The following is a 115,343-nucleotide window of genomic DNA, read 5'->3' as shown; positions in this document are numbered from 1 at the left end:
GCAGGAAATGTCTGAAGGTAATTGGGAAAAAGCTGGTGCAATCATGTCGCAGATCGAAGAACGGTTGAGTGAAAGGGAAGACGAACAAGCAGAGACAGAAGGAACAGAACAGACGGAGGATCAATCGGAACAAACTGGAGATGAGGACCAGCAAGAATGATGGAAAGGAGCTTCCTTAGGGAGGCTCCTTTCTTGTAGCTGTTGTGAGTCCTGCAATATGGTGCACGGATAGTCGGGTATCGGTTTTCTTTTCCTGCTATTCTTTAGGAGAAAGGAGGGGCATCCTTTGGATTCATTAAAACAAATGAATGTGGCAATGAGGTATATTGAAGATCATTTGACAGAGGAAGTGGTTATGGAGGAAGTGGCAAGGCAGGCATTATGTTCGGAATATCATTTCAAGCGGATGTTTTCTTTTTTGGCGGGAATTTCCCTCTCTGAATATATTCGCCGGAGACGTCTGTCTCTTGCTGCGTTCGACCTGCAATACGGTCAGGAAAGAATTATCGATATTGCTTTGAAATATGGATACCAGTCGCCGGATGCATTTACAAGAGCTTTTCAACATTTGCATGGTATCACCCCTTCAGCTGCCAGAAAAATTGGCCATTCCTTAAAAGCTTATCCACCGATGTCCTTCCAGCTTACCATTAAAGGAGGAAGCGAAATGGACTACAGGATTGAAGAAAAACCGGCATTTCGTATTGTCGGGATTACCAGGAGAGTCCCTATTGTTTTTCAAGGAGTAAATCCGGATATCGCTGCAATGTGGAAGTCGTTGAATCAGGAACTGATCGATCAAATCAAGGATTTATCCAATGTGGAACCGTACGGACTTATTCAAGCGTCGACCAACTTCTCGGATCGGCGCATGGAAGAAAAAGGGGAACTCGATCACTATATTGGTGCTGCGACTACCAACGCTTGTCCTGGTAACCTGGCAAAGCTTGAAGTGGCTGCGGGCATGTGGGCAGTATTCAGAGCGGTCGGTCCGTTCCCGGAAACATTGCAGAACATATGGGGACGGGTCTATGCGGAATGGTTTCCGTCTTCTGGTTATCAGCAAAGACAAGGGCCGGAAATTTTGTGGAATGAGAATATGGATACCGATGCACCGACATTTACCAGTGAAATATGGATACCGGTGGAAAGAAAAAGGTGACACATCAAAGAGGGCTGTTTTATCAGCTCTCTTTTAAATTTTATATGGTAAACTAGACAAAAATATGGCTGGAGAAGGAGTGTGAAATAAAGATGAAATCTGGTTGGGAGCGGTCGACCCCGCTATTAGTGCCAAGTCTTGAAACCATCCGGAAGTTGCCGATTCCCATTTTCAATGGCAGGGAATTGACCAGCATGACGCTCTTAAATGGGGGATTGAGCAATACGAATTTAAAAATCACCACCAATACGGAGGAAAGATTTGTACTTCGTATCTACAGTAAGCAAAATACTTCTATTGAAATGGAAAGAAATATTTTGAAGATGCTGGAGGAACGGATTCAAGTACCCCAAGTCCTCTATAGTGATTCCTCATGCGCGGGACTGCAGCATCCCTTTATAATCTTAAGCTGGATGGAAGGTGTACAGCTTTCTGAGTATATGCAAAACGGGAAAAATCAGGATATTGCATCTTTGGCAGCTGAAGTTGGAGGAACACTGGCAAAAATTCATCACATCCATTTTCCGGATGGAGGCTTTTTTGATGACAGCTTGAACATTGAGGAAACAGTCAAATTGGACAAGAACAGTTTTATGGAATTTATAGAAGGAAGTCTTGTAACGGGATATGGATGTAAACATCTTGGCAAAGATACTTGCGAGGAAATACTCACCTTTGCCCGGGAACATGCCAGTTTACTTGATTGTCTCAGGGAACAGGACTGTCTCGTTCACGGTGACTTCAATCCGTTAAACATACTGGTGGATACTCAAAAACACGGTTGTACGATTAGTGCCGTTCTTGATTGGGAGTACGCTTTTAGTGGGTCTCCGTTATTCGATATCGGAAATTTCCTCCGCTATGAAAGAATAGAAGATTCTAATTCCATTCTACCTTTCATTACCGCGTATCAGAAAAACGGAGGGAACTTGCCCGAAAAATGGTTGCAGCAGGCAAAACTATTAGATTTAATCGCGTTAAGCGAATTGGTAAACAAAGAAGTATGCGGGACGGCAAAATCGAAAGATATCAAACGGCTCATGCTGAAGATGATGACAGAGTGGGAAAAATATGATGCAGTACAATCAAGTTACGTGTGACTGCAAGAAACATTTTCTGTATATCATTATCTTGCGCTTCCATTCGGATGTCGTTTCAATCCTGTTATTTTTCGTTATAATGAATCAAGAGGTGATGAAATGGCCAGCCGAAATTCAACTTTCATTCCTGAAGCATGGTGGAAGGCGATTATAACGAATAATGCCAGCTATGATGGTGTGTTTTATTATGGGGTACAAACTACCGGGATTTTTTGTCGCCCTTCCTGTAAATCCCGAGTACCCCTGCCGGGAAATGTCCGGATTTTTTCATCTGCCAAGGATGCATCGGCAAAACAATATCGGCCTTGTAAAAGATGCAGACCAGATCAGCCTTTGTTGCCGGAAGAAAAATGGATAGAGGAAGTAGTCAATTGGATCGACTGTCATCTCCATCGAAAAATAACGTTGCGCGATTTGGCAGAAGCTGTCCATGTCAGTCCTTATCACCTACAGCGAACCTTCAAACGAAGAAAAGGGAAAAGTCCTCAAGCATATATCCGGGACGCCAGGATGGATAAGGCGAAGGAATATTTGGCAACGACAGAAAAATCGGTCGATACCATCGGAACGGAAATAGGACTGAAAAACACTGCTTACTTCATCAAGAAGTTTAAAGAGGTCGCCGATTTAACACCCGCAGCTTATCGGATTAAATATAAGAGGGAGGGGGCTCTATCTTGAAAACCGGACAGCCACAGACAGTCTCTTATTCTTTATTTGAGGATGGCAAGTGGAGATTGTATCTCGGCGCAACCGAAAGGGGTATATGCTATGTCGGTTCGCCCGATGCATCATTAAACGAGCTGAAAGAATGGACGGATAAACGATTGCCTCAAGCGATCATGGAAGAAAACAACCAGTTGCTTGGGCCGTACAAGCAGGAACTAAGCGATTACTTCCGTGGGAGGCGAAAAAGTTTCACATTTCCGGTCGATTTGCATGGCACCGCTTTTCAAAAGGCAGTTTGGGAGGTGTTGGGTCGAATCCCTTATGGCGAAACATACACGTATGGGCAGGTAGCAGAATTGATCAGGCGTCCGAAAGCGGTACGGGCCGTCGCTGCAGCCATAGGCGCCAATCCAGTTATGATCCCTATTCCTTGTCACCGGGTCATTGGAAAGAATGGCAAGCTGACTGGTTTTCGAGGAGGACTGGATATGAAACAAGCTTTGCTGCGATTGGAACAGTCGTCGCTTTCCTGTGAAACCATAACTTAACTTTATGAGAGAAGAAAGATAATTCCCATAGACAATAGTGGTTCAGAAATAGAGGAGTGTAGGCTAAATAACAATTTAAACAGAACGAAACTGGGACCAAAGCATCGTGACTAAAATAAAAGTTAACCGTTCTACCCTTCTCTTATGAATCGTGCAACGTTCCACTCCGGCAAGGCACTTCGCTTTCCGCGGGCACGGCTTCAGCTAACTTGGCAAAGAATCCCGCTTTGCCAAATGGATCTTCAGCTCGCGCTCATCCCGCTGGAGTCTACGTACCTTGCCTCCGTTGAATGTTTTTCTTCTGACGTGATTTCCGTGTTGCCGATTGCCGTTATAGGGAGAAAGCTAAGTCGCATGGTAACCGGGAGTGCTTCTTTATTCTTTTTATCTGTTGGTTTGCACCTTCCAACTTCTGAAGAATAAAAGAATCCCCTATTTTTTCGTCTTCGTCACTGTTAGATATCTATAAGCCAATAGAAGAATACGGTTCTATTCATTTTGTCTTTAGCATGTGGAAATCAGACCGCGAAAACGTAGCGAAGGCACGATACGGAGACACCAATGGGAACAGCACGAGCTGAAAATCCCGCAAGAAAGCGGTCGGTTTTTACTTGGTAGCCATGCTTTTATCCCGGCCTCGTTCTGTATTGTAAAAAGAAACTGAATGTGTCTTTCTACAGTTCAAACCCTCAACGATCCACGAAATCCTCTCGCACCATAGTAGGATTCTGCTCCATTGTGATACACGAAGACATGGCCGTAACGCCGATCGCAAAAAAGGGCACCGCCTCGTGCTCGTATATCCTTCGGTGTTTGGACCCAGCTGGATGTTTTCAAATCGAATTCGCCAAGTTTCTGCAACGCTCGATATTCCTCTTCGGTCAACAATTCTACACCCATAGAGACAGCCATATCGATGGCGGTATTTTCAGGTTTGTGTTTTTTCCTGGATTCCAGTGCTTCACGATCGTAACAGACACTCCTGCGTCCTTTAGGGCTTTCCTTGGAACAATCATAAAAAAGGTATTCGTCCTTCTCCAAATCATACCCCACAACATCCGGTTCGCCGCCAGTACTTTCCATTTCATGCAATGACCACATTTTCTCCGTATCGGCTTCGAGCTTTGATTGGACGGTGGCCCATTCCATATCTTCATGCCGGTTCAAGTTATTCTCAAAACGTGCTTTCAATACGCTGAGCAATTCTTCCTGTTGTTCGCGGGATAACGTTTTATTTTTTCCTGGCAAATTCGTTTCCTCCTTCTTGCTTTTATGTAAAGACTAAACACTTTGAATACGACTTCATTTGTAATTCGATAAAAAATGAATATAATCCTTTTTTGTTTAAACAAATAATCCGAGTGAAGGTTATTTTGTGTTCTTGGCTGTGTGGAAATGCGATTTTGATCTTTCAGTAAGGCGCTGGTTGATAAAAGTAATTGGGAGTCTTCACTTCATCGTTGTATTTATTGTGAAAGACATGCGTCGATGCAGGTGAAACGGGAGGAATCAGCCAGGACCAACGCCCGGTGACATCCCTTCCATTTGCCGCTTCTTTTTGTTCAAATGCGTGGAATTGCTGGGCGGCGGTATGGTGATCGACGATGTTGACGCCAGCACGCTTGAAAGAATCGAGAACAGCTACATTCAATTCAACGAGTGCTTTGTCCTTCCAGAGAGAAGCGTTGGAGCTCGTATCCAGTCCGATCGCTTTGGCGATTTTGGGTAAACAATTGTAACGATGGACATCCGCCAAGTTGCGTGCCCCGATTTCAGTACCCATATACCAGCCGTTGAACGGTGCGGCTTCATAGTTTATACCGCCTATTTCCAGCCGCATGTCCGAAATAATAGGGACAGCATACCACGTGATTCCTAGCTCGTTTACTTCCGGGTAGTCCGGATGGTTGATGGACACTTCCTTTACCAAATCAGTGGGTAAGTCGGTCCAGTATGGCTCTTGGCTGCCGACCTGGACGACCAATGGCAGCAAATCGAATTCTGTCCCTTTTCCTGTCCAGCCCAATTTCTGACAGGCTTTGGTGAAAGCGATCGAAGATGAATCACCGATGATTCCTTCTTCCGTTTGATAACCAGCATAACGGATCAGCTGATGATTCCAGATCCGGACATTTCTTCCGTCGATGGTTTCCTGTTTGAAGATGGTAATGGTAGGTCGTATCTTTCCCTGATTGGTGGCGAACTGAATATGTTCGAACAGTGCTTCCATAATCGTCTCTTCCTTCTCTAGATCACGAGCATCGATGACATGGAGTCTGTCCCAGAACAATCTGCCGATACAACGGTTGGAGTTCCTCCAGGCCATCTTCGCCCCATGGACTAATTCTTCTTCCGTATGCTTGTAGGTTCCTGTTTGGGCAATCTCCTGTTCGACTGATTGAAGTCGTCGTTCCGTTTCTATTTTTGTTTTCCCCAGCTTCTGATGACAATCAGAAATAAACTGTGCGGCTTCTGTATATATATTCTCTCTCACTCTGACGCCTCCAGACGTATGAACTAGCAGTCTTCCTTTATTTTAAGTGACTGCCTGCTGCAAGGCAACGACTTCACGAAACCGTCATAATTGCGGGGACAAAGGATTAGGAGGATAATGGGAACAAAATGATGTAATAGGAAGGAGACAATCGAGAGCATGGGATTATCCATGAAAAAATCATTATATAAAAAGCTATTGGAAAACTTATCGACAGATCCATTCACCGTTACATTTTGGGATGGCACCGTCAAACAATACAATCAAGGAGTTCCTGTTTTCCATATTGCCTTTCATCGCCCGCTCAGCACCAAACAGCTTACAGAGAATCCGATGCTGGCGTTTGCGGAAGGGTATATGGATAAAAGCATCGAGGTGGACGGGGACTTAGAGTACATCATCGAAAGCATCTTCAACCAGCAGGGAAGTATTCTCGATCAGCCCCTCGCATTGAGGGCGTTAAATAAATTTAAATCGACCGGCAGAAAACAGTCGAAAGACAATGTAGCCCACCATTATGATTTGGGCAATGATTTTTACAAGCTATGGCTCGATGAAACAATGAATTATTCCTGTGCTTATTTTGAATCGCCGGATGACAGTTTGTATCAGGCGCAGAAAAATAAAACACACCACATTCTGAAAAAACTGAACCTGCAACCAGGACAAAAGCTGCTGGATATCGGGAGCGGCTGGGGCTATTTACTGATAGAAGCGGCTAAAGAATATGGTGTAGAGGCGCTTGGCGTCACGCTGAGCGAGGAACAATACAAACAAACGAAGCGCCGCATTGAAACAGAGGGCTTACAGGGACAGGTAGAAGTCAAAGTGATGGACTACCGGGAATTAATCCATGAAGGGACAACGTTCGACCGGATTGTCAGTGTCGGCATGCTGGAACACGTCGGCCATGCCAACATTCCGACATTCATGGAACATACCAATCGGCTGTTGAAAGACAAAGGCGTAGCTCTCTTGCATTGTATTACCGGCTTGGTCGAAGTGGAAGGAAATGCATTCTTGAACAAATATATCTTTCCGGGCGGACAAATTCCCTCGGTCCGTGAACTGGTCGACGAGATGAGCCAGAATGACCTGCGAATCATCGACATGGAAAGCCTGCGTCTGCATTACACGATTACGCTCAGACATTGGAAACGCAATTTTGAAGAAAACCTGGAAACGATCAGCCAGCAGTTCGACGAACGGTTCATCCGTATGTGGCGGCTTTATTTGAATGCTTGTGCGGCCAATTTCACCTGCGGGATTTCGGACCTTCATCAATTTTTGGTGACCAAGGGTCCGAATAATGAACTGCCGATGACAAGGGAGTATTTATATGAGTAAGGATAAATCTGCGGATATCCGTTGCTTTCTTTATGGCGACACAACTTTTCTGCTAAAAGTGTCCGCAAAGTATTGGAATCTGGGAAAAATGGAGTAAAATGAAAACATATAACTAGAGAAACGGAGCGATACCAGTGTGATTTCCTGTGGATGATCAAGAGACAAAATCGAATAGACAGGAGGAAGCATTGGCATGGTGGAGCATGTTTATTTTGCGCCGGAAATTACTTTCAGGGAAATAGCCGATAAGGTGTATGCAAGGCACCGGAAGCTTATTCGAGAGCAACTCCCACAGGCTGACATTCACTATATCGGGAGTACAGCTGTGAGAGATTCTCTTACCAAAGGGGATGTCGATTTGCAGGTGCGCGTCGACCAGCAAGACTTTCCCGAAGCGAAAAAAGCCTTGCAAGGTATGTACGACGTTAATAAGGGAAGCTTCCGAACTTTTTTCTTTTGCGGATTTGAAGGGGAGGATGTGTTGCCGGTTGGCGTGCAGCTGACTGTCATAGAATCCGAAGCTGATCATTTTTGGAAAACGACGGGCTTCTTTCAAGCTCATCCGTCCTATAACGAAGCATATGATCAATTGAAGAAACAATTCGACGGTAAAGAGATGGAACATTACCGCAATGCAAAAGCGGAATTTTTAACCGATATTTTGGCCAGCGATGCTTACCAAAACTATTTAAAGAAGTAGCAACTTACACCAGGACGGCAGTCAGCAAACGATTGCCGTCTTATTTTATGGAGGGAGGAGCGGGACATGAATACTTCCACAAATGACCGAATGTTTTTAACCATGGCATGGGAAGAAGCAAAATTGGCTTTGGAAGAGAATACATATCCGGTGGGGGCCGTTATCGTAGATGAACAGAACAAGGTGATTGCCAAGGGAAGAAACCGTGTCCATACAGATAAAGATGCGACAGCCCACGCGGAAATCGACGCCATCCGAAATGCCGGGCAGGCAATATTGGATGCTAAAGTAAGCGGGAGGGCATTGACCATCTACAGTTCGCTGGAGCCTTGCCCGATGAGTACCGGGGCGATTTTGTTTTCGCATATCAGGAGGGCGGTCTGGCTGAAAAATGATGAGGATGGATTTGGCGGTTACCGGAAAATAAAGGAGACAATGGTTTTCAATCGCCGTTTTTCCAGCGTGAAAATGGAGGCGGAGCCCTTCGACGATTTAAAGCATCAGCAGGAAACGCTAATGGACAAATGGGCGGACAATCCGCATCGTGTTATCAATTTGCGAAAAGCTTGAGGGAAGAAGAGCTATTGCGAGAAAGGGGAAAGCTGGATGGATTACCAGGTGCGGTTTCTTTTGAAGTCCGATCTACTGAATTGCTCTGAAATGTACACAGATGTATTCAACCGTCCCCCATGGAACGACGGTTGGGAACAGGAAAAGGCGCAGGAACGGCTGACCGATATTTTTTATCAACCGAAGTTTATCGGATTAGGTGCTTTTACAGAAGCCGGCGTGTTGGTCGGCTTTTTGCTGGGCTATTCGGAGAAATGGGTGAAAGCAAACCATTTTTATCTGAATGAGATGTGCATCAAATCAGCCTATCAAGGACGGGGGATTGGTTCCAGCTTAATAGAAGCACTGGAGAGCCATTGTACCGATAACGACATCGATAGCATTTATCTGCTTACTTCCAGGGAAGGACTTGCGGAAACTTTCTATAAGAAAAATGGCTTTGAGAATAAAGCGGGTATGGTGATGATGGCCAAGCGTTTAACGGATTAAACAAGGAAGAAGAAAACGGAAAAAGATATAGGCACCGCCACACGTCTATATCTTTTCCCTTTTCTAATAATAGGGATAGTAAGGAAAAGACGGATAGTATCCTTGTTGGCCATATGCGATATTCGGCTGGGTACTTTGCTGGCAATCTTTGTATGGTCCGATGTAAGTGGACGGATGGATAGGGGCGATCGTTTTCTCCCATTGGCGCTGGTCCAGGCAATACGTGTGGGCCATGACATTGGCTGGGGTGAACTTCAGTAAGTCAGAACCAAGAATCACTTCAGGTGTCGGAGGCGGCAAAACAACGATTGCAAATGAACTGGCGTGTCAATTGTCAGCAGCAAGCATTTTGCATTTCGATGAATATGCCTTCGAGGGACCTGAAAACCTTGCAAAGTGGGCAAAGGAAGGAGCAGATTACAATGCTTGGAATCTTGCGCCGTTGCTTGAAGAAGTCCTGCTTTTGAAAGAAAAATATGATCACATCCTTCTGGATTATCCTTTTGCCTATCAAAATGACCGGATGAAGGATGTTATTGATGTCGCCGTCTATATCGATACTCCCTTGGATATCGCTTTAGTGCGCCGAATGTTAAGAGATTATCAAGAAGGATCCGCTACGGAAATAAAAAAAGACTTGTCACATTATGCAACTTACGGAAGAGAGGCATATTTGGCAATGGAACACAAGATCAAGCCAAGCTCTGACATCGTGATCGATGGAACCCTTTCGAAAGAACAAATCACGCAATACATCATAGAGGAAATAGAAAAGTTCAAATGGTAATTGAAATGAATGTTGCTGTTAGAAATTTTCCATAAAACTTCATGCTAACACCAATTTTTTCTAGTAATATAGCATTATAGTTGTCATCATTTAGCAGCAATTAGCGAAAGAGAGGGAGTTACAGTTGCCCACCTACCATAAACTAGTCCGGGATTATATACCACAAATCATCGAACAAAACGGAAAAAACTGTTCAACAAGCATCCTGTCTGATCAGGAATACATAGCGGCCTTGAAACAAAAAGTGAGCGAAGAAGCGGAAGAATTGGTCACTGCTGAAACGAAGCAGGCCATCATCGAGGAGGCTGCGGATATACTGGAACTGTTGCACGCGATAGCGGAAGTGAACGGGACTTCCATAACAGAAATAGAAAAAGAAAGGAAGAAGAAAAAGGCGGAGCGTGGCGGGTTTAAGGAGCGGGTGTTCCTTTTAGAGGTGGATGATTGAAAAGGAAAATAATGTAGCTGAACTTAAAACAGCAAAGAAGAAAAACAGTGAGGAGAAAAGACTAAGAAAGGCCTTCTTGAGGTGAAGGTTTTGAAAAAGTAAACACTCCGAACCTGCCGAAACTTTGAGAGGCCCGAAAAATTCGGAATGTTTACTTCAAAGGTAAGTACTGCACGAGAAATATAACGAATTGAATAGGCTTCCCTACTGACTGCTCTTTTGATCAAAAAATGGTAGGGACCATTCCTCCATCCATGCGGATTGGGGAGGCTCTAAAAGCCGAAGCATAGGGGCTGCATAGGAATGCAGCTAGTTTTCCTATTTCAATCGGTCTGATAAATCGCTGTATTTCGGAATGGGGCAAATTATTGATCATGAATTGTTTTTCTTTTTCTGAGAAGGTTATGTTTTCATCTATGTACATACCCTCTATTATATTCTGTACATTTTCAGAAAGCGTTGGTCCAGGTAAAATCGTATTGACGGTAACTTCTGTTCCTTTTGTAAGGATAGACAAGCTTTTTGCCAATGATAGCAACATTGACTTTGTCATACTATACTGAGGCATTTGTCCAGAGGGCATTACTGCCTCTTCACTTGCAATAAAGATGATGCGACCATCATTATTGTCCAGCATTTTTGGCAGGTAATGGTTACATAATCCATTTGCGGCCAATACGTTAGTTTCAAAGTACTTTTGCCATATTTCATCCGTAACATCCTCGTATTGCATGATTTCGTAAATTCCCATATTGTTAACCAGAATGTCTATATGGGGGAACCTTTTAAATAATTCCTCTCTTTGTTGAACATCCACAATATCGGCCGCAGCATTTTGAGGTGAGGTCAGCGGGGATTCTGATTTGATTTCCTGGATAGTCCGTTCTACCTCCTCATAATTACGTCCATTTATGAGAACATTGACGCCCTCTTTAGCCAATTCTTTTGCTATTGCTTTACCTATGCCTTTTGTTGAGCCTGTTACTAAAGCGGTTTTATGTAATAATTCCAAGATACACGTCTCCTTTAAGTTAGTTATCAATGTAGTTCGTTTATAAGTGCATGTTCAGCACGCCAATTTAAAGGGGTCTCACCTTCCCAGCTGCGGAAGGCTCGATAAAACGAGCTCTGATCTTTATATCCAACAAGAAATGCCACTTCTTTAATGTCTAAAGCGGGATTAGCCAAATACTGCCTTGCTTGTTCTTGACGAGCTTCCTTTAGCAGTTCCTTAAAGCTGGTGTTTTCTTCGGTAAGCCGGCGCTGTAAGGTACGTTCGCTCATTCGCAGCTCACTTGCTATATCATGTATGTCGAGTCGCTTTCCGGTTAAATTGCGTTTCACAATCCACTTAACTATCTCCGTTGTAGAGTGACTATGTCGCTGCTCTTCCAATGTTTTCTCCAACACTGGTGTTAAGATCCCTAGTAATTCAGAGTTGTAGGAAGTAAAAGGGCGATTGAGGTCACTTCTTTCCAATGTTAGCCTATTACGTTCTGCTCCAATGTGGATAGGGCAGCCAAAGTATTCTTCAAGCGCCTGTACTTGATTAAATGACTGTGTAAATTCTACTGATTTCGCTTTAATAGAATAGCCGGTGCCTCGTCGTCCTAGTTCCAGCAAAAAAGCAAGCGTAGTTCCAACAAGCAGGGGTGGGACGGCTTGTTCAGTATCAAAGAATTCCAGTTCTATTGCACAATTCGTGCCTTCTTCTCTCATACGCAATTTTTCAGGAGGACACATTTCTTTATAGCGAGCCATTCTTTCAAGGGCGTCTCGATAATTACGGGCATGGTAAGCTACCAGTACAGGTGGGGGATACTGCGTTGTTTCAAAAACTGTCGGAAGTTGCAGCATTCCATCTTCCATGCCACCGATGATATCGGAATACGCTTGCCATAATGCATAATATTGTTCAACGGTGACAACTGGTTCAGTGATTACAGTAAGCTGCATTTTTGCTTTCTGAACCAAATCATGAGTATTAATTCCAAGTTTTTTTAGCCCGGTCCATAGTCCATCGGGTATTCTAACACGAGTATTTCCAGTCATTTCTAATACACCTCTCTATCTATCAGCACATCCAACTAGCTCTGTTAACGGGATAGTTATTTCATTTTACTTTATATACTGTTTTTCTGTAATTAGCAGGGGGCGACAATCCATTTGCCAAAGACGCCATAAACAGAAATTCTATTGTAATTATAACAACTTTAATTGTAGGACCTTATGATCCGCTTAAAGCCACTTTATCTAAAAAGAACCGGGAAGGTTTAGAGAATATAAAATCATATTAGTTGAGAAAGAGGTTAAGGATGGTTTTAAAGTAAATAGCGGAATGAGAATCCATCTAATCGAATAGACTCTGATTAACACTCCTCAAAAGTATGTCGACCTTTGCCAAGGTCCGATTGAAGTAGAAAGGCTTGCTTGGAAAAGGCAGTGTTTTTACCATTTCATTCCCGTTGTGTTGATGAGAGAGAAACTTATGAAGCCGTTTAGACATATTGTCTAAACGGCATTTTTATGCTTTAGTATGAAATGAAAGTTACGAACTACTATAAAGGAATGATGAAATGAAAAAGATGATTCTTTACCTCTTGGCAGCAGCAGCCATTTTACTTGTTTATGCTTTTAATCCAAAAGATTCAACACAGGATAAGGCTGTATACGTTGCGACAAATGGGAATGATCAAAACGATGGGACTGCATCAAAACCATTTCGCACACTAAAGAAAGCTGCTTCAGAAGCAAGAGGGGGGACGACTGTCTACATAAAAGAAGGCACCTATAATGAAAGGCTGATTGTTAGGTATAGTGGAACAAAACGAAAACCAATCGTGTTTAAAGCTTACAATCAAGGCAAGGTTGTTCTTACTGGTGAAGACGTAAAGAATGTAGAGGAGGATACGTCCCTTGTTAACATAGACAATAAAAATTACATCACGATTAGTGGACTCATTATTCAAGATTTAACTACTAAGCTAACGAATGGAACTGTAATTGGGATGTATGTAACAGGCTCAAGCAGCCATATTACGCTAGAAAATAATGTTGTACGAAAAATAGAAACGCACGCAGAAGATGGGAATGCCCATGGGATTGCTATATACGGAACTGGCCCGATGAAAGATATTCATATTATAAATAATACAATAGAGGATTTAAAACTCGGGTGGAGTGAATCACTTGTTCTTAACGGGAATATCGATGGTTTTAATGTTGAAAATAACGTAGTTCGCAGAAATGATAATATCGGGATCGATTTAATTGGTCATGAAGGTATATCAAATGATCCAAAAGCCGACTATGTTCGGAATGGTATCGTTAAAAATAATGAAGTGTATGAAATATCCTCGTACGGTAATCCAGCATATGGAGAAGAATATAGTGCCGGTGGAATTTACGTCGATGGCGGGAAAAGGATAACGATCAATAAGAATACTATTTATAATTGTGATATCGGAATTGAGGCAACCTCTGAGCATGCAAAACAGAATGCTGATAAGATTCAAATAAGCGACAACATTGTGTATAACAACCACTATGCAGGAATATCGATTGGTGGATATGATGAAAATCGGGGAGGAACGATAAACTCTTCCATTACAAAAAACATCATCTATCGCAATGATACGAAAGGGCTAGCAGGAGGGCAGCTGCTATTACAGCATGATATAAAAAACAATGTGATAGAAAGGAATATCCTAACCGCTGGGTCATCTCGCATTTTTATTGCAAACTACTTTACAACGAATCATGGAAATGTTCTAAGAAGAAATGTCTTTCATAAGGAAAAGGGAAAAACAGGTCTTTGGGTATGGAAGGAGGAAGAATTTACTTCTTTTCATGATTTCAAACTCAATTCAACTAGTGATTCACAATCAAGTTACTTGGATCCAATGTTTGAAAATGAAACCAACTATGATTTCAGATTGAAAAAGGAATCGCCTGCAAAAAATATTATAGAATGAATAAATTCAATCCTGATGATGGTGTAAACATCGGGATTTTTTTATTCATAGAATATGGGGTCACAAAATTATTTGTCATAGAAAGCACGACAGAGTTTGGTCTCATTATCGTTGAATCAATATTTAAGTATATTATGATAAGAGATTAATGTGCACTAACGAAATCATTTATTACAACCATCAGTAAACACTACCTTATGTGGAGGATTTTCTTTCAACTATCCCTGAAAAGTTTCTTCTGTAGCAGAACAACATAAACCCATGCAGGATGACAAGTAAAATAGCTAAAAGGAGTAAAGAATGATCGAGGAATATATGAAGTAAGAGAATGTTGGCGATAATTGGTGCCAATATCGCAAGGGCTAGTGGAACAAACCGATTAATCAATAATAATAAACCACAAATAATTTCTAATGATTTTTCAAAGATAAGCAGATGTTGAAACTCAAACAACACCATTGCCTCAGGACTGGTTGCAATAAATGGTTCTAAATTGAAAAATACAAAATAACCATTTATTCCTGCCGTTAGGAATATGAGACCTAAAGAAAACCTGGAGAAAACAAGAAAGTAATTGGTCATTTAACACACCTTCTTACATTTTTATATTTATAAGGATTATAACATTAAGAACGGGGAGTAGATGGAATTGTGGTTGCACACTTTTATGTAACAAAGCATTTATCTTGTTCTTCAAAATCATATGCCATGTCAATCCGTAAGTATTCCAGATATTTCGTCACTAAAACAAAGGGAGATGAACTTTTGACTACGCCTTTTTTTGGTTAATCATGACTAGCTGATAAAATGTTTGATTTAAGAATCGGTTTATAATTTAAATGATTTTGCCGATTCGTTAAATATCATCCGTTCCAAAATCCATGCATATGATTTTCGCATCATTGGAGAAAGATATAGGATGGAAGTAAGACAAAACCAATCGAGGAGATATCATGACACATAACAACATGGGATGGAACTTTGACAACAGCTATGCACGTTTGCCGGAACGTTTTTTTGAAAGTGCGGAGCCGACGCAGGTGTCCTCCCCCAAAAAAGTTCTATTCAATAAGCAACTGGCAGAGGATTTAGGGTTGGACATAGACGAACTGCAAACGGAAAAGGGTACTGCGGTTTTTGCCGGGAACACACTTCCGAAAGGAGCACAGCCGATTGCACAGGCCTATGCAGGTCATCAGTTTGGAAATTTCACCATGCTTGGTGATGGACGGGCGGTCATGCTCGGTGAGCAAATCAAGCAAGACGGGGCAAGGAAGGATATCCAACTCAAGGGATCTGGGCGTACACCTTTTTCCCGTGGTGGTGACGGTCGTGCCACGCTTGGCCCGATGCTGCGCGAGTACATCATAAGCGAAGCGATGCATGCTCTTGGAATACCGACCAATCGCAGTCTGGCGGTAGTGACCACCGGAGAATCTGTGATGCGTGAAATAGAGCTTCCTGGCGCTGTTCTTACCCGAGTGGCAGACAGTCATCTGCGGATTGGCACGTTTGAATATGCGGCCCGCTGGGGGACTGAAAAGGAGCTCCGCGAATTGGCGGATTATGCGATCAACCGGCATTATCCGGATATCGAAGACAATCCAGACCAGTACCTGACCTTTTTCCGGGAAGTAGTCAAGCGGCAGGCGGAATTGATCGCCGACTGGCAGCTTGTCGGCTTTATCCATGGTGTGATGAATACCGATAACATGACGATCAGCGGTCAAACGATTGATTATGGTCCGTGTGCGTTTATGGATAAGTATGATCCGGCTACTGTGTTTAGTTCGATTGATGTGCAAGGACGGTATGCATATCAAAACCAGCCCGGAATCGGCCAATGGAACCTGGCTCGCTTCGCCGAGACTCTGTTACCGCTGCTTCATGAAAAGCAAGAGCACGCGATCAATCAGGCGAAAGAGATTCTTGGTGAATACAAGGATTTCTATGATGATCACTGGATTGCGGGAATGAGGAAAAAGCTAGGGCTTCTCGACAAGGAGGAGCACGATGAAGTGTTGATCCAAGACTTGCTCGATATCATGGAGGACACTGATGCCGACTTTACCAATACCTTCCGCGCTTTGACGTTAGACATACCGGAGAAGACATCAATGCATGGTACGGAAGCATTTACGGACTGGTTCCAAAGCTGGCAGGAAAGGCTGTCCAGGCAGGAAAAATCAAAAGATGAAGTTCATCAATTGATGAAGCGGTCAAATCCCAATGTGATTCCCCGCAACCATCTTGTCGAGGAAGCATTGGAAGCTGCAGTTCAAAAAGGAGATTTTACCTTGACAGAGCGGCTTATTGAAGTGCTTTCCTCGCCGTATGCTTATACCGACAAACAGGAGCCTTATACTGAATTACCAGAACCATCCGACCGTCCATTTCAGACTTATTGTGGAACGTGAGGTTATATAAGTAGTCCCCTGTATCGAAGGGGGACTACACCTTGCCCGACCACCTGTGAGATGCCTGACAACAAGCAACCAGTTGGAAGGTATGGGGGTAAATTATAGCACCAAGCTGGAGACAACTTTAGCTATGTTGCCGGGCTCTCATTTTTGATTCAGTATAACCATTCACACCAACTGGTGGCGGACTAATTTTCATTGTGTTTTACTACAGAATCCAACGCTTTTTTCAATTCTTCCGGTTTTTGAGTACCAATTATCACTGTGTTATCTTTCAACTTTAAAACAATCCCTTTATTTCCACTCATATTATAAGCTGTTTCACCCCTTGTATTAATGCGGATTCCCCAACCTCCAAATTTTTTTAGTGAGTTGTAAGTAATCCTTTCATAGTCGTGTAGATCTCTGAAAAGGTATTTCTTGTATTGAAACTGAAACGGGAAAAAACGAACGTAAATTCCATCTTTACGAACTTCTATTATAAGCTTTAGTAATCCAAACAACACTGGAATAGTAACACCAAATATCAACCAAAATACAACAGTTATCACATCCGGTGCAGGGTTATTACCTATAGGAGAACCAAAAATAATTTGTTGAATGAACCAATACCACATGAAAGCAACAATCAGTAAAATCAATCCCCATAACCAAATTTGGCGTGGTCGCTGGACTTCTCGATACTCCATTTTATTATTCTCTGTCATAAAGCTACTCCTTTTTATTTACTATATGTTTCTATTAAAGCACATATCAGGAGACGTTGCCGATGTGAATGTCGTTTCTTATTCAACTGACAGGCAGGTTAACCTTTGTGTTCAATAAATGGACTAGTTTGTTGAAAGGATAAATTCTGTTTTTTAGCGAATAGAATAACAAACAAACGTATCAAGAATACAGATATGGAAAAATAACAGAAACAAGGGGGTAGGAATATGCGAATAAGTAGAATAGATCATGTAGGTGTAATCGTAAACGATCTTTCTGCTGCTAAAGAATTTTTTCTCGATTTTGGCCTGGAAATGCTTGGAGAAGGAGAAGTGGAAGGTGAGTGGGTCGAGCGAATAATTGGACTTAATGGCGTCAGAGAGACGGTTGTTATGTTAGGGATGCCGGATGGACAGGCAACTTTGGAGCTGGTCAAATTCCATACACCGGAAGATGAAAAAGGTATGCAGCAATCTTTTGCAAATACTTTGGGTATCCGGCATATTGCTTTTGCTGTAGAAGATATTGAAGGCGTGGTGGCTAAATTGAAAAAGAAAGGCACGGAACTTTTTGGTGAGATACAAAATTACGAAGACACTTATAAGTTATGCTACATTCGTGGGCCTGAGGGGATTATTTTAGAATTGGCGGAGAAAATCAGGTAATTAAAAAGGGTATAAAGCAATGCTGTTTGATTTAGAAGATGGGATAAGCAGTAGATAAAATGTGTTTGATCGTTGGCTTCAGACCTATTGTGATACTTGATTTTTTTGTGCTTAATTTCAAACACCCGTATCTTTACGACTCCGCTTTTCGTTTATAATAAGTGAAAGACTAAATTCAAGGAGTGATTGGCAATGCGGCCGCTTGTTAACCAAACTCCAGCCGAAACGAAGGAAACCTTCACAAATGCTATCGAAGCCTATGTGCCCCAATTGAAGAGCTATTGTATTTCCCTGACCAATTCGAAGTGGGACGGTGAAGACCTTATGCAGGAAACGCTGGCAAAAGCCTATCAAAGTCATAGGAAAGAAACGAGACCAATCAGCAAAGCATACTTGTATCGAATCGCTTCCAACACGTGGATTGACCAATACCGCAAGCGAAAGCCGGATGAAGACTACAACAGGGAGCTATCGATTCTGCCGGCGGAAAATGCTGCGAATTCCGACTTCGTTCTGGAAGCAATTGAAACGGCGTTGCGTCAGTTATCCCCCAAACAGCGGGTGTCCCTCCTATTGACAGAAGGGTTTGGCTATACAGCCTTGGAAGCAGCCGAACTGATCGGAACCAGCGAGGGAGCAATCAAAGCAGCGCTGCATCGGGGCAGAGCAAATTTGAAACGGCGAAGAAATTGGCAAGAGAGTGACTCGGATGAAGAAACCGTAGCAGAATATATAACAGCCATTCATCATGCGAATCCGCAAAAAGTCATCGAGCTTTTTAAAAAGGAAACACAGGAACCAACGATGGCTTTGCGTTTTTCCGGTTCGCGAGCTGCTTCTTTTTCCGTCGTTCCGATTTCAACGGGAAATACTGTCTATGTAATTGTTACGCTGTCTTTGCCAGATGGAGAGATGCTGGCTGTTCCGTTTTATCGAAAAGAGTGGCGGTCTCTATTGGCCTTGATAGCAGGGGAGGTTTCCTTCGCGGCATAACGAAAGGAGTTATGTGAAATGTCCAATGTCATACCTTATGTGGTGGAACAGACAAATCGCGGAGAACGATCCTATGATATTTACTCACGGTTGTTAAAAGATCGCATCATCTTTCTCGGTTCAGAAGTGACAGATGAGACAGCGAACAGTGTAGTGGCCCAGTTACTGTTTCTTGCTGCGGAGGATCAGGAGAAAGATATATCGTTATACATCAACAGTCCTGGCGGCTCGATTACAGCAGGTTTTGCAATTTATGACACGATGCAATTTATCAAGCCGGATATTCAGACAATCTGCACCGGGTTGGCCGCATCGTTTGGTGCAATGCTTTTAGTTGCAGGAACGAAAGGGAAGAGGATGGCCTTGCCAAACAGTGAAGTGCTGATCCATCAGCCGCTGGGTGGCGCTAAAGGTCAGGCAAGCGATCTGGAAATCAGCGCACGCCGGATTTTGCAAATGCGGCAACGTATTAACAACATTATTTCCGAGAGAACCGGACAGCCAATCGAAAAAATCGAAAAAGACTCTGACCGTGACTATTTCATGACCGCCGAAGAAGCGAAAGAATACGGGATGATTGATCACGTCATTCATTTCAAGGATGCACTGTAAAATCGGGAAATGCCGATCCAATTACTGGGTCGGCCATTTTTCTCTTTATTGATGCTAAACGTCCTAACATATGAAAAGCCCATGATTACTAAAATAGTTATTAGGAGGTTGGGTTTTTATGGTAAAATCAATTGTTAAGGGTATAAAAAATGTATTTTTTCACATTTGAAAACAATCTGTACAGTAACTTGTTTATATTTATTTACAATAACCCTTTCGGAATTAATGAAGGATAAGAGAGAAAGAAATTCACCTTATTTTTGATTTTAGATTCTCTTCTTTCCAAACTTTCTTATGAACTTACATTGTCAATAAAATGTAAGGTTTTTGCTCTTTTGCTAAATGTCAGCACTGCAGAGTAAGAAATGAGGAGATTAGTATTAAAAAACTAATTGCACGTCTAACAATCATGTTGCTTTTATTAAGTGCTTGTTCGAAGAGTGAACAAGTTATTGAAATAAAAGATAAAGGTATATCAAGTTCACTATTTATTCAAAACGTGGAAGATAATTCATCCTCTGAAGAAATGACCAAGATGGTAAATGACAAACAAAAAATTGAAGATGTTCTGACTATGGTAGATGGGCTTAAAGCCAAAACGACATCTTCAGAAGAAATGATGGATAAGATGAAGTCAACGAACACTTATATGTTTGCTTTTTCTAAGGGCGAGGGATTAAAAAGGGGTAGAGCAGCACCTTATGCTTTTTACGCCTTAGAAAATGGGACCTTTATATTTCCTTACAATGATTTTAACTCTAAACAAAAACCTCTTATTACAATAGAAAAACATGAAGGGCTATTGGATGAAATGAAAAAACTGTTAGGAATTGAATTTTAGATAAAACATACAATACACCGTCGACTAAAAAAGAAATAACTCTGTAGATGGGCCCCATTCCATTTATCGATATGTTATGCAAAAAAAAACGCCGCAACCATCCTCATAGGTGATATAGTATTAACAAAGTTATTTTTTGGAGGATTCGATGTACCGTTATTCATTTTGGCTTTGGTTTTTAATAGTGGCGGGGTTATGGGGTGTTGCTCTGTTGCAACCGCAGGGAGTAGTCGGGATTTCTCCCGCCCGATGGATTGGCAGTGCTTTGTTTTTTGCTTTGTATTTTTTGCTTCCGCTCTTCCGCATGCGGGAAACAGTGCAGGCGATACTATTAAGCAGCTCCGGTCTAGTCACCATGGCTGTGTTCTGGCCGTTACATACAGATACGCCTAATTATTTCAGCTTGTTGTTGTTTGCTTACTTGGCAGGAGAGGCTGCATATCGTCTATCTGGCCGTCATGCGCTTATTTCCGGGGCGGTAATAGGAATTTGTGTCGTTCTCCCAATAGTTGAAGAAAACGGGGAATATTTTTCCTTTTCTTTTTTGTTCTTTTATTTGGGTATGCTCGGCTTGGCACTCTCCATCTTTCATCGTACCCATCAGGAAGCAGAGGAAGTTAGAGCGCGGTACGACGCCTTGCTCCATGAATACCGCGGCTTGAAGCGGAAAGCCGTTTCGGATGAAAAGCTGGCCAGGCAACAGGAACGAACGCTAATCGGCCGGGAAATTCACGACAGTGTCGGCCATAAGCTAACCAACTTATTGATGCAGCTGGAAGTGGCACGGATGGAAGCGGATGAAACCGAAAAAGAACGAATCGGTCTGTTAAAAGGATTGGCCCAGGACAGTCTGGAAGAAACCCGCCGGGCGGTCAAAGCATGGAACGAGGAAGAGGTTGGCGGTATTCCGGCAATGATTCGTCTGATACGCAAGCTGGAGGCAGAAAGCTATATCCGTATACAGTTTTCCGTCAAAAACCGTGCTTTTTCAGCACGGTTGGCGCCTGAACAAGCTGCAGCAGTATATCGGGCTGTGCAGGAATCATTGACCAATGTGATGCGCCACGGGCCGAAAAGAGAAGCTTCCATCCTATTTGAATCAGCAGGTGAACGCATCTTCCGGTTTGAAGTCACCAATCCGATTCCGTCTGGTTATCGGTTTGAAGAGGGGTATGGATTGACCGCCATGAAAGAACGCGTCCATCAGGCTGGTGGAAGTTTGGAAATCGTGGCATATAACCGCTTATTCATTGTGCGGGGGGCGTTTCCGCTGCAAAAAAAGGAGGGTGTCGCAAGTGGTTCGGATTCTATTGGCTGAGGATCAGTCGCTGGTCGCTCAGGGGCTTAAAATGATGATGGAAACAGAGGAGACCCTGCAGGTGACCGGGGAAGCGAAGAACGGAAAGGAAGCGATCGCCCTTTGTGAAAAACAGCGATTCGATTTGGCAGTCCTGGATATCCGTATGCCCGAAATGGACGGACTCGAAGCGGCCAAGGAAATCCGCAGCCGCTGGCCAAATATGAAGATTTTGATCCTGACCACGTTTAACGATGACGAGTATGCCTTGCAGGCACTGCGTTTAGGAGCTCATGGCTACATGCTCAAGGATGCGGATGCCGAAACGCTGATCCACTCGGTGAAAAGTTGTCTTGCCGGCGGTTTGCAGCTACAGGGCGAAGTAGCGGCCAAAGTGATGCCGCGCCTTCTGTTTGCGAATAATAAAGAGGTGCAAAGAGAACATCATTTAACACCCAGGGAACTGGACATTTTAAAACAAATCGGTGAAGGGAAAAGCAACAAAGAAATTGCAGCAGAATTGGCTTTATCGGTGGGAACGGTAAAAAACCACACCTCCCAGCTGTTGGATAAACTCGGGCTACGGGATAGGACACAGCTGGCTATTTACGCAATACGGAATGATTTGGTATAAAAATGTGACGCAGGTCATGGTTTGTCATTTAGATTAGTGACGGAAGACAGTATGCACGCTGTCTTCTTTTTTTTATACTTTAAAAGACATAAACCAAATCTGGTGGAAAATGGTGTTGAAGGGGGAAAGCGCTGTGCTGGAAACAACGAATTTGAAAAAAGCATTTAAAAAGAATGTAGCGGTATCCGACGTGAATTTATATTTAGATAAAGGGGAATCCGTCGGCTTGCTTGGACCGAATGGGGCTGGCAAATCGACGGCGATATCGATGATTTCATCGCTCGTTAAACCGAGCGCAGGAGATGTGACATGGCATGGGAAGAGCGTGGTCAAAGATCCGAATGTCATCCGCATGCACTTGGGAGTCGTGCCGCAGGATATCGCGCTATATAAAGAATTAACGGCTGTGGAAAATCTGCGGTTTTTCGGAAGGATTTACGGGTTGAGAGGCAAGGGACTGGAATCGCGAATGGCAAATGTATTGGAAATCGTCGGTCTGACCGAGCGCAAGAATGAACTGGTCAAACATTATTCCGGCGGGATGCAAAGACGGGTGAATATCGCGGTTGCCCTCCTTCATGAACCGGAGATCATCATCATGGATGAACCGACGGTTGGAATCGATCCGCAGTCACGCAATTACATTCTGGAAATGGTTCAAAAGCTCAACGAGGAGCAGGGAATGACTGTGTTGTACACAAGTCATTATATGGAAGAGGTCGAAAGGCTTTGCGATCGGATTTACATCATGGACCACGGCAAGGTGATCGCCTCTGGAACCAAACAGGAACTCACCGGCATTTTGTCCAGCGAAGAAACGATATGGTTGGAGCTCGATCGATCGTATCCCGGTCTGGTAGCTGAGTTGAACGACATGGAGGAAATACTCCGGGTCATCGAGACAGACAAAGGCATCAAGCTGATCACGCCGAAAAACAGCAGGCTGCTCGGGAGTATTTTTCAGGCTGCGGAACGGCAGCAGGCGCAAATCATCAGTTTGAATGTTCAAGTTCCGACACTTGAGGATGTATTCTTGCATCTAACCGGGCGCAAGTTGAGAGATTAGGGGGAGTATGGATGCTGACATTTTTAAAAAAGGACGTAGTCGTACTGCTTCGGGATCGAACGGAGCTGCTGGTGTTGCTTTTAATGCCGATTATTTTGACGGTGATTTTGGGATTTGCTTTGAACGGAATGTTTGCCGGTGGCTTTACTTCTTTCGATATGAAGGTCGCGGTGGTAGACCAAAATGATCGATCGGCAGGAATGGAACAATTCACGGAAGAAGTCAGCCAGCTTTCCATGCCTGATGCTGGTAAAAATCAACTCATGAAAGCTGCGGAATCTGCAGATCCTTCCGCCATGTTGACGAACCTGCTGGAAGACGAGGAACTCGGTCAGGTAATGGAAGTGGAAAAAATGAACGAAACCAAAGCGGAGCAAGCTCTAGGTGAGGGGGAAGTCACCGCCCTGCTGAAGATACCGGAGGATTTCACCTATCTATCGCTGAAAAGCATGCTGTTGGAGCAGGGGAAGGGTGCGGACCTTGAAGTGGTGGAAGGAAAGGATTCCGCTCTGATGGCAGGGATTTTTCATGACACGATTGATCGTTTCGTCCATACATTCAATTTTGAAACCGCCGTTGCCAAAGCTGCTGACGGGAAAGAAATGCCCGGTCCGGCGTCTGGTGGAACGGGGGAAGGTTTGGGAGGAACGATTACGGTGACAGAGCAGGAGCCGATCACCTCGATAGAATATTACTCGATAGGAATGGCTGTCATGTTTGCTATGTATGTTGCTTCCACGATTGCCTCCAAAGCTTATGTGGAAAATTATCAAAACGTCTTTGCCAGGATTCTTTTGTCTGGAAAACATCCACTCCTTTATTTATCCGGGAAGGCGATTTCCACATCCGTCTTAGTGTTTATGCAGCTTGTTCTGTTGTTTAGCATGGGAAGGTTTGTGCTTCATGCTTTTGCCGATAATTCCTGGCGGTTTTGGCTCGGTATGCTGGTGATCAGTGCTGTGTTTTCTTTATGTATCGGAGCATTGGGGGCTTTGTTGACGGCCATTACGGTGAAAGCGGAAAGCAATGTTGTTCCGGGAATTTTTTCTGGCGGTATTGTTTCTGTATTGGCCATGCTTGGAGGAAGCTTTTTTCCTGTCTCGGGCATGCCGGAATTGTTTACAAATCTCGGAAATTGGACACCGAATGGAATCATGTTGAATACAACATTACAGTGGGCACAAGGTCTTGGCCCATCGTTTATCACTCCCTTGATTGTACGGTTGCTGCTCTTGACCGTGTTGCTTATCGGACTCAGTCTGCTTATTTTTTCGAAAAGGAGGGCGGCCTGATATGAAATCTATTTTTCTTTTACAGCTGCAGCGACTGCGCCGTGAACCGATGCTGCTGCTTTCCATGACAGGAATGACCTTTCTCTTTGTGTTTTTTCTTGGAGGCTTCGGAGCCTCCGATCAAGTGGAAGTCCCGGTCTATTTCGACCAGTCGATGAATGGAAAGGAACAGGATATCCTGCTGGAAAGACTCAATCAATCGGAAAGCTATAGGTTTACAGAGACGGACCAGAAAACAGCAGAAAAACAGGTGGCATTAGGCGATATTCCTTTCGCGATGAAGGCCATGCCTGATGACTACCGGATGCTGATTGCTGCAGATGATCCGAACCAGGTGCTTGTCGATCAGTATGTCAAACAGGTCTATGCCGAAGAATTGCGTCTGCAGGAGGCAGAAAGCGCCACAGGGGAAACGGATTTGCGCAACGAGGTGGAAGCAGCCTTGAAGGAAGCGCCGATTGGATTGACCACATCGACAGCTGAAGGGGAGTCGACCTCTGGAGAATATTCCCAACGCAATCATTTCTTATTTGGCATGACGCTGTTCTTTTCGATTTACACCATCATTTTCAGTTTGAGTAAAGTGGCCGAGGAGAAACGGACCGGTACCTGGAACCGGGTGATTTTGTCGCCTGTTCGCAAGTTTCACTTGTACATCGGTCATTTAGCTTATTCATTTATGATTGGCTTTTTGCAAATCGTGATCATCTTTTCCATCTTCCGTTATGGTTTTGATTATTATATAGGTGGAAATATCGGCCTGATGCTATTGACTGTAGCCTGTTACACATTTGCAGTGGTGGCATTGGGGATGCTGTTGTTAGGATTGGTGAATAATCTCGAGCAGCTTAACGCCATTGTACCGATTGTCACGGTTAGTATGGCCATGATCGGCGGCGCCTATTGGCCGATCGAAGCGGTCAGCAATAGTATCCTGCTCGCAATGTCGAAGATTGTTCCGGTGACATACGGCATGGAGGCATTAAAAGGTTTGGCGTTGGATCAGTCGTTGTCTGCTTTGGCTCAGCCGTTGGCGATTTTGATCGTAATCGGGGTTTTTTGTATGGGTATCGGAATAAACTTGATGGAACGTAGAGCGTGAGAATCACCTTTCATACGAGAGGGCAGTCCAGTAGACAGGATTGCCTTCTTTGTTATGATAAGAGGGAAAGCGTTCCACCTTCTCTTTTGCTGGGTACATGGCATAGGTGGAAGGTGTAAGGAGAATATCATACAAAGAAAAGAACAAGGAGGCATTTTGATGAGCAAAGTAGAAGAAATCAGGAATAGCTGGTACAGTCACCGGCAAGTATTGCAGGAATTATTGGAAAAAATCGATGATAAGCATGTTGATTTCAAGCCTTGGGACGGGGCGTTTACTTTAGGTGGACTTGCTGTTCATTTGGCGACTTCCATGGAGATGTTCACCAAATCCACCAAAGAAGGTGTGTTCACTTTTCCAGATAGCAAGCCGGAATTCGAGACATTGCAGGACGTCCGGAATATAGTGGATAACTATACGCAAACTACGTTAAAGCTTTTTGAATCGATTTCGGATCACCATTTGGATAAGCGGTTAGAGATGAACGGGTTTGATGCACCTGCGGCTGTTTGGCTGGGCAATGCGAGAGACCATGAAATTCACCATAAAGGACAGCTTTTTACTTACGCGCGAATGGCAGGAGTGGAAGAAGTTCCGTTTTTTATGAAACAACCGACCAAAGGTTGAATATAGAATGGGTTGTGTTCAACAGTGCAACTCTCCACTCCGGCAAAGGAAATTCGTTTTCTACGGGCACGCAACCCCTTACTGTTACCCATGGAAAGTGAACAGAAACAGATAGGAACCTCGCCTCAAATAAAAGAATCATAGGAACCAGAGCAAAAACTGAGCGAATTCGATTAGAACTCGTTCGGTTTTCGCTTTTGTTGCCTTCTTTGTCCAGGTTCTCTATAAGGATGGGGGTACGTGATACCGGAAAGTCCTTAGGGCTTGTTTTCCAATGATAAGATGCAAGAGGACTCTAGTCATCCATTTCTTTCATTTCTTTGCGTAATTTTTTTATCTCTTCTGTTTGTTCCAAGATATTGTTATTTACTTTTCTTAAAGCGTCATAGACAGCAAAAATGCCTGCGAATACTAGGAATCCGAATAGGATATTCAAGTTATAATCCCCCTTGATCATTTCATCATACTGATACTGATTTTAACATTCGTTTCTCTCTAACAGGAAAAAAATGAACCATTTATGCTGGCAAAGCAACGGAAATTGCTTTAAGTGAGAAACAAGGTAATCGAAGAGGACTATTTGCAACACCAGATACCACAGTTTGCTGCATGCTCAGATACCTAACCGTGATAACCGAATGATATACCGTATAAGAAAAATTTGATGAAAATACGTACATTAAACGCTAAATAGTATAATTTGTTCGTTTTTTTAAAGGAGAATGGTTGTTTATAAAAGGCGTAAAAGGTATGATGTTCGTAAATGATGCAAGGGGGGATTCCATGTTTGGAGTGACGGGTCAAGAAAAGGCCATAAAAATGGTGTTGCTAGGTTCTGGGGAACTAGGCAAAGAAGTGATTATCGAAGCACAGCGTCTGGGAGTGGAAACCATTGCTATAGACCGATACCCAGCGGCGCCTGCCATGCAGGTCGCCCATCGCCATTATATCATGGATATGCTCGATGGGATTCATCTAAGGGAAGTGATTGAAACCGAGAAACCGGATTTGATCGTCCCGGAAATTGAAGCGATTGCTACAGAAACACTGGTCGAACTGGAACAGGAAGGATATCGTATAGCTCAGACGGCTTATGCAACACAGCTGACAATGGACAGGGAAGGGATTCGTCGCTTAGCAAGTGAACAGCTAAAGCTCCCAACAGCAGGTTATGCATTTGCCGAATCATTGGATGAATTGAAACAAGCTGTACATAAAATCGGGACACCGTGCGTGATCAAGCCCTTGATGAGTTCTTCAGGAAAGGGGCAGACTGTTTGCCGTACCGAGGCTGAAATCGAAGCTTCCTGGCAGGAGGCACTGAAAAGCGGACGTGGCAAAAGCGCCAGGGTAATCGTGGAAGAATTCATTACGTTTGATTCAGAAATCACCTTGATGACCGTCCGATCCTCCTCCGGTACAGTATTTTGTCCGCCAATTGGTCACAAGCAACAGGACGGGGATTATATACAGTCCTGGCAGCCCCATCCGATGAGCGAGGGGCAAATCCGGGAAGCAGAAGACATCGCCAAAAAAATCACAGATCATCTTGGAGGTTTTGGTGTTTTCGGGGTAGAATTGTTTCTTACCAGACAAGGCGTTTACTTTAGCGAAGTTTCTCCACGGCCTCACGATACGGGGATGGTAACCATGGCAACACAGGATTTATCCGAATTTGCATTACATGTACGGGCGATACTGGGATTGCCGGTAGATAAGGTGACACTTACTTCTCCTGGTGCAAGTCAAGCGGTCAAATCGGCGAGCGATATGGAATCCTATCTCTTCGAAGGTGCTGAACAGGCACTACAGACTCCTGGTACTCAGTTAAGATTATTTGGGAAGCCTACAGCCTCGATCGGACGCAGGTTGGCTGTCGTGCTTAATAAAGCAGAAGATGTAGAAGCAGCAAAACAGCAAGTGGCAGAAGCGGCGTCCAAGCTGAAAATAAAGAACACGGAGTCGGTGGAAAATAAATAGCTCTATAAAGAAAGGGGTGGAAGCATGAAAGCAACGTTGGCGGAAGCATTCAACCAAACGTCGTATCGGTTATCGGGCCATACACCGCGTAATCTAGAAGTGCTTAAACAGGCTTTGAATCAAGTGGATGGTGAAAGAGCGAGCGACCTGTATGGAAACGGAGAAATTATCGAGGGTTTTCAGCATAAAATGGCCGGATTCTTGGGAAAAGAGGCTGCAGTGTTTTTTCCGAGCGGCACAATGGCCCAGCAAATAGCGTTGAGAATATGGGCAGATGAAAAGCAGGTGAAGCGGGTCGCTTACCATCCATTGTCCCATCTGGAGATCCATGAAGAAGACGGACTGAAAGAGCTTCATCATCTCGAGACAATATTATTGGCAGACGAGAATCGTGTGATCGAGCTGGAGGATGTCACGGGGTTGGATAAAGAGATCGCATGCCTGCTGCTGGAGCTGCCGCAGCGGGAAATCGGCGGCCGGCTTCCGTCCTATGAAACCTTGGAAGCAATTTCGGATTATTGCAGAAAGCAGGGCATCCGCCTCCATTTAGATGGCGCGCGACTTTTGGAGATCCTGCCTTATTACGGAAAGTCTGCAGCAGAAATAGGTGCTTTATTCGACAGTGTCTATATCTCCATGTACAAAGGATTGGGCGGTGTGGCAGGTGCTATTCTTGCTGGTGAGAGATCTTTCACAGAGAAGTCCAAGGTGTGGAAAAGGCGGCATGGCGGTGATCTAATCAGCCTTTATCCGTACATTCTTTCGGCCGATTACTACTTTGAAAAACACAAGGACAAAATGGATCAATATTATCAGGATGCCGTGCAGTTGGCGGAGCAGCTTAATCGTTGCCCGTATATTTCAACATTGCCAGAAGTCCCGGTATCGAATATGTTCCACGTTTATATAGCGAAGGGGAAAGGGGTTGTCGAGCCTGTCTTGGCTTCAGTCTATGAGGAGACCGGGGTAGGCATCACAAGTTACATCAAAGAAAAGTATGACCAGGCTTGTTATTTTGAGGTAAGTATCGGCGATTGGTATCATGCTATCCCAAAAACTTCTTTGGAAAAAACACTAACTTTGCTTAAGGAGAGACTCAGATAGACAGGGGAATAGTAAACAGGAAACACTAGTGTGGCCTCATGTTAATCTAATAATTTCAATTTGCATAAGAAGCACTTTAATAGATCGAATCGTTATCAAAGTGCTTCTTTATATTGTTATATAAGGTTTTTAAGGTGAAAACATTCCGTTATGATCCTATATCTTTCAACCATTCCTTCAGCTTGGCTTTCGGATAATAAACTTTATGGTTGATGATGATATGGGGGATATCGGGAAAATCCTCTTTTAACGATTTTGCATCTTCCTTGGTAATCCCCATGAAATAATGGACTTCACTTTCTTTCAATAGTTGTTGGTCGTCATCGTCACTAAAGGTGTCCAACAATCCTTTTGTTTCAGGATTTTTGAAATTTTTCAGCCCTTCTCCAATAAAGTAACCAGCTGCAGCTATTCCAATTGCCAGCCAGAAAAAATCAAATTCCATGGCAATTCCTCCTATGTTATGTATATAAATTGCTTTGCTTTTGTTTACGTTTTTCTTCTCTACAAAGTTTCACTTTTTGTCCACCAGCGACAGGATGGTTGAATGGATTTTAAGCATGCTATCGGATAGGAGGTGAAAGAAATGCTGGCAGATGGACAAGATGAACACTTTGATGGTGAACGGGAAGGTGTTTATAACGATTCGATTGGTAAAGAAATCGGTGTGCAAAGCGATGCGGCTAAAGAATCGGCAAACCCTTTTCACGTGAAGGCACTGAAGAAAGAAAACGAAATGGGCCGTATGAATCGCACACGAAAGTGAGCAGGAACAAAAGCGCAAGCGCCTTGCTCACTCCCGCAAGCTTAAGAAAAGCCTCGGTGTGACGTTTTTTGTCACAGAGAGGCTTTTCTTAAGACCTCGGAGGTGTAGGCGCTGGAGCTGGATGATACAACCACACATAGAATTATCCATAAAAAGAAATATTACAATTTCCTAGACAGGGAAAACAGCGGTGGGAATGAAATCTCGCCGTTGTTTTTTTTCAGTTTAACTGTTGTGAATTATGCAGGAATTTGTTCTCCCTCAATCGAAAAATATCAATGTCAATTCAAAAGGAAACCCAGTCAGGAGGATATAAATGCATATTGAAAAAGGAATAGCACGAAAAAAGGAAGGGGAATCGGTTCCTTACAGGTATTTTCGAAATACACCAGACAATAGTAAACTGTGTGTGATGCTTCCCGGATTAGGTTACACAACGGATCAGCCATTGTTTTATTATGCTACCGGCCTGTTTTTGGAAAAAGGATTTGATGTCTTACATGTTCAATATGAGCATGACAATAGTTCCTTTATTAAGCTGGAACGGGAAGAACAATTTGAAGTCATAAGTGATGATGTAGAGAAAGTACTGGGAGAGGTAGTATCCGCAAATAAAAACACGAATATTTTTATGATGGCCAAGTCTATCGGAACCGGCGGTCTTGCGCATTTGTTTCAAAAAAGCAAGGAGAATCTGAAGATTACAAAGGTAATCTGGCTGAACCCGCTGCTGCAAATAGATACACTTTATGACTGTTTGCGCAGTAGTCGGAAAGAGAGTTTATTGCTCACTGGTAATAAGGATCAATACTTTGTAAAAGAAAGGATGAGCGAACTCGCAGACAAAAGAAATTTTAAGACGCGGATTTTAAAAGGTGCCGATCATTCTTTGGAGCATGAGGACGGAATTTACCAGTCTATTGAATGCATGAAAGTTATCATGAAGGAAATAGATATGTTCACGAACGGATAATGGAAAAGTGAATGATTATCAGTGCTTGAATCGATATGCGGAAGGTTTTGGAATCTAAAGTAAAATAGCTTCTTGACGAAACGGTTTAATTTTTATATAGTAAGTAATAATTTAACAATGAACAGTGCGAAGAAAAGGATAGGCGTTTTTCTTACCGGTTTACAGAGAGGGAAGTCAAGGCTGGGATCTTCCCAACGCAGGAGAAAAATGCACCACCTTCGAGCAGTATTGAGGAAATCAAGTATTCAATACCGCAACCGCGGCGATAAAGCGGAATGAGCCGTCACTTTTTTCAGGAGTGACGGGAAGCTGGGTGGAACCACGGGTCTGACACACACTCGTCCCTTTCGTATAGGGATGCGGTGTGTTTTTTGTTTGCAAAAAAATAGAGGAATATGCAAGGAAAAGGACAACAGTTTTTCTAAAACGGCCGACAGAGAGGGAGGTCAAGGCTGAGAGCTTCCCGGTGCAGATAGAAAAGCTTACCACCTTCGAGCAGTCCAGGGGAAGTTTTAGTAACCGGACCGCAGACGCTGCGATAAAGCCGTAACGAAGCTGTCTTGTATCATATTTACTTGACGGAAAGCTGGGTGGAACCACGGGTATCAAACACGCTCGTCCCTTATTTTTAGGGATGGCGTGTTTTTTTACTTATATGGAAAAAAGGAGCGAATAGGAATGGAATCTAACGAAATAATCGTCCGCTTCCCGGATGGAAGTGAGAAAAAGTACCGGCAAGGTGTAACGCTTGAAGAAATAGCGGGGGCGATCAGTCCGTCTTTACGAAAGAAATCGGTTGTCGGAAAAGTGAACGGCGCGTTGACAGATTTACGAAGCATTATTTCCAAGGATGCCGAAATAGAGCTGCTTGACGTTCAGTCACAAGAGGGGTTGAAGGTGATGCGTCATACTGTTGCGCATGTATTGGCACAGGCTGTCCAGCGTATTTACGGAAATGTTCATTTCGGTACAGGGCCGGTCATTGAAAATGGATTTTACTATGATTTGGAATTGAGCCAACCGGTTTCACAAGATAACCTGGAACAAATCGAGAAGGAAATGAGAAAAATCGTATCGGAAAATCTGCGAATCAAGCGTGAAGAAGTGTCAAGAAATCAGGCAAAGCAATTGTTTGCGGATGATCCGTTAAAGTTTGAACTGTTGGAGGATATCCCGGACAATGAACCAATCTCGGTGTATCGACAAGGTGAATTTATCGACTTATGCAGAGGGCCGCATCTTCCGGAGACTCGCCATATTAAAGCATTCAAACTGACACATGTCTCAGGAGCCTATTGGCGCGGAAACAGTGAAAACCAGATGCTGCAGCGTATTTATGGCGTGGCCTTCGCTTCTGATGCAGATCTAGAGGACTACTTTTCGTTTTTGCGGGAAGCGGAAAAGCGGAATCATCGCAAGCTGGGCCGTGAGCTGGACTTGTTCATGTTTTCGGAGGAAGCGCCGGGAATGCCTTTTTATTTGCCGAACGGACAGTTCATTCGCAACCGACTGGAATCCTTTTTGCGGGATATCCAAAATCGATATGGATATCAGGAAGTACGTACACCGTTCATGATGAATCAGCGGTTATGGGAACAATCCGGACACTGGAACCATTATAAAGACAACATGTATTTTTCCGAGGTCGATGACCAGCGATTTGCCTTGAAGCCGATGAATTGTCCAGGGCATATGTTGATTTTCAAAGACAAGCTACGCTCTTATCGGGAGCTGCCGATCCGTATGGCTGAGTTCGGCCAGGTCCACCGCCACGAATTCAGTGGTGCTTTGAATGGATTGCTGAGGGTTCGTACATTTTGCCAGGATGATGCCCATATTTTCGTGACAGCCGAGCAAATCGAGGACGAAATTACTTCTGTATTGAAAATGATAGATGAAGTATATCGTGCCTTCGGATTTGACTATTCCATCGAACTTTCGACAAGACCGGAAGATTCCATGGGGGAAGAGGCACTCTGGGATAAAGCGGAAGCGGCTTTAAAGGATGTATTGGAAAAACTGGATTACGACTACCGAATAAATGAGGGAGATGGAGCATTTTACGGGCCGAAAATCGATGTCCACATCAAGGATGCACTAAAGAGAAGCCATCAATGCGCGACGGTACAGTTAGACTTTCAAATGCCCGAACTATTTGACCTGGCTTATGTGGATGAAGACAACCAGAAAGTCCGTCCTGTTGTCATCCACCGTGCCGTTTTCGGGTCGATTGATCGCTTCCTGGGAATTTTGATCGAACACTTTGCCGGTGCGTTTCCGGCATGGTTTGCGCCTGTACAAGTAAAACTGATACCGGTATCCAGTGCTGTTCATGGGGATTACGCAGTAGAAGTGCAAAATCGCTTACAAACAGAAGGGGTACGAGTTGAAGTAGATTTACGAGAGGAAAAAGTCGGTTACAAAATGAGGGAAGCACAAGTCAAAAAGACACCATATATAGTAGTGATCGGTGACAAGGAGAGAGTCAATCAATCGATTAATGTCAGGAAATATGGTCAGAAGGAATCGGAAGAATTGAAACTGGATGACTTTATTAATCGATTGAAGGAACAGGTTGATAAGAGAGAGAGTTTATAAGCAAATGCCATTTATTTGAGTGGGGAGGACAGGAAAACATAAAAAGGTCGGGAAAGAATAGGACCACCTGTAAAGAGGCTGGGACAAATGTATCTTGGTTAAGAATGCCGCTTTGCCAAGTGGATCTTCAGCTCGAGCTCATTCCGCAGGAGACTGCGTACCTTGCCTCCGTTCACGTAAAATTACTCGCAAACGAGCGAGGCGCCACTCCTGGCTGATTTCTGTTTTCTTCTCATACCGTTGCCTTGAAAGCTAAACCGTATGGAAAGAGGAGTACTTCTTTTTTATTTTTATGGTGTTGGTCCGCAAGCTTCAATTTCCAAATAAAATACCTTCCGTGCTGTTTTCATCTTCGTCTCTGTTTAGAAACCTTAACAGTCAGAAGAATACGATTCTATTTATTTTGTTTTGATTATAAAAAAATGGGACCCGAAAACGTAGCGGAGGCAAGATACGGAGACTCCAACGGGAATAGCTCGAGCTGAAAATCCCGGAGGAAAGCGTCTTTTGCTTTCTGAGGAAGTTGAAGCCGTGCCCGTGGAACACGTAGTATCTTGCCGTAGCAAACCCAGACACGTAAGTCTATCGAAGGAACACAAACTTTAAAAACCGAACGAATTTGATTGATCGTTCAAATTCGCTCGGTTTTTGTTTGGTGCCAAGCTTTTGTCCCGGCCGCTTTGCATTGGCTACTATGCTTTTGTCCGATCTGCTTGTCTTTCTATTAAAATTTTGCCATAATTTAGAAAACAGTAGGGATATAATCTAAAAGGGAGCGTTAATTACTTTGCAGATAATAATGTTGATCGTGAGCAGCATCACTTTTGTTTTTTTCGGTATGGTCGTTCTGGTACCGTCGTTCAACCCACCTGATTATTTGCTGTTTGGTGTGTTGACCGTACTCTTGGTGTTGATGGGAACAGACAATCTGATGGACAGTCGGAAAAAGGTCGGAGTGATTTTTTTGGTTACGGCTTCTGTTACATGTTTGACCGCTCTAAAGGAATTGATTGTCCATTAATATACAGGAGGGAGAGTTACCGTATGGATTACTCGTTGAAAAAAATGACCCAGCAGCAGGCGGAAGAAATCGCTTATCAGTGGCATTACCCAGATGAATATCGTTTTTATGATATGGAAGCGGATGAAGAAGATTTGGAAGAGTTTTTAGATGCAGATCAAAGAGCAGAAGATTACTATGTTGTTGAAAAGAATGGTCAATTGATGGGATTCTTTTGTTTTCATCCAAAGCAACATGGTAAGGTGGAAATCGGACTAGGTATGAAGCCGGAATGGACGGGTAAGGGAAAAGGTCTGGGCTTTCTTCAGTCTGGTCTACAATTCGCCATCCTGAATTATCGTCCATCAGCGATTACGTTATCCGTGGCAGCCTTTAATAAACGGGCGATCAAGCTATACACAAAGGCTGGCTTTGCGGAAACAGGTACATTCATGCAAAACACCAATGGAGGCTGTTATGAATTTGTTTCCATGGCATGGTCTCCTGACAGCCAACACAGGGAAAATGAGGAAACCAGCAAGTCTCAATGAGAGAGCTTGCTGGTTTTCTTCTCTAAAACTTTACTTTTTATTTACCGATGCATCGTAAATGGAATTCACGGCTTCGCCAAGGGCTGCATTGAATTCTTCTTCGCTTTGGTTGACATTCAAATCAGCGCTCAGTGCTCTGGAGAAGCTTGCAATCAGCCCGTCATTTTCTTTCAGCTTCTCGTTGGCTTCATCGCGGGAATACCCGCCGGAAAGCGCGACGACTCTTACAACGCGTGGATGGTCGATTAATTCTTTGTACGTGTTTGCCACCGTTGGAATCGATAATTTCAGCATCACATTGTCTTGCTCGTCCAGTTTATTTAAGTGGTCGAGAATTTCGTTTTTCAAAATTTGTTCGGATTTTTCTTTGTCATTGCTGTGGATATCCACTTCTGGTTCTATGATCGGCACCAAGCCGGCTTCGATGATTTGCTTGCCGATTTCGAACTGCTGCTCAACGACAGCTTTGATGCCTTCTGGGTTAGCCTCTTTGATGACAGAGCGCATTTTTGTACCGAAAATATTCCGTTCATTAGCACGTCTGAGTGTTTCCTCTAAGTCGTGGATAGGTTTCATCAATTGAACGCCGTTTGATTCATCGGCCAGTCCTTTATCGACTTTCAGAAACGGGACGATGCCTTTTTCATCCGCAAGGTAGTCAGCGGTATATTTACCCTCGATCTCACGGTCCATTGTCTGTTCGAACAGAATCGCTCCCAGAATGCGATCTGAGTCGAAAGCAGGGGATGTGATGATCCGTGTACGCATTTCATGGACGAGATCAAACATTTCATCCTCGTTTGAATAAGCATCTTCGGAAACGCCGTAACCCGCCAAAGCCTTCGGAGTACTTCCGCCGCTTTGGTCCAGGGCGGCGATAAAGCCTTTCCCGTTTTTGATTTTCTCGAATTGATTTGTTTGCATCTTTTCCACTCCTTTACCGATTTTCATTCACTTCTTCTGAACAGTACTAGAACAGAACGAAGTTTCCACCCTTTAGTTTAGCTTAAATAAAAGATAAGTTGTAGTAAACGGACTTGAAAAAGGCGAAGAAATGAAAAATGGGGGAAATCCACTTCTTTATTCATGGAAATACCTTTCAGACAGTGATAGCTCCGATTGGCAGATAGGAAAAGGAATCTTTTCTTCTATATAGAAGTAGTATTGTATAGCATGCTTACAAGGAGGGGGTTACGTTGCGGATAGAAGAAGAAGTCGCTGCCAAAGTTTATCGGATGAGAGAGCTCCACGAAGACTTTTCTAGAGGCTGTTATCAAGAAATGAATGACAATTATTCAAACCATTTTACCGGAAAGCTCTATATGCCTGCGATTGGGGAAGTAAGGACTTTTACAGGAGAAGAAATCAAGGAAGGGAACAAAGAGGCTGCATCTTACTATAAAGGGAAAAAGATCATGTTTATCTATTCGGGGCTGCAAATTGTCCCGCAGTCCGACAAACAAGCTGCTGTATCATATCACATCACTCACAAGTCGGACGGCAAACTTGTCAACACACTCTCGTTGGAAGTATGGGAAAAAGAAAAAGATGGGGAATGGAGAATGATCAGGTGGTATGAAGAAAAAGGGATTGGAAGGCCGATCTAAGTGGTACCTGCTATATTTGTCCATTTATTTGGCATTTTTAGCAGGTGTCGTGTTTGCGGTGATGAATCAACAAAGCAAAGCAGTAATGTTAAATGATACGGAGTACACGCCGGATACCGCCATGCCGGAAGCTATAGCAGAAATGAGAAGGGAAAAGGGATACAAGCCGCTGCATGAAGTCTACAAAGACTTGCCGATTGTAGATGTGCACAGCCATAGTGTACATGATCTGCACAGGAGTGAAACGCACGATATGAGCCATGTAACGATCGGCAAAGACGTGTGGGAAAAATATGGTATCGATAAAACGGTCTTGTTCGGGGATGTTTCTGCACCGTCGGCTGTCCGCACAGATCGCCTTGCCTGGCGTTATTACAGGGAATATCCAGATTTAATATATCCATCTTTTTCTGGTTTTCCTTTGGAAAAGGGGGAAAATGGAATGGACAGGGTAAAAGAAAATCTGGAAAAAGGATACCTTGCAGTTGGAGAAGTTTATGCTGCATCGACTTATTCTCCAAGTGCCGATGTATTATGGAAAGGGCGGCATCCATATTGGGGGATACTCCCGGATATCTATCCATTACTAGCATCTTACCGTACACCGATTTTGCTGCATATCGATCCCCCGGAAGGTATTAACATAAATTATTTAAAGACAGCGCTTCGCAAAAACCCGGAAACGATCTTTATTTTCGCCCACGCAAATGTCTTTAATTCACCGGAAAACTTGGAGCGGCTGCTTGCTGAATTCGATAATCTATATATAGATTTTTTCGCTGGTTTTACCAAGTATAATTCAAATAGCAGTCACTCGCTGGAGGATTTTGTTCCGCTGATTGAAAAATATCCTGATCAATTTTTTCTCGGTTCTGATTCAGGGGTGGAGATCGGAATCGAAAAGGCATACCGGGCAATGTATGAACTGATTGATCGACTAAGCCCTGAAACAGCGGCAAAGGTTGCTTTTCAAAATTATGAGCGGTTGATAGAAGAACAGCCGGCGACCGAATTGCAGAAACAAACCATCAGAGAACTTGCGGCGGAATTATCGCTGGAAGGCAAAACGTATCGACTCAATAAACGCAAAGCCAATGAAATAATTTTTTCCTTGCAGGACCAGAGGTCAAGCCCGTGATAAAAAAGGTGAGCCGGAAAGAATTCCCGCTCACCTTTTTGTTAGTACACTTTGTCGCCGTTGAAAATAGAATTTTTAACAATCACGTAATCTACATTGCGAATGGCGTCGAGCTTGTTGCCTCCCGCATATGAAATAGAGGATTGCAAATCTTGTTCCATCTCTTTCAACGTATCGGAAAGATATCCTTTATGCTCGACAAGCATCTTTTTCCCTTCGACGTTCTTCTTTTCTCCTTTTTGGAATTCAGAAGCAGAACCGAAATATTCTTTGAAAAGCTTGCCGTCCGTTTCGATTGTCTCGCCCGGAGATTCTTCATGGCCCGCGAACAGAGATCCAATCATGACCATGGAGGCACCGAACCGGATTGATTTGGCGATATCGCCATGCGTCCGGATTCCGCCGTCGGCAATAATCGGTTTACTGGCGGCTTTGGCGCACCAGCGCAGTGCAGCCAGCTGCCAGCCGCCGGTTCCAAAACCGGTTTTGATTTTTGTGATACATACTTTGCCAGGGCCGATACCGACTTTTGTCGCGTCGGCGCCAGCGTTCTCCAATTCCCTTACGGCTTCCGGAGTCCCGACATTGCCGGCGATGACAAAGCTGGCAGGCAAATGTTTTTTGATATGCTGGATCATTTCGATGACAGCATTCGAATGGCCATGGGCTATATCGATGGTGATGTATTCCGGCGCAAGCTGCGCTTTTGCCAGTTCTTCGACAAAATGGTACTCTTCTTCCTTAACACCCACACTGATGGAGGCGATCAAACCACGATCCTTCATATCCTTCGTAAAAGCAAGACGTTTCTCTGGTTCGAATCGGTGCATGATATAGAAATAACCATTTTCGGCTAAATATAATGCGATTTTTTCATCGATAATCGTCTGCATGTTGGCGGGAACCACCGGAAGTTTGAATGTGTTGCCGCCAAGCGTTACGGTTGTGTCACATTCTGAACGACTGTCTACGATACACTTTGCAGGGACCAATTGAATATCTTCGTAATCAAATACATTTTCCATGTTATACACCTCTAAACACGAATATTATGATGAAGTTCAATGTTAATGTTCGTACATAGGGTAATTTACATCATTTTTAAGCAGTTGTCAAAGGTTTTATTAGGGTTAAAACAGAACTATTCTATATATATAGACATCATTTTTATCTGAATGAATGATATAATGCAGGCTGACCGGGTACACTGGTTGTAAAAACAAAATGGACCTTTGCCTACATCATAAGGCGGAGAATGCTAAGCAGCGGGATTATACTTTTGCACATAAGTCTCTTGTTAAACACCAGCTCCAGCTGAAAATCGTCCTGATAAAGGAGGGATACGTATGGATATCCGTATTGAAATGCTATATCAGACTCCAAAAGGAACAACGGCCAGATTCCATTCGGAAGAAATGAATCCGGGAAAAGCGATCCTGATAGCGGAGGATTTGGAAAAATCCGGACGGGCAAAACAAATCCACTTTCTCGATAGCCGCGATATGGGATGGACGTTAAAGGAATTAAAAAAATTTATTGCTGAAATAGAAACAGAACCACATAATGTCACGGTATATTTTGATGGCGGCTTTGACCAGGATATGCAGCATTCGGGTTTAGGATGTGCTATTTATTATGAACAAAACGGAAAATCGCTTCGTCTGAGAAAAAATGCACAAGTAGAAGAGCTGGATACGAACAATGAAGCAGAATATGCCGCTTTTCATTTGGCGCTGCAAGAGTTGGCGTATATGGGGGTGCATGACCTTCCTGTCACTTTTATCGGTGATTCGCAGGTTGTCTTACATCAATTGAGTGGGGATTGGCCATGTTATGAAAAAGAGCTATCCAAGTGGATAGATCGCATCGAAACCCTGCTGGATGAACTGGGCATCGATCCTTCCTTTCAGCTTGTTTCCCGCAAGTTGAATAAGGAGGCAGACCAGCTCGCTACACAGGCGCTGCGTGGGATAGCCATCACAGGTACGAAAGAAGTAAACAAAACATAAAAACGGAGAAAAATACTGAAATTGGCAAGTGAGAAAGCTTCCGGTTTCAGTATTTTTTTGATTTTATTTTCGATACATTATTATTTGTGATAAATTACCTTGACAGACAAAGTAATGTGTTTTAAATTGTATTTCAGGAGGTGATGAAAAATTGGCCAGTAATATTTCGACAGACCTGATCAGAGGGCACACTGACACCATCATATTGAATGTATTACAGCAGGGGGATAGCTATGGCTATCAAATTTACAAGACGATTATCGCGCTCAGTGGAAGTCAGTATGAATTGAAAGAAGCGACGCTTTATACTGCTTTTCGCCGATTGGAGAAGGAGGGGTATATCGCTTCTTATTGGGGGGACGAAACGCAAGGAGGACGCCGGAAATACTACCGTATAACAGACACAGGTATGCAGCGTTATAAACAAAACAAACAGGATTGGCATTTTGCCAAGAATGTTTTGAACCGATTAATCGAGGGAGGAATTCAGAATGAAGAGAATGAACCAGGATCTTAATCAAAAAATTCGATCCTATGTAGACAATTTGTTTGCTGGAATTGGCGATAGTCAACAGTTGTACGAACTAAAAGAGGAGCTGTCCATCAACCTGAAGGAAAAGGTCATCGATTATAAAAAAGCCGGCATGAATGAAGAGGAAGCCTTCAAGGAGGCTGTTAGTTCGATGGGTGATTTGAGCGGCCTCGTTGAGGATATGCGGCAGATCGGCCAGGATCAGACGAGAAAAGAGGTCTATTCTTCCATGACCGCCCGTGTTTCCACTGTTGGATTAATCACTGGCATACTGATTGGTCTTTTCGGTCTGTTGACAATGGCTATGCTGTATTTTATGAAGCTTCCATTGGAAGCTGTTACCGGACCGGCTATTTTCATCGTGTTAGGTGGAGCGCTTATCGCATACAGTCTCCTGACTAGGGAAACAAACAAAAAGTACGCCATGACCAAGGTGCGTGCCATGCTATATGGTTTGTCGGTCGGATTGATTCTGTTCAGTTTGTTTACGGCATTTACTTCCGGTTTTGCGACTGGTGAAATTTTTATCGGAATCAGTTCTTTCATGGTGTTTTTCCTGGCTGGGTTTGGCTTGTTGCTTGGGCTGTTGTTTACAGGGACAGACCGGAAAAAAGGAAGGTAAGAAATTTGTTTCCACAAGATGAACACATACCATACGAGAAACCATTGATGAGAGACGAAAAGCCCCCTTTGCGTTGAAGCAGAAGGAAGCTTTCCGAAAAAGTTGTCTGATTTCGTCCCTTGAAGACAGGGACCGGGGAGAAGTGTTGGCGCACTTCTCTTTTTTATTATAACGAATAAGATAGTTTGATTCTACTAAGCAAAGCTATTTATGGTGCGTGTTCTAAAAAGAAGAATAAAAAGGAAGAGGAAATTTGAGTTCGGCGTAGGTTTGAGAAACGGAATGTATCCACTAAAAAAGAGATCAGCGGAAAATCGAGCCGATGGAGAAATACGAAGTGTCCTTTTCGCCGCACTTATAGAAGCGTCACCCAATCTGGTATTTCCAGCGAACAAAGGATTTTTCTTTCAAGATCGCGTGGTTCGTTATAGGAACTGTTTGCTTGAAGCTCGGTATCTACAAAAGCCGGATGGGTCATGACTTCCACTTTACCGGTTGGGACCCTGGGTAAGTGATCGAATATCTGCCTGGTTATTCCTTGTCCATAAAAATCTGTCCACAGAACATCGGTCAAAAGGTGATCGGGATGGCAGCGAAGCGACTCTGCAAATCGAACAGGAACCCGATAGTCTTCAGCTAATCGCAGCGTCAACTCTTTCAGTGGTTCCCAGCCATGAATATGATGGTGGCTGTCGATATGATGAAGGGGCAACCCTGTAGAAAGAAACGCCTCCAATTGCGTCCGCCATTCTTTTTCGGTTTCCTTCAAATCAGGAACAGTGGTTTCACGAAAGTTACTCCTCCGGAGAAAGGTGCCTTCTTTGTCGACAATCTGCTTTAAGTCAGGACACAGGGCTTTTCCCCAAGTAAGAACAAGGTGGATTCCGACCTTCAAACGAGGATGATGTTTTGCCGCTGCTACAGCATCCTCCACGGCAAGACCATTCATCATTAAAGTTGCGGAACCTACCACTCCATTCACAAAAGCTTCTATGATTCCGTCATTGACGCCTTTCGTCAAACCGAAGTCATCTGCATTAAATAAAACTTCCATCCGTCTGTTTCCTTTCTTTTATTAAGTATTTTGGTCATACAATCGTTCGATGATGAAATTTGTTTTGTCTCCGCGAAAATAGGAGTGTGAAAATTCGATCTTGTTTCCGTGCTTATCTTCTGCTGTTGTCTCGATATAGAAGAGCGGCAATCCAGTGTCACACTGTAAATGGCTGCAGATTCGCTCGTTTGCAAAGGTGATTTCTACTTGTTCAGTCGTTTTTCCAATCGGAATATGAAAGACGTCTTGTAAGGCTGCATAGAGGGATGTTTCGGCATGCTGTTTCGTAAGACCGGGTGCTATGTGCCAAGGGATATAAGAAATTTCATATTGGATTGGTTCTTGGTCTGCCAGCCGGATTCTCTCTATTCGCTGCACGGCATCGTTGATGGATATGGATAAAGAGTGGGAAAGTTGCTGATCAGCCGGGATTACCTGAAGGCCGAGTAACATGATTTTTGGCTTCTTTCCTTGTATTGCTATCTGGTCGCTATACCGTTCGATTGTGTGGGAAAGGGTTTGCTTTACCTTTAGATCTGCTACATATGTACCCCGCCCTTGATGGCGTGCCAGGTATCCTTCTTGTGTCAATTGATTCAAGGCTGTTCTCACGGTCGTTCTGCTCACGTTAAATATGTTGCAAAGTTCCATTTCCGTCGGAATCTTTTCGCCGATTTGGTAGTGGCCGGTTTTAATGCTAGTAAGCAATTCCTCTTTAATGTATTCATGTAATGATAGATTATTGTTCATTGCATAACTCCCATCTGAAAAGCGGCTGTAGTTTGTTATGACAAATCCGGCTCTTACTCCATATTGTATGGGCGGAGAATTATTTGTATGATACATTTTCTGTGCCTCTGACGCATAAACATCTTTAAAAAGAACTTGTCATGACATTCGACTTCTGATCTGTGAAAGGAATGATCATCAATGTGATGGATGAAATTATTGGCCGTGGACTGAACTGAATGGGAATTGCCAGGTTGTTTAATTGGGTATAGTCGGTGAATTAACTGGCTGTAAAGAAACAGGGGAAGAAATGAAAAGGTGACTAACCTAAACCACGGAACTGCATATATTCACTCTTCCCATCATTTCATTTAGGGGGTAATCGGAATGAATCATCCGCTCATGCAAAGGTTTATTGAAGTAGCCGGGAGGATAGGGGCTCAGCGTCATCTAGTTGCTATCCGGGATGGTTTTGTCGCCATCATGCCGCTCGTTATCATTGGGTCGATAGCGATCCTGATAAACAATTTTCCGCCTTTCGGAAGTTTCGACTTGCCAGGTATATTAAATGGTATTTTCGGTGAGGGAAACTGGCAAAAGGTGGGCGGGAGTATTTGGAATGGCACGTTTGCAGTTCTCGGTTTGTTGATCGCATTTTCCATTGCTTATAATCTGGCAAAGTCTTATGAAATAGACGGATTGTCTTCAGGATTGATAACTGCAGCTGCTTATATCATGCTTGTTCCCGAAACCCCGGACTGGGGATTGAGTTTTGCCTGGTTGGGGGCACAGGGGTTGTTTGTCGCAATTATACTAGCATTGGTTCTTACTGAATTATTTCGTTACCTGCTTCAATCCAGGCTGACGATAAAAATGCCGGAAGGGGTACCTGATGGAGTCGCCCGTTCGTTTACCGCGCTGATCCCTGCATCCATCATTTTGATCCTCGTAGGCTTGTTTCAAGCTCTGATGAGTCACTTTGCGGAAATCAGCATTTTTGAATGGATTTTCAATATCATTCAAGAACCTTTGCAAGGACTTGGAAATACGCTGCCGGCAGCAATGGTTGTATCTTTCTTGAATCACTTGTTATGGTTCTTCGGTTTACATGGAACCAATATTATCGGTTCTGTCATCGAGCCGGTTTATCTGCCGCTCATCGAAAAAAATCTCTCCTTGTACCAAAGCGGCGTTTCCGCTTTCGATGTACCGAATATCGTGACCAAACCATTCCTCGATTCTTTTGTGTTCATGGGTGGATCCGGTACGACAATCGCTTTGCTGATTGCTATATTTTTCGTCATCCGTCAAGAGAAAAATCATCCATATCGGGAAGTTGCAAAGCTATCGGCACCGGCTGGGCTTTTCAATATAAATGAACCCGTCATCTTCGGACTGCCGATCGTACTAAATCCAATTATGATGCTCCCCTTCATACTCATTCCTGTAATACTCACAGTTACAACCTATATCGCGCTGGCAACCGGAATCGTTCCTAAAACTGTCGCCATTCTCCCATGGACGACGCCTCCGATTTTGAGTGGGTATCTAGTGACAGGAGGAAGCTGGAGGGGGATTGCTCTCCAGATATTCAATCTGGCTTTGGCGGTAATCCTTTATATTCCGTTTGTCGTGGCCGGTATCCGGGCGTTGAAACAAAGAATGGAGACAAGATAGATGGGGGATCGGGAGCAACTACAGTTTTTTTGACGATTTTACCACCAGGATTTACGGTTTCCGGTGAGTCTTTGTCCGTTGTTTTAGCAGAGTTGTATTTCAAAACATCGGTATTACCTGGATGCTATCGAACGCTTTCAGACAGAAGGCGGGAGATTTGGATATTGGCTTATCGATGACAGTAAGAATTGGCAGGCATAGTAATTGCATTTATACGGAAGGGGGAGGAAAAGCAAGATGAATATCATTCTTGTATGCTCGGCTGGTATGTCGACGTCGATGCTGGTTTCCAAAATGAAAAAAGCGGCTGGAGACAGGGGATTGACGGCAAATATTGAGGCGGTTTCCGAGTCAGCGCTAAAGCGTAAATTGGATAATCTCGATGTGGTGCTGATAGGGCCGCAGGTAAGGTATTTGGAGAAGAAAATAAAAAGTCAGTTGGAACCGAAGGGAATAAAAGTGGCTGTAATCGATCAAATGGCTTATGGCATGATACAAGGCGAAAAAGTGCTCGACCAGGCGCTTGGACTATACAAAGAAACATAAATTGCCCGGGTATGCGGATTGGCCGGGAACGCTTAGCTTGAAGAGCGTTCCTGGCTTTTTTATGGATGTGGAATGGTTGTACGGAGCAATAGAAATATCAAGTTCCTATTTACTTCTCCCCGGAAAAAGTGAACAATAAGAAAGCAACGATCAATAAGGGAGACAAATGCATGGAAAAATATCTAAGCTATGAGGAAATTCAAAATAGATGCGGTAAATTACATGAGAAGTATCAAATCGAGGAAGAAAGATTTTATAGGGTAGTGGAGATATGGGCGGAAAGCCATATGTCGACGGAAGGCAAATTGATTGGGAGTTTTCTCGAGTTGCTGGAAGTCGTCAGTGAAGAAATGGATACGATACAAAGCAACCTGGAAATGGAGACTTCTTGTCAGATGGGATGTGCGTTTTGCTGCTATTATCCTATTATTGTCAACAAGATGGAAGCAAAACTGATGAAGCAGACGATAGCTTCATTTCCTGAACAGCGCAGGAAGAAACTTTACGCTCACATCGATTCTTATTTCCAAAAATACAGCAAGCAGCTGGAAGAACTGTCAGCCATTGAAACGGAAACCGACCAGGAATTCAAACTAGCCTACCGGGAAAAACAACTGCCATGCGTGATGCTCGATACAAAAACCAATCAATGCATGGCGTATGAAATCAGACCGATTCCTTGCCGGACTTACGTGAATTTTGCTGATCCAAAAGTTTGTCAGCAAAACATCATGCCGAAAGAAACCGTGAGCTTTGAATTTTTATATGGCGAGTATATGGGCGCACTCAACGAATTTCTGCAATACCTTTATGAAGAAGAAGGTACAGCCTTCGTTGATTATCCAGACGACCTCTACGCCCAAGATTACCTGTTCAACTGGCTTAAAGACTACAGATTCGATGATGGGGCCGATGCCGGGGTCAGTCCCCGATGACCTAATTCCTCTCAATCTGAACGTTTTGGGGACTGACCCCAAATGGGGGACTGCAGCATCACTAAATGGGCTGAATGTTGACAGGACGGGGCTCGAGGGTTGTGAAGGTCTGACCCCGATTCCATAGGTTGTCCCTTTAATTTGGTGAGGGGGTCAGTCCCTCTCGCTGTTACTGGGTAATAATGAATGGCTCGTAGGGACTGACCCCCAAATCATCCGAATGTTTATTCTTTCATTCTGTTTTTGACGAGCTGCATGCGTTCGTTGAATAAGGTCGGATAGGACATGTAACCGAGCAGGATGCTGGTGACCACGGCTGTTGTCAGGATCAGGAACAAAATTAACAATTGAAATTGAACGGCTTGAACTGGGTCTGCACCTGCTATGATTTGGCCGCTCATCATTCCCGGGAGCTGGACGAGTCCGATGGTTTTTTGGCTCTCTATGGTCGGTATGGTACTTGCTTTGATGGAAGTGATCAGTTGGCGATGGATCGCTTGTTTAGGTGTACCCCCCAATGAGAGGATCAATTCTGTTTCGTCCTCGTGGTCTTCCACCTCTGAAGTAAATCGATTCAAAAACAGGATCGACAACACCATGGAATTACCGATGATCATTCCGCTGATTGGAATGATATATTGCGGAGTGGGCGGAGTAATCGACAGCCCGAGCAGAATTCCTTGGGTAAGGACTTCCACGACTACAAAGGTAAGAACCAGCTTCCATGTGATCCCCTGGATTGAGCGGCCTTTCCTGCGTGCGTTTTGGGTGGCTGCCGCGATCATCAGGACGACCATCAACAGGATGTACAGCATATTTTCAGCGTCGAATACATACTGCAAAAGATACCCGACTGCCAGAAGCTGGATAATCGAGCGGACTGCAGCGATGATTGTATCTTTTTCCAGTTCCAGTTTCAATGCTTTCGATAATAAAAGCGGAATGAGAACGAAAATGAGAGCGAGGGACAAAGTAAGATAATTCATTTAGTCCTCCCCCTTTACAAACCGTCTGACTTGTTCATTGGATGGGTCATTCAACAGACTGCTTTCCCCTGTCTCTACAACCTCGCCAGCGATCATCACCCAGGTATAGTCTCCGAGGTTTTTTGCCTGTTGGAGGTTGTGGGTGATCCAAATCATCGTCGTGCCATACTTTTCATTTATTTTGACAATCAGCTCTTCGATGTCTTGTTGGGAAACTCGGTCAAGCGAAGCGGTGATTTCATCCAAAAGTAAGATATCCGGCCGGTTGACTAGAGTGCGTGCAATTGACAACTTTTGCCGCTGACCACCAGATAAATCTTTAATGTTCTGTTGAAGGATGTCCTGCTTCAGACCGACTAAGTCCAACAATTCTAATGCCTTCTCCCGGCGAAGTTCTTCTCCCTGCAGTTTGAGAGGAAGAGTTAGGTTATCGAAAACACTTCCACTTATCATGGTAGCGCTTTGCAAGGCAATTCCGACTTTCCTGCGAAGCTCGACAGGATGATATTTTTCAATATGTTTGTCCTCCACATAAATATCTCCAGAACTGGTTTTACGCAGGCCGTTGATCAACCGGAATAAACTCGTTTTACCAGCACCGGATGGCCCGACCAAGGTTGTGATTTTTCCTTCAGGAAAAGAGCCGGTTACTTGTTTTAATATTTCCTGTCCATCGGCAGCGTAAGTTACATTTTCTAGACGAACGGCCTCCTTGACTGTCACTGGCATGAATGATTCTCCTTCTCTCTAGTTTGCAAGTACAATCAGTTTCCCCAATATAGACGGTTCCTATTTTCCCTTTGTACCAGATCAATTTTAACAAATATCCTGAAGATTTGCTGACCGAATCGATGCTGTCTATATGAAGAATCTACGCAAAACTCTACCACCCTCAGGGAGAATCAGGTATAATAAAATTAGCGCAACACACAATTACATAAGCGAAACCACAAGGGGAGCTATATGCTGAGAGTGAACGGAACTGTTCTGACCCTTTGAACCTGTTAGTTAATGCTAGCGCAGGGATGTGGATGATGGTGGATCGGATTCTGGCTGTCTGCATACATGTTCTCCCTTGGTGTTTCGTTTGGAAAAGGGGAGTTTTTTTATATGTTGAAAAAGTTGGGTTTGGTTGCATTGATTGAAGCATCATTTTTCGCTGCACTGGCATTTGTTTTTGACTTGCTGCCTTCAATCAGATTGTCGCCATCGATTTCCATCTCGTTCGCCATGGTACCGGTTCTACTGCTTGCTTTCAGAAGGGGCTTCGTTGTCAGTGCTCTTGCCGGCCTTATTTGGGGATTATTGCAAGTAGCGCTTGGGGATGCCGCACGCTCTTTTCTGACGCCTTTACAAGGATTTATCGAATACTTTGTCGCTTTTGCATTCGTTGGGTTTGCCGGCCTTTTTTATCAACCGGTTCAGACTGCATTTCGCAAGGGGAGGAAAAGAACCGCTTTATGTCTCGTGACTGCTGCTGTTTTTGTCGGCAGTATCGCACGTTATTTTTGGCATTTCATCGCCGGTTTCATATTTTGGGGTGAATATGCGCCCGAGGGAATGAACCCAGTCTTGTTTTCCTTTATTGCCAACGGGGTGACAGCACTTGGTGCCGCTGTATTGTGTTCTATAGTGACTGTATTGGTAGTAAGCAGTGCACCTTCGTTGATCAAGCCCAAAGTGACTGCCGCCACTGTCACTCCTCCGCGAAAGGCTTCCTGAGAGATAAATAATAGAATGGTTACGGAAGGTAGGGGTAACTCATGGATCCATTGGACATCCTGGACAATTTACAGAGTATAAAGCCTGTCTACCAGCCTATTGTCAGTGCGATCCGTCATTCGGTAGCAGGCTATGAAGTGCTGGGAAGATTCAGGGTCAAAGGAGAATGGGAAAGTCTCGGCCCCTTTTTTCACGATCCGGATGTACCGGAAGAGTTTAAGGTAGAAGTCGATCAACATCTGCTTCAAATCGCTTTAACAGAAATGCTGGACTCAGAAGTTGACGGTTATTTGTTTATAAATCGGAATGCCAAGCAGCTAATGGTGAATGACGGAGAAGACCTGTTGCAGCTGCTGCTCGATTTCGAGGCAAAAGGGTTTGCGATGAACCGTATTGTCATCGAAGTTACGGAGCATGACTTCGATGAGGCGTTTGAAAATTTAAATCATCTCCTGCTTTATTATAAAACATTCGGCATCCAGATCGCAGTCGACCACGTTGGAGCGAAAAGCTCTAACATTGACCGGATCCGCCAGCTGGAACCGCACATATTAAAAATAGATACGGATATCATCCGCCGTCATAACGCGGATGGTTTTCAGGATATCATGCATTCATTATCCATGCTCGCCAGGCGGATCGGAGCGGCTTTATTGTTTGAAAACATAGAAGATAATTTTCAACTGCATTTTGCCTGGAAGCATGGTGGCCGTTTTTACCAGGGATATTACTTGGCAAAACCGGGTTTTACGATGGACAATCAGTCCGTATTAGGGGTGAATGTAACGGATAAGGTATCCGAATACATCCAACGGGAAAAACAACTGGTGGAACAACGTCTGTATCACGTGCTGAATTGGGAGAAAAAAGTGAAAAAAAACCAGGCACAGTGGGAAGGAATCAAAAATGCTGATCATTTTATCGAAGGCTTGACGAGTGACTTTGAGGAAGAGAGTTTCCGGATGTTTATCTGCGATAGTGACGGTCACCAGGTATCTTCCAACTTTCGCAAAAGAGACGGCCATTGGGAAATGGAACCTGACAAAATAGGGTCGAACTGGGCATTCCGTCCTTACTTCCTTGAAAATACTATGCAGATGAAAACGTGGAGTAGAGGGATACTGTCCGAAATCTATTCGGATATTGAAACAAGAGAAATGATTCGAACGTTTAGCTTTCCGCTGACAGATGAGTATTTTTTGTTTATTGATATCCGCTATGCTTTTATATTTGAGAACGAATCGCTGCTAATCTGATCGGGGCAGCCATCACGCACAACATTAGCTATGAGCCTGGCAAATGCCGGGCTTTTTTTGATGGGCAAAAGGGTGGTCATTAGGCCGGAGTAAATGGAGAGATATAGTTCCATTTACTTATTTTCCTGAAAAGTTAGTTCGTTTAATTGATAAACAAAGTTAAGCTGTTTATAATGAAAGGGCTTACAAACTAGAGAAGGGAGTTTATCATATTGCTTCTCTAAGTTTATAAGATGGGAGGGATGAGGAGGGTTTTGTAACTATTTAAAAAGGAGGAAATGATTGATGCTACAAGTCCTACGAAAACCTATAATTGCAGGCCTTGCCTTATCTTTGCTGGTTCCTGTTGGCGCTCGTTCTGTGGTGGCGGAACAAACAGAAAGTGCTGCTAGTGCCTTAGAAGTTCCATCTATCCAGGAAAGATATCAGGATTCTTTTGCCATTGGAGCCGCTGTGGAGCCTTATCAGTTGGAAGGAACACAGGGAGAAATACTTAAACACCATTATAATAGCATTGTTGCGGAAAACGTCATGAAACCGGTCAACATTCATCCGGAAGAAAAGCGTTATGATTTTGAAGAAGCAGACAAGATTGTACAGTTTGCCAGGGAAAATAACATGGAAGTCCGTTTCCATAATCTCGTCTGGCACAGCCAGGTACCAGAATGGTTTTTCCTCGATAAGCAGGGGAATAAGATGGTGGAAGAAACAGACCCGAAGCAACGGGAGAAAAACAAGCAATTACTATTGAAGCGGTTGGAAAAACATATAAAAACTATTGTGAAGCGATATAGAGATGATGTAGATTCATGGGATGTAGTCAATGAAGTAATCGATGAATATGCTTCTAATGATCGCGGACTGCGTGAATCCCCGTGGTATCAAATAACGGGGACCGACTATATTAAGACTGCCTTTGAAACAACCAGGAAATACGCTGGCGAAGATGCAAAACTTTATATCAATGACTACAATACAGAAGTAGAACCGAAGCGAACGTACTTATACAATCTTGTTGTTGACATGCTAGAACAAGGTGTTCCGATAGACGGCGTGGGCCATCAATCCCATATCCAGCTTGGTTGGCCATCCCTTCAGGAGATGGAAGATTCGATCAATATGTTCGCAGATCTGGGGCTTGATAACCAAATCACCGAACTCGATGTCAGCATTTACGGTTGGCCACCAGTTCCAGCATATCCAACATACGACGCCATTCCGGACAGTGTCTTTACAAACCAGGCACAGCGCTATGATGATTTATTTGCCTTGTATGAGAGACTGGAAGATAAAATCAGCAACGTCACCTTTTGGGGAATTGCAGATGATCACACCTGGCTTGATGATAGGGCCGAAGAGTACAATGATGGGGTAGGAAAAGATGCTCCGTTCGTATTTGACCCGGATTATAATGTGAAGCCTGCCTATTGGTCCATAATGGACTGAATAGGTAGTGAAGAAACACATAATGGTATGGACTGCCTGGACTACGGCAGTCCTTTGTTTTTTAACCGATTCCCATATATGGAACTTATGATTCCATTTGGTTTAAAGGAGACCGTCTTCACATTAATGTTAATACAACAGATCAGGTAACTACCCTACATACATAATTGCATAACCAACCTTATAAAAAGCAACACCCTCAATATCGTTTTGTTAATGGAGGAAGCAGTCGCTTGTACACTTGGCCGATGATACCTTTCAATTGGTGTACACCCAGGCCTGCATTCGTCATGATAACCGCACCGGTTCCCAAGGAAGGATAAGCGACAAGCATCGATTGAAAGCCAATTCCCCAACCGAGAGAAGAGATCTCCTTTTCTCCCTCTATCCAGTCCATAAACAACCCAAAACCTGAAAAGGGAGCACACCCTTGGGGGGAGGACATTTCTTCTGCAAGAGAATGTGAGAGTACTACGGAGCTTTTTCCGGCCGTAGCAAGAAGGAATTCATTCAATAAAAAATTCAGATCAGTAGGGGTTGTCCATAAACCTGCTGCTGCAGGAAATGGATACTCCGTATATTTTTCATTAACAAGCCGGCCAACCTTATTGTGACCGGAGGAAAGCTTTTCTTTTTCTGTTAATGTATATGTACTGTTTTTCATATGCAACGGTTCAAACAATTCCTCTTTCATTATTGTTTCAAAGGATTTTTCGGTAATATCTTCTATCAAAAGCTGAATAATGCAATAGCCGGCATCTGAATAATGAAAAATACCCCCTGGTTTTTCTTTGATATGGACTGGTTGGGGGCAGTAAGCGGTTTTGCCTATCAATACATCTTCCATAAGGGGGAAGCCTTCAGCTTCGTTAAGAGGACCGAAGCTTTCTTCGGGATCCTTTATTCCTGCTTGATGGCTTAGCAATTTGCGTAATGTGACTTTGTTTGTTTTTGTCAGGGGTGATTCGGGTACTTTCCAGGATACTAGTTTCCTATTTACATCCTCATCCAAGTCCAGGATTCCTCTTCCTGCGAGTTTCATCACAAGCATGGCTGTGACAAACTTACTGATGGAGCAAGCGCTGAATAACGTGTCAGGTTTTACGTGCTGGTTTGTACCAGCTTCTGCGATACCGAAACATTCCGTTGATTGAAGGTTATACTTCTCGATAATCGCCAAACTCATTCCAGGAACAGTGGACTGCTCCACCAAGGATGCTAACTGTTTACCCATTTTTTCATCTCCCCATCTGTATTTCTTTCTATTATATAACAAGAACATATGTTCGTAAATGGAGTGATGAAAGTTGTTAAGGATTAAATATAGAACCATTTATCAAAAACGTCCAACAGAGCTGGAATCAAAGCCGGATCATCCCATTCTTTAACATCGATAATACAAAAACCGAACGAGCCTCGAAGCATCGTTCGGTTTTTGCTTTGGCGATTGTCTTTTTGTCCGTTGTTATCATTCGTTAGAACATTTTCGTCGTCCAATCTTCGCAATTCCATTTATCCGTGACGATCCCCTCATAGAAATCCGGCTCGTGGGAAATCAACAATACACTCCCTTTGTATTCGGAAAGGGCACGCTTCAATTCTGCTTTTGCATCCGGATCCAGGTGATTGGTCGGTTCATCCAAAACAAGAAGGTTTGTTTCCTTGTTGAGCAATTTGCAAAGACGGACTTTTGCTTTTTCTCCGCCGCTGAGCACTTGTACTTTGCTTTCCATATGCTTTCTGGTAAGTCCGCATTTAGCGAGAGCGGCCCGCACTTCCTGTTGGGTAAAATGCGGGAACTCGCTCCATATTTCTTCAATGCATGTGGTGTCCGATTCCTTTTTCAACTCTTGTTCGAAGTAACCGATATGAAGGTGCTCACCCAATTGAACAGAGCCGGAAACAGCAGGGATTTCACCAAGAATGCTGCGGAACAATGTCGTTTTGCCGATACCGTTCGCTCCATACAAAGCGATTTTTTGCCCGCGCTCCATTGAAAGATTCAATGGACGAGACAAAGGTTCGTCATAACCGATGACCAATTCGTTGGTTTCAAACAAATACTTTCCTGGAGTCCTTGCTGTTTGAAACTGAAAGGAAGGCTTCGGCTTTTCCGCATCCAGTTCGATGAGATCCATTTTATCCAATTTCTTCTGCCGTGACATCGCCATTTTGCTTGTAGCTGCATTTGCTTTATTTCGGGCAACAAAATCTTTTAAATTGGCGATTTCCTTCTGCTGCTTCTTGTAAGCTGCTTCCAGCTGTTGCTTTTTCATCTCGTACACACGGAGAAATTCATCGTAATCTCCCGGATAGCGGGTGATTTCCTGATTTTCCATGTGATAAATAACATTGATGACACTATTTAAAAACGGAATATCGTGCGAAATAAGGATGAAAGCATGATCGTATGTCAGCAAGTAATTTTTCAACCATTCAATGTGCTCCACATCCAAATAGTTAGTCGGCTCATCGAGCAGGAGGATGTCCGGTTTTTCCAGAAGCAGCTTGGCGAGCAGCACTTTCGTCCGTTGACCGCCGCTTAAATCGTGTACGTCCCTGTCAAGACCGTAATCATTCAGTCCCAAACCGTTTGCAATTTCTTCTACTTTCGCATCGATTGTATAAAAATCGTTATTGGTCAAAGCGTCCTGGATCTGGCCGGTTTCTTCCAAGATAATCTCAAGTTCCTCCGGTTCCGCTTCTCCCATCTTTGCATACAGTGCGTTCATTTCTTCTTCCATGTCGAATAAATATTGAAAAGCCGTTCGCAACACGTCGCGAATCGACATCCCTTGTTTTAAATCCGCATGCTGGTCGAGGTAGCCGACCCTGGAACGCTTTGACCAGGTGACGGTACCGGCATCCGGTTCCAATTTTCCGGTGATAATATTCATGAACGTGGATTTTCCTTCGCCATTGGCGCCGATCAATCCGATATGCTCTCCTTGCAACAGGCGAAACGAGACATCGTCGAAAATCGCCCTGTCTCCAAATCCATGGCTCAAGTTAGTTACAGTCAATATACTCATTGTAAACACCTTTTCTAGTTGTTATCGTCTTTCTTATTATAAAGGGGATTGGAGAAAAGCGATAGGGGGGAGACGAGACGGTGAAGTGCCATCGACAATGACGGTCATGGTATAATGAGAAACAGTATATTTCACGTACACCCTTGTAAACAATGGAGTGGCACTCATGAAACTAAACCTTACCAAAAAAAAGATCAAAGATAGATGTGGCACGATTTCTTATAAAAGTGGAGAATCATTCTTCCGCAACAGGAAAGTAGAACTCACTGAAGCCCGGCCAGGGAGATGGGAAGCAACCGTCATCGGCAAGGAAGACTTCCATGTATTGATTGAGACAGATAAACAGGGAAATATCCGAGCTACTTGCAGTTGCCCTTCCCTTGAAGGCTATCCCAAAGACTGCCAGCATATAGCGGCTGTCCTGCTGAAGATCGAAAACAGCGAGCAGGCGGTATACGCATCGACTATGGAAGGGAACGAACTGGCTGATAACCTGGTTTCCCTTTTCCAACAGCCGGAAGTGCGTTCTGCCAAACAACAAACACACTTTGAAAATCGACAATTGCTGGATGTCCGATTCACTTGTCAGCTGTTTGACTTTCCTGGAACCGAAACGGATGATTTCTTTGCCATAGGCTTGGAAGTATCTTCCCATAGGGTAACAGATATTCAAAGCTTTCTCTTCCGATTACAGGAAGGAAAACCGGTGATACTGTCCTCTGCTTGGACGTTTGATCTGCATTTTCATTGTTTTGCGCCAGAAGTGTACGCCGTGCTAGAATTTTTGGCAGCTATCAGCCTGGATCACCGGGAAGGTTTCGAGAACGGTGGCACGGATTTTTTACCGATTCCGCCATCTGCATGGGACAAGCTTTGCTCGCTTTTGATGAACGTCGAACATGCAGGCCTTGATTACAAGGGACGAAGTTATCCACGTTTTGAAGTATCGACGGAAAGGCTGCCTTTGCACTTTGAATTAGTCGAGTCCAACAATCAGACCGGTTTTCTGCATGTCGAGGGTTTAGAGGAAATTGTCTTGGTGGAACCTTATCAATCTGTCGTGTCGGAAGGGAAACTGGTGAAGCTGGGCCGTCACGACTGGAAACGTCTCGCTGAAATAAAACGGATGTTGGAACCATCTAAAACAGAGCGGATTCCGATTGAACGGGGACAGTTTTCCTTTTTTGTGGAAAAAATTGTTCCGGGACTGAAAAACATCGGCAGGGTGACCATTTCGGGAGGAGAACATCTTAGTCTTGCAAAGAAGCCCCTTGTCGCAAAGCTTTATTTGGATAGAGTAAACAGCCGTCTGCTTGCAGGCCTGGAATTCCATTATGAACAGATCGTCATTAATCCATTGGAAGAACAGGAGCTTGCATTGCACTCTTTAATCGTCCGGGATAACGAAAAAGAGGAAAAAATTTTGCAGTTAATGGAAGACAGTCTGTTCACTAAAACAGACAGCGGCTATTATCTGCATAACGATGAGTTGGAGTATGACTTTCTTACTTATACCTTGCCCAAGCTACAGAAATTGGCCCGTGTTTATACGACAACGGCTGTCAGGGTCCGGGTGGTAAAAGAAAATATATTCCCGAGAATCAGGGTCAAGCTGCATAAAGACCGTATGAATTGGCTTGAGTATAAATTTGAATTGGATGGAATCGCCGACGATCAGGTGCGAGAACTGTTGCATGATCTAGAAGAGAAAAGAAAGTATCACCGATTGAGGAACGGTTCGCTGCTTTCCTTGGAAACAAAGGAATTTGAAGATATCAAACGGTTTTTGAGTGCTGTTCCGGATGGGGAAGGTGATATGGAAAGTGGACTGAAAATCCCCTTTGAAAAGAGCCTTCAGCTGCTTGATCATGTAGACAATAATCCGGTTCTATTGATAGAGGATTCCTTCCGGGCTTTTTTGACAAGCATCAGCCAGCCAAACGAGCACGCATTTGAGTTGCCGCCAGGTTCGGAAAAGGTCCTTCGAGAATATCAGATTCGGGGCTATCAATGGTTGAAGACATTGGCCTTTTATGGGTTCGGCGGTATTCTGGCCGATGATATGGGTCTTGGAAAAACGGTGCAGGCCATCACCTTCCTCTTATCTGAAAAAAGACAGAACAGGGAGATGCAAAAGCCGGCATTGATAGTCTGTCCTTCTTCCGTTACCCACAACTGGCTCCATGAATTGAAAAAGTTTGCTCCCGGTATGCGCGCTATGGTTCTCGAGGGGGAAAAACGCAGGCGGAAAAAAATGATGGAGCATGTGAGTGATATGGATATTCTGATCGTCTCCTATCCTATTTTGAGAAGAGATATTACAGAAGTGGAAAAGACTGTTTTCCATACAGTCTTCTATGACGAGGCACAGGCGTTCAAAAATCCTGTCACCCAAACAGCGCGAGCAGCAAAAAGGGTCCAGGCAACCCATCGATTCGCACTGACAGGAACCCCGATGGAAAACGCGCAAGAAGAACTTTGGTCCCTTTTTCACGTTGTTTTCCCTGGTCTTTTTCAAGGACTGCGCGCATTCAGTCATCTGTCCAAGGATGCAGTCGCCAAACGTGCCAGACCTTTCATCCTACGCAGGATGAAGAAAGACGTACTTTCGGAACTTCCGCAAAAAAGGCAAAGTATCGAAGTGCTAGAGCTGCTTCCCGAACAGAAAAAGCTTTATGCAGCTTATCTGGCCAAGCTCAAGCATGATACCTTAAAACATTTGGATAAAGAAACGTTTCATAAAAATAAAATAAGGATTCTGGCCGGGTTGACGAGACTAAGGCAAATTTGCTGTCACCCTGGTTTGTTCGTCGATGGCTATCAAGGAAGTTCTGCAAAATTCCGTCAGCTGCTTGAATTGATTAGAGAGGCAAAACTCGCCGGAAGAAGAATGTTGGTGTTTTCCCAGTTTACCAAAATGCTCGATATAATCGGAAGAGAGCTGACTTCCCAGGGATGGACGTATTTTTATTTGGACGGTCATACACCGGGCAATGAAAGAGTTGAAACGTGTGAGAGGTTCAATGAGGGGGAGCGTGACCTGTTTTTGATATCGTTGAAAGCGGGCGGAACAGGGCTTAATTTGACAGGTGCCGACACCGTAATCTTTTATGACAGCTGGTGGAATCCCGCTGTCGAGGAACAGGCAGCAGATCGTGCTTACCGTATCGGTCAGCAACGGGATGTGGAAGTGATCAAACTTGTCGCCCGGGGGACGATTGAAGAAAAAATGAATGAATTACAAGATAAAAAACGGGAAATGATCGGTGAGATTCTGGATTCGCAAGAAAAGAATACGGCATTGCTGACAGAAACAGATATCAAAGATTTATTAAATATGGATGAATAACAATTTATCCAGCACAGTGACTGAATAGAAACCGAACGAGTCCACTTCGTTCGGTTTTGTCGAGTTTTCATAAACTAGAAACTCAACTCCGGCGGGGTACCTCGCTTTCCGTGGGCAGGAGATAACGCAAAGTTCCCTCTTGAGTAAAAGTTGACAGGAAAAACTGAACAAGTGGCGAAGTAATGAATATAGAAGGTAACAGGAAGGGGGGATTGGGTGGAAGTAACATGCTTTTTTTGTAAAAAGCTTTTCTTTCTCGATTTTTCAGATACCCAGTATTTAAAATTTAAAAGGAACCCGCAAGCACGATATGTGTGCAAAAAATGTAATCGCTCGCTGCAGCAAGAAGCACAGCAATCAACCGGGTTACACCCGGATTCAATAGATAAGTATGATAAATTTTTTCGGTAATCGTAATGGGAAAGAAACATATTAGCCGGGAGGAAAAAATGCGTAGAGTCAAAGTAGTAGCTTATAATGATCAATGGCCGAGATTGTTCTTGGATGAAGCAGCCCAAATAAAAGAAATATTCGGGGACGAATTAATCGATGTCCATCATATCGGGAGTACTTCTGTTCCAAATCTTGCGGCAAAACCGATTATTGATATCATGCCGGTCGTCCGCCGCATCGAAAAGGTGGACGAGTACAACGAACAGATGACTGCCATCGGTTATGAAGGGAAAGGAGAGTTTGGCATACCCGGACGCAGATACTTTCGGAAAGGCGGGGACACCCGTAGCCACCATGTTCATATCTTTTCACAAGGAGATTACGGGGTAATCCGGCATCTTGCATTTCGTGACTTTTTACGGAGCCATCCGGAAGCTGCCCGGAATTATGGGAGGAAAAAGCGGGAGCTGGCCGGACAATTTCCATCCGACATAGAAGCGTACATGGATGGAAAAAATCAGGTTGTCCAGGAAATCGAGCAAATGGCGCTGGCATGGTACCGGAAAAATCAATCAAAGGGCTGACTGCTTTTCACTCGTCGTCCATATTAAACCAAAGTGGGTCTTTATTATCCACATCGCCATTATAATTGATCAGGATTTCTTCTCCGGCTTTAATATCTTTGTGGGCAAAGTAGTCAAAGGTATGCTTTGAAAAATTGATATCATAGTCCGCATTTGGTTGATAAGAATGGTTGAACAGCATGCCATAGCCGAGAACAACCGCCGTGTGATTTTTCCCATATTCAAAAACATAATCGTCCAGGACTGTCTGCTCGATATATTGATGTTGGTCGTTCGGATAAGGAATGACAGGCGCCTCGTGTATGATTTCACCTTTGGTAATATCACGTGTGGCAAAGACGCCCCGGTTGAATTCCCCGTCACTTATGCTAGATGTTCTTATTTCGATCATGCATGTACCCCCAAGAAAATATTTATCTCTCCACAATGCCACCAATCGGCAAGTAATGCAACCCTTTTTTCGGCTGGGTTTCGAAACACCCCCTATTCTTGAGAGGAAAGAGCATGTGAATGGCAATAAATCTGCAAGGGAATTTCCTCCTGTTTTTTCGATTCCTTCAAGTGAGGAATAACCCGGCGGCAAGATAAAGCAGAGCGGCCGCTCCAGCTCCGACAGCGCAAAATTTCAATTTATAATAGGCATACTCAACTAGTGACAGTTCCATTATCGAAGCGGTGGTAATCGTTGTATCCCCAAGAGGGGAAGTCATGGCTCCGAATGAACCGCTGGCGAAAACAGCGCCTACCGTCATTACGATCGGTGCATCGGTAGCTGCGGCAAGGGAGAATCCTAAAGGCATAAACAGCCCCCATGTACCCCACGAAGAACCGATAAAGTAACCGACGAGCGATCCAAGAACAAATAAAATAGCGGGAACCGTAAATGCAGGTAGAAATCCGCCCAGTGTTGAACTGACGAACTGGGAAAAACCTAAGTCTTCGGCATTCAGTGATAATGCCCAAACAAGGATAAGCAGAATGATTGCCTGCATCATTTGATTGCCGCCATCAATAAAATGAAAAAGCAATTCATGTAAAGGCAATTTGCGGATGGCATAGAATAGGAACGTAACCGTCAAGGTCAAAAATACTGCCAGCAGCATGACAAACGTTGCATCTGCTTGGGTAAAGGCATCGAATACCGACTTTGCACCTTTTGTGCGGCCATCTTGCCAAAGTAAAAAGAGAGACAAGCCTAAAAGCAGAAATAGCGGGATAATAAGATTCCAAGGCTGGGCTTTCACCAATGATAATTCCTTATTTATGCTGGAACGGTGAAAAGGATGTGCTTCATCACCCTCCGCTTTGTATTGTTTTTTCCTATTTTCTTCGGAAGGCCAAAACGTACGAGCAAGGCCGAAAATAAGCATGATAATGGCAAAAAAATTAAAGGGAATACTCATCAGAAACACACTATAAGCACTCCATTCCAAGGCATTTTTATGAATTCCGTTCTCGACAAGGGATACCATAAAACCGACAAAAGCGGTTGCAACAGGCAAGAGGACAATAACGGATGAAGTAGAAACATCCATGGTAAATCCGACCTTTTGTCTGGAAATGTTCCATTTACCCAACAACGACTTAACGACAGGACCAATCATCATGATCCGGAACATCGGCATCATAAAAGTGAATGGCAGGGTCAGCCAGATAAGAGTCAGAAGTCCCCGCTGAGAATGGATTTTTCCTCCTGCCCATTCTGAGAACCCTTTGATTCCTCCAGCTATCGTCATCATTCCGACAAGTCCACCGAACAAATATAAAAATCCGATGATTTTTATATTTGTTTCGTCTGACAAAGTTTCGACCATATAAGTGACGGCTTGATCGGATCCGCTCAGCCATCCAGATTTTAAAAGGATAGAACCTGTCAGGACACCAAGAACCAGGCCAGGCAAAATTCTTTTCAACCAAATGGAAAAACCGATGACGATAATAAACGGTACAATGGAAAGCCATTCGACAGACAATAGGATCTCCTCCTTATGTGGGTCTTAGGATTCCCATAATGAAATGACCAATACCTATGATTGAGATGTTCGAGCTGTGTAGTTTTTAAAAAGGTTAATTCATACTTGACAACTAGGAATAGTAGCAATTATGATATTTAATACAATTGTATAATCTTATCAAGAGAAGTTTAGGGAACTGGCCCGATGACACTTCAGCAACCTCTGTTCGCAGAAAGGTGCTACATCCAGCATGCTTGAGAGATAAGAGTTAGCAGAACCTTCCATCTTTCTCGGAAGGTTTTTTTGTGTGATAAGAAGAAGATCGGCAACACGGAGGGAGGAAAGTGGATGAGTCATTTGCATGGAAAAATCGCTGTTGTGACCGGCGGCGCGAGAGGAATTGGTAAAGAGATAGCCAAAAAACTGGAGGAAGCAGGAGCAACGGTCATTGTGGCGGATAAAGGAAGTAACCCTGACAACATTCGGAAGCATCAATTTGCTTTGGACGTCACAGAAGAGAAAGCTGTGGAGCAGTTTTTCGAATCAATCGCTACTCGTTATGGAGTGATCGATATTCTTGTGAATAATGCAGGCATTTCGAGAATGGCGGAAGTTATAGAGATGCAAGAAGAAGACTGGGATTCTGTAATGGATGTAAATGCAAAAGGGGTATTCCTTGCCAGTAAATTTGCTGCAAGACAGATGAAAAAAGCAGGGAAAGGCGGCAAAATTATCAATATTTCATCCCAGGCAGGAAAAAACGGATATAAATACATGGGAAGTTATGTCGCATCTAAACATGCCGTTCTTGGATTGACGAAAGTTATGGCTTTGGAACTGGCAGCTGACAATATTCTGGTGAATGCTGTTTGCCCAGGTATCATTGAAACGGGGATGAAACAGACAGAAAGGGTTTGGGGAGGAAAACTGCGCGGCGTGGACGCTGCAGCCATCGAAGCAGAGGATCATTCCCAAGTTCCTTTGGGAAGAACAGGTAGCCCGGAGGATGTTGCAGATACCGTGTTATTCCTGGCATCCAAAGCAGCAGACTATATAACAGGCGAAAGTATAAATGTAACCGGTGGAATGACCATAAATTAAGAACGCTATGTTGTCTAAGAAAAAAGATATATACTGCGCAGTATTTGTAATGGGGAATTCCATTGCCTATTAAAAAAAGTATCAACCACCGCTTCGGTAGCATACTTCGCTTTCCGCGGGCACGGCTTCAGCTAACTTGGTTAAGAAAACCGCTTTACCAAGTGGATCTTCAGCTCGTGCTGTTCTCGCAGAGCGTCAGCTCGAGGAAGCTCACCAGCCGCCCGCGGAAAGCGGAAGGTTTTTCCGCAGCGCTAAACTCCCACTCAACCAATGTAAGAAGTAAGGAAGAAAAATTACCTATGTCGCAGTTTCTATCCACTGCTCATCCATGTGGGTAAGGTGCAGCGGTCCATAAAAATAGTTGTTTTGAAAGGGAGGACGAGAAAAGTGAAAAAAGAAAAAATAGAGGGAAATCCTTATGCATTGCTGCCATTTCTCGTATTTGTCTTATTATTCCTCGGCACAGCATTGATTACGAAGGATTTCAGCAGTATGCCAGTAGTGGTGGCGATTTTGATTGCCGGCTTGTTTTCACTGGCGATGAACCGAAAAGAAAGTTTTGCCAAAAAAGTGGAAGTGTTTTGCAAGGGTGGGGGCGACCATAATATCATTTTGATGGCACTTATATTTATATTGGCCGGCGCTTTCGCTTCCGTTGCAGAAGCTACAGGCGGAGTGGACTCTATAGTCAGTTTGGGGACCTCGATTTTACCGGCGAATTTGCTCATGGTCGGATTGTTCGTGGTAAGTTGTTTTATCTCTATATCAATGGGAACCTCTACAGGGACAACCGTTGCCATCGTGCCGATAGCGGTCGGGGTTGCGCAACAAACCGGAATCGACACAGCTTTGGCCGTCGGAGCGGTAATAGGCGGAGCCATGTTTGGGGATAATTTATCGATGATATCGGATACCACGATTGCAGCAGTGAGAACACAGGAGACCAACATGAAAGACAAATTCAAGTCGAATTTCTTTATCGTCCTGCCGGCTGCTTTAGTGACTGCTTTGATCCTGGCGTTTATCCCGGTAGGTGAAGCAGCTGTCAGCCCGGAGCAAAACTATCAACTAATCACGATTCTGCCATACCTGGCTGTTCTTGTCATCGCCTTGCTGGGAGTGAATGTATTGCTCGTCCTTGTCGGCGGCATCATCTTTTCCGGGATAGTCGGCCTGGCAAATGGTTCCTTTGACTTCTATGGATTGCTGGGTGTCATCGGGGACGGGATAGTCGGAATGGAAAACCTGGCAATCATCGCTATCCTGATCAGTGGTATGGTGGAGATCATCAAATATAATGGTGGCATTACGTTTTTGCTTAATTTCATTGTCAGCAAAATCAAAACGAGAAGAGGAGCGGCGTTCGGCATTGCGGGTCTGGTTAGTGCAGTCGATGTTTCAACCGGTAACAATACGGTTTCCATTTTAATGTCCGGTCCGTTGGCAAAAGATATTTCCACGAAATACGGAATAGAGCCTAAGCGATCTGCAAGTATTCTGGATTTATTCTCTTGTTGCTTCCAAGGAATAATTCCATACGGCGGCCAAATGCTGGCGGCGGCAGGATTGGCTTCCATTTCGCCTGTTTCCATCGTTCCCTTTGTCTTTTATCCGATATTGATCGGGATCAGTGGCATTATTGCCATCCTGATTTTGTATCGGAAAGACAATGACTTAGCCAATGAAGCTGTAACAGAACAACAAGTTCAGTAATAGCTGGTTATCCAGCAAATCCCATACTTTTTGTAGAAAAAACCGAACGATGATTCGAAATCTTAAGTGATTTGAATTCGTTCGGTTTTTTCAATCACTGGATTATTTGCTCGTTGACGTTTGCGATGGCCGGTTAGACTATAAGGTTGGGTTGAAAACGTTCCGTACGGCTGGCTCAAAATCGTCGTTGGCTGCAGGTTTCGTTGGTTCTGTCACCTTGTCTGCATTGGATATCCAATCGTCGTTTGGAAAACCTGAGAAATACTATTAGAATGTTAAGTGTAGCTAAGTGGCAAAACAAAATACTATATAGGGAAAAGGAGGATGAGAGGTATGAAGAACAAAAAATTTAAAAGGTTATTCATCGTTGTCTTCCTTTTGGCATTGGCAGGTGCCGCGGCGCTTTATTTTCAGAAGCATCCTGTAGTCGGCTCGGCCAGAGATCATGTTTCTTTCCTGCCGCCACGGTCACCAATAAAAGAGGTTCCTGATTTCACTCAAAACGCAGAAAAACAAATAGATGAAATTCTTGATCATGCAAAAGAAGGTAAGTTGCAGGATGTGTCTTTTACCGTTGGTGTTACGGAAAGACAAACGGTTGTGGACCAGTGGGGAGAAGCTGGTCATACAACGGAAACAGACCTCGGGATCTATGAAGATTATCAAGATGAAAAAGTGACTTTAGGTTATGCGGGCGATTTTGTCTTTGACATACGCTCCTTTTCCGACAACATACAGCAGCTACACTACGAGGATATCATCGCTGTGCTCGGTGATCCGGATGATACCACTTATTATGAGGATGAAACCCACAACCAGGAGATCCTCCATTACCAGGTAAATGATGATTTTCAACTTAAGTGGGTACTGCCTAAACCAGATGAGACACTTGAAAACCCAAGGGTGGATCATATATCCCTTATCGCACAAACAGGAAGATTGCAGGTAGACGATCCTTCCATTTCGACCTTGGTTGAGCAAATGAGTCTCACGGAGAAGATCGGCCAAATGGTGATTGGCGGCATTTCGGGCACAGGCATGGGAGAACAGGAACAAAGCTTGATCGATGACTATCATATTGGCGGGTTTATATTTTATGCCGCTAACTTGGAATCCCCGAAACAAACAAGCAAGTTATTGAATAATCTGAAAGCGGCGAACAAGCAAAACAAATTGCCGCTTTTGTTGAGTGTCGATCAGGAAGGGGGCAGAATTTCCCGACTTCCGGGAAATATTTCGAAGCTCCCCGCCAACGAGTGGATTGGAGAATTGGATAACCCTGATTTTTCCTATCGAGCAGGAGAAATATTGGGTGAAGAGCTAACTGAATTTGGATTTAATATGAATTTTGCGCCTGTCTTGGATGTCAACAGCAATCCGGATAATCCGGTGATTGGCGACCGTTCGTTTGGTGATAACCCGGAAATTGTCAGTGAACTTGGAATACAAACAATGAAAGGAATCCAATCGAAGCAGATTATTCCGGTCATCAAGGACTTTCCGGGGCACGGGGACACTTCTGTAGACTCGCACTATCAGCTGCCGAAAGTGAACAAAACATCGGAGCAATTGGAAAAACTTGAACTGATTCCTTTTCGTCGGGCAATTGATCAAGGGGCGGAAGCAGTCATGATTGCTCACATATTGCTTCCGCAGCTGGATAAGAGTTATCCGGCATCCATTTCAAAAAAGGTCATCACAGATTTGCTTAGGGATCAGTTCGACTACAATGGGCTTGTCATGACCGATGATATGACAATGGAAGCTATAGTCGATAACTTCGAGATAGGTGAAGCCTCTGTCGATTCTGTGCTAGCCGGGAGCGACGTCATTTTGGTGGCGCACGATTATCAGAAAGCGGTCCGTGTCATCGAAGCGTTGACCAAAGCAGTGGAAAAAGGGGAAATAACAGAGAAACGCATTAATGACAGTGTAGAAAGAATTATCCGGTTAAAGCAACACTATCAATTGAAGGACGAACCGGTCGAAAACGTGGATGTGGAGGCATTGAACAAATCGATTGATACGTTGTTAAATAAATATGGCCAGTAACTATTCAATCTTTCTTTGCAGCTACTCTATCTTGGGCATAGAAAGGACAAGAAATAATCCGGATGTCCGTTCGTTGAAACTATGCGACATGATATAATAAATATAGATAAAGTTCTTTTTAGGGTGGGTCGGCTAGCCCCGCGAAAGGGGGTGATGCCGTGAGCATGTATCAAGTATTCATGGTCCTGATTGGCTTTGGTTCTTTTTTGATTGCATTGCTCGCTTTGATCATAAACCTGATCAATAAAAAATAGACCTCCCTATTTGCCCTTCAAGTGACTAGGAGAGGCCTATCTCTTGATGATAGCCGATCCCTCTGGGGGAACCGCTTATCTATCCAGACCATGGCATTCGCTGTGGTCTGTTTTCTATCCATATTATACCCCAATAAACCGGTTTAGAAAAGGAAGCAAACCTTCCTGTATAAAAAATGGGTCCTTGCGTTTATTCGGCTGCCAGCCTGTCTATGCTATAATGAAAACAGATAATGTTCTTTTAGGGTGGGTCGGCTAGCCCCGTGAAAGGGGGTGATGCCTGTTGAGCATGTATGAAAGTTTCATGGTGCTGATTGGTTTTGGTACCTTCTTGATTGCCTTGCTCGGTTTGATCGTTTCGATGATCAATAAAAAATAGACCTCCCTATTTGCCCGTTAAGTAACTAGGAGAGGCCTATCACCACTATGATAGCCGATCCCTCTGGGGGAACCGCTTATCTGCAGACCACAGTGCCCGCTGTGGTCTGTTTAGTTTTTTCCATTTCCACTTTTATTATACCCGATTTTCATCCGGTTGAAAAGCTGTTCATTGTCAGGGAGAACGCCTGACAATTTGTAACCACATTCCACAGCATCAAGCTTGGTTAGAATGACTAAGATCTTTTTGCGCATGGGCTATTTTCCTTCAGTCCTTATAAACGATAAGATGCTTCTCCACTGCTGCAAATTTGCCGCCATATTGCATCCCGTTATACCCAGCTCGATGAAACTTGTCAGGCTTCACAATCCCTCCCATTTAAACACTGCACTTGCAAAATGAAATGTTCCCTGAAAAGCAGGAAGGAAACACGCTGGTACGTTACGCAGAAAACATGTTTGAAACAGTTGCACGCCCGATTAATTGAAAAGGCAATGAAACTTTGCTTTTTTTCTCTGTTTTTTGAATAAACTGGACTGCTTTTTTCCCCATTTGCTTGATCGGTATGTCGATTGTGGAAATATGCAGAGCTTTTGCGATTTGCTGATTGTCAAAACTCAGAATGGAAAGGTCTTCGGGGATGCGTATCCCCTTTTCTCGTGCCGTCAGGACCATTCCGGCAGCCACCTGATCATTGGTCACGAGAAAGGCAGTCGGTCTCTCTATCATCTGGCACCAACTCTCCATTACACGCACACCGTCCTCGATGGACAAACATTTATCAAATATCCATTCCTCCCTTACTGGTTGATTGATTTTATCCATCGTGGCTTGATAGGCTTTAATACGCTTGTGACTGTTAGTCCCATGTCTTCTCCCCAACGTGTAGGCTATGTCGGTATGTCCTCTTGCCAACAGGTAATCCAAACCATCCTGGAAGGCCTTCTCATGAGGGATACTGACGGAAGGAAGCTCTGTTTGATCGGAATCTTCACAAAGAATGATGGGACCATGGGATGTATATTCTTTTACAATTTTCAGAGACGCGGCTCGTGAAGTGAAAATCAGCCCGTCGATTAAATTTCCTCGAAGAAGCTCTAAAGCTTCCAATTCTTTGTCGACGTGATAGTTTGTTTGAATCAGGACAAGCTGCATGTCGTGTTTCAAACCTTCCTCCGCTATCCCTTCTACAATGTTACTGAAATAGGGAATTTCAATGGAAGGGAGGACGACACCCAGCAAGTTGGTTGTCCCTTTCGATAAATGAAAAGCAGTAAGATTCCGATGATAATCAAGTTTTTCCATTGCCTGGTGCACGACTTGCCTTTTTTCTTCCCTGACATAGGGATGGTTGTTCAATACGCGTGAGACAGTCGAGACCGAAACACCGGCAAGACTGGCAATTTCCCGAATGTTGGCCATATTAGGGTCTTCCTTTCCTGAAAAATTTCATCTTGACCTGAAACGCGTTTCATACATTACCTTTTGTTTAAACATAAGAAAGGGTGATGGCAGGATGATAAGCGGATTATTGGTTTTGATGTGTTTATGTTTGTGTGAAATTATCATAGCAAAACTGGTGGTCAAAGACAAAAATGCTTTTCTCATGGATTTTCAAACATTTTTTGATTGGCCGGATACTTTTATGGAGAGTGATAATAAAACGAAAAACAAAGAATAAGAGGAAGGATGAAACCATTTTGCTGCACTTTGGCAAAATGGTTTTTTAAAGATTGAAAAGGAGGGATTCCATCAGGAATATCCTTCTCCAGCATCTCCCCCTCGAGGTCTTAAATCATTCTCTCTGTTGCAACCGTGTAATCCCTAGAACAGGCGCTTGCGCTTTTCGGCCAAATATAATTCAGACTTGTCATAATACTAGTGCAAATGTAATGAAAAAAATGAGATAATGAGAAAAATTCACGGAGAGCAACATAGAAAGGATGAAGAAAATGAACAATATTTTATTTGACATACCTGCCGATATATTTAAAACGCTAAGTGAATCAGAAAGATATTTGCTTGAATACATAAACAACCATCTTGAAAAGATTTCTACGATGTCGATTGTGAAATTGAGCGAAAACGCGAGTGTTTCTACAGCAACGATTGTCCGCCTGATGAAAAAGATAGGGTATGACGGATACACTTCTTTTAAATACAGTTTAAAAGAGAAAGTGCAAATCCCAGATGAAAATGATGAAATGGAAAACATCGATACAAAAATAAAACACGCTATTAAAAAGAATGAATTAGAGGTAGTAAAAACGATACAATTACAAAGTATTGGCCAAATAGAGGATGCAGTACAAAAAATACATGATGCAGAAAAAATTTACATCTTTGCGCGAGGATTCTCGGAGATGATCGCCCATGAAATGACTATCAAGCTACAATTGATGGGGAAAAACTGCGAAGTGCATGACGATCCCAACATTATCCGCCTGAAATCCAGAGAGATAAGAGAGCGGGAGCTGGCGATTTTTGTTTCGTTAAACGGTGAAACTAGTGAATTGGTAGAAGCCTGCAAGAATTTGAATATCCGTCAGATTACGACTATTACCCTGACAACGAGGATGGAATCAAGCTTGGGAATGATGTCAGAGATGGCCTTCATTGGTTACAAAGGAAGTCAGTCTTATTTTCCGGATTATGAAGTACGTTCCAGGCTTCCGCTAAGTGTGTTGTCCAGAATACTGCTTGATGCTTACGCAATAAGAATGCTCTGATTATTCAGGGCGTTTTTTATATTTTTCAACGAACGTATAAAACTTATCATCTCCCCTAAAGTCCTCTCCTTTTACCTGACGATGGGGTTGTTAACTGTGGCTTGACCAGTCACTTGAAAATTTTGTTGATCATTTACAAAAGCATTCCTCGCTGCATATTTTTCAGTTTTAGAAAACGTTTACACAAACCGAAAACATTTACAAGAAATAGTGTGCCACAATGTAGTTAAGAAATTGATGAAAGAAGGTGCTCCTATGATATACACCCTGACACCTAATCCGGCGATTGATCTGTATGTCGGATTGGATGAGTTACGGCCGAATAAGGTTAATCGTACCTATGAAGAAGATTATCAGCCGAATGGGAAAGCGATAAACATTTCGATTATGTTAAAGAGGTTGGGGATCGACAGTATTGCGTTAGGATTTATCGCTGGCTTTTCAGGGAGTTTCATAGAAAACGAACTGAATAAGTTACAGATTGCTACTGAATTTGTAAGAGTAGAAGGAATCACAAGAATCAATATTTTTGCCAATGCCGATGAAGAATACAAGATTGTCAACAAAGGACCTACTATAGCTGAAGAGAGAACAAGAGAAATGTTGAGAAAAGTTTCCTCGATTCCGGAAAACAGCATGCTTTTTGTTTCAGGAAGTTTGCCCGGAGGGGTGAATGATCATTTTTATTCAGAGATAGCAAGTATTTGCCGGCGGAACCATCTTAAGCTGGTTTTGGATATAAGTTCCAAAGAGGTTCTCCGGTGCTTGCCTTACCAGCCTTATTTAATCAAACCAAACGATGAAGAACTGGGGGCATTCTTTGGATTAAGCAAAGAAAAAATGGATGAACCGACTATCATCAACTGCTCCAGAAAAATGTTGGAAAACGGTGCCCGACAAGTACTCGTGTCTCGGGGAGAAGCTGGAGCGATTTATGTTTCTCCACATCAGATTTTAAAAGTGACCGCTCCTAAAGGGAAAGTGATCAACACAGCTTGTTCGGGAGACACGTTGTTGGCTCTGTTTATTGGAAAGCTGGAGCAGGGTGCCTCTTTGGAGGAAGCTTTGCGATATGCTTCGGCGGGCGGTTCTGCAACAGCGTTTAGTAAAGGTCTTTGCAGCCTTTCTGATATAGATACACATATCCATGAGGTGAAAATCAATCAAATAAAGGAGGAATTTATCAATGGCTGAAGTGAAAATTGTTGCGGCAACCGGTTGTCCAACGGGAATAGCCCACACTTTTATGGCAGAGGAGGCGTTAAAGCAAGCAGCCCAGAAACTGGGAGTGGAAATCAAAATAGAGACACATGGCCAGTCCGGTATAGAGAATGGGCTGACAAAACAGGAAATTGCGGAAGCCGATGGAGTCATCATCGCTGCTGATAAAGATGTCGATGTTGGTCGTTTCCATGGCAAGCCAGTTGTAGAAGTCCCCGTAGCAAAAGGGATACACGAACCAGAACAACTGATTCAGACTATTATTGATGGAAAAGCAACCGTTTACAAATCGAAAAAAGATTTCCCACAACAATCTAAAGAGGATTCTGGAAAACGTTCAAGTGGAAAAAGAGCCATTTTACATTCGATTTATAAGGATTTAATGAATGGAGTTTCCTATATGCTGCCTTTCGTGGTTGGGGGAGGTGTATTGATTGCATTGTCGTTTTTGTTCGGAATTCATTCAGCAGATCCCGAACACGAATCATATAACTCCATTGCTGCCTTTTTAAACAGTACAGGGGGGCTAGCCTTTCAATTGATGGTGCCGATTCTTGCTGCATTTATAGCGGAATCAATTGCAAAACGCCCTGGTTTAGTCGTCGGATTCATAGGCGGACTCATTGCAAGCAATGGTGGGGCAGGTTTTCTTGGAGGAATAGTCGCGGGTTTTGCAGGCGGATATATTGTTTTATTGCTTGTAAAGCTGTTCAGCAAGATGCCGAAATCACTCAATGGATTAAAGTCGATATTTCTGTACCCCTTAATCGGTATCTTGTTGATTGGAATAGTCATGACGTTATTAGTAGAACCAATGACCGCTATCAATGAAGGGATGAAAACATTCCTGTCCAATTTCCAGGATGCGAACCCGATTTTACTCGGTTTAATTGTCGGGGCTATGTCCGCTTTTGATATGGGCGGACCAGTAAACAAAGCGGCATATGTCACAGGTACTGCACTACTTGCTGAAGGAAACTTTTATTTCATGGCAGGTGTCTCAGCCGCCTGTATAACTCCGCCACTTGTTATAGCCTTTGCCACCCTTTTCTTTAAGAAATACTTCAACCAGGCAGAGCGGAATGCCGGGGGTGTCAACTTCATCCTTGGTGCCACGCATATAACTGAAGGAGCGATTCCTTTTGCAGCCAAAAACCCGATTGTCGTCATTCCGATTTTAATGGTCGGATCCTCCGTATCAGCAATTTTGACATATTTGATGGGGGTGCAAGTACCGGCTCCCCATGGTGGTTTTTTGGTCCTGCCAGTCGTGACGGGGGCTGTGCAATGGGTTATAGCCATACTCGCAGGTTCGTTGACAGGAGCTTTCATTTATGGATTCTACAAAAAACATAATCATGACAAGGAAAAGCGGAGAGGTGAAGAGGATGACGACAACGAACAGATTGCTTAGTCCAAATCAAATACGCTTGAATCAATCCGTTTCTTCTCAACTGAAGGTTTTCGAATTGATTGGAAGAATGGCAGTTGAAGCGGGGATTGCTTCGTCAGCTGCCCTTGTGGCGGAAGGGTTGAAACAACGGGAGCTTGAAAGTACCACTGGGTTTCAAGACGGTTTTGCCATTCCTCACACACAGAATGAGGCAATAGAATCACCTGGCATCATTATTGTAAAAAGCAACGAAGGAATTGAATGGAATTCGTTAGACGGTAAACCTGCACAATTTTTTATCGCCTTGCTAATCCCTAAGGAAGAATCAGGTAATACGCACATCCAGGCATTGGCATCCTTATCCCGGATGCTGATCCACGAGGAAAATAGGAGAGCGCTCCTTCATGCAGTGGATGAGGTAGAAGTTTTATCCAAAATAAGTGAAGCATTAGAACAATAACTCTCTGGAGGAGGTACATTATGGGACTTATATCGTCTACACCAATGTTAGAAAAAGCCAGAAGCGAAGGATTCGGAATTGTCGCGTTCAATGTACATTCATTAGATATGATTTATGCCGTGGTGGAAGCCGCTGACGAGGTCAAAGCTCCCGTCATCCTGCAAACGACAGTGGGTTCCGTCAAGTCACTGGGGGCAGAAAATATTGTAGCGGCTGCCGAAGCCGCATCAAACCAATTTAACGTACCTGTGGCACTTCATTTGGATCACTGTACAGAGTTTGCCGTGTTAGTGCGATGCATCAGGGCTGGATACACTTCCGTGATGATCGATGCATCCATGCATCCATTTGAGGAAAATGTCAAAAAGACAAATCAAGTAATGGAAATAGCGAAGTACCTGGACATCAATGTCGAAGCGGAGTTGGGAAAAGTAGGCGGTGTTGAAGAGGACATTGTTGTTTCCGACGAAGATGCACAAAAAGCAGTCCCTGGTGAATGCGTAGAATTCATTAAGCAGACGAATGTTCCTACATTGGCTCCGGCAATTGGAACTGCTCATGGCATTTATAAAGGAGAACCGGATATCGATTTCCGACGAATTCAAGAAATAGCCAAATTGGTCGAAGTCCCCCTGGTATTACATGGCGGTTCTGCAATCCCTGATGAAGACGTTAAAAGGTGTATATCACTGGGAATGGCTAAAATGAATGTTTCGACTGAATTGAAAAATGCTTATTCTGCGGCAATCCGGGAACACTTCCTGGAAACACCAGAAGCGTTGGACCCGCGCCAGTATTTAAGCAAAGCAAAAAAAGCTGCAAAAGACCTGGCGCAATCTAAAATCTTGCTTGTTGGATGTGCGGGAAAAGCTGAGGAGATACAAAAGCATGTAAGGAAGATGAACAGTGATCTTATAATGGCAAATTAATGTTTCGGGCTGCCGAGATGAAATCAGCAGCCCGTTTTCATTACCTTTCCTTCAACACAAACACCTCAGAACTGAAGTCTTGGTAGTCCCAGTGATTGCTGCTCAGCAATAGACCGACTTGCATCAATTCATCTCCATAGTGATAAATCGAACTACCGTTGATCAGATATTGTTTATCCGGATCAAGTCCCTGAAGTTTAATTCTATTGTATTTCTCGTTTGGCTTAGCCAACACTTTATAATAACCTATCATCGCGGTTGATTGATCAGGGGAAACAACCATCCAAGCCGTTTCATTTCTCTCGAATGGACTGAGCAGCCGGTAAAATCGGCCGGTTCGGATTAACGAGCGTTTCTCTTTAAAAAACTGTACCTGGTCCTTTACTTCCTCTTTTTCAGCCGAGGTAAGGTTCGTCACATCCAGTTCAAACCCAAACGTCCCGAAATAAGCAGTGTTTGCACGGGTGTGCAAGGGAGTATTCCTTCCGACCTGATGGTTGGGAATGGCTGATACATGAGTTCCCAATGCGCTAATAGGATAAACAAGCGAGGCGCCGTATTGTATTTTCAATCGCTCTACTGCGTCTGTATTATCGCTGATCCAAGCTTGGGGTGCGTAGTACAACATGCCTGGATCGAATCTTGCTCCGCCGCCAGCGCAGGATTCAAACAGAATCCCAGGATATTTATTGATCAATCTCTCATAAAGCTGATAAACACCGAGAATATAACGATGCATCACTTCTCCTTGGCGATCAGCATCCAAAGCAGAGGAAAAGGCCTCTGTTATATACCGATTCATATCCCATTTGATGTAAGAAATCTTTGCCTTTTCTAAAACCTTGTCCATTAAATGGTAAAGGTGATCCACAACTTCTGGACGCGAAAAGTCAAGCACATATTGATTGCGTCCGTGAGAAGCACGGCGGCCGGGGGCCGCAAGCACCCAGTCCGGATGTTCTGAAAACAATTTAGTTCCTTTACTGACCATTTCTGGTTCAAACCACAGGCCGAACCCCATTCCCATTCCATCTATTTTCTTGGAAAGCCCTTCTATGCCATCTGGAAGTTTCTGCTTATTATCGAACCAGTCGCCCAGCGAAGATGTATCATCATTCCTCGAACCGAACCAACCATCATCAAGAACGAACAATTCCATGCCCAGTTCTTTTGCAGACTCAGCGATTTCGAGTACTTTTTCTTCATTGAAGTCGAAGTAAGTCGCTTCCCAGTTATTAATCAAAATCGGCCGGTCTTTGTCCCGCCAGCGCCCTCTTGCAAGTCTTTCTCGGTACAAGGCATGAAACGTGTCGCTCATACCGTTCAACCCTTGATCAGAATAGACCATGACGCATTCCGGTGTCTGAAAGATATCGCCAGGCGCCAATTTCCATTTAAACTGAAAGGGATTGATTCCCATCATCACTCTTGTCACCCCGAATGTATCCACTTCAATTTGGCCAAGGAAATTCCCGCTGTAAACGAGACTGAATCCGTAAACCTCACCACTTGATTCGGTCGTCTGCTTATGCTTCAAAGCAAGAAAAGGATTGTGTATATGGCTGCTTGCACCCCGCGAACTTGAAATTGACTGAACCCCTTTGAATAGCGGTTGAGTCTCCAGGTGGGTTTCACGTGCCCAGGCGCCATTTAAATGCACCATCTCCAATTGGTCTTCCGGCAAATCGATACTTGTGCTCATCGCACTATCCAGAAAGAAAGCCTCCGTTCCGAGGTTGACGAAACGGGCATTTCTTGTGATGACTTTGCGATTTGCATAAATGCTATAGCTTAAAATCAATCTGCACTGCAACAGCTTGTCGAAAAGGACAATTTTCAACGTCTCTGCTTCCTCTTCTTGCTCTGTGTATGTTGCAGGAAGGCCTTCGAGTGCTGGTTTTCCTTTAGCGATATGATAGCTTTCATATTGGAAGTTGGTTATATGGCTGCCGTACTGATCGATGATTTTATGGGCAGGATAGCGGTAATCTGTTGTTCCGTAGCTCGGATACTCTTGTTTAATGTGCTCCAGGGAGGAGGTGTAGTCCCCTTCAAACATATTTGCGGAAGCAGGTCTTGCTTCACGTTCTGCCAAATGGTCGAAATTATCCCTGTGGTTGATGGCGTGGCCGTAATATAAATGTTCTAATTGACCTATCTTCTCCATAACACGGAAAATGTAGCTTATCTCTCCGTTGGTCAAATGAAATTCTTTGGTCTCCGTATTTATTTTTATTGTCATTCTGAAAAACTCCTCTTCAAAGGAAGAAATACTCCCTTTCAATATTGAAACCCCTTACATGCATTTAATCATAAGTTGTTAAGTAGATGAAGGCGCAATATCCGAAATGACCTTATTTATTCTGTATAGTGAGTCCGAGTGGAAGGAGGAGGGGGAGGGAATGTTTTCTGATCGGACATCTGGTGCTTCCCTATTCTGTAGTTCCGTTTTTGAAGAATGGAAAAGTGCCAAGTATCCCGAAAATACGGGGCTTGGCACATAATCGTCAATCAATCGAAAATTCCTCTTTTATCAATAAATCTTCCGGGGTTTTTCCTATTTCATCTTCATGAAAATAATCTCTGAGTATGCCGTCTTCCAAAAAATTCGCTATGGCTGCCATGGTCATGCCTTGATCGAGAGCCAGATAGGCCTTGGTCACCTCGCCTGTTTCGACATTGACAGAATCGTGGAAACCGTACTTTCCATATACATTCAAGCTTTTTAACGTTTGAATATTTTGGAATGCCTTCATCGGAGCGTATTCCAATGCAAGGAAAGTCGCATGAGGAGTGACTGTTCCATCCGACTTGTAACCATCCATACCGAGAGGTGTTGCGGCAAACTCGGAATAACCATCAGGAGTAGCAGCCGGGGACATTCCCCAAGCTGGGTAACCTTGTTCTTCTGCATAGTTAATTTGAAGATCGACATGTCTTTGATTATTCAATCCCAAAGCTCGGGTCCCAAGTTCTTTTTCCTTCAACACAAGCGAAGGCATCAGAGCTTCGAACATACTCCCGCCCCAGCTAGGAACATATTTCTCGCCATTGTAACTATAGTGACCTTCAAAAACGTCGACTCCATCGTATGTTGCCATATGGCCTTGAGGTAGTTGAGATTGCCAATCCCAACTCTCGGGCATTGTCCGATACATTTTCCACCAGTGTTCCTTCGGTACATCTCCTTTTCCAATAGAAATGTAGCTTGCTAGTCGTGGTTCTGTATAAAATGCTCCGTAATGATGGGCGGTTAAGCTTCCGGCCTCGACATCATAACCTCCTCTCATCTGGCCGACTTCAGAATCATAGAGACTAGTGTAATCCATGTCTTCAACAATGGCATTGGTTTTTTCATAAAGCTCTGGGTATGCTTGTCCAGCCACTATTAATCCAGCTGAAAGCCAGCCATTGTCCACAGTGGAAATGAATTGGCCCCAATCTGTCATAAGAGTGGCATCCTCTGTATAATACCAGTTATAGTAAAGACCGTTCCATGTGTCCATGTTTTCCAACGTATGAATGGTTTTTTGGAGATTATTCAGGGCCTGTCGGTGGTTGATGAATCCCAATTCTTCAGCAGATACCACACTCATCATATACATGCCTATATTGGTTGGAGATGTGTGCGATTGGATGTTCATCATTCCATCATTCCAGCGCACTGCATCGGCGGTAAGGCCTGTCTCGTTGTCCGTGAAATCTTCAAAGTAGCGGTATGTTTGTTTAGAAATCGCTCTTAACTGCTTCGATAAGGCAACTTCTTTTCCTTTTGGAGAAGTGTTTGCAAGATTTGGCGTGGTAATGGCAGCATTGACCAGCAACAAAATTGTTAACATCAAAGCAAGTTTTTTCTTCATCCCGGCACCCTTTCTCATTTGTGATTGAAACGTTTCAATTGACAGTATACTAAACACATGTGTAAGCGCAATCATTTACTTCCAAAAAAGTAAAAACAGGTAGTTTGTCTCATCCTCAGCAAGTAATAGGCTGGGACAATAGCATGTTAAGGATGGAAAATAGGTAGATTTGCTTGCGCATGGTTTCGTGAAATAGATGAAGCATTCTATTTCAATTCCCATCCATTTTATGTAATGATGATACTTAATCAGAAAAGGAGTTGATAACATGACAGAACAAACACAATTAGGAAAATCAGGTTTGAAAGTGAATCCGATTGGTCTCGGTACAAATGCAGTAGGCGGACATAATCTTTATCCCGATCTGGATGAAGAAGCGGGTAAGGAACTGGTGCGTACAGCGATAAACAATGGAGTCAATTTACTAGACACCGCATTTATTTATGGCCCGGAACGCTCTGAAGAATTGATTGGAGAAGTCCTTCAGGAGACCGGTAAACGGAATCAAGTCGTCCTTGCTACTAAAGGGGCACATAAATTCGTCGGCGACGAAACCGTCATGGATAACTCCCCGGACTTTCTGAGAAAATCGGTCGAGGACAGCTTGAAAAGACTGCAAACAGATTATATTGACTTATTTTATATCCATTTTCCGGATGAAAATACTCCCAAAGACGAAGCTGTCGGAGCGCTGAAAGAACTAAAGGACCAAGGCAAAATCAAAGCAATCGGTGTTTCGAACTTTTCAATCGACCAGTTGAAAGAAGCAAATAAAGATGGGTATGTCGATGTTTACCAAGGAGAATACAATTTGCTTCAACGAGATGCAGAGAAAGAATTATTGCCTTATACTGCAGAAAACAATATTTCATTTATACCTTATTTCCCGCTTGCCTCCGGGTTATTGGCAGGCAAGTATACAGAAGAAACAACATTTAATGATTTGCGTAAAGAAATGCCGCATTTCCAAGGGGATAATTTCAAGAAAAACCTGGACAACGTGGACAGAGTGCGTGGCATTGCTGAAGCGAAGGGGGCGGAAGTTGCTCATGTAGTTCTCGCCTGGTACTTGACCCGTCCGTCCATCGACGCCATTATTCCGGGCGCTAAACGGTCTTCCCAAGTATTAAATAACTTGAAGACATTGGAGGTAAAATTGACTGAAGATGATATCAGTCAAATCGACCGTATTTTTCGTTGATCTGTGATAGGAGGAAGCGAGTACTGAACCTAAACGGGGAGGTGCTCGTTTTTTTGGGGTTCAGAAAGTACATGATCGGGTATACCATTGAAAATTCCTATTTGAAGGAAAGACATCTTGCGTTTTTTCTGTCAGATAAATTCACCTACAGATTGATTCGATCCACCATTAATGGTAAGATATTCGATAATTTAACCAAAATCAACAACAGAGGAGGCATCAAGATGAGAACCGTCACATTGAAAGATATTTACCAGCATTCGATTGCCCAAAAATATGTCAGGCGCTCCGGCATGGCCCATGCGATTTCGGTAGCCTTTCACGCTTATAAGTTGGCTTTATCCTACAATGTTAACCCGGATTGGGCGGCTAAAGCAGGATTTCTCCATGATATCGGCCATTATCAATGGTATCGAAACGGAGAATGGGACTATCAATTGTACCGGGCTTACGATATTCATCCTATCAAAGGAGCGGAACGGGCACATAAATTATTGGTGCGTCTAGGAGAAGACAAGCAGGCTGCGAAAGAGATCGCTCATGCGATTCTATTTCATACTGAATCTGCATTGCCGGAAGGGAACGTCCGATTAAATGCTTTACAACGAGTGATTCACTTGGCCGATGAAAAAGATAAGCAGCCGGGAGATTCTCACCATTACCGTCACATGGACAAGCAAAAAGAATCTGACCTGATTGAATTACTCGACGAAAGGATCAATCATAGTTTGACTGCAGAGATGAATATGTAACTCCGCATTATCGGGAATAGAACCGGGGCAAGGCTTTCCCTTCCTACTATTCCTCTTGCGGCACATCCGGACAAACACCATCAAGCATGGTGTTATTTTTATGTTTTCTTTCCCTTTGTTAAAAGAGATTTTACGTGTCATCCGTTTATTAGTGGGAATAGGTGAAATAGAAGATGATAAGGAGGTTTTGATAGATGCATCTCGAAAAGCGATTGGAAAATCAAATGCCGGAAATGAAAGCTTTGCTTGAGGAATTGGTCAACACGGACAGCAATACCTATGATAAAGAAGGAGTAGACAAAGTCGGTGCACTGCTGAAGAATAGATTCGAGCAACTGGGGATGTATGTCCATACCCACCGGGAGAAAGAACAGGGGAATAATCTGGAGGTCAAGGCTGAACGTGAAAGCGAACCGAGAATTTTAATTGTCGCTCATATGGATACTGTTTTTCCGAAAGGAACAGCAAAAGAACGCCCTTTTGAGATTATCGACGATCAAGCCTACGGGCCGGGGGTAAGTGATGAGAAATCCAGCCATGTCGCTGTGTTGTATGCATTGAAGGTATTAAAAGAAAGTGGCTCGGAAGCCTATAAAAACGTCCATGTCATCTTTAACAGCGATGAAGAAATCGGTTCCCCGACTTCAAAGCCGTTGATAAAAAAGGCGGCTGCAGATAAACACTATTCGTTAGTGGTTGAATCCGGAAGACCCGGTGATGCGGTTGTGTCAGAGCGAAAAGGAGTCGGCCGGTTCGACATTGAGGTCGAAGGTAAAGGTGCACACGCGGGAGTAGAACCGGAACTTGGCAGGAGTGCGATAAATGAACTGGCGCATAAAGTCATAAAACTGCAGAATCTGAATGACTATGAATCTGGTCTTTCGGTCAATGTCGGTTTATTCAACGGCGGAACATCGAGCAATACGGTGCCACCTGATGCAGATGCCAAAGTCGATGTGCGTGTAAAAGATAAGCAACAAGCGAAAGAGGTCACCAAAGAAATTTCCGATATTGCGGATGAGGACACAGTCGAAGGAACCACGACCCATTTGGAAGGCGGGATGGCCCAACCACCGATGGAAAAAACAGAAGAAACGGAAAAACTGCTGGAGGTAATCCGCGAGGCAGGAAAAGAGTTGGGGATGTCTATTAAGGACGTCGGAACAGGTGGTGCATCGGATGCTGCATATACAGCAGATGAAGGCGTTCCGACAATAGATGGCATGGGGCCGCTCGGAGAATATTCTCATAGCCTGACGGAAGAATATGTCGACCTTACAACTTTTGCTAAACGGACTGCCTTGCTGGCACGAACCATCCAACTTTTGACACCTGAAAAATAGAAAAAACAAGGGGACTGTCCCCAGCACTCTGCCATTGTGACTTGGCAGGGTGTTTTTTGTTGCGTGAAGTTTTGAAGGGGTGTTGATTAGCTCTGGAATGGCTGCATGGCTTTTCAGCGGCTAGTTGTTTTAACCATTGCCAATCGGCAAGTTTTTTCTTTGTCAGATTTTGCAAGGTACTTGTGCTTACCATTTTATTCTGATAATTTCAATTTTTTATGTTACCCTTTATATTATCTGGCAAATTTGTCATTGGGAAGAAGGAGAGAATATAGATGAAAACGGAACGCGAAAAAATGATTGGCAGCGAGTTATACGATGCAAGTGATCCACAATTGGTTGCAGACCGACTCAATGCGCGCCGCCTTACGAGACTTTACAACCAAACCACAGAGACTGACGATGAAAAGCGGATGAATCTCCTCAAGGAGCTGTTTGGCTCTACAGGTGATAGTTTTTTTGTGGAGCCGACATTTCGATGTGACTATGGCTATAATATCCATATCGGAGAAAGGTTTTATGCGAATTTTGATTGTACGATTCTCGACGTTTGCGAGGTCCGCATTGGCGATGATTGCTTATTGGCTCCAGGTGTACATATTTATACAGCTTCTCATCCGCTTGATACGGAAGTCCGTAAAGCTGGTGCTGAATACGGAAAACCGGTCACAATAGGAGACAATGTCTGGATTGGCGGAAGAACAGTGATCAATCCTGGTGTGACGATTGGCGACAACTCCATCATTGCCTCTGGTTCTGTCGTGACCAGGGATATTCCGGCAAATGTAGTTGCTGGTGGAGCGCCGGCGACTATTCTTAAGGAAGTAAAGTAAAAAAATTAAAGAAAGGAGCTGCTCTGTTGAACCCTCTGTTATGGGACATACCCGCCGAAATAAAAACAGAAAGGCTGCTGTTACGCATGCCTGAATCAGGTGATGGAGAAGCGGTGAATCGGGCGGTCAAAAGGTCAATCGAAGAATTACGTCCCTGGATGCCATTCGCTCAAACTACTCCTACTTTAGAAGAAAGTGAAGAAGATATTCGCGAAGCCCATATTCGTTTCCTGAAACGGGAAAAATTAAGGTATTTGCTGTTTCACAGGGAAACGAACGGGTTTATCGGATCTTCTGGTTTCCACAATATCGACTGGAAAGTTCCGAAATGCGAGATAGGCTATTGGATCGACACGAAGTTCACCGGTATGGGATATATGACAGAAGCAATAAAAGCTTTGACATCGTTTGCATTTACCGAACTGACCTGCAGGAGGGTGGAAATTAGATGTGAGGAAAAGAATTTTAAAAGCAGGGCAATACCGGAAAAGCTGGACTATGAACTAGAGGGGATCTTGAAAAATGATGATGTATCTGTAGATGGTAATCATATGAGTAACACTTGTATCTATGCAAAAGTAAAGTGAAAAGATGAGACTGGGACGCTTTTCGCAGGCACTGCTTCAGCTAACTTGGCACAGAATACCGCTTTGCCAAGTGGATCTTCAGGTCGAGCTGTCCAGCTGGAGTCTCCCATTTCAGAAGAATGGCCGATCCCCCCTGCTGATTTTTCTTCTTCGTCACAGTTTAAAATTTTAAAAGTCAGTAGAAGAATACGGTGCATCTTGTTTTCACACGTGGAAATCTGACTCCGATAACGCAGCGGAGGCAAGATACGGAGACTCAATCGGGAACAGCCCGAGTTTCCACTCCGCAAAAAGCGGTTGGTACTTCTCAGGGGTGGAAGCTGTTTCCGTGGAACGAGCAGTATCCTGCCTGGCAATACAACACTTATCAAACAGCAGGTTAAAAAGAAGTCCAACCAAGGAATAATAAAGACCGAGCGATGCCGATTAGTGTTTAGCATTCGTTCGGTTTTTGTTTTGTTCCGGTGCTTATCCTTTTATTCTTCTCCTGGCACAGTAAAAGAATGCTCGGCTTTGTATTTTTTACCACTGCTTGGTGTCAACCATGCTCCCAACCTGTAGTCACCAGGATCGATGTCACGTTCGCGTAAATCTATTAGATACTGCAGCTTTTCACCTGGATCAATCGTTTCTTCGCCCATCACTTGGGCAAAGGACGTAACACTGGAGTAAAGAAAAATTTGCTCACCTGCATCATTGGTGATTTCGTAATCGTAGCGCTGCGAACTTGTAAACTCCAACTTGATTTTTTCCTCACTTTCATTCGTCACGGAATATTGATAAACGAGTGGGCTTTGTTCCTCCAATACGGCATGTACCTGGTTGGTTGTCTCTTCGCCGTTTCCATTCACTTCTTCTGCCTCCTCCTCATGATTGGTTGTGCCACAGCCGGCCAGTATGGCTCCTGTCATTAATAAGAAAAGGAATGCTTTTTTCATTCCATTACCTCCTGTGTCATTTGTCGATTAGACGTTTGTGATGGCTCTAACGTTACAAAACTAACTGTATTCTTTAAAGGAATGCACAAAAAATCCCAAAACCATACCTATAATATAGAATAGAACAAGTCATTTAATATGCAAATCGTAACGTATGCTGGGCTGTCGTTGACATCCAAGCAGGTAAAATATATAGTCGAATTGACAGAATTTTTCAAAAGGAAGGGGAAGCTGATGACGTCAAAAAAGCAAACAGATAAGTGGAACAGGGAATATGCGAAACAATTGGATCGGGAAGATCCACTAGCTGGTTTTCGCGATGAATTTTACTTGGATGAAAATATTATTTATTTTGACGGCAACTCTTTGGGATTGCTCTCGAAACCTGCAGAAAAGGCTGTCCATCAATTGATGGGTTCATGGAAACAAAATGGCATTGACGGCTGGACTTCTGGAGAAAACCCTTGGTATTACCTGGCGGAGTCACTGGGAGAGTTGTCTGCTCCATTAGTAGGGGCTGAACCGGAAGAAGTCATCATCACCGGGTCTACTACAATCAACCTGCATCAGCTTGTCGCCAGTTTTTATCAACCGAGTGGCAGAAGAACAAAGATTTTGGCAGATGAATTGAATTTTCCATCAGATATTTACGCTCTGCAGAGCCAACTGGAGCAAAAGGGATATGATCCATCTACACATCTTATCCGTGTGAAAAGCACAGACGGCAAAACACTGGATGAGCAGCAGATCATTTCGGAGATGACGGACGAAATTGCGTTGATTGTGCTGCCCAGTGTCCTTTATCGCAGCGGCCAGGTACTTGACATCAAACGTCTGACCGAGGCTGCCCATTCCCGTGGAATCCGGATTGGCTTTGATTTATGCCACTCTATTGGTGCAATTCCCCACCGATTGAATGAATGGGAGGTCGATTTTGCTTTTTGGTGTACGTATAAGCATTTGAATGGCGGTCCAGGCAGTATCGGCGGTCTGTATGTAAACAAGCGCTATTTCGGCAAAAAACCGGGTCTGGCCGGGTGGTTCAGTTCGAACAAAGAAAAACAATTCGATATGGAGCATTCGTTGAGCCCGGCCGCCAATGCGGGCGCTTTTCAAATCGGAACACCTCATATTCTCAGCATGGCGCCGCTTCTTGGTTCTTTACATATGTTTGCAGAGGCAGGAATTGAACGAATTCGCACCAAGTCACTGAAGCTGACGGATTATTTCCTTGCTTTGGCAAAGCATCGCTTGCATAGTTATCAGTTTACGATTGCAAATCCTCTTTCGCGCGATTCCCGTGGTGGCCATGTTTTTCTTGAGCATGAGGAGGCTGTCCGGATATGCAAAGCATTGAAGGAGGGAGGGGTCATCCCGGATTTCCGGTCTCCAAACGGTATAAGACTGGCACCTGTTGCGCTTTACAACACATTTGAAGAAGTTTGGCAGGTGGTGGATTTGTTGAGGACAATTATGGAGGAGAAGCGTTATCTGCGCTTTGAAAAGAAACGGGAGGTGATTGCATAAAATGAAATCCTCAGAATGGATCGACATCACGCAACCCTTATCGGATAAGATCGCTCACTGGCCGGGTGACGAACCTTTTTCCTACAAACTGACCTATTCCAAAGAACAAACCGGCTCAGTGAACATTGGTCAAATCAGTTCCAGTTGTCATACAGGCACTCACATAGATGCCCCTTACCATTACGACAATCAAGGAAAACGTGTCCTTGATATCCCGATTGACACATACATTGGTCCGGCCAAAGTCGTCGACGTCTCAGATGCAGAAAAAATCGATGCAAACATTCTGTCAAAATTCCGATTTGATGGCGTGGAACGACTGCTCTTGCATAGCTCTCTTCCGAATCGACCGGAACGATTCCCTGAAAGCATGCCATTACTTGATCCGGATATCGGCCCCTTTTTAAAAAAACGGGGAATAAAGCTTTTGGGGGTCGACATGCCATCCGTCGACCCGGTAGAAAGCAAGGAACTGCCAGTTCATCATGCCTTGTATGATAATGATATTTATATTCTGGAAAATCTCATGCTTGATCATATCGTATCAGGAGATTATGAATTGATCGCTTTGCCTTTGGCACTCTTAGAGGCTGACGGTAGTCCGGTACGTGCTGTACTTCGCTGTCTGTAACTGGAGAGGGGTGATAAAAATGACTGATAAGAAGAGTGATTCAGGAGAAGAAGGAATCCATACGGATTTCAGGGAAAAAATGACGTACAGTGACTATTTAGAACTTGACCGTTTGTTGTCCAGTCAGAAACCTTTATCAGACCACCATGATGAAATGCTGTTCATCATCATCCACCAGGTGAGTGAGCTATGGATGAAACTGATTCTCCACGAAATCCAGTCTGCGATTCAAGCTATTCATAAGGACGATTTGGCTGAAGCATTTAAGATGTTGTCCCGGGTCAAGAAAACTCAAAGACAAATCATCTCAGCCTGGGATGTGTTGTCGACCTTGACTCCGAGCGAATATATTGAATTTCGCGATAAGCTCGGCCAGGCTTCCGGATTTCAATCTTACCAATATCGGCTGATTGAGTTTTCATTGGGCTACAAAACTCCGCATGTGCTAAAAATATATAAGCAGGATCCTGTAATTTATCAACAGCTATTGGAAGCATATAAAGCACCCGGCCTGTACGATGCAGCCATTCGGGCTCTTCATAGGGCAGGTTTGCCAATCAATCATGAAATGGTAGCGAGGGATTTTTCAGAACCTTACGAGGCTGATTCGAGTGTGGAAAAAGCATGGCTGGAAGTATACGAAAATACCGATCGGTACTGGCCGCTTTATGAGTTGGCGGAAAAGCTGGTCGACATAGAAGATTCCATGCAACAGTGGCGTTTCCGTCACATGAAAACAGTCGAGCGTATCATAGGATATAAAACAGGGACTGGTGGTTCTTCTGGGGTAGGCTATTTGAAAAAGGTCCTTGATCATTATTTTTTCCCGGAGCTTTGGAATCTCAGGACGAAAATATAGCGAAGACCTTACTCTTTATATTAAAATAGCGTGATTGGAGGGTTTATATGAAAACAAATCGAGAGCAATGGTCTTCAAAAATAGGATTTATCCTTTCGACGGCGGGGGCGGCAATTGGTCTCGGCGCGATTTGGAAATTTCCATATGTTACCGGGATGAACGGCGGGGGAGCGTTCTTTCTGCTTTTTGTAATTTTTACAGTATTGATTGGACTGCCCTTGTTGATTTCCGAGCTCATTATAGGTCGAGGAGCTGGAAAAGAAGCAGTCACAGCCTACAAGGTACTGGCTCCGGATTCCCATTGGCCTTGGGTAGGAAGGCTTGGAATAGTAGGCTGTTTTCTGCTTTTGTCCTTTTACAGTGTCGTAGGGGGCTGGGTGCTGGTATACAGTGCAAAAGCAATTACTGGAACAGTGATCACCGATTCTGCCGATTATGGGGAAATGTTCGGTGCTGTCACAGGCAGTCCTTCCGTTACATTAATCGGTCTTGCCCTATTTTTACTTATTAATGTCATTGTCGTTTCTTTCGGGATCAAGAAAGGGATCGAGCAGGCGAGCAAACTGCTCATGCCATTGTTATTTATCTTTTTCATCATTTTGGTTGGCAGATCATTGACGCTGGATGGCGCCATGGAGGGGGTTCGGTTTTTCTTGCGGCCCGATTTTTCCAATATAACTGGAGAAGCGGTGCTATATGCTTTAGGGCAATCCTTTTTCTCCTTGGCTGTCGGGTTTTCCTGCATGGTTACATACAGCTCTTATCTCGACAAGCAAGTGAGCATCCCGTCTTCAGCCGGGAGTGTTGCCGGTATGAACATCTTTGTCTCCCTTTTGGCTGGTTTGGCAATCTTTCCAGTCGTGTTCTCCTTCGGACTGGAACCGACAGAAGGACCTGGCTTGCTGTTCATCGTGCTTCCTTCCGTATTTTCCCAAATTCCATTTGGAGAGCTGTTTTTATGTCTGTTCCTGTTGTTATTTTTATTTGCTACGCTGACTTCTTCTTTCAGTCTGCTGGAAATCATCGTCTCAGCTTTTACGGAAAATGGGAAACGACGCAGGAAACCTGTCACGTTAACCGCCGGGATCGTCGTGTTTTTCGCTGGAATACCGGCCGCTCTTTCTTCAAGTACGATAAGCGGCTTCCATTTATTCGGCCTTACTGTTTTTGATGCGACCGACTACCTGGTAAGTAATATCCTGCTTCCGGTCGGCAGTCTGCTCATCGCGATTTTTATTATACATCGGATGGAGAGTTCCCTTGTGGAACAGGAATTCAAGCTTAGTTCAGGTCTGGCTTCTCCGTGGTATATCATTTGGAAAAATCTGATGCGGTTTGTGATTCCGATAACTATTGTAGTTGTTTTTCTCGCTACGATCGGAATTTTCGGGTCTGCCTGATGAGGTAATGGATACTGTTTTATTAGCTGCCTTTCTGTAGATTTAGCTATGGTAAAACATGTCTTTCTGAAAGTTTCCGGGCAAAAGCAAGGCCGACAAAGCAAAAACCGAACGAATTGGAGTAGTTCGGTTTTCGCTTTGGTCACTATGCAATGCTTTTTTGTCCCTGGGTCGATTAATGAATGTGAGGCGGGTGGCCCTTTGAGGAGTTCGTGATTTTAAATCCTTCGGTAGGTATATAAAAGTATTGAATCCATACACCGTCCAGAAAATCTTCCCTGCTATCCATCAATACATCAATCTCTTTGTCTGTTTTGACTATTTTGTCATGTTCTTGCGGGTAATCGAGAGTCAGATCATAATGAGCATGGTTTCCGTGAAACTCCGAAACGAAGACCCGAAGCATCTGGCCCTCTGCTCCATCTTCCGCAAGCCACTGCTTGATTTTTTTGGCAGCATTTCGATTTATTTTGCATTTCATGGTATCATTCCTCCTTGAAAACCATTATCGCTTCTCGAATTAAAAAAAGAAAGAGATGAGGCTTGCTTTGTAAAGAAGGTAAATCTTCGGCAGACGGCGGGACATCTCCAAATCAGCAAGACAGAAGCAACCGACAAAATAGTTTGACAATTGAGACTGACAGGTGTATTCTAATGTTATAAGTTAATAATCCTTTAAGGGGAGTAGCTTTTACGGCAAAGTCGTCAATACAGAGTTTCATACTCTCGGCTTTGTTGGCAACGTGTGTTGTTAGCAAGACCTTACCTGTTCGAAGGTATAGGTCATTTTTATTTTCTCGGACCTATACCGGAATCGGTATAGGTCTTTTTGTCTTATGACGGCGGGAACACCAGTTAAGGAGGAAAGAATATGAGGAAAAATATTTCGTTTTCTGCTTTAGTAGAACAAAATAAACTGGAATTAACCCGTAATTTACGGGAGGTGGAGAGGATCGAAAAATCTTTGGATGATAAATACCTGAAAGCAGACAAAGGGGTGAAACAGTGATGAATAACTTGATGTTCCAGAACATGCCTGACTATATCAAAGAGGAAATGGAAGGAGTAATGAGGAAGGCAAAATCGTTGATAAAAAAGAATACGGTTTTCACACTTCTGTCCATACCGTTAATCGTTTTTTCGGTATTTAACTTGTTCTTCCTTGTCTTTCGTTTTGGAGTGGAAAGCGATATGGTCTATGTGCTTCTACTGTTTGCCTTGCTGGGATCCATCGGCATAGCGCTGTATAAAGAAGCCAAAGCGGTCCGCAAAGAAATCAGGAAGGTCAGCAGTGAACATATCGTAGAAAGAATTGAGGCAAGCAATATAGTAAACGATTACCAAAAACGTGATTTTATCGACTCTATCAAAAAACGGCCAGTTTTGGCCATGAGTGTTTTCATCCAGTTTCTTCAGGAAGAAAAACATCGGCAAGAAAACAGCTCTAAGTAAGTTCTGCAGTTGTCTTCATCCAAACATGACTTACAAGTAAATATGAAATACGAAAACCGATCGATGATTCAAAAACTTTGAATTCGTTCGGTTTTTTTTTATGGGAAATAAGTAAACCTTCTACCCTTCTCTTATGAAAAGTGTGATTCTCCCCTCCGGAAAGGTATTTTGCTTTCCGCGGGAGGAGCTTCAGCTCGCTCTCATCCCGCTGGAGTCTGCATTGCCTGCGATGGATGGAGATGCTTCGCTGCAGGTGTGATTGCTTTTTTATCTATTGCTTTTAATGGTAAAAAAGCTAAACTTTGGAAACCGGAAGTGCTTCTTGTCCTTCATGTGTTGGTTTGCATCTTTTCATTTCCGAAGAGTAAAGGGACCCCATGCTTTTATCCCGGTCGATTGTTCCGGATTTACAAGTTCGTAAATTTTCGGATGATTTTGTAGATTTACAGGATAGTGAGAAAACGGAAAGCTGTTACAATACAATGTAAGCGCTAGCAATCGGGAGGAGATATAATATGAAAAAAATAGGATGGCTGTTGGCAAGTTTGCTTGTATTGATCAGTTTAACCGCGTGTGGTGGGGAAAGCGACGAAGCATCCGGGAGTGATGTAATCGAACTGACCGTCTGGAATGATTGGACGGAGGATCGCCCGGAGAACACTGTATACAAAGATATGATCAAAAAATTCAACGAAGAAAATGAAGGAATCGAAGTGAAAATAGAAAGTATCCCGCATGACCAGTATGAAACCAAACTACGTACACAAGCTGCAGGACAGCAGCTTCCGGATATGTTCCGGGTTTGGCCGGGTACCAGAATTGCTCCGTTGGTCGAGGGAAACGCACTGCTTTCCTTAAATGAAATTGTCGATGAATGGGAAGGGAAAATACCGGAGGGAATCTTGAAGGATTATGCCATCGATGGAGAGCATTACGCAATTCCTGCCAATATCAGTGAAACCAGCTTGATCTTTTACCATAAAGATGCATTGGCAAAGGCAGGTTTCGATACGTTTCCTGCTACTTACGAAGAACTGAAAAGTCTGATCGAAAAATTGAAAGAACAGAACGTCACCCCTATCGCTCTTGGAAACAAAGCGATTTGGCCGCTTCAATCGGTGTATATATCGACGATTGCAGACCGTTATACCGGAAGTGATTTTTTAGAAAATGCGTTGAATGGAGAAGCTTCATTCACCGATGAACGATTTGTCAAAGCATTATCTGTCATTGAAGAGTTAGCAAATATGGAAGCGTTTAACGGGGACTTGAATACAATCGATGAAGCGCAATCGCGAAGCGAGTTTGTCAGTGGCAACACGGCTATGCATTTTGCCGGCTCGTGGGCGATAGGGCCGATATTGGACAGTGTGGAAAATCAAGATGCAATCGGAGTGGCCCCGTTTCCATCCTTTGAAGGAGGGGACGGTGATCCTGCCAAAATAGCAGGAGTTGCAGGTGGCGGTATTGCCTTGAACAGTGATTTGAGTGGAGAGAAAAAGGAAGCAGCTTTTACATTTCTAAAATACTTCTACAGTGATGAAATGTTCCAAAAGCTAGTCAAAGCCAATATCATCGTGCCGGCTGACGTAGAAATGGACGACAGTATCCCAGAGGTGTTTCAGGAAGCCAACAGCTTTGCACAAGGCGGACTGGCACCTGTCTATGATGCAACCCTCACGCCGGAATTGACCGATATCATCAACAACGGCTTACAGTCGATCACCCTTGGGGAGAAAACGCCAGAAGAATTAGCGGAAGAGATGGAGAAGGAATCGGAGTAAACAAAACAAGCATGGCAGGCTGCCGTCATGGCGGCCTTTCCCATGAAAGGAGGAATGGAAATGCAGGCAGCCGGAAAAACAAAAGGAGCCATCATCATCGGTTTATTACCTGCCATCTTGATTTATAGTGTATTTGCCATTATGCCGATCATTCAATCGTTTTATTATTCGGTAATGGAATGGAATGGATTTTCCGAAATGTCTTTTGTAGGATTGGCAAATTTTCAAGCACTGTTCCAAGACACTTTGTTTTGGAATTCGGTGAAAAACAACATTTACGTCGTATTGGCATCGGTATTGGGTCAAGTACCGATCGCGCTGTTTATTGCATTATTGTTGAACAGGAAGCTGAAGGGATTGAAAATCTTCCGGACAATCGGTTTTTTGCCCGTCGTTTTGTCCACTGTGGTCATCTCGTTAACCTGGAGCCTGATTTACAACTCGGAAAATGGTTTGATCAATGAACTACTCCGGGCATTGGGCTTAGGAGGATTGGCGCAAAACTGGCTCGGGGATACGAACTGGTCGATGATCGCTGTTTGTGTCACGGTTATCTGGCAATTTGTCGGCCTGTATTTAATTATTTTTCTTGCCGCTTTGCAAAATGTACCGGAAGAAGTTTTGGAGGCAGCAAAAATCGATGGTGCGTCTGAATGGACTACCACCTGGAAAATAACAGTGCCGATGATATGGGATACCATCATCGTTGCCGTCATTTTATGCATTGCAGGAAGTTTGAAGACTTTCGATTTGATCTATGTCATGACCAACGGGGGGCCGTCCCATTCGACGGACGTTATGGCGCTGTACATGTTCAATGAAACCTTCAGCCAGCTGCAGTATGGATATGGCAGTGCCGTATCCGTTGTCATTTTTTTCTTTAGTTTAATTTTGATTTTTATCGTCACCAAATTACTGGGACGTAAAATGTTATAAAAAGGAGGAACAAGATGGAAACGACAGTGAAAACGGCCGCTGGAACACAGGTTGAAAAACGAAGAGGCCGTAAAAAGCCTGGTTGGAAACGGCTTTTGATTTATATAATCCTTATCTTGTTTGCCATTGTGAATGCTTATCCGATAATCTGGATGGTCATCAATTCATTCAAGTCAGAAAGTGAGTTTGCTGTTAACCAATTCGGGTTTCCAAAAGAATTTGTATTGGAAAACTATCAGAACGCTTGGGAGATAGCCAACTTTGGGGTCCTTTTTAAAAACAGTATATTCATCTGTGTCGCTGCTACTGTCATCACCGTACTAACAGGCGCGCTGGCTGCGTATTTTCTATCCAGATTCACATTTAAAATGAATAAAACCATATATACATTTTTCATATTCGGAATGCTGATTCCTATTCATGCAACCCTGGTACCAATGTTTATCCTCATGCGCAATCTCGGATTGTTGAATACGCCGATCACCTTGTTATTTCCTTATATCGCTTTCCATTTACCGATAACGATTTTTATTTTAACAAGTTTCATGAAAGCCTTCCCCAAGGACATCGAGGAGTCGGCAATCATGGATGGGTGTGGCATTTTTCGGATATTCTGGTCCATCGTGCTTCCGATGTCCCGCCCGGCTCTGGCCACCGTGGTCATTCTCAACTTCATTTATAATTGGAATGAGTTTTCCTTCGCACTGGTACTGATCAATGATCCAGCGTTCCAGACACTGCCGCTGGGGCTGGCAAATTTCGCTGGACAATTCACAACCAACTATGGTGCACAGATGGCAGGTTTGACTATGTCATTGGTTCCGATAGTCGCCATTTATTTAATGCTTGAAAAAGAAATCGTGAAAGGTATGACAGCCGGGGCGGTTAAAGGATAAGATAGAGCTAACACAAGATGGCCAAGGATGGATGCGAATGTTTCGCCAATGGGGATTGAAAAAACAGTTTGCCACCGTTTTCCTGGTATTGATCACTCTTCCGACGATGTTTTTCGGTGTTTTGATCTATTATCAAACAACAAAAGCCTTTAAACAACAAGCAGCCGACCATACTATCGGACGTTTGGAAACAAGCGAAGAAACATTGACATCGGTTATACGCAACGTGGAAAACATGACTTCCTTCATGATTTATGACGAAAACTTCCGTACTTTTTTCACTTCGTCGAAATCGGAAATGACTAGTGAGGACTACAAGCGGGCTGAAGAGGGCATAAAAGGCTATTTCACTTTTCAGTTGACGTCTTTTGATTATATCGATTCCATCATGTTGGAATCAGGAAGTGGAAACGAGCTTCATTTTGGCAACCCAGTCACAGCGGATGAAGAGGTGTTGGACAAGGATGCCGCGAAAAAAGGCGGTGGCCTGTCCTGGAGCGGTTCCTATCAGGTCGATAGTGATTGGGAGGGGAAAAAACAAGTGATCAGCCTCTCAAGAGAAATAAATGATCTCAATCATATCACCAAGCCGATCGGACGAGTGAGAATTCGACTGGACCAGGAGGATTTATATCAGACTATCAAAGGCGACAATGCTGGCGGCCAGGGGTACTTCTTTGTCATGAACGATAAAGGGGATGTGGTACTGCATCCGAATGAAGGAATGGTTGGTAAACCGTTCCCTGATCAGACGCTGATTGATCGGATTATCGCGAGCAGTCATCGATCGATCAGCTATGAAACGAAGGAAGACCGCTTTTTGGTGGTGAAAAAGCAAATAGACGGTATGAATTGGTTTTCGGTGGCTGTCGTGAACCAGGGGGAAGTAGTTCAAGAACTTTATAATGTACGGTCCCTGATCGTGGACATGATTTTGTTGCTTTTGCTGCTGGGAAGTGTCGCTTTTGCTGGATTTTATTTTTTCAATATCCGACGCATCATGGAACTTACCGAGCAGACCACACAATTGGAAAACGGGGATTTCAATGCCAATGTCAGTGTAAACACCAATGATGAAATCGGAAAGCTCGGCATGCGCTTCAATCAGATGGTGAAAACGATCCAGACATACATAAACCAGGAATACAAGCTGAAGATCAAACAAAAAGAATCTGAACTTCAAGCCATGCAAAACCAAATAGACCCTCACTTTTTGTATAATACGTTGGATATGATTCGTTGGACAGCAAGGCTGGAAAATGCGATGCAAACGGGGCATTTGATCGAACAGCTTTCAAAAATGTTCAGGATGAATTTGAATAAAGGGAACATGTGGGTCAAATTAGAAGAGGAATTTGCTTACATACGCCATTACCTTGAATTGCAGAAAAGCAGGATGGGAAGTCGTCTGCATTACAGTATTTTTTATGATGCGGAAATCGGCGGGGCATACAGTATCAAACAGATTTTGCAGCCACTCGTCGAAAACAGTATCCGCCATGGATTTAAAAACATTTCTTATCAGGGAGAATTACGAATCAGGGGATATAGACAAGGGAATCAAATTTTGATTGATGTAGTGGATAACGGGGCAGGCTTCCATCCGCATGGTGAAGCTGGAAGCGAAGGCAGCGGCTTTGCGCTGAATCAGCTGCAGGAACGATTATCGCTTGCTTTTGGAGAGGATGGAAAGATAGTTCAAATACCTTCCAGGACCGGGACCTGGATGCAAATCAAACTGCCGTTGCTGAAAACGAAACCGGAAAAGAAGAATAAAAAGGAATCGGGTGATTGGAATGACCTGTAAAATGCTGATTGTCGATGATGAGCCGATTATCCGCAATGGATTGACAAAAACGATACCATGGGAAAATTATGGTATCGAGATTGCGGACACAGCACATGACGGGTTGGATGCAATGAATAAAATAAACGCTGCAGATGACATTGATATCGTCGTAACGGATGTGCGAATGCCGAATCAAGACGGTTTACAGCTTGCTGCTTATTTAGCTGAACACTATCCAGCCATCCGTATCATCATTCTAAGCGGTTATGATGACTTCAACTATGCTAAGCAGGCAATGCACGCAGGGGTCAAAGATTACTTATTAAAACCTGTAGACATAGATGAACTGATCGCGGTGGTCAGAAACACGACCGAAGAGATTCTGGAAGAACGCTTCAGGACGGCTCAGATGGAAAATTCAGCGATCAGAAACGAACTATACTACCAGGTTATCGAGAGACCAGTCAGCCATTTTCCTGACAAACAACTTGTTGGAAAAGTGAAGCTATACCCTTTCGTCACCTTGATCAAAAATCATTCGGTCCTGACAACAGAAGAAAGTCGCGGACAGCTTGGTGAATGGAAACGTCATTGGGAAAATAGAATTTCTCAACTGTTTACGAGTAGTGACGTGAATTGTATTTCTTTTTTTACCGGAGAAAACATGTTGTTGACCAGTCTGATTGTAAAAAAGGAAGAGCTAAAGATCGACGCTGTTAAACGACTGCTGATTTCCGGAATAAGTGAAATGGAAATACCGTTATACGCTCTTCTCTATGACAGGTACATACGGATGAATGAGCTAGCGGATGTATACCGTCAATTTGAGCAATCATTATCATTTTTGCCATTGGCAGATCAAGGAATCCTCCAACTCCCCCTGCAAGATTCTTGGCAAAAAGACTGCAGTCTGTCTGATTTTCCAAGTGACAAGTTGATCGATTCCATCCTGCGTGGCGAAACAGACAAGGTAAGGGACCGAACAAATGAATTGTTTGACAGCTTCCGATACCATGCTTGTTCTTTGGAGGATGCAATCTCAGCGGCAAGGGATGTTGTTTCCTCTGCTTACGAAAGGTGTCAGGGGTTGATGAGAAAACAGCTCGATGCAGACCCGGTTTTGCTTCGTTCTCTCGACTTTCAGGACTACAACACCTATGAGGCAATCCAGACTTTGTTTGAGAATGATGTCAGAAAGCTGATGGATCAGTACCAGTTGACTCATGCAGAAAACAATGACTGGTTGATGGAGCGTGCCGAAGCTTACATGAAAAATTACTACACCACAGATATCAAAGCTCACGAAGTAGCCGATGTCGTTAATATTTCCCCGAATTATTTCAGCTCTTTGTTCAAACAAAGAACTGGCAGGAATTTCAATGAATATGTAAATGAACTCCGAGTGGAACAAGCGAAGACGTTACTCGCCAGCACCCCTTTCAAAGTAAGGGAAGTAGCAGAGCAGGTCGGCTACCATGAATACAAATATTTTGTAGAAGTGTTTAAAAAATTTGTGGGGATGACACCGACAGAGTATCGAAAATGGAACACGGCCAAAGTAGAGTGAATCTTCAAATCTCTCATAGCAGAATTCCGATATTATACAAAAGGAGCGATTACTATGCAAAAAAAATTGATACAAGTGCCAAAGGATTTCATGATCGGTGCAGCAGTTTCCGCCTGGCAGACAGAAGGATGGTCAGGAAAAAAAGATAGCCAGGATTCCTATTTGGATGTATGGTACAAAAATAATCATAATGTCTGGCATGACGGGTATGGACCTGCTGTGGCAACCGATTTTCGAAACCGCTATAAGGAAGACATCGGTTATATGAAGGAGATCGGTCTGACGCATTTCCGGACTTCCATCAATTGGTCTCGATTTCTGGTAGATTATGAAACTGCTGTTGTAGATGAAGATTATGCCGCCTATATCGATGACATGATCAATGAATTAATCGCAAACGGTATAGAACCGATGATTTGTCTGGAGCATTACGAAGTGCCGGCAGTCTTATTTGAAAACTATGGCGGCTGGGGATCCAAGCATGTAGTCGAGCTTTTCGTGAAATACGCAGAGAAAGTGTTCGAACGGTACGGTGATAAAGTACGGAACTGGTTCACTTTCAATGAGCCGGTTGTCGTACAGACGAGGGTTTATTTGGATGCCATTCGTTACCCGTTTGAACAGAATACAAAGAAATGGATGCAATGGAATTATAACAAAGCACTGGCCACAGCCAAGGTGGTATCTTTGTTCCGTAAAATGGGATTGAGTCAAAGTGCGAAGATAGGCGTTATTCTAAACCCGGAGGTAACGTATGCCCGATCTTCTGCCCCTCACGATCAGGAGGCGGCCCGCATCTACGATTTGTTCTTTAATCGTGTCTTTTTAGATCCCTCTATCAAAGGGGAGTATCCCCAGGAACTGTTCGATTTAATGGAAAAACATGATATAACATTTGAGCATACCAAAGAAGAACTAGGAATCATTAACAGAAATAAGGTCGATTATGTAGGGCTCAATCTCTATTTTCCACATCGGGTACAGGCACGTACATCCGCATGGAATGAACGGATTCCTTTCCACCCGGCCTATTACTACGAAAAATTCGACCTACCCGGCAAAAAAATGAATCCTTACCGCGGATGGGAAATATATCCACAAATCATGTACGATATGGCCCTTCGAATGAAAGAGGAATATGGGAACATCGAATGGTTCATTGCCGAAAATGGAATGGGGGTTGAAAAGGAACAACGCTTTAAAAATGAGGATGGCATGATTGAAGATGATTATCGAATAGAGTTTATCAGTGACCATTTAAAATGGCTGCTAAAAGCAGTCGAAGAAGGTGTGAATTGCAGAGGCTATATGCTATGGGCGTTTTCTGACAATGTTTCCCCGATGAATGCTTTTAAAAATCGTTATGGTCTTGTCGAAATCAACTTAGAAGATAACCGGAATCGCAGGTTGAAAAAGTCTGCCTACTGGTATCAACGATTGATTTCAGAAAGACAATTCGAAACGAATATGGAGGAGTATAAGTGATATCACTGTTCATGCATGAGACTCAGTAAGGACCTGAACTCATTTCACTTAATTAATGGAAGAGAGGGGGGGGGAAACGTGGACCATGTTCTGGCAATAGATATAGGTGGAACATTTCTGAAGTATGGGACTGTTACCAGAGAAGGACAAATCCTGTCAAGCGGCAAAATGAAGACGCCGAAAACGATCGATGACTTGCTATTATTCCTTGAATCGGAAGCAAAGTCTCAACCATTTCTGGCAGGAATTGCCGTGAGTGCACCAGGAGCCGTGTCGGAGAGTGGTTTTATATATGGTTCAAGTGCTGTCCGTTATCTCCACGGTCCGAACATGAAAGCATTGATCAGAGAAAGAACCGGTTTGCCGGTCTTCATGGAAAATGATGCCCACTGTGCTGCTTATGCAGAGATTTGGAGAGGAGCCGCTGCAGGTAGAAAGGATGTCATGGTAATGGTTATCGGGACGGGGATCGGCGGAGCTGTCATAAAAAATGGAAAACCCCATAAAGGAGATCGTTTGCATGGCGGAGAATTCGGTTACATGCTGCTTACCCCTGATATCGAAAGCAGTGATGACGTTTGGAGCCGGATTGCTTCTGTGAAAGCGCTCATCAAGAAGGTTGCAAAGAAAAAACATAGTGATCCAACACTACTGACAGGAGAAGAAATATTTGAAAAGGCAGAAGCTGGCGATCTTGTCTGCCGTGAAGCGGTGGATGAGTTTTATCATCTATTGGCTGTCGGAATCTATAATTTGCAGTATATTTATGATCCGGAAATTATTCTTATCGGCGGTGGAGTAAGTGCACGTCCGGATTTAATCGAACATATAAACGGCAAGCTGGACAGGATATTAGGTTTGATCGATTTGGCAAAAATAAAACCGCGTATCGAATCTTGTCTTTTCCGGCAAAATGCCAATATACTTGGTGCTGTTTATGGCTGGTTGAAACAAGAAAAGGATAGCAGGGAAAGACTGTGAAAAATGTTTTACTTGATTTCCCCTCCTGTTGTAAGTGAAAATGTTTTAGTGAGATTTAATACAGGAGGATAAGTATATGGGATTATTTGGCGGGAATGATGAAAAGAAACAATCAAAAGAAGAAAAGCAGCTGCAAAAGTTCATGGAAAAATACCAGTTAGAAGATTTGGATGAAAAGGATCTGGTGGTCCTACAACGCATTGCAAATGACTTGGCAGGAAATAACTTTTTCAAGGCTGGAATGGCATTGAGTTTTGCAAAGGCAGAAGAACAAGCGAAGGTTACCTATTTATCTACACTGGTAGAACAAAATTGGATGATTATCCGCCAATTAGGACGGATGAATGGTAACATGGAAGAATTGTTGAAAAAGCAAGAGCAAAAATAGCAGGTATAAAGGAACATCTTAAAGACCGGGCCCATAAGCTTTGGTCTTTTTTTAAAGGAGAAAAAAATTTTGGTAGCAGAGGAAATAAGCGAGACAGCGGAAATGCAGGCGACCGAGAACCAACAGCAGCTTTCGAGGAGTCTCGGGCGTTCGTCCGGTGTTTTTCGATAGTGAGCTTGTGGAGTATAAAACATTCCGCCTCATTTGCTTTTAAACACCACGCCAATGCTTCCGGGTTAACTTGTTTATATACCTCTCCTGAATTTGATTCGTTTTTCAGGGAGGGGGGGAATGCTGTATTGCCAACATAAATTTTAAAAGACTATTTTTTTGTTTGTCTATTTCAAGTATTATATAATATAGCCATAAGCGAGGAAAAAACCTCATTTGGAGGGAATATTTTGCAAATAGCGGCAATAGACTTTGAAACGGCGAATCGTTACCGTACCAGTGCTTGTTCCATCGGAGTCGTCATCGCTGATGAGAAGGGCATTATAGATGAATATTACAGCTTGATCAATCCATTGATGGAATTTGATTCCTTCAATACGTACATCCACGGCATCAATGAACAGGACGTATTGGATGCTCCGACTTTTGACGAACTGTGGCCCGCGTTGATTCCTTACCTGTCCGGCCGATTAGTCGTCGCCCATAACGCCAGCTTCGATATGAGTGTACTGCGGCAGACCCTGGACCGATACGCACTGACTTATCCTGAGTTTGACTATCTCTGTACAGTGACCATGTCCAAAAAGGTTTGGCCGGAATTGCCGAATCATAAGCTCCATACAGTAGCAGCACATAATGGAATCGAGTTCTTTCATCACAATGCGCTCGAAGATGCCAGAGCTGCAGCATTACTGATGGTAGAAGCGATCAAGCACCAACAAGTTGAGGACCTCGACGCGTTGGCGGCTTTGCATGGTTGTAAGAAGGGCAGGGTTTACGAGCGTGGTTATTTTCCGCCTAAAACTCAGACCAAACGGCGAAAGTCTGCTAAACGGTAAGGTCTATTCATGCAGAAACAGGCAGCCACTGGCTGTCTTCTTTGTTTTAATTATAAGGGATTCGTTATTTAGCTATAAGAGGGTGGAGCAATGGAAAAATATTTAGCTTTTGACATAGGTGGAACGTTTATAAAATATGCTGTGATCACGGAAGATGGAGAGTTAGCGGAGAGTGGCAAAACGGCAACCCCGGATGCCCTTGAAGGATTGATCGGTTTCATCGTGGATCACGCGAAGACCCGCGATGAAACTGCCGGGATTGCAATAAGTGCTCCCGGAGCAGTTTCAGAGGAAGGGATAGTATATGGATCGAGTGCCTTGCCATATATACACGGGCCGAATATCAAACAGATGGTTAAAGAAAAGACGAATTTGCCTGTGTTCATGGAGAATGATGCCAACTGTGCGGGGTATGCCGAGGTATGGAAAGGGGCAGCGCAGGGGAAACAGGACGTACTGGCGGTTGTCATAGGTACAGGAATAGGCGGAGCTGTTATTAAAAATGGTTCCTTGCACAAAGGCGCACATCTGCATGGCGGAGAATTTGGCTATATGCTTATACGACCCGAACTTTCCGAAGAAGATAACACATGGAGTGCAACAGCTTCTACTGCTGCTTTGGTCCGTATGGTGGCAGCTGCTAAACGAGTTAAAAGCAGTTCGTTGTCCGGTGAAAAAATATTTTCCATGGCTGAAAACGGGGATAAGGATTGTATAAATGCAATCGACCGATTTTACCATAATCTGGCTGTCGGAATCTATAATTTGCAGTACATATTCGATCCAGAGTTGATATTAATTGGTGGCGGGATAAGTGCCAGGTCCGATTTAACCGACCGAATCGATGAAAAAATAAAACAGATTCTCAACAGGATAGACATTGCCACTGTTGAGCCTAAGATTGAAGCATGTCACTTCAGGCAAAATTCGAATTTACTCGGAGCAGTTTACGGATTGATGAAGCAAATCAATCTTTCTCCCAATTGAAATAACAGATTACCACTAGGTAAATTGTAGGGATTTTCATGAAACTCGGTCGACAATTTGTTGACCGAGTTTTATGATACAGTACATCATAATGTGGTTATAAATGTACACGATATCCTGAATAGGGAAGGTGTAGAAAAAAATCCGGGGTTTGTCGCAGGGGATGAAAATTTTCTTAAAAGTGGGAAGGATTTTTTTCTTCAATCGTATTAGAACCGAAAGCGGCAAATGTGGAAGAAAAAGCTGATTCATGCAGCACCCTTGGTGAAACGTTTTCGACAGAGAGCGGATACTTTTTCTTATGGGATGCGTGCGTTAAGCTCGGACATTTTTACAGGAATAAATAAAAACTTGAAAATCATCAGAATATTATATAAAATATAATAACAACGTTGTTATTATAAAAGGAGAGGATTCCCTATGGAACGTTTTGTGAAAGCTGTAGACCAAAAAGGATATCGAGATATTTTTTCAGAGGAGTATGAGCTCTTGGAATATTTGGCATTTGGTAAATTGACACTGGACAAAGGGGAGACTTTTTCAGCAGACACCTCTTCTTTTGAAACTGCCTTAGTCATACTGACAGGAACGGCTACTGTCGAAACGGAAGGAGAAAAATGGAAGCATCTGGGTGGAAGAAAAAGCGTTTTCCATGGGAAAGCTACGACAGTATATGTCCCCTGTCAGTCTTCTTATCAGATAACAGCAGATACGGATGTTAAAATAGCGGTTTGTAAAGTCAAAGCCGAAAATAAATACCAGCCTTTCGTCGTACGACCGGAAGAAGTCGTCGTACATAAGCGAGGCGAAAAGGAATGGAATCGCACGGTAAATGACATTATTGCAGATAATGCAGACGGAAGAGTGCACCGAATGGTTCTTGGAGAGACAGTCAATGATGCTGGTCAATGGTCCGGTTATCCTCCGCACAAACATGACGGAGAATTTGCGCCGGAAGAACCTAATTTGGAAGAGATTTACCACTATCAAGTAAATCCGGAGCAGGGCTTCGGTGTGCAGCACCATTATACAAAAGACGGAAAAATCGACACAGCATATCCGATAAGACACGGTGACAGCTTTGCAATCGATATTGGCTATCACCCGGTTGGAGCTGCTGGCGGCTATCAAGTCTACTACTTATGGTTCATGGCCGGAGAATCAGGTCGGAATTTGAATCCTTATGAAGATCCTGACCACAAGTGGCTGCACGAGCAATAAGCAAAAAAAGCAAGGGATGAACAGGGAGGGAAAGGGATGCCTCCCTGTTTTGTTTGAGAGACTAAAAAGATGTAATTTCAGCGATGTCAGGCTCCGGCATCTGTCCCTTTCGGCTTTTTATAAATGCACCGTATAACCGGCCATCGTCCCATCTCTATAATAATTTGACCGTTATTAAATAGGCAAGCAGTAATGAGAAAGGAATGAAAAAAATGGCTGGAAACCAAAAAATCGACCGTCTGCGTGATTTATTAGCCTCTACGGCAAAAAGCGGTTTATTGCTTACTTTGCAAAAAAACATTTCATGGCTGGCAAACGGACGTAGTTTTATCAACACAGCATCAGAAAAATCACCGGCAAGTATTCTTGTTACAAAAACAAGAGTGGGGTTATTTGTAAACAACATTGAAGCAGACCGACTGATTGAAGAAGAATTTGATCTGGAATTCGATTACCTTGAAGTGTTTCCCTGGTATGAACCAAATCAATTTGAATTGCTTGTATCCAAGTATATTGCCAAGCAAGAGATTTTACTTGATCTTCATGTCGAAGAACAGTTATTGCAAATGCGCACCATATTGATGGAAGAGGATAGAGAAGAATTTCAAAAGCAGGGAGTGCTGACTGGTGAAGCGATTGAACAAGTCGCTTTTGAACTCAACCGGGGGGAAAGTGAGTATCAACTTGTCGGACGTCTTGCCAAATGCTGTCTCGAAAGGGAATTGGAACCGATTGTGAATCTGGCAGCGGTAGATGGTCGCACCTTCAAGCGTCGGCACCCACTTCCGACCTCCAATCGATTGGACCGTTATGCCATGTTGGTTGTTTGCACCAGAAAAAAGGGGAAGATAGTATCCGCATCCCGTCTTGTTCACTTTGGTGAACCGTCCGACACTTTGAAAGACCGGCACCGGGGAGTAATTGCGGTAGATTCCCGTTTGATTGCAGCCACTGTACCGGGCGCTGATTTTCAGGACTTATATGAGGTGATGCAGACTGCGTACAGCGATGCTGGTTATCCGGAAGAATGGAAATACCACCATCAGGGTGGTCTGTCTGGATATAATACAAGGGAAAAACTGCTTTTGCCAGAAAATGCGGAAATGATTGTGGAGACGGGACAGGTGTTTGCCTGGAATCCGAGTATTTCCGGAGTCAAATCGGAAGACACCATCCTTGTTGGTGAAAAGGAGGCAACAATTGTTACACATACCGGAGAATATCCGATGTTGGAAGTGAAAGCAGGGACTAAAGTCGTTGAACGTCCGGATATCCTGATTCGTTGACTAACCGGGAATGGAGAGAAACAGGAAAGAAAGGCGGCTTGAAGTGAATAAATCTTCTCAACGATTCGGCTATAAGCAACTGGCAGGTTTTTTTATCCCGCTTGGTTTTTCGGCGAGCTTGACATCAATCACCCATGTGATCATAAATGGTACGTTAAGCAGGGGAGATCATGCAACATTTATCATAGCCTGTTATGCAGTGGCCTTCTCGCTCTTCGGAATTGTTGAACGCCCGGTCATCGTGTTCCGGCAGACATGTTCTGCTTTGGTGAATGACAGGCTGGCATTCCGGAAGCTGAGGCTGTTTATGGTCTCGATACTGGCCGTCATCATCGGATTAAGTATGACAATGGCTTTTAGCTCGATTGGCGACTGGGTATATATTCATCTTTTCCATGCAGACCAGAATATGGTACATACCATTTCAGAAGCTTTTACTGTCATTTCCCTGGTAATTATCTTTTCGGCGATCCGCGGTATTTATCAAGGAATAATCATCAATCACTTGCAGACAAAGTGGCTTACCATCGGAGTCGTCATCCGTCTGGTGGCTATGTTTGTCATTGCTTATTTGTTTGTCGCGTTCGATTATGTAAAAAGCGTCACCGGTTCGATCATCTTTTTGGCAGGAATGATTATGGAGTGTGGGATCAGTGTCTGGAAAGGGAGACAAATTTTGGGCGAACATTATCCAAAACAGGTCCAGCACCTTACAATAAAAGAGATTTTTCAATTTTACATGCCGTTGGTCTTTTATTTTCTCATCCAAACGATTTTGATTCCTGTCATTTATGTGTTCTTGGCAAAAACGGAAAACATAGAAGTGGGCATTGCCTCCTTTGCGCTTGCCTATAGTATTACCCAGATGTTATTGAGTTTCTTTATGTATACGCACCAACTTGTCTTGCAATTATACGAAACGAATAAGCAGAAGGTGATCCGGTTTATGGCAGCAGTCAGTTTACTGCCGACACTGTTTCTTTTGCTGCTTTGTTATACAACCGCTGGTTACTGGTTCATGGAAACGATCATGGGGGCAAATGGTGATCTGGCCGAGTCGACCCTGCTGGTAATGAAATTTTTCATCATTAAAACGCTTGTATTCCCGTGGGTAGACTTCTTGAACGGATTCCTTATGTTGCACCGGCAAACGAGAAAAATGCTCATTGCCCAGCTAGTCAATTTAATCACCGTCGTAATGAGCATATGGCTGTTTGTCAGGCTTTATCCTGAATGGAACGGCATCAGTGGGTCTTTGGCCGCATCGGCAGGGGAATTCACCGGCCTTATTATGGTAAGCATGATCATTTATCGAATGACGAGGAAAACAAAACGGCAAAAACAGGATTGTAAAGCTGGGTAAAAATAAGAGGATTCCCGCTCTCCTGTCCAATGAAAGATGCTATAATAATAGAAAATGTAAACGCTTGACAGGGGGATGTTATGCGATTTCGTCCTTTTTACAGCAGCATAAAAATAAAAAATAAGATATTTTCGATTTCCTTACTGCTTTTATTGATTTTTTGCATAATCGGAATGATTACTTACCACTATTTTACCAAACTATACGAAGAACGGATCTATCAAGAGTCTGCAGATATGCTGCAATTATCTTCCACTGTCATCGATGAAGAACTAAAAAAGATCGAGAATCTCACCTTCCAAGTCAGCACAGATTCTCTTGTCCAGGAATATATGGAGACAATTAACGAGCGAAAGCTGGGATTTGAAGATTATAAAACGAAGGCAAACTTGTTGGAGCGTTTGCTTATCTTTGCTTCAAGCGAAAGATACATATCTTCCATTCAGGTAATCGACCGGTTTGGGGAAAAGTACACGACTGGTTATGATACAAAAATAGAAAACGACGCGGAAAAAATACGCAAGCTTGTTTATGCATCCCAGGGTTCCAATACCTGGTCCAAAATAGAAGGGGAAAATGGAATATCGGCAGCAAGGCTTATCCGGAGAAAGGAAAATGTCAGTCTAGCCAACATGGGTATCCTTATCGTTTCTATAGACATGAACAAATTTGTCGACCAAACTCTGGATTTTTCTAAAAATAAAAATTTCTTCGTAACCAATGGGGAAGATATTTATTATCAAAACAAGGAAAACGGGCTGGATGTACAAAACTTGCCTGACCACATAAATGACAACGGTTACAGAGTGATGGATTTTTCCGGGGAAGATTTTTTACTCACTTATAAGCATTCTCGTTTTTCCAAGCTCACTTATTTTCATTTACTACCATTCAACGATATTACCAAACAGTCTCAAACCATCAAACGGATTATGATCATTTGTTTTTTGTTCATGCTTACACTGACAATCTTGCTGAGCAGGAAGGCGGCAGAGAATATTTCTAAACCTTTGGAGGAGTTATCTGCAAGGATGAAGCAAGTTCAAGAGGGTGACTTCGAAGAAAAAGCTACCGTTCCGGAAAAATACTATAATGATGAGGTAGGCCAGCTCCACGTCAATTTTCGTTCGATGCTGGACAAAATCAATCAACTCATTAAAGAAAACTACACCAAACAATTGATCATCAAGGAAACAGAATATAAAGCGCTCCAGGCACAAATCAACCCTCATTTTCTATACAACACACTAGATTCAATCAACTGGCTCGCCAAGATCAACCAACAAGAAAAGATTTCGGTCATGGCTGAAGCGCTTGGTAATATGATGCGGAACATAATCAGCAAGAAAGCTCCGATGATTACCATTAAGGAAGAATTAGAGATTGTTGATAATTATATAACGATTCAAAAGTACCGTTATGAAAACAGATTGGAATTTACCCTTAGCGCTTGGGAAGAATATGAGGATTGCCAAATTCCAAAATTGACGATCCAACCTATAGTCGAAAATGCCATTCAGCATGGATTGGAAGAAATGATTCAACCATGCCGGGTAATCATTCGCTTTAAACAAGTGGATAACAATTTGCAAATCATGATTGAAGATAACGGTCCGGGAATCGAAGAGAGTAAACTGGATGGTATTTATAAAGGGGAAATCCGCTCGAAAAGCTCGGGAATTGGTCTGAAAAACATTAATGAGCGCATCAAGCTGATGTTTGGCGAAAATTACGGCATAGCGATTGAAAGCCAAATGAATCAGGGGACAAAGGTGAAAATATTAATTCCGAATATGGCGGGGTGAGGGGTTTGTATCGTGTACTGTTGGTCGACGACGAGATAAATATTCTAGAGGGGATTGCCGCATTGGTCGACTGGTCTGGTTGTAATACATCATTACAGGTAAAGGCATCGAATGGCCGGATGGCTTATGATTTGATCAGGAAAAATCCACCGGATATCGTGATTACAGACATCAAAATGCCGGGAATGAACGGAGTGGAATTGATTCAGCAGGTACACCGTCTGTACCCAGAGATCCGTTTTATCGTTTTGTCCGGCTATGACGAATTTGAATTTGCCAAAACAGCAATGGAATGTAACGTCAAGCACTATTTGTTAAAGCCGAGCAATGAAAAGAAAATCGAGGATGCACTTAAGGAAGTAGTGGCTGATCTGGATGAACAAAATCAAAAACGCGATTTTTTGGAAAAAATGAGAAAACATTTGCAAACAGTATTACCAAAAGCGAAAGAACAATTTCTGAAAGACTTTATCACCAATAAAAGCTACAGTATTCAGGATTGGGAAAACTACAGTCAAATGTTCGGTTTGCAAACAACTTCCAAATTATTCCGTCTATTGGTGTTGATGGTGGATGGCGCACATGAATACGAACAGCAATTCGCTTTGAAAGAAATGGTCACTGAACGGATGGGTGAATTTCAGTCGGTTCCGCTGTCCACAACCATCGGAGAAAGGATTGTCCTTATGCTGGAGGACATGCCGGCGACCGAATTATCCATATATTTGAAAGAAATGAAAAAGGCGTACAAAAATTTCTACCAAAAGACGTTTACCACGGCGATAAGTAACTCAGGGACTATCAGTGAACTGAGGATGTTATACAATGAAGCGATCAATTGCCTGACACAGCGTTTTTATCTTGCCGATGGCAGCATTATTACTGTCCAGGACATAGGGGAAGCAGACAATGCAAGATTTAAAGACTTGCAATACGATCACGAAGATTTGCTGCTGGCGGTCCGTGGTGGCAATACAGAAGCGATGCGGCATTATTTGAATGATTTTTTCGGAGATATCCACAGTCGAAAGCTTGAGGCGGGTTTGGTGAAATCCCATTGCTTGGAATTATATATGTCCATCATTAGACAAGCGGACCAGCAAGCAATGGATCGATACTTTCAACAAATTATCATATTTCAGCAATACAATCGTTTTTCGGAAATAAAGCAATATATATGTGAAATTGCAGAAGAAATCACCGCTTACCATTATGAGCGGACAAGACAAACCCAGACAACCATCATTAGCAGGGTGATCGACTATGTGGAAACCAATCTTGCCGAGCAGGAAATGTCGCTTTCGCAAATTGCTGCTGATGTGCTTTATATGAATCCGGACTATTTGGGAAAACTGTTCAAGAAGGAGAAGGGTGAACGCTTTTCGAATTTTTTGATTAACCAGAGAATGGAAAAAGCCAAAAAACTGATTGAAGAGACAGATCAGGTCAAAGTCTTCGAAGTAGCAGAAGCGGTGGGTTTCGGCAACAACCCCCGTTATTTTGGACAGGTTTTCAAAAAACATACCGGAATGACTCCTACCGAATATAAAACACATTCATTAAATTAGGGCTGGACCAGCAACGGATCAGCCTTGATTTTTTAAATCGCAAATTTGAATGCTTGTCACCTTAACGCAAACACTATAAAAGCGATCCAGGATTTCCCTGACTACTTTGAACCAAGTAAATCCATCGTTACAGAAAATATCCTCGCTTTTCCAAGGCCATGCCTCCCCTACCGGAGTCTTCGGATACTCCCTCTGCTCTTACCAGCTTTCTGTTTTGAATGAGGATACACTTAATTTTTTTGATTCATTTGGTACTACAGCAGAATGCTACACTTGCCGCAACGCAGACATTCACTCAGCGTAAATCGGAGCAAAGAATAGTTTCGCTCATATCTATGTTCCATTTCATCTTTTGCGTTTGCAATTTCATTAAAAAAATAATCATATCTGTTTTTTGTACATAAATGTCTGAAAATTTTATTTTTTATATTCGATGCTTGCATTATGATGGAATCAAGCTATAGAAAGCGCTTTCAAACACAAAGGGGAGATGTAGAAATGAAGAAACGCTTGTTGTGGAGTTTTTGTTTGGGGTTGGCACTGATTTTGTTCTTATCGGCATGTTCAGGCTCGGATGAAGCGTCTGGAGAGGGTGGAAGCGACGACAATGGAAAAGAAGGCGATCAAGTGACCCTTAGGATGACGTGGTGGGGTTCTCAAAGTCGACATGACCAAACACAGGAAATCATCAAAAAATTTGAAGAGGAAAATCCGGACATCAAGATTGATGCTGAATTTACAGGATTTGACGGCTATTTTGAAAAAATGGCAGCACAAGCAGCAGGTAATAATCTGCCGGATATCATGCAACAGAACTTCGGAGAATACCTCAATCAATATGCAGACAAAGGACTGCTTGCAGACTTGTCCGAATACGTGGAAAGCGGTCAAATCAATGTCGAAGGTGTAAGTGAGACGGTAATGGAATCAGGTAAGAAGGAAGGGAAATTGCTGGGGATACCGACGGGCACAAATGCATTAACAGCTTTTTATAACATCGATATGTTGGAAGAAGCAGGCGTGGAGATACCAGATGAAAACTGGACATGGGACGATTATGTTGCAACAGCAAGAAAAGTACATGAAGAGACAGGTGAATTCGGTGCAAGATTGATGGAACCTAAAAATTTATTTGAATATTACTTGCGCGAAAAAGGCCAGAAGCTTTTCAACGAAGACGGCACTGCCTTGGGCTATGAGGACGATCAGCTGCTTACCGACTACTTCACGATGAACAAACAGTTGGTAGATGAAGGTGTAGCTCCTGGTTACGATACCATCCAGCAAATAAAGGGGTCGAGGATGAATTGATTGTCCACGGAAAAGCACCTTTCGATTTCAGGTGGTCCAACCAGGCAACCGCATTGACCAGTGCAGCGGGGGATCGTAATTTGGAAATGACGTTGCTGCCAGGTACGAACAATACAGAAGGAATGTATTTGAAACCCGCCATGCTATGGTCTGTCAGTGAAAATTCAGAGCATAAGGAAGAAGCAGTACGTTTTATCGATTTCTTCACCAACAACATTGAGGTTTATAAAATCGGCGGTTCGGACAGAGGTGTTCCGATTAAAGAAGACATCCGTAACCAGATGGCAGATGATTTGAGCGAGACGGACAAAAAGGTCTTCGATTATATTGAATTGGTGACAGAAAACAGTTCACCGATCGATTCCAATTTCCCGCCGGAATCTTCTGAAGTGTTAGCTGCATTGGAGGAAGTGGATGAACTTGTAATGTATGGAGAATTGTCTCCAGAGGAAGGTGCCACTCAATTTAGAGAGAAAGCCACAGCGATTTTGAACAGATAAGATAAGAAGGATGGCCCTGAGCAGGTGATCAGGGCCATTTTCATGATATAAATCGTTCACTTCCGGTCCTGCCGGATAATAGCACGTTATGTTCTTTTTCTTCGATAAACCACAAAAAGAGGTGAGGGCAATGTTACCGAAAAGAGAAGAGCAAGCCACAACAACCGTACCCAAGGTGTCTCCCAAACCAAAACATAAGCAAATGGAGCCGCTCAAGCCTGCCCGGCGCAAGGTGAAGAAAGACAACCATAACACTACTGGTTATTTATTCATTTCACCGTTTTTGCTGGGATTTTTTACGTTGACTATCTTTCCGATCCTTTACTCCTTGTACTTGTCTTTTACTGATTATGACCTGATGGGCACACCCAGCTGGATCGGGCTTGATAACTATGTACGAATGTTCACAGATGATCCAACCTTTTGGAAATCGATGAAAGTCACCTTTTTTTATGCAGGAATTGCCGTTCCGATTCGTCTTGTTTTTGCGCTCTTGGTAGCGATGGCTTTGAATAAAATCGTTGAGATGGTCGGACTGTACCGGACGCTTCTCTATTTGCCGTCTGTCGTAGGGGGCAGCATCGCCGTATCGATTATGTGGCGACAACTTTTCGGGAATGACGGGGCAGTCAACTCAATTTTAGGGGCATTGGGATTGCCGACCCATTCCTGGCTTGGAGATCCTGACACGGCAATTTGGACCTTGATCGTACTGTATGGCTGGCAGTTTGGTTCGTCGATGTTGATTTTTCTTGCTGGTCTTCGCAACATACCGAAAACGTATTATGAAGCTTCCAGTGTCGATGGCGCCGGTCCGGTCAAACAATTCTTCATTATCACCATTCCGCTGCTGACACCGGTCATTTTGTTCAATACAATCATGCAGGTAATCCAGGGATTCATGGCCTTTACACCGAGTTTTGTCGTGACCAATGGCGGTCCGGTCAACAGTACGTTGCTATATGTCCTGTACATGTACCAGCGTGCGTTTGAATACTTTGACATGGGATATGCCTCGGCTATGGCTTGGGTGATGCTTGTCATTATTGCCATTTTCACTGCATTGATTTTCAAAAGTTCACCGCACTGGGTGCATTATGAATCGGACAATAAATAAGGAGAGGAGAAGTTGGGCATGAAAAATAAAAAATGGAAAAAGATAGCACAGCATACCATCATGATTATTTTCACGCTGATCATGATTTACCCGCTTGTATGGATGGTCAGCAGTTCCCTTAAGGAGAGTTCCAGTGTGTTTGTCGACGCCCATTCCCTGATACCCGACGGCTGGCATTTTGAAAATTACATCACCGGCTGGAAAGGTTTTGGCGGAATCTCCTTCAGTACGTTTTTTGTCAATTCGGCAATCATTTCGGTGGTGGCTACTATCGGGAGTATTTTATCCTCGACGTTGATTGCCTATGGCTTTGCAAGGGTGAAATTCGCAGGGAAAAATATTTGGTTTGTTTGTATGATGCTGACGATGATGCTGCCATTTGAAATGGTGATGATTCCTCAATACATCATGTTCAACAAATTTAATTGGATAGATACTTACTTGCCGTTGATTTTGCCGACATTCTTCGGAATCCCGTTTTTTATCTTTTTGATCATGCAGTTTATCCGCACCATACCGACAGAACTTGATGAAGCAGCGAAAATAGATGGATGCAATACGTTTCAAATTTTCTATCGCATTATTGTCCCGTTGATTGTTCCTGCTATGATGACTTCGGCGATTTTCTCCTTTTATTGGAGATGGGATGATTTCATGGGGCCGTTGATCTATTTATCTACTCCTGAAAAGTATCCGGTATCCCTGGCGCTGAAACTGTTCTCAGACCCCAATTCTGTAACGAACTGGGGGGCGATGTTCGCCATGTCGACGCTTAGTATCGTGCCTATTTTCGTTATTTTCTTCCTCTTCCAACGTTACATTGTCGATGGTATCAGTACAAGTGGATTAAAATCTTAAGCTAAACAAAAGGAGAGATTTGTGGTGGTGACAACCAATCAAACAAAAAGCATTGATCAATTAAAAACTCCATTGGCCTGGGCAAAGGCCGCCTGTGATTCCCTTATGGCTGCCTATAAACCCTCCGAATTGCCGCCTGACGGCCGTTGGCATTACCATCAAGGCGTGTTTTTGGAAAGTATGCGCCAGCTAAAAGGACGAACTGGCGGTGAAGACTACCAACAATATATAAAAGCCTATGTTGATTATAACATCGATGAAAATGGAAACTTTTTGTGGAATCGCAAAGAATTGGATGCCATCCAGGCTGGTTTGTTGTTGTTCGAACTGGATGAACAAACCGATGATCCACGTTATCGGATAGCTGCCGCCAAATTGCGAAACATGTTTCCGACCTTGAACAGGACTTCGGACGGCGGTTTTTGGCATAAAGATGGCTATCCTTATCAAATGTGGCTGGATGGCCTGTACATGGGTGGCGTTTTTGCCATGAATTACAGCAAAAAATATAATGAGCCGGAACTGATGGAAATGGTTTTGGAACAAGAGCGGTTAATGAGGAAACATACGAGGGATCAACATACCGGTTTGTATCATCATGCTTGGGATGAGAGCAGACAGCAGCCATGGGCAGATAAAGAGACCGGGAAATCCCCTGAATTTTGGGGAAGAGCCATCGGCTGGTACGGCATCACTTTTAATGAAATGCTTGATTTTCTACCACAGAGTCACGCCTCTAGAATCGAATTGTCTTCTGCTTTGCGCGATTTGGCGGTAAGCCTGATTGGTTATCAGGATGAAGAAACGGGGCTGTGGTACCAAGTGGTCGATAAACCGGGCCATCCAGGCAACTGGATGGAAACGTCATGTTCTGCTTTGTTTGTGTACACGATTGCCCGAGCTATTCGGGGAGGCCATCTTGATGAAAGTTATTTGCCATCTGCGGTTAAGGGATACCGAGGTTTGATCGGGCGTATGAAATTTGACGAAAATGGACGGTTCATCATGCCGGAAATATGTATAGGAACAGGTGTGGGAGACTATCAGCACTATATCGATCGGCCGAAAACAGAAAATGATTTACATGGTGTCGGTGCCTTTGTTCTTGCCAGTATTGAAATGCAAGAACTGTTACCGACTTTGTAATCAGCGGAAGTGGAGGAAAAAACATGAGGAAATTTGCCGTATGCGGGATCAGTAAACGTGCCATGGGCATGTTTATTAAACCGATGTTGGAAAGTTTCGCAGCTACGAGTAAGCTGGCAGCTTTGCTTGATATGGATGCAAAGCGATTTGCTGTCTGTAAAGGGGAATTCCCTGAAATAGAACATGTTCCAGAGTACAGGGACTCGGAATTCGATAAGATGATAGACGAAACGAAACCGGATGTCATCATTGTGGCTAGCAGGGATGATACCCATGTGGACTATATTTTGAAAGCATTGGAAAAGGACATAGACGTGATTACAGAAAAGCCGATGACGACCACCGCGCTGGATAGCAAACGAGTTATGGACGCGGAAGCTCGAAGCGATGCAAAGGTTACGGTAACGTTCAATTATCGTTATAGTCCTTACCATATGCGTATCAAAGAATTGATCATGGCTGGCAAGGTAGGACGTGTTACTTCTGTAGATTTGAATTGGTATATTGATACGTATCATGGTTCGAGTTATTTTCAACGTTGGAACAGGATGAGAGAATTTTCCGGTGGTCTTTCCATCCACAAAAGCTCCCACCATTTTGATTTAGTGAACTGGTGGCTTGGTCAAAAGCCAGTGGAGGCTTTTGCTTTTGGAGCGCTGAATTATTACGGTCCGGAAGGGGAGCACAATCCATTGATGGAAGATGGCAGGTATTGCAAGACCTGCAACGTCAAGCATGATTGTGGCTATTATATGCGTTGGAATTCACGAAGCAACAGTGTAATTGTTCAAGATGATCATATTGATTCAGATGAAGCGAGAAAAGATACTTATACCAGTTACCGGCCGGACCAGTGTGTGTTTGATTCTGAAATCAATATTGAGGATACCTACACTGCGACGGTGAAGTATGATAAAGGAGCGCTATTAAGTTATTCAATCAACTTTTCTTTGCCATATGAAGGGTATCGACTGGCCATCAATGGAACAGAAGGGCGGATAGAAACCACTGAATTTCATGCCCCTTCGAGGGTGCCTTTTCCAGTACCGGAACAAACGATAGAATATTTCCCATTATTCGGGTCAAAGGAAACGATTCATGTAGTGAAAAGGGAAGGAGGGCATGGTGGAGGCGATCCAATCATCCAAGAGGATATATTTATGGGAGAAGATCCAAAAAGGCCTTATACCATTTTATCCGGCAGCCAAGATGGTGCGTATGCTGTAACACTCGGGGAAGCAGTTTGGAAATCGGCAAAGGAAAACAGGCCGATTCGTATAGAAGAGCTGTTGAACCAACAAACGATAAACAGTTAGCAGGGCAGCAGACCGGCGAAAATAGGAACAGGGAAGAAACAGGGAGGGTTCACTATGCAGGTAGGAAGGTTATTGAACGGCGTTATGGCATTTTGTAAGTGGGTAACCCATTTTGCCATGCTCCATTTACTATGGATAGGTTGCACTGTCCTCGGCGGAGTCGTTTTCGGACTGGCGCCAAGCACAGCGGCGATGTATGCCGTCGCCCGCAAACATATGCTCACGGAGGATGCGCCGCTTTTCCAGGCGTTCTGGAGCGTTTACCGACAGGAATTTTTACGGGCAAACGGGCTGGCATGGCTATTGGCAGGAATAGGAGCTGTTTGGTATTTTGACCTTCATTTTTTCCGGCAGTTTGAGGGTTGGTTTTACTCGCTGATGAATTACATGATGATCATGACAGGTCTAATATATATGATTATGTTGTTGTATATTCTTCCTGTATTTGTGCACTATGATATGAAAATCCGGGGGTATATCAAACAAGCGCTGATAATTGGGTTTCTTCACCCTGCCAACCTTGTGTTAATGCTTGTCGCCGGTTTATCGTCCTACTACTTTTTCATTTATTTCCCTGGTTTGATTCCCCTGTTCGGTTTAACCGTGTTTGCTCATTTAAATATGTGGCTGTCACTGAAATGTTTTGACCAAATCGAGGAAACAAAACTGTCTGAGACGATAGCTTCATAGGGAGAATTTTGTATGATGGTCTGACGGAGGACGACTCCTTCAGACCATGTTTTTTGCTTAGTGGTCAAGAATCGAGAATGTTTTATCGATAGAGATAGCTGGTTTTCAACAGGGAAACCCAGATCAAAAAGAAGCAATAATAGGTGGTTCGCTTATGGAAGTTATTTTTATATTTTTAAATATCGTCCTTCCTGTTTTCATTCTTATTGGCATAGGAGCATGGCTGCACAAGCTGTTTACCTTAGACCTTTATACACTTGCCAAGCTTAATATATATTTTTTGAGCCCGGGATTCGTCCTGATCAATCTATACGAATCCGAATTTTCTCTTCATATCCTCTGGGAAGTGTTTTGCTTTTTCGTTTTATTTATCGCGGGGTTGTATCTTATTGTCAAAATGATTGCCAAAATAGGAAGATATAGAAAAAGCGTAGAAGGAGTGTTTACAAACAGTGTCCTGCTTTACAATTCCGGGAATTACGGCATTCCCGTCAACGATTTGGCCTTTCAACATAATCCGCTTGCTGCCACGATTCAAGTGATTGTCATGACCTTTCAAAATGTATTGTCCTATTCCTTCGGTATCTTTTCGTTGAAGGCGGTCAGCGAAGGGCGGTTGAGGGCTTTGCTCGGTTT

At 43.5% G+C, this 115,343-nt stretch carries 114 protein-coding genes and 2 riboswitches (2 of these 116 running past the window's edge); of the genes, 89 read left to right on the top strand and 25 right to left on the bottom strand.

Features of this window, described 5'->3' with window-relative positions; genetic code table 11:
* The 5 genes from ABVF09_RS02280 to ABVF09_RS02260 form a co-directional block, all read left to right on the top strand.
* On the top strand, positions 1–160 hold the 3' portion of the coding sequence (locus tag ABVF09_RS02280) for a UPF0182 family membrane protein (RefSeq protein WP_371068534.1). The gene continues 2,648 nt to the left of window position 1, outside the view; 160 of the gene's 2,808 nt are visible here — the last part of the coding sequence; its start codon lies beyond the left edge, outside the window; the stop codon is at positions 158–160.
* Between the two features lie 126 nt (positions 161–286).
* Complete coding sequence (locus ABVF09_RS02275; protein WP_371068533.1) at positions 287–1,162, top strand: AraC family transcriptional regulator; 876 nt, start codon at positions 287–289, stop codon at positions 1,160–1,162.
* A 92-nt stretch (positions 1,163–1,254) separates the two neighbouring features.
* A complete protein-coding gene (locus ABVF09_RS02270; RefSeq protein WP_371068532.1) occupies positions 1,255–2,262 on the top strand; it encodes a phosphotransferase family protein in 1,008 nt (335 codons plus the stop codon).
* A 99-nt stretch (positions 2,263–2,361) separates the two neighbouring features.
* Complete coding sequence (locus ABVF09_RS02265; protein ID WP_371068531.1) at positions 2,362–2,943, top strand: bifunctional transcriptional activator/DNA repair enzyme AdaA; 582 nt, start codon at positions 2,362–2,364, stop codon at positions 2,941–2,943.
* The gene (locus tag ABVF09_RS02260; RefSeq protein WP_371068530.1) at positions 2,940–3,479 is read left to right on the top strand and encodes a methylated-DNA--[protein]-cysteine S-methyltransferase; all 540 of its coding nucleotides are present in this window, start codon (positions 2,940–2,942) and stop codon (positions 3,477–3,479) included. Before ABVF09_RS02265 ends, ABVF09_RS02260 begins: the two co-directional genes overlap by 4 nt.
* A gap of 681 nt (positions 3,480–4,160) precedes the next feature.
* On the opposite strand, the gene ABVF09_RS02255 is transcribed toward ABVF09_RS02260, so the two are convergent.
* Both ABVF09_RS02255 and ABVF09_RS02250 read right to left on the bottom strand, forming a co-directional pair.
* Complete coding sequence (locus ABVF09_RS02255) at positions 4,161–4,727, bottom strand: DUF4256 domain-containing protein (protein WP_371068529.1); 567 nt, start codon at positions 4,725–4,727, stop codon at positions 4,161–4,163.
* Positions 4,728–4,890: 163 nt separating this feature from the next.
* On the bottom strand, positions 4,891–5,973 hold the full coding sequence (locus tag ABVF09_RS02250) for a nitric oxide synthase oxygenase (RefSeq protein ID WP_371068528.1): 1,083 nt from the start codon (positions 5,971–5,973) through the stop codon (positions 4,891–4,893).
* A gap of 171 nt (positions 5,974–6,144) precedes the next feature.
* Here ABVF09_RS02250 and ABVF09_RS02245 point away from each other — a divergent pair, with 171 nt between their 5' ends.
* From ABVF09_RS02245 to ABVF09_RS02220, 6 genes are all read left to right on the top strand, one after another.
* Entirely contained in the window at positions 6,145–7,320 is a 1,176-nt protein-coding gene (locus ABVF09_RS02245) for a class I SAM-dependent methyltransferase (RefSeq protein ID WP_371068527.1), read from the top strand.
* Between the two features lie 193 nt (positions 7,321–7,513).
* A complete protein-coding gene (locus ABVF09_RS02240) occupies positions 7,514–8,020 on the top strand; it encodes a GrpB family protein (RefSeq protein ID WP_371068526.1) in 507 nt (168 codons plus the stop codon).
* Between the two features lie 66 nt (positions 8,021–8,086).
* Positions 8,087–8,590 (top strand): nucleoside deaminase, encoded by a 504-nt coding sequence (locus ABVF09_RS02235; RefSeq protein ID WP_371068525.1) that lies wholly within the window; start codon positions 8,087–8,089, stop codon positions 8,588–8,590.
* A gap of 36 nt (positions 8,591–8,626) precedes the next feature.
* A complete protein-coding gene (locus tag ABVF09_RS02230) occupies positions 8,627–9,079 on the top strand; it encodes a GNAT family N-acetyltransferase (protein WP_153461971.1) in 453 nt (150 codons plus the stop codon).
* 166 nt (positions 9,080–9,245) lie between these two features.
* Positions 9,246–9,866, top strand: coding sequence for a nucleoside/nucleotide kinase family protein (locus tag ABVF09_RS02225; RefSeq protein ID WP_371068524.1), 621 nt, complete (start codon positions 9,246–9,248; stop codon positions 9,864–9,866).
* Between the two features lie 124 nt (positions 9,867–9,990).
* Entirely contained in the window at positions 9,991–10,314 is a 324-nt protein-coding gene (locus ABVF09_RS02220) for a pyrophosphohydrolase domain-containing protein (protein WP_371068523.1), read from the top strand.
* Positions 10,315–10,537: 223 nt separating this feature from the next.
* On the opposite strand, the gene ABVF09_RS02215 is transcribed toward ABVF09_RS02220, so the two are convergent.
* Positions 10,538–11,326 (bottom strand): SDR family NAD(P)-dependent oxidoreductase, encoded by a 789-nt coding sequence (locus ABVF09_RS02215; protein WP_026570702.1) that lies wholly within the window; start codon positions 11,324–11,326, stop codon positions 10,538–10,540.
* 26 nt (positions 11,327–11,352) lie between these two features.
* The gene (locus ABVF09_RS02210) at positions 11,353–12,366 is read right to left on the bottom strand and encodes an AraC family transcriptional regulator (RefSeq protein WP_153461966.1); all 1,014 of its coding nucleotides are present in this window, start codon (positions 12,364–12,366) and stop codon (positions 11,353–11,355) included.
* 524 nt (positions 12,367–12,890) lie between these two features.
* Between ABVF09_RS02210 and ABVF09_RS02205 the strand changes: the two genes are divergently transcribed.
* Complete coding sequence (locus tag ABVF09_RS02205) at positions 12,891–14,288, top strand: right-handed parallel beta-helix repeat-containing protein (protein ID WP_153461964.1); 1,398 nt, start codon at positions 12,891–12,893, stop codon at positions 14,286–14,288.
* 195 nt (positions 14,289–14,483) lie between these two features.
* On the opposite strand, the gene ABVF09_RS02200 is transcribed toward ABVF09_RS02205, so the two are convergent.
* Positions 14,484–14,870 (bottom strand): hypothetical protein, encoded by a 387-nt coding sequence (locus ABVF09_RS02200; RefSeq protein WP_371068522.1) that lies wholly within the window; start codon positions 14,868–14,870, stop codon positions 14,484–14,486.
* A 371-nt stretch (positions 14,871–15,241) separates the two neighbouring features.
* Here ABVF09_RS02200 and ABVF09_RS02195 point away from each other — a divergent pair, with 371 nt between their 5' ends.
* Positions 15,242–16,705 (top strand): protein adenylyltransferase SelO, encoded by a 1,464-nt coding sequence (locus ABVF09_RS02195; RefSeq protein ID WP_371068521.1) that lies wholly within the window; start codon positions 15,242–15,244, stop codon positions 16,703–16,705.
* Between the two features lie 191 nt (positions 16,706–16,896).
* Here the strand turns inward: ABVF09_RS02195 and ABVF09_RS02190 are convergent, their stop codons facing one another.
* Positions 16,897–17,415, bottom strand: coding sequence for a DUF6141 family protein (locus ABVF09_RS02190; RefSeq protein ID WP_026570697.1), 519 nt, complete (start codon positions 17,413–17,415; stop codon positions 16,897–16,899).
* A 228-nt stretch (positions 17,416–17,643) separates the two neighbouring features.
* Here ABVF09_RS02190 and ABVF09_RS02185 point away from each other — a divergent pair, with 228 nt between their 5' ends.
* From ABVF09_RS02185 to ABVF09_RS02140, 10 genes are all read left to right on the top strand, one after another.
* Positions 17,644–18,081: a VOC family protein gene (locus ABVF09_RS02185; RefSeq protein WP_371068520.1), complete on the top strand. Its 438-nt coding sequence runs from the start codon at positions 17,644–17,646 to the stop codon at positions 18,079–18,081.
* 192 nt (positions 18,082–18,273) lie between these two features.
* Positions 18,274–19,074, top strand: coding sequence for an RNA polymerase sigma factor (locus tag ABVF09_RS02180; protein WP_371068519.1), 801 nt, complete (start codon positions 18,274–18,276; stop codon positions 19,072–19,074).
* Positions 19,075–19,092: 18 nt separating this feature from the next.
* Entirely contained in the window at positions 19,093–19,686 is a 594-nt protein-coding gene (clpP, locus tag ABVF09_RS02175; protein WP_371068518.1) for an ATP-dependent Clp endopeptidase proteolytic subunit ClpP, read from the top strand.
* A gap of 409 nt (positions 19,687–20,095) precedes the next feature.
* Positions 20,096–20,527: a hypothetical protein gene (locus ABVF09_RS02170; protein ID WP_371068517.1), complete on the top strand. Its 432-nt coding sequence runs from the start codon at positions 20,096–20,098 to the stop codon at positions 20,525–20,527.
* A 148-nt stretch (positions 20,528–20,675) separates the two neighbouring features.
* Positions 20,676–21,845 (top strand): sensor histidine kinase, encoded by a 1,170-nt coding sequence (locus ABVF09_RS02165; RefSeq protein ID WP_371068516.1) that lies wholly within the window; start codon positions 20,676–20,678, stop codon positions 21,843–21,845.
* Positions 21,823–22,458 carry a response regulator gene (locus ABVF09_RS02160; RefSeq protein WP_371068515.1) on the top strand — a complete coding sequence of 212 codons (636 nt, stop codon included), beginning with the start codon at positions 21,823–21,825 and terminating at the stop codon, positions 22,456–22,458. Before ABVF09_RS02165 ends, ABVF09_RS02160 begins: the two co-directional genes overlap by 23 nt.
* A gap of 133 nt (positions 22,459–22,591) precedes the next feature.
* Positions 22,592–23,524: an ABC transporter ATP-binding protein gene (locus tag ABVF09_RS02155; protein ID WP_371068514.1), complete on the top strand. Its 933-nt coding sequence runs from the start codon at positions 22,592–22,594 to the stop codon at positions 23,522–23,524.
* 11 nt (positions 23,525–23,535) lie between these two features.
* Positions 23,536–24,816 (top strand): ABC transporter permease, encoded by a 1,281-nt coding sequence (locus ABVF09_RS02150; RefSeq protein ID WP_371068513.1) that lies wholly within the window; start codon positions 23,536–23,538, stop codon positions 24,814–24,816.
* A 1-nt stretch (position 24,817) separates the two neighbouring features.
* On the top strand, positions 24,818–25,918 hold the full coding sequence (locus ABVF09_RS02145; protein WP_026570685.1) for an ABC transporter permease: 1,101 nt from the start codon (positions 24,818–24,820) through the stop codon (positions 25,916–25,918).
* A gap of 159 nt (positions 25,919–26,077) precedes the next feature.
* Positions 26,078–26,545: a DinB family protein gene (locus tag ABVF09_RS02140; RefSeq protein WP_371068512.1), complete on the top strand. Its 468-nt coding sequence runs from the start codon at positions 26,078–26,080 to the stop codon at positions 26,543–26,545.
* A gap of 295 nt (positions 26,546–26,840) precedes the next feature.
* Here ABVF09_RS02140 and ABVF09_RS02135 read toward each other — a convergent pair whose 3' ends face one another.
* Complete coding sequence (locus ABVF09_RS02135; RefSeq protein ID WP_162832883.1) at positions 26,841–26,981, bottom strand: hypothetical protein; 141 nt, start codon at positions 26,979–26,981, stop codon at positions 26,841–26,843.
* Between the two features lie 347 nt (positions 26,982–27,328).
* On the opposite strand from ABVF09_RS02135, the gene purT reads away from it, so the two are divergent.
* Positions 27,329–28,525, top strand: a complete 1,197-nt coding sequence (purT, locus tag ABVF09_RS02130) for a formate-dependent phosphoribosylglycinamide formyltransferase (protein ID WP_371068511.1) — start codon at positions 27,329–27,331, stop codon at positions 28,523–28,525.
* Positions 28,526–28,549: 24 nt separating this feature from the next.
* Positions 28,550–29,629, top strand: a complete 1,080-nt coding sequence (locus ABVF09_RS02125) for a threonine aldolase family protein (RefSeq protein ID WP_153461949.1) — start codon at positions 28,550–28,552, stop codon at positions 29,627–29,629.
* Positions 29,630–29,777: 148 nt separating this feature from the next.
* Here the strand turns inward: ABVF09_RS02125 and ABVF09_RS02120 are convergent, their stop codons facing one another.
* On the bottom strand, positions 29,778–30,074 hold the full coding sequence (locus tag ABVF09_RS02120) for a hypothetical protein (protein WP_026570681.1): 297 nt from the start codon (positions 30,072–30,074) through the stop codon (positions 29,778–29,780).
* A 141-nt stretch (positions 30,075–30,215) separates the two neighbouring features.
* Here ABVF09_RS02120 and ABVF09_RS02115 point away from each other — a divergent pair, with 141 nt between their 5' ends.
* The 5 genes from ABVF09_RS02115 (at position 30,216) to ABVF09_RS02095 (ending at position 35,517) form a co-directional block, all read left to right on the top strand.
* A complete protein-coding gene (locus tag ABVF09_RS02115) occupies positions 30,216–30,395 on the top strand; it encodes a hypothetical protein (RefSeq protein WP_153461947.1) in 180 nt (59 codons plus the stop codon).
* Between the two features lie 316 nt (positions 30,396–30,711).
* On the top strand, positions 30,712–31,368 hold the full coding sequence (locus ABVF09_RS02110; RefSeq protein ID WP_153461945.1) for an alpha/beta family hydrolase: 657 nt from the start codon (positions 30,712–30,714) through the stop codon (positions 31,366–31,368).
* Positions 31,369–32,046: 678 nt separating this feature from the next.
* Positions 32,047–33,966, top strand: coding sequence for a threonine--tRNA ligase (gene thrS, locus ABVF09_RS02105; RefSeq protein WP_371068510.1), 1,920 nt, complete (start codon positions 32,047–32,049; stop codon positions 33,964–33,966).
* A gap of 787 nt (positions 33,967–34,753) precedes the next feature.
* On the top strand, positions 34,754–34,987 hold the full coding sequence (locus ABVF09_RS02100; RefSeq protein ID WP_371068509.1) for a hypothetical protein: 234 nt from the start codon (positions 34,754–34,756) through the stop codon (positions 34,985–34,987).
* Between the two features lie 23 nt (positions 34,988–35,010).
* Positions 35,011–35,517, top strand: coding sequence for a GNAT family N-acetyltransferase (locus tag ABVF09_RS02095; RefSeq protein ID WP_026570677.1), 507 nt, complete (start codon positions 35,011–35,013; stop codon positions 35,515–35,517).
* 30 nt (positions 35,518–35,547) lie between these two features.
* Here the strand turns inward: ABVF09_RS02095 and ABVF09_RS02090 are convergent, their stop codons facing one another.
* Entirely contained in the window at positions 35,548–36,441 is an 894-nt protein-coding gene (locus tag ABVF09_RS02090; protein ID WP_026570676.1) for a fructose bisphosphate aldolase, read from the bottom strand.
* Positions 36,442–36,713: 272 nt separating this feature from the next.
* On the opposite strand from ABVF09_RS02090, the gene ABVF09_RS02085 reads away from it, so the two are divergent.
* Together ABVF09_RS02085 and ABVF09_RS02080 are read left to right on the top strand one after the other, a co-directional pair.
* Positions 36,714–37,124, top strand: a complete 411-nt coding sequence (locus ABVF09_RS02085; protein WP_371068508.1) for a hypothetical protein — start codon at positions 36,714–36,716, stop codon at positions 37,122–37,124.
* On the top strand, positions 37,093–38,262 hold the full coding sequence (locus ABVF09_RS02080) for an amidohydrolase family protein (RefSeq protein ID WP_371068507.1): 1,170 nt from the start codon (positions 37,093–37,095) through the stop codon (positions 38,260–38,262). The genes ABVF09_RS02085 and ABVF09_RS02080 overlap by 32 nt, the downstream gene beginning before the upstream one ends.
* 41 nt (positions 38,263–38,303) lie before the next feature.
* On the opposite strand, the gene guaC is transcribed toward ABVF09_RS02080, so the two are convergent.
* Positions 38,304–39,287, bottom strand: a complete 984-nt coding sequence (gene guaC / locus ABVF09_RS02075; protein WP_371068506.1) for a GMP reductase — start codon at positions 39,285–39,287, stop codon at positions 38,304–38,306.
* 321 nt (positions 39,288–39,608) lie between these two features.
* Here guaC and ABVF09_RS02070 point away from each other — a divergent pair, with 321 nt between their 5' ends.
* The 3 genes from ABVF09_RS02070 (at position 39,609) to ABVF09_RS02060 (ending at position 41,425) form a co-directional block, all read left to right on the top strand.
* The gene (locus tag ABVF09_RS02070; protein WP_371068505.1) at positions 39,609–40,271 is read left to right on the top strand and encodes a ribonuclease H family protein; all 663 of its coding nucleotides are present in this window, start codon (positions 39,609–39,611) and stop codon (positions 40,269–40,271) included.
* 151 nt (positions 40,272–40,422) lie between these two features.
* Entirely contained in the window at positions 40,423–40,788 is a 366-nt protein-coding gene (locus ABVF09_RS02065) for a PadR family transcriptional regulator (protein ID WP_371068504.1), read from the top strand.
* On the top strand, positions 40,763–41,425 hold the full coding sequence (locus tag ABVF09_RS02060; RefSeq protein ID WP_026570672.1) for a permease prefix domain 1-containing protein: 663 nt from the start codon (positions 40,763–40,765) through the stop codon (positions 41,423–41,425). Before ABVF09_RS02065 ends, ABVF09_RS02060 begins: the two co-directional genes overlap by 26 nt.
* A gap of 355 nt (positions 41,426–41,780) precedes the next feature.
* On the opposite strand, the gene ABVF09_RS02055 is transcribed toward ABVF09_RS02060, so the two are convergent.
* Both ABVF09_RS02055 and ABVF09_RS02050 read right to left on the bottom strand, forming a co-directional pair.
* Positions 41,781–42,479: a ChbG/HpnK family deacetylase gene (locus tag ABVF09_RS02055; RefSeq protein WP_371068503.1), complete on the bottom strand. Its 699-nt coding sequence runs from the start codon at positions 42,477–42,479 to the stop codon at positions 41,781–41,783.
* A gap of 21 nt (positions 42,480–42,500) precedes the next feature.
* Positions 42,501–43,229 carry a GntR family transcriptional regulator gene (locus ABVF09_RS02050; protein WP_371068502.1) on the bottom strand — a complete coding sequence of 243 codons (729 nt, stop codon included), beginning with the start codon at positions 43,227–43,229 and terminating at the stop codon, positions 42,501–42,503.
* A 366-nt stretch (positions 43,230–43,595) separates the two neighbouring features.
* On the opposite strand from ABVF09_RS02050, the gene ABVF09_RS02045 reads away from it, so the two are divergent.
* The 3 genes from ABVF09_RS02045 to ABVF09_RS02035 all read left to right on the top strand — a co-directional run bounded on the left by ABVF09_RS02045 (position 43,596) and on the right by ABVF09_RS02035 (position 46,366).
* Entirely contained in the window at positions 43,596–44,885 is a 1,290-nt protein-coding gene (locus ABVF09_RS02045) for a PTS sugar transporter subunit IIC (protein ID WP_371068501.1), read from the top strand.
* A 237-nt stretch (positions 44,886–45,122) separates the two neighbouring features.
* Entirely contained in the window at positions 45,123–45,431 is a 309-nt protein-coding gene (locus ABVF09_RS02040) for a PTS sugar transporter subunit IIB (protein WP_026570666.1), read from the top strand.
* A 170-nt stretch (positions 45,432–45,601) separates the two neighbouring features.
* Positions 45,602–46,366: a YkgJ family cysteine cluster protein gene (locus ABVF09_RS02035; RefSeq protein ID WP_371068500.1), complete on the top strand. Its 765-nt coding sequence runs from the start codon at positions 45,602–45,604 to the stop codon at positions 46,364–46,366.
* A 224-nt stretch (positions 46,367–46,590) separates the two neighbouring features.
* Here the strand turns inward: ABVF09_RS02035 and ABVF09_RS02030 are convergent, their stop codons facing one another.
* The gene (locus tag ABVF09_RS02030) at positions 46,591–47,352 is read right to left on the bottom strand and encodes an ABC transporter permease (RefSeq protein ID WP_026570664.1); all 762 of its coding nucleotides are present in this window, start codon (positions 47,350–47,352) and stop codon (positions 46,591–46,593) included.
* A complete protein-coding gene (locus tag ABVF09_RS02025) occupies positions 47,353–48,081 on the bottom strand; it encodes an ABC transporter ATP-binding protein (RefSeq protein WP_026570663.1) in 729 nt (242 codons plus the stop codon).
* A 213-nt stretch (positions 48,082–48,294) separates the two neighbouring features.
* A riboswitch (TPP riboswitch) is annotated at positions 48,295–48,395 on the top strand.
* Positions 48,396–48,465: 70 nt separating this feature from the next.
* On the opposite strand from ABVF09_RS02025, the gene thiT reads away from it, so the two are divergent.
* The 3 genes from thiT to ABVF09_RS02010 all read left to right on the top strand — a co-directional run bounded on the left by thiT (position 48,466) and on the right by ABVF09_RS02010 (position 51,776).
* Positions 48,466–49,074, top strand: coding sequence for an energy-coupled thiamine transporter ThiT (gene thiT, locus ABVF09_RS02020; protein WP_153462381.1), 609 nt, complete (start codon positions 48,466–48,468; stop codon positions 49,072–49,074).
* Positions 49,075–49,115: 41 nt separating this feature from the next.
* Positions 49,116–50,330: an EAL domain-containing protein gene (locus ABVF09_RS02015; RefSeq protein ID WP_026570661.1), complete on the top strand. Its 1,215-nt coding sequence runs from the start codon at positions 49,116–49,118 to the stop codon at positions 50,328–50,330.
* A 285-nt stretch (positions 50,331–50,615) separates the two neighbouring features.
* Positions 50,616–51,776, top strand: a complete 1,161-nt coding sequence (locus ABVF09_RS02010) for an endo-1,4-beta-xylanase (protein WP_026570660.1) — start codon at positions 50,616–50,618, stop codon at positions 51,774–51,776.
* Between the two features lie 199 nt (positions 51,777–51,975).
* Here the strand turns inward: ABVF09_RS02010 and ABVF09_RS02005 are convergent, their stop codons facing one another.
* The 3 genes from ABVF09_RS02005 to ABVF09_RS01995 all read right to left on the bottom strand — a co-directional run bounded on the left by ABVF09_RS02005 (position 51,976) and on the right by ABVF09_RS01995 (position 54,808).
* Positions 51,976–53,010, bottom strand: a complete 1,035-nt coding sequence (locus tag ABVF09_RS02005) for a serine hydrolase domain-containing protein (RefSeq protein ID WP_371068499.1) — start codon at positions 53,008–53,010, stop codon at positions 51,976–51,978.
* An 83-nt stretch (positions 53,011–53,093) separates the two neighbouring features.
* Positions 53,094–53,288, bottom strand: a complete 195-nt coding sequence (locus ABVF09_RS02000; RefSeq protein WP_026570658.1) for a hypothetical protein — start codon at positions 53,286–53,288, stop codon at positions 53,094–53,096.
* Positions 53,252–54,808 carry an ABC-F family ATP-binding cassette domain-containing protein gene (locus ABVF09_RS01995; protein WP_371068498.1) on the bottom strand — a complete coding sequence of 519 codons (1,557 nt, stop codon included), beginning with the start codon at positions 54,806–54,808 and terminating at the stop codon, positions 53,252–53,254. Before ABVF09_RS01995 ends, ABVF09_RS02000 begins: the two co-directional genes overlap by 37 nt.
* Positions 54,809–54,974: 166 nt before the next feature.
* Between ABVF09_RS01995 and ABVF09_RS01990 the strand changes: the two genes are divergently transcribed.
* The 3 genes from ABVF09_RS01990 (at position 54,975) to ABVF09_RS01980 (ending at position 59,134) form a co-directional block, all read left to right on the top strand.
* Complete coding sequence (locus tag ABVF09_RS01990; RefSeq protein WP_026771502.1) at positions 54,975–58,157, top strand: DEAD/DEAH box helicase; 3,183 nt, start codon at positions 54,975–54,977, stop codon at positions 58,155–58,157.
* A 216-nt stretch (positions 58,158–58,373) separates the two neighbouring features.
* The gene (locus ABVF09_RS01985) at positions 58,374–58,568 is read left to right on the top strand and encodes a DUF2197 domain-containing protein (RefSeq protein WP_026570655.1); all 195 of its coding nucleotides are present in this window, start codon (positions 58,374–58,376) and stop codon (positions 58,566–58,568) included.
* Positions 58,569–58,606: 38 nt separating this feature from the next.
* On the top strand, positions 58,607–59,134 hold the full coding sequence (locus ABVF09_RS01980; protein WP_026771501.1) for a GrpB family protein: 528 nt from the start codon (positions 58,607–58,609) through the stop codon (positions 59,132–59,134).
* A 7-nt stretch (positions 59,135–59,141) separates the two neighbouring features.
* Here ABVF09_RS01980 and ABVF09_RS01975 read toward each other — a convergent pair whose 3' ends face one another.
* Positions 59,142–59,525, bottom strand: a complete 384-nt coding sequence (locus ABVF09_RS01975; RefSeq protein ID WP_026570653.1) for an SET domain-containing protein — start codon at positions 59,523–59,525, stop codon at positions 59,142–59,144.
* 166 nt (positions 59,526–59,691) lie between these two features.
* Entirely contained in the window at positions 59,692–61,107 is a 1,416-nt protein-coding gene (locus ABVF09_RS01970) for a Na+/H+ antiporter NhaC family protein (protein WP_371068497.1), read from the bottom strand.
* A gap of 153 nt (positions 61,108–61,260) precedes the next feature.
* Positions 61,261–61,357, top strand: a riboswitch (SAM riboswitch).
* 80 nt (positions 61,358–61,437) lie between these two features.
* Here ABVF09_RS01970 and ABVF09_RS01965 point away from each other — a divergent pair.
* From ABVF09_RS01965 to ABVF09_RS01945, 5 genes are all read left to right on the top strand, one after another.
* Complete coding sequence (locus ABVF09_RS01965) at positions 61,438–62,190, top strand: SDR family NAD(P)-dependent oxidoreductase (protein ID WP_371068496.1); 753 nt, start codon at positions 61,438–61,440, stop codon at positions 62,188–62,190.
* Between the two features lie 387 nt (positions 62,191–62,577).
* Positions 62,578–63,903 carry a Na+/H+ antiporter NhaC family protein gene (locus ABVF09_RS01960; RefSeq protein ID WP_026771499.1) on the top strand — a complete coding sequence of 442 codons (1,326 nt, stop codon included), beginning with the start codon at positions 62,578–62,580 and terminating at the stop codon, positions 63,901–63,903.
* Between the two features lie 333 nt (positions 63,904–64,236).
* The gene (nagZ, locus tag ABVF09_RS01955; RefSeq protein ID WP_371068495.1) at positions 64,237–65,955 is read left to right on the top strand and encodes a beta-N-acetylhexosaminidase; all 1,719 of its coding nucleotides are present in this window, start codon (positions 64,237–64,239) and stop codon (positions 65,953–65,955) included.
* A 164-nt stretch (positions 65,956–66,119) separates the two neighbouring features.
* Complete coding sequence (locus ABVF09_RS01950) at positions 66,120–66,209, top strand: putative holin-like toxin (protein ID WP_235162471.1); 90 nt, start codon at positions 66,120–66,122, stop codon at positions 66,207–66,209.
* Between the two features lie 289 nt (positions 66,210–66,498).
* Positions 66,499–66,588 carry a putative holin-like toxin gene (locus ABVF09_RS01945; protein WP_162832890.1) on the top strand — a complete coding sequence of 30 codons (90 nt, stop codon included), beginning with the start codon at positions 66,499–66,501 and terminating at the stop codon, positions 66,586–66,588.
* Between the two features lie 110 nt (positions 66,589–66,698).
* Here the strand turns inward: ABVF09_RS01945 and ABVF09_RS01940 are convergent, their stop codons facing one another.
* Positions 66,699–66,842 (bottom strand): hypothetical protein, encoded by a 144-nt coding sequence (locus ABVF09_RS01940; RefSeq protein WP_371068494.1) that lies wholly within the window; start codon positions 66,840–66,842, stop codon positions 66,699–66,701.
* Between the two features lie 187 nt (positions 66,843–67,029).
* Positions 67,030–68,010, bottom strand: coding sequence for a LacI family DNA-binding transcriptional regulator (locus tag ABVF09_RS01935; protein WP_371068493.1), 981 nt, complete (start codon positions 68,008–68,010; stop codon positions 67,030–67,032).
* 94 nt (positions 68,011–68,104) lie between these two features.
* Between ABVF09_RS01935 and ABVF09_RS01930 the strand changes: the two genes are divergently transcribed.
* The 6 genes from ABVF09_RS01930 (at position 68,105) to ABVF09_RS01905 (ending at position 73,320) form a co-directional block, all read left to right on the top strand.
* Positions 68,105–68,269, top strand: coding sequence for a hypothetical protein (locus ABVF09_RS01930; RefSeq protein WP_153461910.1), 165 nt, complete (start codon positions 68,105–68,107; stop codon positions 68,267–68,269).
* 271 nt (positions 68,270–68,540) lie between these two features.
* Positions 68,541–69,317, top strand: a complete 777-nt coding sequence (locus ABVF09_RS01925; RefSeq protein ID WP_026570647.1) for a MurR/RpiR family transcriptional regulator — start codon at positions 68,541–68,543, stop codon at positions 69,315–69,317.
* 255 nt (positions 69,318–69,572) lie between these two features.
* A complete protein-coding gene (gene pfkB / locus ABVF09_RS01920) occupies positions 69,573–70,511 on the top strand; it encodes a 1-phosphofructokinase (RefSeq protein ID WP_026570646.1) in 939 nt (312 codons plus the stop codon).
* A complete protein-coding gene (locus tag ABVF09_RS01915; protein WP_371068492.1) occupies positions 70,504–71,952 on the top strand; it encodes a PTS fructose transporter subunit IIC in 1,449 nt (482 codons plus the stop codon). The genes pfkB and ABVF09_RS01915 overlap by 8 nt, the downstream gene beginning before the upstream one ends.
* Positions 71,927–72,391, top strand: a complete 465-nt coding sequence (locus ABVF09_RS01910) for a PTS sugar transporter subunit IIA (protein ID WP_371068491.1) — start codon at positions 71,927–71,929, stop codon at positions 72,389–72,391. Before ABVF09_RS01915 ends, ABVF09_RS01910 begins: the two co-directional genes overlap by 26 nt.
* Before the next feature lie 20 nt (positions 72,392–72,411).
* Positions 72,412–73,320 carry a class II fructose-bisphosphate aldolase gene (locus tag ABVF09_RS01905; protein ID WP_051382054.1) on the top strand — a complete coding sequence of 303 codons (909 nt, stop codon included), beginning with the start codon at positions 72,412–72,414 and terminating at the stop codon, positions 73,318–73,320.
* Between the two features lie 40 nt (positions 73,321–73,360).
* On the opposite strand, the gene ABVF09_RS01900 is transcribed toward ABVF09_RS01905, so the two are convergent.
* Positions 73,361–75,562 (bottom strand): alpha-galactosidase, encoded by a 2,202-nt coding sequence (locus ABVF09_RS01900; RefSeq protein WP_153461908.1) that lies wholly within the window; start codon positions 75,560–75,562, stop codon positions 73,361–73,363.
* 265 nt (positions 75,563–75,827) lie between these two features.
* Complete coding sequence (locus ABVF09_RS01895) at positions 75,828–77,180, bottom strand: glucoamylase family protein (protein ID WP_371068490.1); 1,353 nt, start codon at positions 77,178–77,180, stop codon at positions 75,828–75,830.
* Positions 77,181–77,448: 268 nt separating this feature from the next.
* On the opposite strand from ABVF09_RS01895, the gene ABVF09_RS01890 reads away from it, so the two are divergent.
* The 5 genes from ABVF09_RS01890 (at position 77,449) to ABVF09_RS01870 (ending at position 81,896) form a co-directional block, all read left to right on the top strand.
* A complete protein-coding gene (locus ABVF09_RS01890; RefSeq protein ID WP_371068489.1) occupies positions 77,449–78,381 on the top strand; it encodes an aldo/keto reductase in 933 nt (310 codons plus the stop codon).
* A gap of 224 nt (positions 78,382–78,605) precedes the next feature.
* Complete coding sequence (locus tag ABVF09_RS01885; RefSeq protein WP_026570641.1) at positions 78,606–79,133, top strand: HD domain-containing protein; 528 nt, start codon at positions 78,606–78,608, stop codon at positions 79,131–79,133.
* Between the two features lie 194 nt (positions 79,134–79,327).
* Positions 79,328–80,476, top strand: a complete 1,149-nt coding sequence (locus tag ABVF09_RS01880; protein ID WP_035426751.1) for a M20 family metallopeptidase — start codon at positions 79,328–79,330, stop codon at positions 80,474–80,476.
* Between the two features lie 275 nt (positions 80,477–80,751).
* Positions 80,752–81,309, top strand: coding sequence for a sugar O-acetyltransferase (locus tag ABVF09_RS01875; RefSeq protein WP_371068488.1), 558 nt, complete (start codon positions 80,752–80,754; stop codon positions 81,307–81,309).
* Positions 81,310–81,335: 26 nt separating this feature from the next.
* A complete protein-coding gene (locus ABVF09_RS01870; protein WP_026570638.1) occupies positions 81,336–81,896 on the top strand; it encodes a GNAT family N-acetyltransferase in 561 nt (186 codons plus the stop codon).
* 476 nt (positions 81,897–82,372) lie between these two features.
* On the opposite strand, the gene ABVF09_RS01865 is transcribed toward ABVF09_RS01870, so the two are convergent.
* Positions 82,373–82,834, bottom strand: coding sequence for a BsuPI-related putative proteinase inhibitor (locus tag ABVF09_RS01865; protein ID WP_051382053.1), 462 nt, complete (start codon positions 82,832–82,834; stop codon positions 82,373–82,375).
* A gap of 234 nt (positions 82,835–83,068) precedes the next feature.
* On the opposite strand from ABVF09_RS01865, the gene kynU reads away from it, so the two are divergent.
* From kynU to ABVF09_RS01845, 4 genes are read left to right on the top strand one after another with little or no spacing between them, the layout of a single operon-like run.
* Positions 83,069–84,361, top strand: coding sequence for a kynureninase (gene kynU / locus ABVF09_RS01860; protein WP_371068487.1), 1,293 nt, complete (start codon positions 83,069–83,071; stop codon positions 84,359–84,361).
* 1 nt (position 84,362) lies between these two features.
* The gene (gene kynB, locus ABVF09_RS01855) at positions 84,363–84,992 is read left to right on the top strand and encodes an arylformamidase (protein WP_026570636.1); all 630 of its coding nucleotides are present in this window, start codon (positions 84,363–84,365) and stop codon (positions 84,990–84,992) included.
* A 19-nt stretch (positions 84,993–85,011) separates the two neighbouring features.
* Complete coding sequence (gene kynA, locus ABVF09_RS01850) at positions 85,012–85,851, top strand: tryptophan 2,3-dioxygenase (protein ID WP_026771491.1); 840 nt, start codon at positions 85,012–85,014, stop codon at positions 85,849–85,851.
* Between the two features lie 47 nt (positions 85,852–85,898).
* A complete protein-coding gene (locus ABVF09_RS01845; protein ID WP_026570634.1) occupies positions 85,899–87,251 on the top strand; it encodes a sodium-dependent transporter in 1,353 nt (450 codons plus the stop codon).
* Positions 87,252–87,426: 175 nt separating this feature from the next.
* Here ABVF09_RS01845 and ABVF09_RS01840 read toward each other — a convergent pair whose 3' ends face one another.
* Complete coding sequence (locus ABVF09_RS01840; protein ID WP_026570633.1) at positions 87,427–87,732, bottom strand: iron-sulfur cluster assembly accessory protein; 306 nt, start codon at positions 87,730–87,732, stop codon at positions 87,427–87,429.
* 390 nt (positions 87,733–88,122) lie between these two features.
* Here ABVF09_RS01840 and ABVF09_RS01835 point away from each other — a divergent pair, with 390 nt between their 5' ends.
* The 25 genes from ABVF09_RS01835 to ABVF09_RS01715 form a co-directional block, all read left to right on the top strand.
* Entirely contained in the window at positions 88,123–88,260 is a 138-nt protein-coding gene (locus ABVF09_RS01835) for an FbpB family small basic protein (protein ID WP_152525520.1), read from the top strand.
* Complete coding sequence (locus ABVF09_RS01830) at positions 88,260–88,703, top strand: DUF5392 family protein (protein WP_371068486.1); 444 nt, start codon at positions 88,260–88,262, stop codon at positions 88,701–88,703. Before ABVF09_RS01835 ends, ABVF09_RS01830 begins: the two co-directional genes overlap by 1 nt.
* 515 nt (positions 88,704–89,218) lie before the next feature.
* Positions 89,219–90,487 (top strand): ABC transporter substrate-binding protein, encoded by a 1,269-nt coding sequence (locus tag ABVF09_RS01825; protein WP_153461900.1) that lies wholly within the window; start codon positions 89,219–89,221, stop codon positions 90,485–90,487.
* A gap of 60 nt (positions 90,488–90,547) precedes the next feature.
* On the top strand, positions 90,548–91,423 hold the full coding sequence (locus ABVF09_RS01820; protein WP_371068485.1) for a carbohydrate ABC transporter permease: 876 nt from the start codon (positions 90,548–90,550) through the stop codon (positions 91,421–91,423).
* Between the two features lie 14 nt (positions 91,424–91,437).
* A complete protein-coding gene (locus ABVF09_RS01815; RefSeq protein WP_026570628.1) occupies positions 91,438–92,319 on the top strand; it encodes a carbohydrate ABC transporter permease in 882 nt (293 codons plus the stop codon).
* Between the two features lie 37 nt (positions 92,320–92,356).
* Positions 92,357–94,126, top strand: coding sequence for a cache domain-containing sensor histidine kinase (locus ABVF09_RS01810; RefSeq protein ID WP_371068484.1), 1,770 nt, complete (start codon positions 92,357–92,359; stop codon positions 94,124–94,126).
* Positions 94,116–95,675: a response regulator transcription factor gene (locus tag ABVF09_RS01805; RefSeq protein ID WP_371068483.1), complete on the top strand. Its 1,560-nt coding sequence runs from the start codon at positions 94,116–94,118 to the stop codon at positions 95,673–95,675. Before ABVF09_RS01810 ends, ABVF09_RS01805 begins: the two co-directional genes overlap by 11 nt.
* Positions 95,676–95,729: 54 nt before the next feature.
* Complete coding sequence (locus ABVF09_RS01800) at positions 95,730–97,160, top strand: glycoside hydrolase family 1 protein (RefSeq protein ID WP_026771484.1); 1,431 nt, start codon at positions 95,730–95,732, stop codon at positions 97,158–97,160.
* Between the two features lie 78 nt (positions 97,161–97,238).
* Positions 97,239–98,141: an ROK family protein gene (locus ABVF09_RS01795; RefSeq protein WP_371068482.1), complete on the top strand. Its 903-nt coding sequence runs from the start codon at positions 97,239–97,241 to the stop codon at positions 98,139–98,141.
* Positions 98,142–98,217: 76 nt separating this feature from the next.
* On the top strand, positions 98,218–98,529 hold the full coding sequence (locus ABVF09_RS01790) for a hypothetical protein (RefSeq protein WP_051382050.1): 312 nt from the start codon (positions 98,218–98,220) through the stop codon (positions 98,527–98,529).
* A gap of 401 nt (positions 98,530–98,930) precedes the next feature.
* Positions 98,931–99,539 carry a 3'-5' exonuclease gene (locus ABVF09_RS01785; RefSeq protein ID WP_035426749.1) on the top strand — a complete coding sequence of 203 codons (609 nt, stop codon included), beginning with the start codon at positions 98,931–98,933 and terminating at the stop codon, positions 99,537–99,539.
* Between the two features lie 90 nt (positions 99,540–99,629).
* A complete protein-coding gene (locus ABVF09_RS01780) occupies positions 99,630–100,526 on the top strand; it encodes an ROK family protein (protein ID WP_371068481.1) in 897 nt (298 codons plus the stop codon).
* Between the two features lie 420 nt (positions 100,527–100,946).
* Entirely contained in the window at positions 100,947–101,747 is an 801-nt protein-coding gene (gene iolB, locus ABVF09_RS01775) for a 5-deoxy-glucuronate isomerase (protein WP_371068480.1), read from the top strand.
* Positions 101,748–101,959: 212 nt separating this feature from the next.
* Positions 101,960–103,033 carry a M24 family metallopeptidase gene (locus tag ABVF09_RS01770; RefSeq protein ID WP_026570620.1) on the top strand — a complete coding sequence of 358 codons (1,074 nt, stop codon included), beginning with the start codon at positions 101,960–101,962 and terminating at the stop codon, positions 103,031–103,033.
* A 43-nt stretch (positions 103,034–103,076) separates the two neighbouring features.
* Positions 103,077–104,396, top strand: coding sequence for a multi antimicrobial extrusion protein MatE (locus ABVF09_RS01765; RefSeq protein WP_371068479.1), 1,320 nt, complete (start codon positions 103,077–103,079; stop codon positions 104,394–104,396).
* An 80-nt stretch (positions 104,397–104,476) separates the two neighbouring features.
* Complete coding sequence (locus tag ABVF09_RS01760) at positions 104,477–106,201, top strand: sensor histidine kinase (RefSeq protein ID WP_371068478.1); 1,725 nt, start codon at positions 104,477–104,479, stop codon at positions 106,199–106,201.
* A gap of 5 nt (positions 106,202–106,206) precedes the next feature.
* A complete protein-coding gene (locus tag ABVF09_RS01755) occupies positions 106,207–107,769 on the top strand; it encodes a response regulator transcription factor (protein ID WP_026570618.1) in 1,563 nt (520 codons plus the stop codon).
* A 498-nt stretch (positions 107,770–108,267) separates the two neighbouring features.
* A complete protein-coding gene (locus ABVF09_RS01750; protein ID WP_371068477.1) occupies positions 108,268–109,080 on the top strand; it encodes an ABC transporter substrate-binding protein in 813 nt (270 codons plus the stop codon).
* Positions 109,077–109,580 carry a type 2 periplasmic-binding domain-containing protein gene (locus ABVF09_RS01745; RefSeq protein ID WP_371068476.1) on the top strand — a complete coding sequence of 168 codons (504 nt, stop codon included), beginning with the start codon at positions 109,077–109,079 and terminating at the stop codon, positions 109,578–109,580. Before ABVF09_RS01750 ends, ABVF09_RS01745 begins: the two co-directional genes overlap by 4 nt.
* 202 nt (positions 109,581–109,782) lie before the next feature.
* Positions 109,783–110,697 carry a carbohydrate ABC transporter permease gene (locus ABVF09_RS01740; RefSeq protein ID WP_035426839.1) on the top strand — a complete coding sequence of 305 codons (915 nt, stop codon included), beginning with the start codon at positions 109,783–109,785 and terminating at the stop codon, positions 110,695–110,697.
* 18 nt (positions 110,698–110,715) lie between these two features.
* Positions 110,716–111,555 carry a carbohydrate ABC transporter permease gene (locus tag ABVF09_RS01735; protein WP_026570615.1) on the top strand — a complete coding sequence of 280 codons (840 nt, stop codon included), beginning with the start codon at positions 110,716–110,718 and terminating at the stop codon, positions 111,553–111,555.
* 27 nt (positions 111,556–111,582) lie between these two features.
* Positions 111,583–112,701 (top strand): glycoside hydrolase family 88/105 protein, encoded by a 1,119-nt coding sequence (locus ABVF09_RS01730; protein WP_371068660.1) that lies wholly within the window; start codon positions 111,583–111,585, stop codon positions 112,699–112,701.
* 23 nt (positions 112,702–112,724) lie between these two features.
* Positions 112,725–114,017, top strand: a complete 1,293-nt coding sequence (locus ABVF09_RS01725; RefSeq protein ID WP_026570613.1) for a Gfo/Idh/MocA family protein — start codon at positions 112,725–112,727, stop codon at positions 114,015–114,017.
* Between the two features lie 54 nt (positions 114,018–114,071).
* Positions 114,072–114,707: a YesL family protein gene (locus ABVF09_RS01720; RefSeq protein ID WP_371068475.1), complete on the top strand. Its 636-nt coding sequence runs from the start codon at positions 114,072–114,074 to the stop codon at positions 114,705–114,707.
* A gap of 154 nt (positions 114,708–114,861) precedes the next feature.
* Positions 114,862–115,343, top strand: the 5' portion of a protein-coding gene (locus ABVF09_RS01715) for an AEC family transporter (protein WP_026570612.1). 439 nt of this gene lie beyond the right edge of the window; only the first 482 of its 921 coding nucleotides appear in the window; its start codon is at positions 114,862–114,864; its stop codon lies beyond the right edge, outside the window.

Source organism: Sediminibacillus sp. JSM 1682029 (assembly GCF_041366435.1).
Taxonomy (GTDB): domain Bacteria; phylum Bacillota; class Bacilli; order Bacillales; family Amphibacillaceae; genus Sediminibacillus; species Sediminibacillus terrae.
The sequence above is the reverse complement of the archived record's forward strand: the minus strand, read 5'-3'. Positions and strand labels throughout refer to the sequence as shown.

Excerpts from the sequence above, each read along its gene's own strand:
- ABVF09_RS02270 (WP_371068532.1), top strand. The coding sequence starts at position 1,255 with ATGAAATCTGGTTGGGAGCGGTCGACCCCGCTATTAGTGCCAAGTCTT.
- ABVF09_RS02265 (WP_371068531.1), top strand. The coding sequence starts at position 2,362 with ATGGCCAGCCGAAATTCAACTTTCATTCCTGAAGCATGGTGGAAGGCG.
- ABVF09_RS02245 (WP_371068527.1), top strand. The coding sequence starts at position 6,145 with ATGAAAAAATCATTATATAAAAAGCTATTGGAAAACTTATCGACAGAT.
- ABVF09_RS02240 (WP_371068526.1), top strand. The coding sequence starts at position 7,514 with ATGGTGGAGCATGTTTATTTTGCGCCGGAAATTACTTTCAGGGAAATA.
- ABVF09_RS02235 (WP_371068525.1), top strand. The coding sequence starts at position 8,087 with ATGAATACTTCCACAAATGACCGAATGTTTTTAACCATGGCATGGGAA.
- ABVF09_RS02230 (WP_153461971.1), top strand. The coding sequence starts at position 8,627 with ATGGATTACCAGGTGCGGTTTCTTTTGAAGTCCGATCTACTGAATTGC.
- ABVF09_RS02210 (WP_153461966.1), bottom strand. The coding sequence starts at position 12,366 with ATGACTGGAAATACTCGTGTTAGAATACCCGATGGACTATGGACCGGG.
- ABVF09_RS02205 (WP_153461964.1), top strand. The coding sequence starts at position 12,891 with ATGAAAAAGATGATTCTTTACCTCTTGGCAGCAGCAGCCATTTTACTT.
- ABVF09_RS02200 (WP_371068522.1), bottom strand. The coding sequence starts at position 14,870 with ATGACCAATTACTTTCTTGTTTTCTCCAGGTTTTCTTTAGGTCTCATA.
- ABVF09_RS02195 (WP_371068521.1), top strand. The coding sequence starts at position 15,242 with ATGACACATAACAACATGGGATGGAACTTTGACAACAGCTATGCACGT.
- ABVF09_RS02190 (WP_026570697.1), bottom strand. The coding sequence starts at position 17,415 with ATGACAGAGAATAATAAAATGGAGTATCGAGAAGTCCAGCGACCACGC.
- ABVF09_RS02185 (WP_371068520.1), top strand. The coding sequence starts at position 17,644 with ATGCGAATAAGTAGAATAGATCATGTAGGTGTAATCGTAAACGATCTT.
- ABVF09_RS02180 (WP_371068519.1), top strand. The coding sequence starts at position 18,274 with ATGCGGCCGCTTGTTAACCAAACTCCAGCCGAAACGAAGGAAACCTTC.
- clpP (WP_371068518.1), top strand. The coding sequence starts at position 19,093 with ATGTCCAATGTCATACCTTATGTGGTGGAACAGACAAATCGCGGAGAA.
- ABVF09_RS02170 (WP_371068517.1), top strand. The coding sequence starts at position 20,096 with ATGTTGCTTTTATTAAGTGCTTGTTCGAAGAGTGAACAAGTTATTGAA.
- ABVF09_RS02165 (WP_371068516.1), top strand. The coding sequence starts at position 20,676 with ATGTACCGTTATTCATTTTGGCTTTGGTTTTTAATAGTGGCGGGGTTA.
- ABVF09_RS02150 (WP_371068513.1), top strand. The coding sequence starts at position 23,536 with ATGCTGACATTTTTAAAAAAGGACGTAGTCGTACTGCTTCGGGATCGA.
- ABVF09_RS02145 (WP_026570685.1), top strand. The coding sequence starts at position 24,818 with ATGAAATCTATTTTTCTTTTACAGCTGCAGCGACTGCGCCGTGAACCG.
- ABVF09_RS02140 (WP_371068512.1), top strand. The coding sequence starts at position 26,078 with ATGAGCAAAGTAGAAGAAATCAGGAATAGCTGGTACAGTCACCGGCAA.
- purT (WP_371068511.1), top strand. The coding sequence starts at position 27,329 with ATGTTTGGAGTGACGGGTCAAGAAAAGGCCATAAAAATGGTGTTGCTA.
- ABVF09_RS02125 (WP_153461949.1), top strand. The coding sequence starts at position 28,550 with ATGAAAGCAACGTTGGCGGAAGCATTCAACCAAACGTCGTATCGGTTA.
- ABVF09_RS02120 (WP_026570681.1), bottom strand. The coding sequence starts at position 30,074 with ATGGAATTTGATTTTTTCTGGCTGGCAATTGGAATAGCTGCAGCTGGT.
- ABVF09_RS02115 (WP_153461947.1), top strand. The coding sequence starts at position 30,216 with ATGCTGGCAGATGGACAAGATGAACACTTTGATGGTGAACGGGAAGGT.
- ABVF09_RS02110 (WP_153461945.1), top strand. The coding sequence starts at position 30,712 with ATGCATATTGAAAAAGGAATAGCACGAAAAAAGGAAGGGGAATCGGTT.
- thrS (WP_371068510.1), top strand. The coding sequence starts at position 32,047 with ATGGAATCTAACGAAATAATCGTCCGCTTCCCGGATGGAAGTGAGAAA.
- ABVF09_RS02095 (WP_026570677.1), top strand. The coding sequence starts at position 35,011 with ATGGATTACTCGTTGAAAAAAATGACCCAGCAGCAGGCGGAAGAAATC.
- ABVF09_RS02090 (WP_026570676.1), bottom strand. The coding sequence starts at position 36,441 with ATGCAAACAAATCAATTCGAGAAAATCAAAAACGGGAAAGGCTTTATC.
- ABVF09_RS02080 (WP_371068507.1), top strand. The coding sequence starts at position 37,093 with ATGAAGAAAAAGGGATTGGAAGGCCGATCTAAGTGGTACCTGCTATAT.
- guaC (WP_371068506.1), bottom strand. The coding sequence starts at position 39,287 with ATGGAAAATGTATTTGATTACGAAGATATTCAATTGGTCCCTGCAAAG.
- ABVF09_RS02070 (WP_371068505.1), top strand. The coding sequence starts at position 39,609 with ATGGATATCCGTATTGAAATGCTATATCAGACTCCAAAAGGAACAACG.
- ABVF09_RS02060 (WP_026570672.1), top strand. The coding sequence starts at position 40,763 with ATGAAGAGAATGAACCAGGATCTTAATCAAAAAATTCGATCCTATGTA.
- ABVF09_RS02055 (WP_371068503.1), bottom strand. The coding sequence starts at position 42,479 with ATGGAAGTTTTATTTAATGCAGATGACTTCGGTTTGACGAAAGGCGTC.
- ABVF09_RS02050 (WP_371068502.1), bottom strand. The coding sequence starts at position 43,229 with ATGAACAATAATCTATCATTACATGAATACATTAAAGAGGAATTGCTT.
- ABVF09_RS02045 (WP_371068501.1), top strand. The coding sequence starts at position 43,596 with ATGAATCATCCGCTCATGCAAAGGTTTATTGAAGTAGCCGGGAGGATA.
- ABVF09_RS02040 (WP_026570666.1), top strand. The coding sequence starts at position 45,123 with ATGAATATCATTCTTGTATGCTCGGCTGGTATGTCGACGTCGATGCTG.
- ABVF09_RS02035 (WP_371068500.1), top strand. The coding sequence starts at position 45,602 with ATGGAAAAATATCTAAGCTATGAGGAAATTCAAAATAGATGCGGTAAA.
- ABVF09_RS02030 (WP_026570664.1), bottom strand. The coding sequence starts at position 47,352 with ATGAATTATCTTACTTTGTCCCTCGCTCTCATTTTCGTTCTCATTCCG.
- ABVF09_RS02025 (WP_026570663.1), bottom strand. The coding sequence starts at position 48,081 with ATGCCAGTGACAGTCAAGGAGGCCGTTCGTCTAGAAAATGTAACTTAC.
- ABVF09_RS02015 (WP_026570661.1), top strand. The coding sequence starts at position 49,116 with ATGGATCCATTGGACATCCTGGACAATTTACAGAGTATAAAGCCTGTC.
- ABVF09_RS02010 (WP_026570660.1), top strand. The coding sequence starts at position 50,616 with ATGCTACAAGTCCTACGAAAACCTATAATTGCAGGCCTTGCCTTATCT.
- ABVF09_RS02005 (WP_371068499.1), bottom strand. The coding sequence starts at position 53,010 with ATGGGTAAACAGTTAGCATCCTTGGTGGAGCAGTCCACTGTTCCTGGA.
- ABVF09_RS02000 (WP_026570658.1), bottom strand. The coding sequence starts at position 53,288 with ATGGAATTGCGAAGATTGGACGACGAAAATGTTCTAACGAATGATAAC.
- ABVF09_RS01995 (WP_371068498.1), bottom strand. The coding sequence starts at position 54,808 with ATGAGTATATTGACTGTAACTAACTTGAGCCATGGATTTGGAGACAGG.
- ABVF09_RS01990 (WP_026771502.1), top strand. The coding sequence starts at position 54,975 with ATGAAACTAAACCTTACCAAAAAAAAGATCAAAGATAGATGTGGCACG.
- ABVF09_RS01980 (WP_026771501.1), top strand. The coding sequence starts at position 58,607 with ATGCGTAGAGTCAAAGTAGTAGCTTATAATGATCAATGGCCGAGATTG.
- ABVF09_RS01975 (WP_026570653.1), bottom strand. The coding sequence starts at position 59,525 with ATGATCGAAATAAGAACATCTAGCATAAGTGACGGGGAATTCAACCGG.
- ABVF09_RS01965 (WP_371068496.1), top strand. The coding sequence starts at position 61,438 with ATGAGTCATTTGCATGGAAAAATCGCTGTTGTGACCGGCGGCGCGAGA.
- nagZ (WP_371068495.1), top strand. The coding sequence starts at position 64,237 with ATGAAGAACAAAAAATTTAAAAGGTTATTCATCGTTGTCTTCCTTTTG.
- ABVF09_RS01950 (WP_235162471.1), top strand. The coding sequence starts at position 66,120 with ATGTATCAAGTATTCATGGTCCTGATTGGCTTTGGTTCTTTTTTGATT.
- ABVF09_RS01945 (WP_162832890.1), top strand. The coding sequence starts at position 66,499 with ATGTATGAAAGTTTCATGGTGCTGATTGGTTTTGGTACCTTCTTGATT.
- ABVF09_RS01940 (WP_371068494.1), bottom strand. The coding sequence starts at position 66,842 with ATGCGCAAAAAGATCTTAGTCATTCTAACCAAGCTTGATGCTGTGGAA.
- ABVF09_RS01935 (WP_371068493.1), bottom strand. The coding sequence starts at position 68,010 with ATGGCCAACATTCGGGAAATTGCCAGTCTTGCCGGTGTTTCGGTCTCG.
- ABVF09_RS01930 (WP_153461910.1), top strand. The coding sequence starts at position 68,105 with ATGATAAGCGGATTATTGGTTTTGATGTGTTTATGTTTGTGTGAAATT.
- ABVF09_RS01925 (WP_026570647.1), top strand. The coding sequence starts at position 68,541 with ATGAACAATATTTTATTTGACATACCTGCCGATATATTTAAAACGCTA.
- pfkB (WP_026570646.1), top strand. The coding sequence starts at position 69,573 with ATGATATACACCCTGACACCTAATCCGGCGATTGATCTGTATGTCGGA.
- ABVF09_RS01915 (WP_371068492.1), top strand. The coding sequence starts at position 70,504 with ATGGCTGAAGTGAAAATTGTTGCGGCAACCGGTTGTCCAACGGGAATA.
- ABVF09_RS01910 (WP_371068491.1), top strand. The coding sequence starts at position 71,927 with ATGACGACAACGAACAGATTGCTTAGTCCAAATCAAATACGCTTGAAT.
- ABVF09_RS01905 (WP_051382054.1), top strand. The coding sequence starts at position 72,412 with ATGGGACTTATATCGTCTACACCAATGTTAGAAAAAGCCAGAAGCGAA.
- ABVF09_RS01900 (WP_153461908.1), bottom strand. The coding sequence starts at position 75,562 with ATGACAATAAAAATAAATACGGAGACCAAAGAATTTCATTTGACCAAC.
- ABVF09_RS01895 (WP_371068490.1), bottom strand. The coding sequence starts at position 77,180 with ATGAAGAAAAAACTTGCTTTGATGTTAACAATTTTGTTGCTGGTCAAT.
- ABVF09_RS01890 (WP_371068489.1), top strand. The coding sequence starts at position 77,449 with ATGACAGAACAAACACAATTAGGAAAATCAGGTTTGAAAGTGAATCCG.
- ABVF09_RS01885 (WP_026570641.1), top strand. The coding sequence starts at position 78,606 with ATGAGAACCGTCACATTGAAAGATATTTACCAGCATTCGATTGCCCAA.
- ABVF09_RS01880 (WP_035426751.1), top strand. The coding sequence starts at position 79,328 with ATGCATCTCGAAAAGCGATTGGAAAATCAAATGCCGGAAATGAAAGCT.
- ABVF09_RS01875 (WP_371068488.1), top strand. The coding sequence starts at position 80,752 with ATGAAAACGGAACGCGAAAAAATGATTGGCAGCGAGTTATACGATGCA.
- ABVF09_RS01865 (WP_051382053.1), bottom strand. The coding sequence starts at position 82,834 with ATGAAAAAAGCATTCCTTTTCTTATTAATGACAGGAGCCATACTGGCC.
- kynU (WP_371068487.1), top strand. The coding sequence starts at position 83,069 with ATGACGTCAAAAAAGCAAACAGATAAGTGGAACAGGGAATATGCGAAA.
- kynB (WP_026570636.1), top strand. The coding sequence starts at position 84,363 with ATGAAATCCTCAGAATGGATCGACATCACGCAACCCTTATCGGATAAG.
- kynA (WP_026771491.1), top strand. The coding sequence starts at position 85,012 with ATGACTGATAAGAAGAGTGATTCAGGAGAAGAAGGAATCCATACGGAT.
- ABVF09_RS01845 (WP_026570634.1), top strand. The coding sequence starts at position 85,899 with ATGAAAACAAATCGAGAGCAATGGTCTTCAAAAATAGGATTTATCCTT.
- ABVF09_RS01840 (WP_026570633.1), bottom strand. The coding sequence starts at position 87,732 with ATGAAATGCAAAATAAATCGAAATGCTGCCAAAAAAATCAAGCAGTGG.
- ABVF09_RS01835 (WP_152525520.1), top strand. The coding sequence starts at position 88,123 with ATGAGGAAAAATATTTCGTTTTCTGCTTTAGTAGAACAAAATAAACTG.
- ABVF09_RS01830 (WP_371068486.1), top strand. The coding sequence starts at position 88,260 with ATGAATAACTTGATGTTCCAGAACATGCCTGACTATATCAAAGAGGAA.
- ABVF09_RS01825 (WP_153461900.1), top strand. The coding sequence starts at position 89,219 with ATGAAAAAAATAGGATGGCTGTTGGCAAGTTTGCTTGTATTGATCAGT.
- ABVF09_RS01820 (WP_371068485.1), top strand. The coding sequence starts at position 90,548 with ATGCAGGCAGCCGGAAAAACAAAAGGAGCCATCATCATCGGTTTATTA.
- ABVF09_RS01815 (WP_026570628.1), top strand. The coding sequence starts at position 91,438 with ATGGAAACGACAGTGAAAACGGCCGCTGGAACACAGGTTGAAAAACGA.
- ABVF09_RS01810 (WP_371068484.1), top strand. The coding sequence starts at position 92,357 with ATGTTTCGCCAATGGGGATTGAAAAAACAGTTTGCCACCGTTTTCCTG.
- ABVF09_RS01805 (WP_371068483.1), top strand. The coding sequence starts at position 94,116 with ATGACCTGTAAAATGCTGATTGTCGATGATGAGCCGATTATCCGCAAT.
- ABVF09_RS01800 (WP_026771484.1), top strand. The coding sequence starts at position 95,730 with ATGCAAAAAAAATTGATACAAGTGCCAAAGGATTTCATGATCGGTGCA.
- ABVF09_RS01790 (WP_051382050.1), top strand. The coding sequence starts at position 98,218 with ATGGGATTATTTGGCGGGAATGATGAAAAGAAACAATCAAAAGAAGAA.
- ABVF09_RS01780 (WP_371068481.1), top strand. The coding sequence starts at position 99,630 with ATGGAAAAATATTTAGCTTTTGACATAGGTGGAACGTTTATAAAATAT.
- iolB (WP_371068480.1), top strand. The coding sequence starts at position 100,947 with ATGGAACGTTTTGTGAAAGCTGTAGACCAAAAAGGATATCGAGATATT.
- ABVF09_RS01770 (WP_026570620.1), top strand. The coding sequence starts at position 101,960 with ATGGCTGGAAACCAAAAAATCGACCGTCTGCGTGATTTATTAGCCTCT.
- ABVF09_RS01760 (WP_371068478.1), top strand. The coding sequence starts at position 104,477 with ATGCGATTTCGTCCTTTTTACAGCAGCATAAAAATAAAAAATAAGATA.
- ABVF09_RS01750 (WP_371068477.1), top strand. The coding sequence starts at position 108,268 with ATGAAGAAACGCTTGTTGTGGAGTTTTTGTTTGGGGTTGGCACTGATT.
- ABVF09_RS01740 (WP_035426839.1), top strand. The coding sequence starts at position 109,783 with ATGGAGCCGCTCAAGCCTGCCCGGCGCAAGGTGAAGAAAGACAACCAT.
- ABVF09_RS01735 (WP_026570615.1), top strand. The coding sequence starts at position 110,716 with ATGAAAAATAAAAAATGGAAAAAGATAGCACAGCATACCATCATGATT.
- ABVF09_RS01725 (WP_026570613.1), top strand. The coding sequence starts at position 112,725 with ATGAGGAAATTTGCCGTATGCGGGATCAGTAAACGTGCCATGGGCATG.
- ABVF09_RS01720 (WP_371068475.1), top strand. The coding sequence starts at position 114,072 with ATGCAGGTAGGAAGGTTATTGAACGGCGTTATGGCATTTTGTAAGTGG.